Annotated in this window: 134 protein-coding genes, 1 other RNA gene and 1 pseudogene (1 of these 136 running past the window's edge); 22 read left to right on the top strand and 114 right to left on the bottom strand. The window is 35.2% G+C overall.

Going from position 1 to position 112,355, the window contains the following annotated elements:
• Positions 1-1,864 carry the 5' portion of a fumarate reductase flavoprotein subunit gene (locus tag LS70_RS04080; RefSeq protein WP_034287748.1) on the bottom strand. 110 nt of this gene lie to the left of the window's left edge, so only the first 1,864 of its 1,974 coding nucleotides appear in the window; it begins with the start codon at positions 1,862-1,864; its stop codon lies off the left edge, out of view.
• A 14-nt stretch (positions 1,865-1,878) separates the two neighbouring features.
• Positions 1,879-2,610 (bottom strand): fumarate reductase cytochrome b subunit, encoded by a 732-nt coding sequence (locus LS70_RS04075; RefSeq protein ID WP_034287751.1) that lies wholly within the window; start codon positions 2,608-2,610, stop codon positions 1,879-1,881.
• A 189-nt stretch (positions 2,611-2,799) separates the two neighbouring features.
• Between LS70_RS04075 and LS70_RS04070 the strand changes: the two genes are divergently transcribed.
• Genes LS70_RS04070 through LS70_RS04060 form a run of 3 tightly spaced genes read left to right on the top strand, consistent with a single transcriptional unit; the run spans position 2,800 to position 5,051 of the window.
• Entirely contained in the window at positions 2,800-3,045 is a 246-nt protein-coding gene (locus tag LS70_RS04070) for a NifU family protein (protein ID WP_034287755.1), read from the top strand.
• 17 nt (positions 3,046-3,062) lie between these two features.
• On the top strand, positions 3,063-3,698 hold the full coding sequence (locus LS70_RS04065; RefSeq protein WP_034287758.1) for a hypothetical protein: 636 nt from the start codon (positions 3,063-3,065) through the stop codon (positions 3,696-3,698).
• Positions 3,699-3,707: 9 nt separating this feature from the next.
• Entirely contained in the window at positions 3,708-5,051 is a 1,344-nt protein-coding gene (locus LS70_RS04060; protein ID WP_034287761.1) for a UDP-N-acetylmuramoyl-L-alanyl-D-glutamate--2,6-diaminopimelate ligase, read from the top strand.
• Here the strand turns inward: LS70_RS04060 and LS70_RS04055 are convergent.
• From LS70_RS04055 to LS70_RS03975, 17 genes are all read right to left on the bottom strand, one after another.
• On the bottom strand, positions 5,037-5,426 hold the full coding sequence (locus LS70_RS04055; protein ID WP_034287764.1) for a chaperone NapD: 390 nt from the start codon (positions 5,424-5,426) through the stop codon (positions 5,037-5,039). The two genes, LS70_RS04060 and LS70_RS04055, sit on opposite strands and share 15 nt — an antisense overlap.
• Positions 5,427-6,404 carry a hypothetical protein gene (locus LS70_RS04050; protein ID WP_052083315.1) on the bottom strand — a complete coding sequence of 326 codons (978 nt, stop codon included), beginning with the start codon at positions 6,402-6,404 and terminating at the stop codon, positions 5,427-5,429.
• Positions 6,401-6,946: a 4Fe-4S binding protein gene (locus tag LS70_RS04045; protein WP_052083316.1), complete on the bottom strand. Its 546-nt coding sequence runs from the start codon at positions 6,944-6,946 to the stop codon at positions 6,401-6,403. Before LS70_RS04045 ends, LS70_RS04050 begins: the two co-directional genes overlap by 4 nt.
• Positions 6,947-7,471, bottom strand: a complete 525-nt coding sequence (locus LS70_RS04040; RefSeq protein ID WP_034287767.1) for a nitrate reductase cytochrome c-type subunit — start codon at positions 7,469-7,471, stop codon at positions 6,947-6,949.
• Entirely contained in the window at positions 7,471-8,274 is an 804-nt protein-coding gene (gene napH / locus LS70_RS04035) for a quinol dehydrogenase ferredoxin subunit NapH (RefSeq protein ID WP_034287770.1), read from the bottom strand. Before napH ends, LS70_RS04040 begins: the two co-directional genes overlap by 1 nt.
• Positions 8,274-9,047 carry a ferredoxin-type protein NapG gene (gene napG / locus LS70_RS04030; protein WP_034287773.1) on the bottom strand — a complete coding sequence of 258 codons (774 nt, stop codon included), beginning with the start codon at positions 9,045-9,047 and terminating at the stop codon, positions 8,274-8,276. Before napG ends, napH begins: the two co-directional genes overlap by 1 nt.
• 1 nt (position 9,048) lies before the next feature.
• On the bottom strand, positions 9,049-11,835 hold the full coding sequence (gene napA / locus LS70_RS04025) for a nitrate reductase catalytic subunit NapA (protein WP_034287777.1): 2,787 nt from the start codon (positions 11,833-11,835) through the stop codon (positions 9,049-9,051).
• Positions 11,836-11,999: 164 nt separating this feature from the next.
• Complete coding sequence (gene ung / locus LS70_RS04020; RefSeq protein ID WP_034287780.1) at positions 12,000-12,683, bottom strand: uracil-DNA glycosylase; 684 nt, start codon at positions 12,681-12,683, stop codon at positions 12,000-12,002.
• Between the two features lie 5 nt (positions 12,684-12,688).
• A complete protein-coding gene (locus LS70_RS04015) occupies positions 12,689-13,672 on the bottom strand; it encodes a hypothetical protein (protein ID WP_201273959.1) in 984 nt (327 codons plus the stop codon).
• Between the two features lie 10 nt (positions 13,673-13,682).
• Positions 13,683-14,831 carry a dihydropteroate synthase gene (gene folP / locus LS70_RS04010; RefSeq protein WP_034287783.1) on the bottom strand — a complete coding sequence of 383 codons (1,149 nt, stop codon included), beginning with the start codon at positions 14,829-14,831 and terminating at the stop codon, positions 13,683-13,685.
• Positions 14,832-14,833: 2 nt separating this feature from the next.
• The gene (locus tag LS70_RS04005; RefSeq protein ID WP_034287786.1) at positions 14,834-15,475 is read right to left on the bottom strand and encodes a DNA polymerase III subunit delta'; all 642 of its coding nucleotides are present in this window, start codon (positions 15,473-15,475) and stop codon (positions 14,834-14,836) included.
• Between the two features lie 16 nt (positions 15,476-15,491).
• Positions 15,492-16,040 carry a HobA family DNA replication regulator gene (locus tag LS70_RS04000; protein ID WP_034287789.1) on the bottom strand — a complete coding sequence of 183 codons (549 nt, stop codon included), beginning with the start codon at positions 16,038-16,040 and terminating at the stop codon, positions 15,492-15,494.
• Positions 16,040-17,245: an aspartate kinase gene (locus tag LS70_RS03995; protein ID WP_034287792.1), complete on the bottom strand. Its 1,206-nt coding sequence runs from the start codon at positions 17,243-17,245 to the stop codon at positions 16,040-16,042. Before LS70_RS03995 ends, LS70_RS04000 begins: the two co-directional genes overlap by 1 nt.
• Positions 17,245-17,718, bottom strand: a complete 474-nt coding sequence (locus LS70_RS03990; RefSeq protein ID WP_034287795.1) for an RNA pyrophosphohydrolase — start codon at positions 17,716-17,718, stop codon at positions 17,245-17,247. The genes LS70_RS03995 and LS70_RS03990 overlap by 1 nt, the downstream gene beginning before the upstream one ends.
• A 584-nt stretch (positions 17,719-18,302) precedes the next feature.
• Positions 18,303-18,968: an endonuclease gene (locus LS70_RS03985; protein WP_034287798.1), complete on the bottom strand. Its 666-nt coding sequence runs from the start codon at positions 18,966-18,968 to the stop codon at positions 18,303-18,305.
• 4 nt (positions 18,969-18,972) lie between these two features.
• Positions 18,973-19,470, bottom strand: coding sequence for a hypothetical protein (locus LS70_RS03980; RefSeq protein WP_052083317.1), 498 nt, complete (start codon positions 19,468-19,470; stop codon positions 18,973-18,975).
• Between the two features lie 18 nt (positions 19,471-19,488).
• Positions 19,489-19,719, bottom strand: a complete 231-nt coding sequence (locus tag LS70_RS03975) for a hypothetical protein (RefSeq protein ID WP_034287801.1) — start codon at positions 19,717-19,719, stop codon at positions 19,489-19,491.
• A 190-nt stretch (positions 19,720-19,909) separates the two neighbouring features.
• Between LS70_RS03975 and LS70_RS03970 the strand changes: the two genes are divergently transcribed.
• The gene (locus LS70_RS03970; protein ID WP_034287804.1) at positions 19,910-20,119 is read left to right on the top strand and encodes a hypothetical protein; all 210 of its coding nucleotides are present in this window, start codon (positions 19,910-19,912) and stop codon (positions 20,117-20,119) included.
• Positions 20,116-20,460: a type II toxin-antitoxin system HicB family antitoxin gene (locus LS70_RS03965; protein WP_034287806.1), complete on the top strand. Its 345-nt coding sequence runs from the start codon at positions 20,116-20,118 to the stop codon at positions 20,458-20,460. Before LS70_RS03970 ends, LS70_RS03965 begins: the two co-directional genes overlap by 4 nt.
• Positions 20,461-20,482: 22 nt before the next feature.
• On the opposite strand, the gene LS70_RS03960 is transcribed toward LS70_RS03965, so the two are convergent.
• The 18 genes from LS70_RS03960 to LS70_RS03880 all read right to left on the bottom strand — a co-directional run bounded on the left by LS70_RS03960 (position 20,483) and on the right by LS70_RS03880 (position 33,642).
• Positions 20,483-21,328: a hypothetical protein gene (locus LS70_RS03960; RefSeq protein ID WP_034287809.1), complete on the bottom strand. Its 846-nt coding sequence runs from the start codon at positions 21,326-21,328 to the stop codon at positions 20,483-20,485.
• Between the two features lie 11 nt (positions 21,329-21,339).
• On the bottom strand, positions 21,340-21,492 hold the full coding sequence (locus tag LS70_RS09925) for a hypothetical protein (RefSeq protein ID WP_161594701.1): 153 nt from the start codon (positions 21,490-21,492) through the stop codon (positions 21,340-21,342).
• Positions 21,493-21,537: 45 nt separating this feature from the next.
• A complete protein-coding gene (locus tag LS70_RS03955; protein WP_034287812.1) occupies positions 21,538-22,989 on the bottom strand; it encodes a hypothetical protein in 1,452 nt (483 codons plus the stop codon).
• On the bottom strand, positions 22,982-23,383 hold the full coding sequence (locus tag LS70_RS03950; protein WP_034287815.1) for a hypothetical protein: 402 nt from the start codon (positions 23,381-23,383) through the stop codon (positions 22,982-22,984). The genes LS70_RS03955 and LS70_RS03950 overlap by 8 nt, the downstream gene beginning before the upstream one ends.
• On the bottom strand, positions 23,380-23,736 hold the full coding sequence (locus LS70_RS03945) for a hypothetical protein (RefSeq protein ID WP_034287818.1): 357 nt from the start codon (positions 23,734-23,736) through the stop codon (positions 23,380-23,382). Before LS70_RS03945 ends, LS70_RS03950 begins: the two co-directional genes overlap by 4 nt.
• A 20-nt stretch (positions 23,737-23,756) precedes the next feature.
• The gene (locus LS70_RS03940) at positions 23,757-25,442 is read right to left on the bottom strand and encodes a portal protein (protein ID WP_201273958.1); all 1,686 of its coding nucleotides are present in this window, start codon (positions 25,440-25,442) and stop codon (positions 23,757-23,759) included.
• Positions 25,443-25,509: 67 nt separating this feature from the next.
• Complete coding sequence (locus LS70_RS03935) at positions 25,510-25,983, bottom strand: hypothetical protein (protein WP_052083318.1); 474 nt, start codon at positions 25,981-25,983, stop codon at positions 25,510-25,512.
• The gene (locus LS70_RS03930; protein ID WP_034287821.1) at positions 25,980-26,237 is read right to left on the bottom strand and encodes a hypothetical protein; all 258 of its coding nucleotides are present in this window, start codon (positions 26,235-26,237) and stop codon (positions 25,980-25,982) included. The genes LS70_RS03935 and LS70_RS03930 overlap by 4 nt, the downstream gene beginning before the upstream one ends.
• Positions 26,224-27,123 (bottom strand): hypothetical protein, encoded by a 900-nt coding sequence (locus LS70_RS03925; protein ID WP_034287824.1) that lies wholly within the window; start codon positions 27,121-27,123, stop codon positions 26,224-26,226. Before LS70_RS03925 ends, LS70_RS03930 begins: the two co-directional genes overlap by 14 nt.
• Complete coding sequence (locus tag LS70_RS10200; protein WP_236096435.1) at positions 27,116-27,658, bottom strand: hypothetical protein; 543 nt, start codon at positions 27,656-27,658, stop codon at positions 27,116-27,118. Before LS70_RS10200 ends, LS70_RS03925 begins: the two co-directional genes overlap by 8 nt.
• Complete coding sequence (locus tag LS70_RS03915) at positions 27,655-27,990, bottom strand: hypothetical protein (RefSeq protein WP_034287826.1); 336 nt, start codon at positions 27,988-27,990, stop codon at positions 27,655-27,657. The genes LS70_RS10200 and LS70_RS03915 overlap by 4 nt, the downstream gene beginning before the upstream one ends.
• Complete coding sequence (locus LS70_RS03910; protein WP_052083319.1) at positions 27,990-28,448, bottom strand: glycoside hydrolase family protein; 459 nt, start codon at positions 28,446-28,448, stop codon at positions 27,990-27,992. The genes LS70_RS03915 and LS70_RS03910 overlap by 1 nt, the downstream gene beginning before the upstream one ends.
• Positions 28,449-28,522: 74 nt before the next feature.
• On the bottom strand, positions 28,523-28,927 hold the full coding sequence (locus LS70_RS03905; RefSeq protein WP_034287829.1) for a DUF1353 domain-containing protein: 405 nt from the start codon (positions 28,925-28,927) through the stop codon (positions 28,523-28,525).
• Entirely contained in the window at positions 28,893-29,405 is a 513-nt protein-coding gene (locus tag LS70_RS03900; RefSeq protein WP_034287831.1) for a hypothetical protein, read from the bottom strand. The genes LS70_RS03905 and LS70_RS03900 overlap by 35 nt, the downstream gene beginning before the upstream one ends.
• Before the next feature lie 13 nt (positions 29,406-29,418).
• A complete protein-coding gene (locus LS70_RS03895; RefSeq protein ID WP_034287834.1) occupies positions 29,419-29,943 on the bottom strand; it encodes a hypothetical protein in 525 nt (174 codons plus the stop codon).
• A gap of 11 nt (positions 29,944-29,954) precedes the next feature.
• Entirely contained in the window at positions 29,955-31,622 is a 1,668-nt protein-coding gene (locus tag LS70_RS03890) for a hypothetical protein (protein ID WP_138109342.1), read from the bottom strand.
• 67 nt (positions 31,623-31,689) lie between these two features.
• On the bottom strand, positions 31,690-32,472 hold the full coding sequence (locus LS70_RS03885; RefSeq protein WP_034287843.1) for a hypothetical protein: 783 nt from the start codon (positions 32,470-32,472) through the stop codon (positions 31,690-31,692).
• 3 nt (positions 32,473-32,475) lie between these two features.
• Positions 32,476-33,642, bottom strand: a complete 1,167-nt coding sequence (locus LS70_RS03880; protein ID WP_138109341.1) for a hypothetical protein — start codon at positions 33,640-33,642, stop codon at positions 32,476-32,478.
• A 120-nt stretch (positions 33,643-33,762) separates the two neighbouring features.
• On the opposite strand from LS70_RS03880, the gene LS70_RS03875 reads away from it, so the two are divergent.
• Positions 33,763-34,362: a hypothetical protein gene (locus LS70_RS03875; RefSeq protein WP_034287312.1), complete on the top strand. Its 600-nt coding sequence runs from the start codon at positions 33,763-33,765 to the stop codon at positions 34,360-34,362.
• A gap of 63 nt (positions 34,363-34,425) precedes the next feature.
• On the opposite strand, the gene LS70_RS03870 is transcribed toward LS70_RS03875, so the two are convergent.
• The 29 genes from LS70_RS03870 to LS70_RS03735 form a co-directional block, all read right to left on the bottom strand.
• Entirely contained in the window at positions 34,426-36,618 is a 2,193-nt protein-coding gene (locus LS70_RS03870) for a hypothetical protein (protein WP_034287309.1), read from the bottom strand.
• Between the two features lies 1 nt (position 36,619).
• Positions 36,620-38,194, bottom strand: a complete 1,575-nt coding sequence (locus LS70_RS03865; RefSeq protein ID WP_034287307.1) for a terminase large subunit domain-containing protein — start codon at positions 38,192-38,194, stop codon at positions 36,620-36,622.
• A 13-nt stretch (positions 38,195-38,207) separates the two neighbouring features.
• The gene (locus tag LS70_RS03860; RefSeq protein WP_034287305.1) at positions 38,208-38,804 is read right to left on the bottom strand and encodes a phage adaptor protein; all 597 of its coding nucleotides are present in this window, start codon (positions 38,802-38,804) and stop codon (positions 38,208-38,210) included.
• A complete protein-coding gene (locus LS70_RS03855; RefSeq protein WP_034287303.1) occupies positions 38,804-39,697 on the bottom strand; it encodes a hypothetical protein in 894 nt (297 codons plus the stop codon). The genes LS70_RS03860 and LS70_RS03855 overlap by 1 nt, the downstream gene beginning before the upstream one ends.
• An 11-nt stretch (positions 39,698-39,708) precedes the next feature.
• The gene (locus LS70_RS03850) at positions 39,709-40,065 is read right to left on the bottom strand and encodes a hypothetical protein (RefSeq protein ID WP_034287300.1); all 357 of its coding nucleotides are present in this window, start codon (positions 40,063-40,065) and stop codon (positions 39,709-39,711) included.
• An 11-nt stretch (positions 40,066-40,076) separates the two neighbouring features.
• The gene (locus LS70_RS03845) at positions 40,077-41,264 is read right to left on the bottom strand and encodes a phage capsid family protein (protein WP_034287298.1); all 1,188 of its coding nucleotides are present in this window, start codon (positions 41,262-41,264) and stop codon (positions 40,077-40,079) included.
• A 10-nt stretch (positions 41,265-41,274) separates the two neighbouring features.
• The gene (locus LS70_RS03840; RefSeq protein ID WP_034287296.1) at positions 41,275-41,856 is read right to left on the bottom strand and encodes a hypothetical protein; all 582 of its coding nucleotides are present in this window, start codon (positions 41,854-41,856) and stop codon (positions 41,275-41,277) included.
• Positions 41,857-42,005: 149 nt separating this feature from the next.
• Entirely contained in the window at positions 42,006-42,311 is a 306-nt protein-coding gene (locus tag LS70_RS03835) for a hypothetical protein (RefSeq protein WP_034287294.1), read from the bottom strand.
• Positions 42,295-42,819, bottom strand: a complete 525-nt coding sequence (locus LS70_RS03830; protein WP_138109340.1) for a hypothetical protein — start codon at positions 42,817-42,819, stop codon at positions 42,295-42,297. Before LS70_RS03830 ends, LS70_RS03835 begins: the two co-directional genes overlap by 17 nt.
• A gap of 137 nt (positions 42,820-42,956) precedes the next feature.
• The gene (locus tag LS70_RS03825) at positions 42,957-43,832 is read right to left on the bottom strand and encodes a hypothetical protein (RefSeq protein ID WP_034287290.1); all 876 of its coding nucleotides are present in this window, start codon (positions 43,830-43,832) and stop codon (positions 42,957-42,959) included.
• A gap of 6 nt (positions 43,833-43,838) precedes the next feature.
• The gene (locus LS70_RS03820) at positions 43,839-55,046 is read right to left on the bottom strand and encodes a PBECR3 domain-containing polyvalent protein (RefSeq protein ID WP_138109339.1); all 11,208 of its coding nucleotides are present in this window, start codon (positions 55,044-55,046) and stop codon (positions 43,839-43,841) included.
• Between the two features lie 82 nt (positions 55,047-55,128).
• Positions 55,129-56,703 (bottom strand): DNA primase, encoded by a 1,575-nt coding sequence (gene dnaG / locus LS70_RS03815; RefSeq protein WP_034287287.1) that lies wholly within the window; start codon positions 56,701-56,703, stop codon positions 55,129-55,131.
• Between the two features lie 10 nt (positions 56,704-56,713).
• Entirely contained in the window at positions 56,714-57,919 is a 1,206-nt protein-coding gene (locus LS70_RS03810) for an RAD55 family ATPase (RefSeq protein WP_034287286.1), read from the bottom strand.
• A 9-nt stretch (positions 57,920-57,928) separates the two neighbouring features.
• Entirely contained in the window at positions 57,929-58,267 is a 339-nt protein-coding gene (locus tag LS70_RS03805) for a hypothetical protein (protein WP_034287285.1), read from the bottom strand.
• Positions 58,251-58,649: a hypothetical protein gene (locus tag LS70_RS03800; RefSeq protein WP_034287284.1), complete on the bottom strand. Its 399-nt coding sequence runs from the start codon at positions 58,647-58,649 to the stop codon at positions 58,251-58,253. The genes LS70_RS03805 and LS70_RS03800 overlap by 17 nt, the downstream gene beginning before the upstream one ends.
• A gap of 16 nt (positions 58,650-58,665) precedes the next feature.
• On the bottom strand, positions 58,666-58,881 hold the full coding sequence (locus LS70_RS03795; protein ID WP_034287282.1) for a hypothetical protein: 216 nt from the start codon (positions 58,879-58,881) through the stop codon (positions 58,666-58,668).
• A gap of 72 nt (positions 58,882-58,953) precedes the next feature.
• Complete coding sequence (locus tag LS70_RS03790) at positions 58,954-59,253, bottom strand: hypothetical protein (RefSeq protein ID WP_138109338.1); 300 nt, start codon at positions 59,251-59,253, stop codon at positions 58,954-58,956.
• A 10-nt stretch (positions 59,254-59,263) separates the two neighbouring features.
• Complete coding sequence (locus tag LS70_RS03785; RefSeq protein ID WP_034287278.1) at positions 59,264-60,199, bottom strand: hypothetical protein; 936 nt, start codon at positions 60,197-60,199, stop codon at positions 59,264-59,266.
• Entirely contained in the window at positions 60,196-60,507 is a 312-nt protein-coding gene (locus tag LS70_RS03780; RefSeq protein WP_034287275.1) for a hypothetical protein, read from the bottom strand. Before LS70_RS03780 ends, LS70_RS03785 begins: the two co-directional genes overlap by 4 nt.
• A gap of 3 nt (positions 60,508-60,510) precedes the next feature.
• Positions 60,511-60,879, bottom strand: a complete 369-nt coding sequence (locus tag LS70_RS03775; RefSeq protein WP_052083269.1) for a hypothetical protein — start codon at positions 60,877-60,879, stop codon at positions 60,511-60,513.
• Positions 60,872-61,156 (bottom strand): hypothetical protein, encoded by a 285-nt coding sequence (locus LS70_RS03770; protein ID WP_034287273.1) that lies wholly within the window; start codon positions 61,154-61,156, stop codon positions 60,872-60,874. The genes LS70_RS03775 and LS70_RS03770 overlap by 8 nt, the downstream gene beginning before the upstream one ends.
• Positions 61,146-61,661, bottom strand: a complete 516-nt coding sequence (locus LS70_RS03765; protein WP_052083268.1) for a class I SAM-dependent methyltransferase — start codon at positions 61,659-61,661, stop codon at positions 61,146-61,148. The genes LS70_RS03770 and LS70_RS03765 overlap by 11 nt, the downstream gene beginning before the upstream one ends.
• A gap of 92 nt (positions 61,662-61,753) precedes the next feature.
• Positions 61,754-62,533, bottom strand: coding sequence for a phosphoadenosine phosphosulfate reductase domain-containing protein (locus tag LS70_RS03760; RefSeq protein WP_052083266.1), 780 nt, complete (start codon positions 62,531-62,533; stop codon positions 61,754-61,756).
• Positions 62,530-63,012: a hypothetical protein gene (locus LS70_RS03755; protein ID WP_034287270.1), complete on the bottom strand. Its 483-nt coding sequence runs from the start codon at positions 63,010-63,012 to the stop codon at positions 62,530-62,532. Before LS70_RS03755 ends, LS70_RS03760 begins: the two co-directional genes overlap by 4 nt.
• Positions 63,009-63,353 carry a YopX family protein gene (locus LS70_RS03750; protein WP_034287268.1) on the bottom strand — a complete coding sequence of 115 codons (345 nt, stop codon included), beginning with the start codon at positions 63,351-63,353 and terminating at the stop codon, positions 63,009-63,011. The genes LS70_RS03755 and LS70_RS03750 overlap by 4 nt, the downstream gene beginning before the upstream one ends.
• Positions 63,350-63,673: a hypothetical protein gene (locus LS70_RS03745; RefSeq protein ID WP_034287265.1), complete on the bottom strand. Its 324-nt coding sequence runs from the start codon at positions 63,671-63,673 to the stop codon at positions 63,350-63,352. Before LS70_RS03745 ends, LS70_RS03750 begins: the two co-directional genes overlap by 4 nt.
• A gap of 76 nt (positions 63,674-63,749) precedes the next feature.
• Positions 63,750-63,884 carry a hypothetical protein gene (locus tag LS70_RS10300; RefSeq protein WP_268902940.1) on the bottom strand — a complete coding sequence of 45 codons (135 nt, stop codon included), beginning with the start codon at positions 63,882-63,884 and terminating at the stop codon, positions 63,750-63,752.
• 9 nt (positions 63,885-63,893) lie between these two features.
• The gene (locus LS70_RS03740) at positions 63,894-64,991 is read right to left on the bottom strand and encodes a tyrosine-type recombinase/integrase (RefSeq protein ID WP_052083265.1); all 1,098 of its coding nucleotides are present in this window, start codon (positions 64,989-64,991) and stop codon (positions 63,894-63,896) included.
• An 81-nt stretch (positions 64,992-65,072) separates the two neighbouring features.
• The gene (locus LS70_RS03735; protein ID WP_034287263.1) at positions 65,073-65,336 is read right to left on the bottom strand and encodes a hypothetical protein; all 264 of its coding nucleotides are present in this window, start codon (positions 65,334-65,336) and stop codon (positions 65,073-65,075) included.
• Positions 65,337-65,852: 516 nt separating this feature from the next.
• On the opposite strand from LS70_RS03735, the gene LS70_RS03730 reads away from it, so the two are divergent.
• Both LS70_RS03730 and gatC read left to right on the top strand, forming a co-directional pair.
• Positions 65,853-66,542, top strand: coding sequence for a TetR/AcrR family transcriptional regulator (locus LS70_RS03730; protein ID WP_052083264.1), 690 nt, complete (start codon positions 65,853-65,855; stop codon positions 66,540-66,542).
• The gene (gene gatC / locus LS70_RS03725) at positions 66,539-66,829 is read left to right on the top strand and encodes an Asp-tRNA(Asn)/Glu-tRNA(Gln) amidotransferase subunit GatC (RefSeq protein ID WP_034287260.1); all 291 of its coding nucleotides are present in this window, start codon (positions 66,539-66,541) and stop codon (positions 66,827-66,829) included. The genes LS70_RS03730 and gatC overlap by 4 nt, the downstream gene beginning before the upstream one ends.
• Positions 66,830-66,918: 89 nt before the next feature.
• On the opposite strand, the gene rplQ is transcribed toward gatC, so the two are convergent.
• From rplQ to gap, 33 genes are all read right to left on the bottom strand, one after another.
• Positions 66,919-67,269 carry a 50S ribosomal protein L17 gene (gene rplQ / locus LS70_RS03720; RefSeq protein ID WP_034287258.1) on the bottom strand — a complete coding sequence of 117 codons (351 nt, stop codon included), beginning with the start codon at positions 67,267-67,269 and terminating at the stop codon, positions 66,919-66,921.
• Positions 67,270-67,281: 12 nt separating this feature from the next.
• Entirely contained in the window at positions 67,282-68,271 is a 990-nt protein-coding gene (locus tag LS70_RS03715) for a DNA-directed RNA polymerase subunit alpha (RefSeq protein WP_034287256.1), read from the bottom strand.
• A 19-nt stretch (positions 68,272-68,290) separates the two neighbouring features.
• Entirely contained in the window at positions 68,291-68,917 is a 627-nt protein-coding gene (gene rpsD, locus LS70_RS03710; protein WP_034287253.1) for a 30S ribosomal protein S4, read from the bottom strand.
• 9 nt (positions 68,918-68,926) lie between these two features.
• Positions 68,927-69,319 (bottom strand): 30S ribosomal protein S11, encoded by a 393-nt coding sequence (rpsK, locus tag LS70_RS03705; protein WP_006801841.1) that lies wholly within the window; start codon positions 69,317-69,319, stop codon positions 68,927-68,929.
• Positions 69,320-69,329: 10 nt separating this feature from the next.
• Entirely contained in the window at positions 69,330-69,698 is a 369-nt protein-coding gene (rpsM, locus tag LS70_RS03700; protein WP_034287251.1) for a 30S ribosomal protein S13, read from the bottom strand.
• A gap of 11 nt (positions 69,699-69,709) precedes the next feature.
• Positions 69,710-69,823: a 50S ribosomal protein L36 gene (rpmJ, locus tag LS70_RS03695; protein ID WP_005022299.1), complete on the bottom strand. Its 114-nt coding sequence runs from the start codon at positions 69,821-69,823 to the stop codon at positions 69,710-69,712.
• Between the two features lie 216 nt (positions 69,824-70,039).
• Positions 70,040-70,258, bottom strand: a complete 219-nt coding sequence (infA, locus tag LS70_RS03690) for a translation initiation factor IF-1 (RefSeq protein ID WP_006801843.1) — start codon at positions 70,256-70,258, stop codon at positions 70,040-70,042.
• 17 nt (positions 70,259-70,275) lie between these two features.
• Complete coding sequence (map, locus tag LS70_RS03685; RefSeq protein ID WP_034287245.1) at positions 70,276-71,034, bottom strand: type I methionyl aminopeptidase; 759 nt, start codon at positions 71,032-71,034, stop codon at positions 70,276-70,278.
• Positions 71,034-72,293 (bottom strand): preprotein translocase subunit SecY, encoded by a 1,260-nt coding sequence (secY, locus tag LS70_RS03680; protein WP_034287244.1) that lies wholly within the window; start codon positions 72,291-72,293, stop codon positions 71,034-71,036. Before secY ends, map begins: the two co-directional genes overlap by 1 nt.
• Positions 72,293-72,694 (bottom strand): 50S ribosomal protein L15, encoded by a 402-nt coding sequence (rplO, locus tag LS70_RS03675; protein WP_034287242.1) that lies wholly within the window; start codon positions 72,692-72,694, stop codon positions 72,293-72,295. The genes secY and rplO overlap by 1 nt, the downstream gene beginning before the upstream one ends.
• Positions 72,695-72,703: 9 nt before the next feature.
• Positions 72,704-73,144, bottom strand: a complete 441-nt coding sequence (rpsE, locus tag LS70_RS03670) for a 30S ribosomal protein S5 (RefSeq protein WP_034287240.1) — start codon at positions 73,142-73,144, stop codon at positions 72,704-72,706.
• 9 nt (positions 73,145-73,153) lie between these two features.
• Positions 73,154-73,510, bottom strand: a complete 357-nt coding sequence (gene rplR / locus LS70_RS03665) for a 50S ribosomal protein L18 (RefSeq protein ID WP_034287237.1) — start codon at positions 73,508-73,510, stop codon at positions 73,154-73,156.
• Positions 73,511-73,519: 9 nt separating this feature from the next.
• A complete protein-coding gene (gene rplF / locus LS70_RS03660) occupies positions 73,520-74,056 on the bottom strand; it encodes a 50S ribosomal protein L6 (RefSeq protein ID WP_034287235.1) in 537 nt (178 codons plus the stop codon).
• A 9-nt stretch (positions 74,057-74,065) separates the two neighbouring features.
• The gene (gene rpsH, locus LS70_RS03655) at positions 74,066-74,461 is read right to left on the bottom strand and encodes a 30S ribosomal protein S8 (protein WP_034287232.1); all 396 of its coding nucleotides are present in this window, start codon (positions 74,459-74,461) and stop codon (positions 74,066-74,068) included.
• A 10-nt stretch (positions 74,462-74,471) separates the two neighbouring features.
• Positions 74,472-74,657: a type Z 30S ribosomal protein S14 gene (locus tag LS70_RS03650; protein ID WP_026943278.1), complete on the bottom strand. Its 186-nt coding sequence runs from the start codon at positions 74,655-74,657 to the stop codon at positions 74,472-74,474.
• Positions 74,650-75,204, bottom strand: a complete 555-nt coding sequence (rplE, locus tag LS70_RS03645) for a 50S ribosomal protein L5 (protein WP_034287230.1) — start codon at positions 75,202-75,204, stop codon at positions 74,650-74,652. Before rplE ends, LS70_RS03650 begins: the two co-directional genes overlap by 8 nt.
• Positions 75,205-75,207: 3 nt before the next feature.
• Positions 75,208-75,438, bottom strand: a complete 231-nt coding sequence (gene rplX, locus LS70_RS03640) for a 50S ribosomal protein L24 (protein WP_034287228.1) — start codon at positions 75,436-75,438, stop codon at positions 75,208-75,210.
• Complete coding sequence (gene rplN / locus LS70_RS03635; protein ID WP_034287225.1) at positions 75,438-75,806, bottom strand: 50S ribosomal protein L14; 369 nt, start codon at positions 75,804-75,806, stop codon at positions 75,438-75,440. The genes rplX and rplN overlap by 1 nt, the downstream gene beginning before the upstream one ends.
• Positions 75,803-76,069, bottom strand: coding sequence for a 30S ribosomal protein S17 (rpsQ, locus tag LS70_RS03630; protein WP_034287222.1), 267 nt, complete (start codon positions 76,067-76,069; stop codon positions 75,803-75,805). Before rpsQ ends, rplN begins: the two co-directional genes overlap by 4 nt.
• On the bottom strand, positions 76,070-76,261 hold the full coding sequence (rpmC, locus tag LS70_RS03625) for a 50S ribosomal protein L29 (RefSeq protein WP_034287220.1): 192 nt from the start codon (positions 76,259-76,261) through the stop codon (positions 76,070-76,072).
• On the bottom strand, positions 76,248-76,673 hold the full coding sequence (rplP, locus tag LS70_RS03620; RefSeq protein WP_026943272.1) for a 50S ribosomal protein L16: 426 nt from the start codon (positions 76,671-76,673) through the stop codon (positions 76,248-76,250). Before rplP ends, rpmC begins: the two co-directional genes overlap by 14 nt.
• Before the next feature lie 2 nt (positions 76,674-76,675).
• Positions 76,676-77,383 carry a 30S ribosomal protein S3 gene (rpsC, locus tag LS70_RS03615; protein WP_034287218.1) on the bottom strand — a complete coding sequence of 236 codons (708 nt, stop codon included), beginning with the start codon at positions 77,381-77,383 and terminating at the stop codon, positions 76,676-76,678.
• On the bottom strand, positions 77,383-77,712 hold the full coding sequence (gene rplV / locus LS70_RS03610; RefSeq protein WP_034287217.1) for a 50S ribosomal protein L22: 330 nt from the start codon (positions 77,710-77,712) through the stop codon (positions 77,383-77,385). Before rplV ends, rpsC begins: the two co-directional genes overlap by 1 nt.
• 10 nt (positions 77,713-77,722) lie before the next feature.
• Positions 77,723-78,004, bottom strand: a complete 282-nt coding sequence (gene rpsS, locus LS70_RS03605) for a 30S ribosomal protein S19 (RefSeq protein ID WP_034287216.1) — start codon at positions 78,002-78,004, stop codon at positions 77,723-77,725.
• 9 nt (positions 78,005-78,013) lie between these two features.
• Complete coding sequence (gene rplB, locus LS70_RS03600) at positions 78,014-78,841, bottom strand: 50S ribosomal protein L2 (protein ID WP_034287214.1); 828 nt, start codon at positions 78,839-78,841, stop codon at positions 78,014-78,016.
• A gap of 10 nt (positions 78,842-78,851) precedes the next feature.
• On the bottom strand, positions 78,852-79,133 hold the full coding sequence (locus LS70_RS03595) for a 50S ribosomal protein L23 (RefSeq protein ID WP_034287211.1): 282 nt from the start codon (positions 79,131-79,133) through the stop codon (positions 78,852-78,854).
• A gap of 2 nt (positions 79,134-79,135) precedes the next feature.
• Positions 79,136-79,750, bottom strand: a complete 615-nt coding sequence (gene rplD / locus LS70_RS03590; protein ID WP_034287210.1) for a 50S ribosomal protein L4 — start codon at positions 79,748-79,750, stop codon at positions 79,136-79,138.
• Between the two features lie 11 nt (positions 79,751-79,761).
• Entirely contained in the window at positions 79,762-80,340 is a 579-nt protein-coding gene (gene rplC / locus LS70_RS03585) for a 50S ribosomal protein L3 (RefSeq protein WP_034287208.1), read from the bottom strand.
• A gap of 9 nt (positions 80,341-80,349) precedes the next feature.
• Positions 80,350-80,661 carry a 30S ribosomal protein S10 gene (gene rpsJ / locus LS70_RS03580; RefSeq protein WP_034287206.1) on the bottom strand — a complete coding sequence of 104 codons (312 nt, stop codon included), beginning with the start codon at positions 80,659-80,661 and terminating at the stop codon, positions 80,350-80,352.
• Between the two features lie 177 nt (positions 80,662-80,838).
• On the bottom strand, positions 80,839-81,417 hold the full coding sequence (locus LS70_RS03575) for a SoxW family protein (RefSeq protein ID WP_034287202.1): 579 nt from the start codon (positions 81,415-81,417) through the stop codon (positions 80,839-80,841).
• Positions 81,418-81,454: 37 nt separating this feature from the next.
• A complete protein-coding gene (gene hemH, locus LS70_RS03570; protein WP_034287199.1) occupies positions 81,455-82,432 on the bottom strand; it encodes a ferrochelatase in 978 nt (325 codons plus the stop codon).
• Between the two features lies 1 nt (position 82,433).
• Positions 82,434-83,789, bottom strand: a complete 1,356-nt coding sequence (locus LS70_RS03565; RefSeq protein WP_442906995.1) for a M99 family carboxypeptidase catalytic domain-containing protein — start codon at positions 83,787-83,789, stop codon at positions 82,434-82,436.
• Between the two features lie 2 nt (positions 83,790-83,791).
• Complete coding sequence (gap, locus tag LS70_RS03560; protein ID WP_138109337.1) at positions 83,792-84,790, bottom strand: type I glyceraldehyde-3-phosphate dehydrogenase; 999 nt, start codon at positions 84,788-84,790, stop codon at positions 83,792-83,794.
• A gap of 109 nt (positions 84,791-84,899) precedes the next feature.
• Here gap and LS70_RS03555 point away from each other — a divergent pair, with 109 nt between their 5' ends.
• From LS70_RS03555 to LS70_RS03525, 7 genes are all read left to right on the top strand, one after another.
• The gene (locus LS70_RS03555) at positions 84,900-85,610 is read left to right on the top strand and encodes a Bax inhibitor-1/YccA family protein (protein ID WP_034287197.1); all 711 of its coding nucleotides are present in this window, start codon (positions 84,900-84,902) and stop codon (positions 85,608-85,610) included.
• Between the two features lie 22 nt (positions 85,611-85,632).
• A complete protein-coding gene (locus LS70_RS03550; RefSeq protein ID WP_034288918.1) occupies positions 85,633-86,019 on the top strand; it encodes a hypothetical protein in 387 nt (128 codons plus the stop codon).
• A gap of 8 nt (positions 86,020-86,027) precedes the next feature.
• Positions 86,028-86,681, top strand: a complete 654-nt coding sequence (locus LS70_RS03545) for an HAD family hydrolase (protein ID WP_034287195.1) — start codon at positions 86,028-86,030, stop codon at positions 86,679-86,681.
• Positions 86,682-86,791: 110 nt separating this feature from the next.
• On the top strand, positions 86,792-87,745 hold the full coding sequence (locus tag LS70_RS03540; RefSeq protein ID WP_034287192.1) for a glycosyltransferase family 2 protein: 954 nt from the start codon (positions 86,792-86,794) through the stop codon (positions 87,743-87,745).
• Positions 87,729-89,195: a DUF6056 family protein gene (locus LS70_RS03535; protein ID WP_034287190.1), complete on the top strand. Its 1,467-nt coding sequence runs from the start codon at positions 87,729-87,731 to the stop codon at positions 89,193-89,195. The genes LS70_RS03540 and LS70_RS03535 overlap by 17 nt, the downstream gene beginning before the upstream one ends.
• Positions 89,192-89,557, top strand: a complete 366-nt coding sequence (locus tag LS70_RS03530; RefSeq protein ID WP_034287188.1) for a GtrA family protein — start codon at positions 89,192-89,194, stop codon at positions 89,555-89,557. Before LS70_RS03535 ends, LS70_RS03530 begins: the two co-directional genes overlap by 4 nt.
• Positions 89,558-89,645: 88 nt before the next feature.
• Positions 89,646-90,101: an ankyrin repeat domain-containing protein gene (locus tag LS70_RS03525; protein ID WP_138109357.1), complete on the top strand. Its 456-nt coding sequence runs from the start codon at positions 89,646-89,648 to the stop codon at positions 90,099-90,101.
• A gap of 116 nt (positions 90,102-90,217) precedes the next feature.
• Here LS70_RS03525 and LS70_RS03520 read toward each other — a convergent pair whose 3' ends face one another.
• Positions 90,218-91,654: a catalase gene (locus LS70_RS03520; protein WP_034287184.1), complete on the bottom strand. Its 1,437-nt coding sequence runs from the start codon at positions 91,652-91,654 to the stop codon at positions 90,218-90,220.
• A gap of 157 nt (positions 91,655-91,811) precedes the next feature.
• On the opposite strand from LS70_RS03520, the gene rnpB reads away from it, so the two are divergent.
• Together rnpB and hypE are read left to right on the top strand one after the other, a co-directional pair.
• Positions 91,812-92,137: RNase P RNA component class A (gene rnpB, locus LS70_RS03515), an RNA gene on the top strand.
• Positions 92,138-92,144: 7 nt separating this feature from the next.
• Positions 92,145-93,167 carry a hydrogenase expression/formation protein HypE gene (hypE, locus tag LS70_RS03510; protein WP_034287182.1) on the top strand — a complete coding sequence of 341 codons (1,023 nt, stop codon included), beginning with the start codon at positions 92,145-92,147 and terminating at the stop codon, positions 93,165-93,167.
• A gap of 10 nt (positions 93,168-93,177) precedes the next feature.
• On the opposite strand, the gene LS70_RS03505 is transcribed toward hypE, so the two are convergent.
• Genes LS70_RS03505 through rpmE form a run of 8 tightly spaced genes read right to left on the bottom strand, consistent with a single transcriptional unit; the run spans position 93,178 to position 101,739 of the window.
• Positions 93,178-95,643 carry a heavy metal translocating P-type ATPase gene (locus tag LS70_RS03505; RefSeq protein ID WP_034287180.1) on the bottom strand — a complete coding sequence of 822 codons (2,466 nt, stop codon included), beginning with the start codon at positions 95,641-95,643 and terminating at the stop codon, positions 93,178-93,180.
• A gap of 7 nt (positions 95,644-95,650) precedes the next feature.
• Entirely contained in the window at positions 95,651-96,988 is a 1,338-nt protein-coding gene (locus tag LS70_RS03500; RefSeq protein ID WP_052083262.1) for an NCS2 family permease, read from the bottom strand.
• An 8-nt stretch (positions 96,989-96,996) separates the two neighbouring features.
• The gene (locus tag LS70_RS03495) at positions 96,997-98,214 is read right to left on the bottom strand and encodes an LL-diaminopimelate aminotransferase (protein WP_138109336.1); all 1,218 of its coding nucleotides are present in this window, start codon (positions 98,212-98,214) and stop codon (positions 96,997-96,999) included.
• A 19-nt stretch (positions 98,215-98,233) separates the two neighbouring features.
• Positions 98,234-99,082 (bottom strand): hypothetical protein, encoded by an 849-nt coding sequence (locus LS70_RS03490; protein WP_236096434.1) that lies wholly within the window; start codon positions 99,080-99,082, stop codon positions 98,234-98,236.
• Positions 99,083-99,084: 2 nt separating this feature from the next.
• Positions 99,085-99,975, bottom strand: a complete 891-nt coding sequence (locus LS70_RS03485) for a hypothetical protein (protein WP_034291167.1) — start codon at positions 99,973-99,975, stop codon at positions 99,085-99,087.
• The gene (gene rlmB, locus LS70_RS03480) at positions 99,962-100,648 is read right to left on the bottom strand and encodes a 23S rRNA (guanosine(2251)-2'-O)-methyltransferase RlmB (protein ID WP_034291165.1); all 687 of its coding nucleotides are present in this window, start codon (positions 100,646-100,648) and stop codon (positions 99,962-99,964) included. The genes LS70_RS03485 and rlmB overlap by 14 nt, the downstream gene beginning before the upstream one ends.
• 33 nt (positions 100,649-100,681) lie before the next feature.
• Positions 100,682-101,506: a 16S rRNA (cytidine(1402)-2'-O)-methyltransferase gene (rsmI, locus tag LS70_RS03475; RefSeq protein WP_034291163.1), complete on the bottom strand. Its 825-nt coding sequence runs from the start codon at positions 101,504-101,506 to the stop codon at positions 100,682-100,684.
• Between the two features lie 29 nt (positions 101,507-101,535).
• Positions 101,536-101,739 (bottom strand): 50S ribosomal protein L31, encoded by a 204-nt coding sequence (rpmE, locus tag LS70_RS03470; RefSeq protein WP_034291161.1) that lies wholly within the window; start codon positions 101,737-101,739, stop codon positions 101,536-101,538.
• A 144-nt stretch (positions 101,740-101,883) separates the two neighbouring features.
• On the opposite strand from rpmE, the gene hisS reads away from it, so the two are divergent.
• The 4 genes from hisS (at position 101,884) to LS70_RS03450 (ending at position 106,195) form a co-directional block, all read left to right on the top strand.
• A complete protein-coding gene (hisS, locus tag LS70_RS03465; RefSeq protein WP_034291159.1) occupies positions 101,884-103,191 on the top strand; it encodes a histidine--tRNA ligase in 1,308 nt (435 codons plus the stop codon).
• A gap of 184 nt (positions 103,192-103,375) precedes the next feature.
• A complete protein-coding gene (locus LS70_RS03460; protein ID WP_034291157.1) occupies positions 103,376-104,434 on the top strand; it encodes a hypothetical protein in 1,059 nt (352 codons plus the stop codon).
• Between the two features lie 2 nt (positions 104,435-104,436).
• The gene (locus LS70_RS03455) at positions 104,437-104,988 is read left to right on the top strand and encodes a hypothetical protein (RefSeq protein WP_034291155.1); all 552 of its coding nucleotides are present in this window, start codon (positions 104,437-104,439) and stop codon (positions 104,986-104,988) included.
• The gene (locus LS70_RS03450) at positions 104,975-106,195 is read left to right on the top strand and encodes a hypothetical protein (RefSeq protein ID WP_034291153.1); all 1,221 of its coding nucleotides are present in this window, start codon (positions 104,975-104,977) and stop codon (positions 106,193-106,195) included. Before LS70_RS03455 ends, LS70_RS03450 begins: the two co-directional genes overlap by 14 nt.
• A gap of 197 nt (positions 106,196-106,392) precedes the next feature.
• On the opposite strand, the gene LS70_RS03445 is transcribed toward LS70_RS03450, so the two are convergent.
• The 4 genes from LS70_RS03445 to LS70_RS03430 are packed head-to-tail and all read right to left on the bottom strand — an operon-like array spanning position 106,393 to position 109,537.
• Positions 106,393-107,337, bottom strand: coding sequence for a thiamine pyrophosphate-dependent enzyme (locus LS70_RS03445; protein ID WP_034291151.1), 945 nt, complete (start codon positions 107,335-107,337; stop codon positions 106,393-106,395).
• A 10-nt stretch (positions 107,338-107,347) separates the two neighbouring features.
• Positions 107,348-108,565, bottom strand: coding sequence for a 2-oxoacid:ferredoxin oxidoreductase subunit alpha (locus LS70_RS03440; RefSeq protein ID WP_034291149.1), 1,218 nt, complete (start codon positions 108,563-108,565; stop codon positions 107,348-107,350).
• Between the two features lie 2 nt (positions 108,566-108,567).
• Positions 108,568-108,966 (bottom strand): 4Fe-4S dicluster-binding protein, encoded by a 399-nt coding sequence (locus LS70_RS03435; RefSeq protein ID WP_034291147.1) that lies wholly within the window; start codon positions 108,964-108,966, stop codon positions 108,568-108,570.
• A gap of 10 nt (positions 108,967-108,976) precedes the next feature.
• Complete coding sequence (locus LS70_RS03430; protein ID WP_034291145.1) at positions 108,977-109,537, bottom strand: pyruvate flavodoxin oxidoreductase subunit gamma; 561 nt, start codon at positions 109,535-109,537, stop codon at positions 108,977-108,979.
• A 273-nt stretch (positions 109,538-109,810) separates the two neighbouring features.
• Here LS70_RS03430 and LS70_RS03425 point away from each other — a divergent pair, with 273 nt between their 5' ends.
• On the top strand, positions 109,811-110,650 hold the full coding sequence (locus LS70_RS03425) for a ferritin-like domain-containing protein (RefSeq protein ID WP_034291144.1): 840 nt from the start codon (positions 109,811-109,813) through the stop codon (positions 110,648-110,650).
• 188 nt (positions 110,651-110,838) lie between these two features.
• On the opposite strand, the gene LS70_RS03420 is transcribed toward LS70_RS03425, so the two are convergent.
• Entirely contained in the window at positions 110,839-112,059 is a 1,221-nt protein-coding gene (locus LS70_RS03420; RefSeq protein ID WP_138109335.1) for a Cj0814 family flagellar-dependent secreted protein, read from the bottom strand.
• Positions 112,059-112,355 (bottom strand): annotated as a pseudogene (locus LS70_RS03415) (hypothetical protein); the annotation flags it as partial. The gene LS70_RS03420 and the pseudogene LS70_RS03415, both read right to left, overlap by 1 nt.

Genomic DNA, 112,355 nt, shown 5'->3' with positions numbered 1-112,355 from the left:
CTGCACGGATTTTATCAATTTGCTCTTGACGCTTTAAGCTCTCTGGATTTTCAATAATCATTCCTTTAGCTCCATATCCACGGAATCCCGGAGCAATTTCCATTGTAGAAATATCAATTGGCTCATAAGTAATAGTTGGCATTGTTTGATTTGGATCTTCCCAACTTGCTAATGTTCGTTTTAGCCAATTAACATCATCACGTTTTGGATAATCTTCCCTACTATGCGCCCCTCGAGATTCTGTTCTATCTAGCGCACCTTTTGCAACACAAAGAGCAATTTTTAACATTTTTGGCACACGATAAGCTTCTTCTAATTCTGGATTTGCTGAAAGACGTTTTGTTTTGATGCCAATATTCTTACTGCGAATATAAAGTTGCTCTAGCTCATTTACAGCAGCAGTTAAATGCTCGCCATCTCTAAAGATTCCTACTTTATCACCCATAATTTGCTTCATGCTATCTTTGATTTCAAATACATTTTCTGTGCCTGTATTCTCAATAATACTTTCAAGATATTTTTGCTCTCTATTGATGAAATCTTCTACAAGTTTTGTTTCAATATCTGCATAGGTTCCCATACAATTTTGTGCAAAATAATCTCCAATAATCATACCGCTAACCACTGCTTCACTTACAGAGTTTCCACCTAAGCGGTTAAAACCATGTAAATCCCAACATGCTGCTTCACCTGCAGAAAACAATCCTTTTAGTGCTGTTTCTCCTTTTGCATTTGTGCGAATCCCACCCATACAATAGTGTTGCATTGGCTTAACAGGTGCCCATTTTTCAGCTGGGTCAATTCCCGCAAAACACTCGCAAATCTCTTGCACATCTCTTAAGTTTGTTTCAATATGTTTGCGCCCTAAGATTGAAATATCAAGCCATAAATGCTCACCATAAGGAGAGCTTACACCTTTGCCTTCGCGGATTCTTTGAAGCATTCTACGCGCAACAACATCACGACTTGCAAGCTCTTTTTTCTCTGGCTCATAATCTGGCATAAAGCGATAACCATCAACATCACGCAATACACCGCCATCACCACGACAACCTTCAGTTAATAGGATTCCACTTGGAAAAAGTCCTGTTGGGTGGAATTGCACTGCTTCCATATTGCCTAGCTTTGCAATTCCTGTTTCAAGTGCCAATGCCGTTCCTGTTCCTTCACAAATTACAGCATTTGTTGTATCTTTATAGATTCTACCATAACCACCTGTTGCAATCAAAGTTCCTTTTGCAACATAACCGATTAACTCGCCTGTAATTAAATCACGCACAACCGCACCATAGCATCTACTATCTTTATGGATTAGTGCAACAGCTTCTTTTCTATCATGAATATCTACTCCATGCTTTAATGCTTCATTTGCTACTGCAAAAAGCATAGAATGTCCTGTCGCATCAGCTGTATAACAAGTTCTCCATTTTTTTGTCCCACCAAAATCACGAGAATGGATTAATCCATGTCTAAACTCTTCTTCAGTGATTGTTGTTTTTTGTGCATTAATAACTGCTGTTCTATCACCTTTTTTAATCCTTGTCCAAGGCACCCCCCAAGCGGCAAGCTGTCTAATTGCCTTTGGAGCTGTTGTTACAAACATTCTTGCAACCTTTTGATCACATCCCCAGTCGCTTCCTTTAACAGTATCCATAAAATGCAAATCTTCATTATCTCCATCACTCATTTTTGAGTTACCAAGACTTGCTTGCATTCCACCTTGAGCTGCAGCAGAGTGGCTACGCTTTACAGGAATCAAACTTAAAACAATCGTATTTAATCCCTTCTCTTTACAGGCTACTGCTGAACGCAATCCTGCTAAACCTCCACCGATTACCAACGCATCGCAATATACTATTTTCATCTAAAACTCTCCTTTTATAGACTTTTGCCCAAAGCAATCCAAGTAAAGTCTGCAATAAACGCAATTACGCCTAAAACAATAAAAACTGTAAATACAGCGATTTTTACATTTCTGCGCTTAACATTGCTCTCTGCAGTTGTCGGAGCCTCTAATGGAATCCATTTAATAATTACACGATACAAACCAATGCTAGCATGCAATACCATTACAACCAATAAGATTAAATAAAACTCTGCTAAATTACCATCTACAAAGCGAGCAGCAGAAGTTAGAGCATTAATCTGTGTTGAATTTACCAAAATCGTAACAAGGTGTGCTCCGCCTAAGAAAAACAATGCAAAACCTGTTAAAAATTGTAGCCACCAAAGCGTTGTATCGCAATGCTTCATTAACGACTTATGTGTTTTAAACAACATTAATTGTTGGAAATTTGCAGGAAATTTGCGCATTGCTAAAAATGCGTGCGTAACAAAAAACACACTAATAATAACAACAACTAATGTTGTTAGTAATGGAATCCCGTGTCCCCCAAAAATAAATGAGCCTTCGCTAAATCCAACCACTGCATCAAACGCATCTGTCCCAAGTAAAATAGAAGATGTAAAACACATATGGAATATAATAAATATCGCCAAAACAACACCGGTAATACTTTGCCACAAATCCCAACGCGCAGGATTTCTTCTCTTTTTGCGTTCTGAAGTTACTTTTAAATAACTCTCAATTACTACTTCATCATTTTGCATAAATTCCTCCTAAAGCAGATAATCAGTGCTTCCGCACGCCACGTAAAACCTAAAAACTCGCAATTATAAACAATTTTAGATAAAATTATATTAAAGTTTTTTAGGTTACTTTTTATATCAACTTAAGCAAAGATTAGTAATATCTCACTAAAATTAAACAATTAAATCCAAAAAATTCAAGGAAATATTATGTTCCCATTTAGCGATACAGAATTATTAAAACCCGTAGAAGCAAGCATAGACAAAGTCCGACCAATGCTCATTAAAGATGGAGGAAATGTTACGCTCATCAAAATTGAAAACGGTAAAGTCTATGTGCGTTTAGAAGGAGCCTGTAAAGGTTGCCCAAGTAGCACACAAACACTAAAATTTGGGATTGAGCGCACATTAAAAGATGATATTCATCCAGATATTGAATTAATTAACGTATCTTAATACTTTTAAGGAAAAATTTGCACACACACTATTCAAAGATTTTAACCAAAGCAAAGCAAGCCTTTATAAAACGAGAATACGCACAATCTCTAAAACTTTTATCTTATGCGCATGTGCTAAGCGAAGAGCATTCTAATGCTTCTAAAGATTCTCAAAATTCTGAAGACTCTAAAGAATTTTTAGAGTTAAAAACACTTTGCGCTTTAACAGATATGGCACTAGAACACGAAGAAGAAGCACGTGCTCTCTTTGAATATTATCAAGTGATTTACAAAAAAAATCAAAAAAATTCTAAAGAAAGTCCAGAAGAAATCATTTTAAGTATGATTGATAATTTTGACCAAAATATTTACGCTCTGAACCTAGCAATTGCACATTTAGAAAATATTGAGATAGATAAAAATGATGGAATCTTATACAAAGATTTTGAAATTTTAGAAAAAGAAATTGGTTTTAAAGAAGCATTTACAGATTTAATGTTTAGCACAAAAATTATTTTTACTAACAAAAACGAATTTTTATTTTTTATGCAAAATCTTGTTAAATATGGCTTTAAAGATGTTGCAATTAATTATTTTGAAAATATTGGCAATATTGTGTATTTTGATAAGGATTTTGCAAAGCTTTATCAAAAAATCTTGCAAAATTCTTAAGGAAGCGTTATGAAAATTGCTTTAGATTCCACTTCTCAAAACTCTTTTATCCATTTTATTAGCGATGACTCTAGGGAAAATCTAACTCAAGATTCCAATGCAAAAAATTGCGCCTTTTTAATCACAAAAAGTAATGAACACTATGTGGAATCCGCAAAAGAAAATGGCTTTACACAATTTATCAAACCCCAAAACTTAAAGGAATTACTAGATTTAAATCTGAAAATTGTTGGGATAACAGGCACAAATGGAAAAACAACAACTGCGGCAATGCTCTATTCTATTTTATTAGACTTAGGGCATAAAGTCGCACTTTTAGGCACAAGAGGATTTTTTATCAATGGAATCCAAAAGCGACCTAAAGGGCTTACAACGCCTAGTTTATTAGAAATTTATAGCGCAATTTCTGAAGCAAGAAAAGAAAATTGCGATTATTTTGTTATGGAAGTTAGCTCCCATGCGATTGTGCAGGAACGTATTGAAGGATTAGATTTTGCACTTAGGATTCTAACAAATATTACAAGTGATCATTTAGATTATCACAAAACCCTAGAAAATTATATTGCAACAAAAAATTCCTTTTTTGCTAATCCATTAGATTTAAAGCTTATTAATAAAGATGAGCCAAATGCAAGCTACGCGCTACAAAAAACTATTACATATGGGATAGAATCGCCATCAACTTTACAAGTTAAAGCTTATAGCTTACGCGATGGAATCACTGCACAAATTGCCTATGGTCAAGAAATAGCAAATTTAGAATGCACACTTTTTGGCAAACATAATCTTTATAATGCCTTAGCAGCAATTGGGGCAGCCAAACTCTTAGAAAATGTATCCTTGCAAAAGATTTGTGAAAAATTAGAAAATTTTGGGGGAGTTTTAGGGAGAATGCAAATCATTTCACAAAAGCCCTTAATCATCGTAGATTTTGCACACACTGAAGATGGTATGGAGAAAATTTTTCAATCTTTTCCCCATAGAGAAATTGCTGTTGTTTTTGGAGCTGGTGGAGATAGAGACAAAACAAAACGTCCAAAAATGGGGCTATGCGCTGCAAAATATGCACAAAAACTTTATATCACAAGTGATAATCCACGCAGCGAGATTCCAAATACAATTTTACAAGAAATTTTAGCTGGAATCCCACAGCATTTAAGAGAAAAACGCACAATCCTTTTAGAAGAAAGCCGAGCAGAAGCCATAAAAATAGCAATCAAAAACCTAAAAGACAATGAAGTTTTGCTAATTCTAGGTAAAGGTGATGAAACATACCAAATTATCGGGGATTCCACAATACATTTTGATGATGTGGAAGAAGCACAAAAAGCACTTAAGCTAAGAATCCTTTAGCACTTGGTCTAAAAGATTTTGCGCATCTCCACCATAGGAAATTTCTTGCGCGCTAGATTGCTCATCTTTTAAAACACTAGGCACACTATCTTGCTTTTGAATATCGTTTTGTAAATCTTGTAGCTCTTTACTATGATACGCATAAATCATCTGCGCAGAAATCACTCCATCAAGGCTTTCAATTTTCTTTAAAAGTTTGATTTCTTCATCAATATTTTGCGATTCCAAAGTTACAATAATTTTGCCACTTGCATCTTGATAATGGCATTGTGCATTTTCTATCGCGTCAATCTTTTTCCAAAGATTTTCAATATTTTCAGGCGCACAAAGCACAACTAGACTAGAAACATTATAGTCTTCTTGTGTATTTTCCATTTACTTCTCCCAAATTAAAATATTTTTTCCATCTTCACTACTTATAATTTGCGTAGAATCCAAAAAAATAATATTATTCAATAAGCTTGTATGCCCTTTTAAGATTCCCAAAGAATCACGCGATTGTATATCAAAAATCCTAATATTACTTTCTTCATCTTGCATATACGCCCCAATTTTTTCATCTTCGCTCATTCCTACACTATACACCAAAAATTCTGCATTAATCGTATAAAACTCACTTTTATTACTTTTTAAATCCAGCAGATAAACCCCCACTTTTCTATCTTGCCCAGCAGTGATAAAACGCACTCTATCATCAAAATGCACCATTTTTATCTGATACACATTATCTTTATTTGCTCCTTCTAATGTCGCAATAACATTACCATTTTCAATATCCCCATAATACACGATTCCAGACTCACAAGCTAGTGCGTAACGCTTTAATTTTAAATCTAATGCAAAATCAGAAAAAGAAGCTTCTGATAATTGTTTTTTATACTCTATGGCTTCTTTTCTAAGGTCATATAAAAGAATTTCATTGCTAGCAAGCCCTAGAAAAATCCTATTTTCATCAACAAAAGCTATTTTTTTAATACCCGGAGATTCTAAAGCATCCAAAGAATCCAATTTTCCATTTTCAAAAATATATAAATCTTTCCCACCATAATCCCCTTCGCTTAAAATTAAAATTTTCTCTCCTATTACATCAAGGCTATATACTTTTGGCGCATAAGAATCTGAATAAAAACTCTTGATATTTGGCAGTTTTAAAAGATTCTTTACACCATCTTTATTAAGCTCTAAAACTTCTCCAAAATCATTTCCAATCAGCACAATATCTTTCACCTTTTGCATTGTTACAATATTAGATTCTAAAGTTATATTTTTAATCGGCGCATATTCTTTGATACCTGCAATATCTTGTGCATTTAAGACACATAGCAATGCTAAAATCAATCCCAAAATTCTCACAATTCTTTCCTTTCTTTTTCAAACAACAAAATCGCTTGCGTAGGACATTTACTTACACATTCTCCACAGCTAATACAAGATTCTTTAATCTCTGGATAAAAAAGCCTCACAAACTTAATTGCATTTTCTTTTCCCAAAACACTATAACACACATCTTTACAAGTATTACACAAAATCTTTTGGTGTGCTAAGCAAGAAGTTTCAGAAATTTTTACAGAAAAATTCCAATTAGGATTTCTCTCCTCTGCTAGATTTTTATCCAAAACATCATTAGGGCAAGATTTAGCACATTCTCCACACAACAAACACCCTTTTGTAGAAAAATCCACCACAACACAATTTTCATTAAAATACAAGATTCCACTATTCTCTTTGTTATAAACCTCATCACAGGCTAACACACAAGGTGCTTTTAAAGATTTTTCCACACATTGCACACAATTTTCATAAAAAAGAGAATAATCTTGACTATAAGGGGCTAAGGGCAAAAAGCCCTCTTTTTTCTTGCAGTTAAAAGCAGTTAAAAACTCCCTACGAAGCACTTAATTCACGCCCTCATTAACAACATCTAAGAGATTTGATTTTGCATTACCATTTTCTTTTCTGAAATCTGGAGCAAATTTATTCTCCACTAAAGGAGCAGCATTAACTTGTGTAGTATGGCAAATCACACAATTAAAGCGATTTTCGTCCATTTGCCCTTTTAAATCTTTCTTTTTACGAAAATCATAAAAATGGGATTTTGGCATTGAGATTGCACCTACTGCTTCTGCCATTTCTGGCAAATGGCAAGAAGTACAAGAATTATTTTCTTTTGTAATTGGCAACATATCCTCAACGCTATGTGAAATCATAGGAGGAGCATTTTCAAACGCCCTTTCAATCAGTTCAGATTCTCCTGCAACTTTGCCATTATAATCATACTTTGTAACTTTGACTTCCTCGCTAAACAATGTGCTTTTACGCAAACCAATTTCATTTTCACCATAACTTTGACCCGCTTTACACCCTAGAAAAATAAGCCCAGCCGTCGCTAGACTTGCTAGTGCAATCTTTTTGATATTCATTATTTCTCCTTTACAAATTCTAATAAACTAAATTGCAACGCATTATCTCCACAAACTTCAATACAACGCCCACAACGCGTGCATTCACCACTTTTTATCAAACCGCTTTCTTTGCCAATGATTCTTAAAACTTGCTTTTGGGGGCAAATCTTTTTGCACTCCATACAATGCGTGCAAGCTTCCAAATCATACTTGACCTTAAGAATTGCAAAACGACTAATGAGCGAATAAAATGCACCCAAAGGACAGATATGTCCGCAAAAGGCGTGCTTTGCTACAAACAAATCGAGCAAAAACACTCCAAAAACAGATAATAATCCAACTCCAGCACCAAAAATGATTCCACGATGCAACATAGAAATCGGGCTAATTGCCTCAAACGCTGCTATTCCAAAAACAAAAGATAGCAGCAAGCTTAAAGCTAAAATGTAATAGCGCAAAGAATTTTTAAAAGAAACTAAATTCCCAAGTGCATCTAAACCAAAAATGCGACGCAAAAATGCAGCAAAGTCTGTTACAAGATTAATCGGGCAAACAAAAGAACAATACGCTCTACCCAAAAACAAACCATAAAGCAATACAATAATCAAAGCTCCAAGCAATGCGTCTGCTATAATAATTGTCCCTGCGCAAAACAACTGCACCATTGCATAGGGGTCGCTTAGTGGAATCGCACCAAAAAGGCGCGAAGCACTAAGATTGCCCTCTAAAATCTTGAAGCCTGTATAGTTTCCTAAAACATACAAAACCAATAGCCCAATTTGCACGATTCTGCGCATAAATAAATATCGGTATTTTTTCATTACAAATCTCCGCTATTTAGATAATCTTGCACTTTGGAATTGGAATCTTTTTTAGGGATTCCGCCTTTGACTTCTTGCAATCGCTTCTCATCTTCTGCTTCCCAACCTTTGATGTAGTTTGTCCCGACCTTGCCAAGAGCAACTTCTCGTGGTAACACGATAATTGCAGCTTTTTCTGTAACGCATGCTTTTTCGCATTTGCCACAGCCAGTGCAAACTTCGCTATCAACGATTGGCAAAAGATAAGAGTGTTTGCCAGTGCGTTCATTGCGCTTTAATTCTAACTTAATCGCTTCACCCAAAAGCGGACAAGCACGATAACAAGCGTCGCATTGGATTCCCCAATAAGCCACGCAATTATCTTTATCCACAATCGCAACTCCCATTTTCGCTAGATTAATCGCAAGCCCTTTTTCATCAGCAACTAATTTAGAATCTAATGCATCTGTTGGACAAACAGGCACACAAGGAATATCCAAACACATTTCACACGGAATCTTGCGTGGCTCAAAATAAGGTGTGCCTATGGGCTTCCCACTTCCAGCATCTGCAAGTTTTAGAGTGTCAAAAGGGCAAGCTTCCACACACAAACCACATTTAATGCAAGTTTTGATGAATTCCTTTTCGCTCACAGCTCCAGGTGGTCTTAAAATTAGAGGATTTGCTTTGCTTTCTTGCAAAAACGCCCCCCAAACTAAGCCACCAACCCCTGCAAGTGCAATTGCTTGTGCGCTACTTAGTAAAAATTGACGCCGATTCGTATTTTGTTGCATTTTATGCCTTATAGATTTTTACCGCACATTTTTTAAAGTCTGTTTGTTTAGAAATCGGACAAGTCGCGTCTAAACAAACTTTATTAATATAAACTTTTTCATCAAACCAAGGCACATAAACAAGCCCAAGCGGTGGTCTATTACGCCCACGCATATCTACACGCGCTTTGACTTTACCTCTTCTTGATTCTACCCAAACTGCATCATTTTGTTGCACACCTAGTTTTTTACCATCTTCAGGATTCATATAACAAAGTGCTTCAGGTACTGCACGATAAAGTTCAGGCACACGCATTGTCATTGTTCCACTATGCCAATGTTCTAGCACGCGTCCAGTGCTTAACCAGAATGGATATTCTTTGCTTGGCATTTCTGGTGGATCCATAAAAGGACGGAAGAAAATTTTTGCTTTGTTTTTAAGAGAGAATTTTTCTTGTGTTTTTGGAGCTTGTAAATCCCCTCTAGGTAATTCTTTTCCAGCTGCTCCATAAAATGCAAAATCTCCATTGTTTGCTTTTCTTGCATAATAATCATATTTTGCATTAAATCGCCATTGTGTTTCTTTGCCATCTACAACAGGCCATCTTAACCCTCTTACCTTATGATAAGTATCAAAGTCTGCTAAATCGTGTCCATGTCCTACACCAAACTTACGATATTCTTCCCAAAGGTATTTTTGCACAAAGAATCCATAACCCTCAAAGACTTCGCCATCACTGCCAACAACTTTGCGCTTATCACCAAAAACCTCAGAATTTAACGTATCTTTTAAAGTTGCATCTTCTACCTTAAAGCCTTTTGCTTCTGTATTAGCATATAAAACTTCATACAATGTAGAATCCTCGTTATATCCCATTGCCTTAGCTTCTTCAAGCACACTTGGAAGTGTTAATTTGTCATTAATCTTTTTCTCTCCCCAAACTTCTTTAAGTTTAAAGCGTTTAGAAAATTCCATCATTTGCCAAGTATCGCTCATCGCCTCACCTTGTGGAAGCACTTGTTGTTTCCAATGCTGTGTTCTGCGCTCTGCATTTCCATAAGCACCCCATTTTTCATAAATCATCGCAACTGGCAAAATCAAATCCGCTACTTTTGCGCTAATTCCGGGATATGCGTCTGAAACAACGATGAAATTATCCATTTCTCTAGCTGCTTTAATCCAGTGGTTTGCATTTGCAGTATTTTGCCAAGGATTATTAACATGCACCCACGCCCATTTGATTTTCCCATCTTCAAGATTCCGCATAATTTGCATAAAATGCGCACCAACTTGTGGATTAAGTGTTCCATTAGGAAGCTTCCAGATTTTCTCTGTAATTTCTCTGTGTTTTTTATTTCCTACTACCATATCAGCAGGTAATCTATGTGAAAATGTCCCAACTTCACGCGCTGTTCCGCAAGCACTTGGTTGTCCTGTTAGAGAAAATGCTCCACTTCCGGGTTTTGCTTGTTTTCCAAGTAGCATATGCACCATATAACTTTGCTCATTCACCCAAGTTCCTCTTGTGTGTTGGTTCATTCCCATTGTCCAAAAGCTTACAATCTTGCGATTCTTTTCAATATAATAATTTGCAAGTTGTTGTAATTTTTCTTTAAAGGATTCTATACTTTCATTAGAATCTCCCTTTGCTAGATTTGCTACAAAATCAAGCGTATAAGGCTCTAAAGCCTTTTTGAAATCTTCAAAAGAAATTTCCCAATGATTGCCTGCTTGTGCGTTATGTTTATTTTCCATAACATCACCCGCTTTCATACCAAGATAAGCAAGCGTTACACCCTCTGCCTCACTAATGACTTTTGATTTTTCTTTTGCCGCTGTATCTAACTCTGCTGCTGCGTATTTTGCATGCTTAATATCTGTGCGCATACCATACCCAATATCTGCAAATCCTGTTGTGAAAATACAATTTTTCTTAACAAAATTCCAATCAATTGCTTTTGGATTGTTATAAACAATTTCTCTTGCAATATAATTCCAAATTGCCAAATCCGTATGCGGAGCAAAGATAATTTCAATATCTGCCAAATCTGAAGTTCTATTAGAATAAGGTGTGAGATTAATTACCTTAACTTTATTCGGATTTGTTAGTTTTCTATCTGTAACCCTTGCCCAAAGAATCGGGTGCATTTCTGCCATATTAGCACCCCAAGTTACAATCGTATCAGTTAGCTCAATATCATCATAACAACCTGCAGGCTCATCAATACCAAAAGTCTCCATAAAGCCAACCACCGCACTTGCCATACAATGTCTAGCATTTGGGTCAATATTATTACTTCTAAAGCCACCTTTAATTAGCTTAACTGCTGCATAACCCTCTTGCACTGTGTATTGCCCTGAGCCAAAAACTCCGATTCCTGTTGGTCCAAGCTCATTGTATGCTTTTTTAAATTGTGCTTCCATTACATCAAAAGCTTTTTGCCAACTTACAGGTTGGAATCGCCCTTTTTTGTCAAATTCTCCTGCAGCATTAACGCGTAAAAGTGGTTGCGTTAAGCGGTCTGCACCATACATAATTTTTGCATTAAAATATCCTTTAATGCAGTTTAACCCACGATTTACAGGAGCCGCTGGGTCTCCTTTAATCGCAACAATTTGTTCATCTTTAGTTGCAACCATGATTCCACAGCCTGTCCCACAGAATCTACAAACCGACTTATCCCATTTCCAGCCACCTTCTGCCTCTTTTGCTGCTGCTTGTGCATTGCTAGGCAATGCGATTCCAACTGCACTTGCTGCACTTGCTGCTGCAGCTGTTTTTAAAAATTCGCGTCTATTGTATGCCACAAAAGCCTCCTTAAGCTTGATTTTAGCATTTTTAATGCGAAAGAATTATAACGATTTTGATGATTTTAAGGATTGATTTAAGTCAATATATAACTTTTTATACTTCGTTGTAAAGGGAGTTTTGGGGAATTTTTAGAATAAATAAAAAATTATTTTTAAAGAAACTAATTAAGATTCCAATTAATAGGAATTTTATTTAAACTTTGCAGAATCGCATTTGTTTTAGAAAAATGCCGACAACCCATAAAACCACTGCGTGCTAATGGAGAAGGGTGCGCTGCTTCTAAAATAAAATGCTTGCTTGTATCAATCAAAGGCTTTTTTGATTTTGCATAATTTCCCCAAAGTAAGAATACAATTCCGCTACATCGCTGACTAAGAGTCGCAATCACCGCATCAGTAAATTGCTGCCAGCCAAAATGCTGATGCGAAGCTGGCTTATGTGCTTCCACACTTAAAATACTATTTAAAAGCAATACACCCTCTTTCGCCCAAGGGGTTAAATCTCCACTCCTGCTTTGTGGAATCCCTAAATCTGTTTCTAATTCTTTATAAATATTGCGCAAAGATGGCGGGATTCTAACACCTTGTGGCACAGAAAAAGAAAGTCCCATTGCTTCTTTGGGATTATGATAAGGGTCTTGTCCCAAAAGCACAACCTTTACCTTATCAAAAGGGGTAAGATTAAACGCATTAAAGGTTAAATTTGCTGGGGGATAGATGATGATTCCTTTGGATTTTGCTGCGACATAATGTTTTTTAATCTCCAAAAAATAAGGGGAGAGAAATTCTCTCTCCAAAGCTTTTTTCCAACTCTCTTCAATCTTAATAGATTCTAACTTAATCATTTAGCCTACTTTGGACGATTATCACGCATAATAATATTAAAACGTTGCAAAATTAAGGGACTGCTTGAAATATCAAAATGCTCTACAATATATTGAACATCACGTTCGTCTAGCACCTTTAATGCTTCTTTAATAATCTCTCCAAACATTAGCTCATCTTCTTGCGCAATTGCTTCACCAACCCTTTTAACATATTGCTTAATTAATGCTTTTTCTTCTTTTTCTCTCTCTTTATCTTTGAGTAAAACACTCTCCATATGCTTTAAAACTTGAAATTTTTTAGTTTTTAATTGCACGCGTTTATAAGCCCCTGTTAAAGCCATAATGCGATTTATGATTTCATCTTTTTCTTCATCATTTTCATAATATTCTTCGTAACTTTCATACATCATTTCTGGATAATAATCATGGATAATCGAAAATTTTTGTTGCGCGATTCTGCTAAAGCTCTCTTGATTACTTTGAAAACGCATTGTTTGAATGCTCTTGCGTAAAAATACAACATCTCCGCGCTTGCTACTATAAAATTTCATCTGCTCAAAGCGTTCTTGTGGTGGATAAAATTCACACAAACGCTCAATCTCTGCTAGCAATGCTTCTTGATATGCACGATAAGCAATCTCCGTAATTTGTGTCATTTGTCGATAACGTTTATCACTAGATTGTGAAAGCACAAGCTCAATAGTCTCATTTAAATCATATTGATCAAAGATTTTTTCAATTGCTTCATATAATCTTTGAAAATTTATTTCTTCTCCAGAAATTGCATAATAAATATTCTGCATCTCACGGTCAATAAAATTCGCATTATCTTCTGCTGCAATTTCTACAGGTTCATTTTGTTTTAAAGATTCCAAATACTCTGAAATTCTCGTCTTGCTATTTTGTTTAAATAAACTTTCTAAATCTGAAGTTTGCATTTGTTCTAGTGTATCTTTAGGATGCCCATATTGTATCAACTGCACAATCATTTCACTACGACTTATCACAAATTCCCCCCTACAACGTTTGTAAGCTTACATTTTGGATTGCTTGCCACACTTTTAATGCTTGCAAATGTTCAGCCACATCATGACAGCGGATAATGCTTGCTCCGTGATTTAAGGATTCCAAATGGATTGCTAAAGTTCCGGGCAAACGCTCTTTAACATCACAAGGCGTAATTCTATCAATCATACTTTTGCGACTTGCTCCCACTAAAAGAGGATAACCAAAATGCAAAAAATGCCCTAAATGTTGGATTAATGCACAATTATGTTCTAAAGTCTTGCCAAATCCAATGCCTACATCTAAAATAATTTTTGAGATATTTTGCATGTTTAACTCTGCAATACGTTGTGCAAAAAATCTATCAATTTCTAAAAATAAATCCCTATAATTTGGATAATTTTGCATTTCTTTTGGATTTCCTTGCATATGCATAACCACACATGTGCAATCATAGCCCTTCACTGCCTCTAACATCTTTGCATTACTAAAACCTGTAATATCATTAATAATCCCAAAACCATAATCTAAACATTTGCGCGCAACACTAGGAGTATAGGTATCAATACTTAAAATCACTCTTTCATTAAGCTTTTCACACTTTATAAATTCTAAAATCTCTTTTAATCGCAAATGCTCTTCTTCTTCACTTACCCACGCACTCCCCGGACGCGTGCTTGCTGCACCAATATCTATAATATCCACGCCTTCTTCTATCATAGCTATAAGGGAAGATTCTGCTTCTTTACAACTTTTACGAGAATTTGCATAAAAACTATCAGGAGTAATATTTATAATTCCCATAATTTTTGGAGTAATACATTGAAATTGCAAATGCGATTCCAAATCTTGCGCAACCTTTTTTAATCCAAAAGGTTGCATTTTTAATTTTTTAAGCAAGGCTTTGCTTTGCGCACGCGTTAGCATTAAGATTCCATCATAAAATTCTCTCACATACAAAATCGCATCTCTAGGTAAGGCAAAATCTGCTCCAATTGCTAATGCTTCTTGTTTTAAAATCTGTGCTGCTGGAACTTTTAAATCTTTGATTAAAAAATTAAAAACTCTATCCTTGTTACGCAAGATTTCATAACCTACACTATCACAATTTAAAGCTTCCAAAGCAAGTTTAGAATCTTCCAAATACTGCACAAATGCCATTTTTACCCCTTAAGAGTTGCACAAATTTGTTGTTTTTTCTTGCGCAAAACAAGTAGCAACAAAACCACAAAAATATTTCTTGTGTTTTCATACTGCGTCTCCCAAAGCATCGCCTTTTCAAAAAGTTCTGTTTCTTGGGCAGAAAAGTCTAAGCCGTATTTAACTGCATCTAAATATAAACTTTGGATTTCAGTTTTTAAAAGCGGATTATTAAATTCCTTTTCTCTCTCTTTTAAAAGCTGATAAACACTTTCTAAATTTAGCATTTTTAACAACAAAGGAAAATGCGGTAGTTTCTGCTGTTTTAAATGATTAATAATTGGCAAGCGAGAACGAATCGTAGGCAATAATAAAGACTTCATTTTAGCGTAAATAACAAAAATAATACCATTAGGCGGTTCTTCTAATACTTTCAAAAGTGCATTTTGGGCATACACATTAAAACTAAATGCCGCAATTAAAATAAATTTCTCCCCTTCGCTTGCAATATAACTTTCATCAATAATTGCACGTGCCGTATCAATATCTAATTCATCAGCACAAAATAAACGTGTATTTTGTGGGTTTTGCGCCGCAAAATAAGTGTTTGCCGTTTCAATGGGATTATTTACAAGCTCAATATGTCCAATTTTTATTGCATTCATTTAATTCACACACTCTTTAGCGTAATCTAATATTACCAAACATCACAGCTTCTAGGGCTAAATTAAAGATTCTATACATTTGCATTAATTTAATATCTACCAAAGGATCTACAGATTGCAAAGTAAAGCTATTTTGAAAGCTTGTATCAAATATCCACAAAAATCCATCTTCATTGCTTAATGCGAGTTTAGCTCGCGGCGCATCATTTCGTCCTACATACCAAAAAAAATACTTCTGTGCAAAAATACTATTAAAATAATCATTAACAAGCGCAATCTCTACTTCATCTTTATGTAAAACTTTATCAATCTGGGGAAACAAAGCGTTAATCCCCACAATAGGAATATATGGACGATTACCATAACGATTAACAGATTGCACCACATAGTGCATAAACCACTCCCTATCATTATCTGTGATTAAAATCACACTTTCTCCATTAAAGATTCTTTGCAGCGCATTATTTAAAAGAGGAATCCACTCAAACTTACGCTCTTCAAGCCATGTTGGGTGGCTTGCATCACGCCGCAAAGTCTGCAAAACCCAACTTGATAAATCTTGCATTATTTATCAAGAGCATACACACTATGAAGCGTGCGGATTGCTAACTCTGAATATTTCAATCCAATAATCATAGAGATTTTAATCTCACTTGTGCTAATCATCATAATATTGATATTGTCTTCTGCAAGTGCTTGAAACGCCTTTGCAGCCACTCCGCTGTGAGATTTCATACCAACACCCACAATAGAAACTTTGGCAATATCAGAATCATAATCAATACTCTCTACATTGCCTTCAAATGCTTTCAAAACACGTTTTGTATTCTCTAGCTCTACTTCTGGAATCGTAAAATCCACATCTGTTTTTCCGTCTCTGCCGATTGTTTGCACAATCATATCTACATTAATATTTGCTTCGCTTAATGCTCCAAAAATCTCTGCTGCGATTCCGGGTCTATCTTCTACATTGCAAATGCTCACTCTTGCTTGATTTTTATCTAATGCGATTCCGCTGACAATTGGATGTTCCATAATTTCTTCTTCCTTTGTAATTAATGTCCCCTCATTATGATTAAAACTATTTCTTGTTACCAAATTAACATTGAGTTTTTTTGCCATTTCTACCGAACGATTAAGAAGCACTTTTGCACCCATTGAAGCAAGTTCTAGCATCTCATCATAACTAATTTTGTCAATCTTTTTTGCCTTTGGTTCGATTCTAGGGTCTGTCGTATAAACCCCATCAACATCTGTATAAATCTCACATAAATCTGCTTGCAACGCTCCTGCTAATGCAACCGCAGACAAATCACTCCCACCGCGTCCAAGAGTTGTTACATCTCCATTGCGACTAACTCCTTGAAATCCTGCAACAACAACAATATAATCCTTTGCTAGCAAATCATTTAAACGCACTGTATCAATGGATTCTATTCTAGCTTTTGTATGAGAAGAATCCGTAACCATTCCTGCACCTCTTCCACTTAGGGAAATCGCCTTATAGCCTAACTCTTCTAATGCAATTGCCAAAAGCGCACTTGTAACACGTTCTCCTGCACTTAGCACCATATCCACTTCACGCATGTTTGGAAGTCTTGAAAAAAACTTTGTATAACCCAACAATTTATCTGTCTCACCACTCATTGCAGAAACTACAACAACAACACTATTCCCATCTTTTTTTGCTTCAATCACACGTTGTGCGACATTTTGGATTCTCTCACAATCCCCAACACTTGTTCCTCCGTATTTTTGAACAATCAACATTATAAATAGCCCTTTCTTCTAAAATATTCTAAAACTTGCCTATACACAGGACGCTTAAAATAGGTTACATGGTTAAACAAATCCTCCATTTGAACAAATTTATATGCATCAAACTCTGGCTCTTTTGTATGAATATTAATCTCACTTTGCTCTTGCAAACGCACAAGAAAATATTTTTGAATTTGCCCATCATAAGGATACATTTTCTTTACTACTTGACTTGGAAAATCATAACTAATCCATTCTGGGTATTCTGCGACAATATCAATCTTGTCTGTTCCTATTTCTTCTTTAAGCTCACGAAATAAAGCTTCTTTTGGAGATTCTGATTTATCAATCCCGCCTTGTGGAAACTGCCAAGCATTTTTAATATCTGTCCGACTTGCGATAAATAACTCACAAACTAGAGGATATTTAGAAGAAAGGATAATGGCTGCGACATTTGGGCGATATGTTTTTGTCTCTTTTTTCATTTTGCCACTCCTTACACAAAATATTTTGGTAATGATAATTTAAAAGTTTTTAAATTCATTTTTGTTAAGTTCCCTATTTTTAGGGTTTTGAGGATAAAAGAAAAAGGAAATCCTAAACCATTTTTTGCTTATTTTACACTTTCTTTTAACACTTTTTGTTGTCAAATACCATTTAGAAACAATCTAAAACTTGCGTGAAATTTTACGCACTTTTACTATATTTGTCAATACTGTATAAAAAATTTTAAAACAGATACAAAGCCTATAATTGCGATATTCTAAGGTAATTTTGATGATATTTTTTTTTGGAGTTCTTATCCGATTTTGTCCTAATTTTATCCATTGATTTTCAGATAAAAAACCCTTGCTATTTTTCTTGCTTTTTGCACTTACGCAAAAACCCTATAAAAAATATAAAATTTCGGCAATCCTCAAACATAATTACAAAAATAAGTTTTCATTATCTGCAAAAATAAACAAATTAAAAATTAAAATTTTTTCGCGGAATCTTGTTGGGCACGCAGAGCTGACGCGCGAAGCAAAAATATTAGCAGTCGCAGAAGTCTTGTTACCAAACCCAAAAGCTATCTTGTTGAGCCTAAACTCTCCAAAGATCTCTCTTCTTCACGCATAGGATACTTCTTATCCCACGCTTCCATTAGCTTGCGCTCTTGCTTTGATAGTCTTATGTTGTATTTCTCACTCATATAGAGATAAGTCCTAGCGATTCTACCTTTGGAATAATCTGCAGGATAAAACCGCTTATTTTTGAAATCCACATAAACCTTACAATTCCCATATTGCGTAAATTGCAGACCTTTTGGAGCTTGCGCATATCTATAATTTGCCCTATCGCCATTAATCTCACCAATAGCTGGCACTAGATTGCGCATATCTGCTTCCATTTTTTGAAATTTAGAATCCCTAGCACACGCTTTTCTGCCACCTTTACGCCAACAGTTTAAATGCTTCCCAAAGTGGTGTGCAGGCATAATATGTTCAAACTCAATAAATCTTGCCCTTTTGTTGATATTGCCCTTTTTTGTCTTTGCATTGCGCGGTGTGTAAGCCTTGCTAGGGATAATCTCTAGCTTGCCATTGACGTTTTTAAAAGGCGCGTTACAATAAAAATCTTTAGCAAATTGCGGATTTTCTGTATAAAATTTCGTTAAAATCCTTTTAGATTCTGCAAAAGAATCCGCAATAGCAAAAGAAACTAAAAAAGCTAAAATGAGAAAAATTTTGTGCATACGCTTATAACATTTTTTCTAAATCAGTAAAACTTTTTTGCACCCAAATATAATCAATTGTTAATAAATCTGAATTTTTATCATAAGACAAATGTATTTCACAATCACGTTTATCCTTTGTCATATAATAAAAATAACCATATCTGTATCTGTCTTTTTTAAAAACATAGGTTTCCTTTAAAACATCCTTTCTCTTTAAAACATACTTTTCATCAAGTGTTTTTTTGATTTCTTCAAAATACCAGCTATTAAAATGCAAAGTAACATATTCTAGCAAATAATCATCATCCCAACCTAGTTCAATTTCTTTTAGTTCTTTAACTTTAAATTGTTTAGGCTCTAGTCTTGGCACTGCGAAACCGCCTAGTTGTTTTTCTACAAATTTATATTTTTCAAAAATCCCTCTAACATCTGTTGTCTTAAGGGAAAAATCTAAAACTGTGCATTGTTGAGCAAAAGCAAAATTGACCATAACCACAAGCGATAAAAATACTTTTTTCATTCTACCCCTTTTTCAAAATCAAATGAATAAATCCTCTTCATCCTCTTCCTCTAAATCTGCAATCTTATATTCTAAATCCGCAATCTTTTCTTCATTTTCCTTAATCTTTTCTTCAAGCTTGTAGATTCTATCTCGCGCTTCATCTAAGTAGCAGGCTACCTTATATATTTGCTCTCCCAGAACTTTTACCTTACTTACATACCAAAACACAAATAAAAAGACCAAAACGCCTAAAATTATCGTCATCATTTATACTGCTTTATCCAAAGACATAAAAATATCTTTTGCATTATATTCTTCTTTTTGTTTAATTATAACAAAAAATATTTTTTAGTTATTTCAAAATCTTTTGCACTTGCTTTTCTCTCTTAATTTTTGTTTTATACAATAGTGTGTATAATACACACTAAAGGAATCCAATGAGTAAAAAGAAAAATGCTTGCAAGACTTAGAGAAAAACCCTAACAATGTGCGCTTTGAAGTATTAAAAAATCTCCTTGAAGATTATGGTTACACAAGTTACAATAAAGGTTCATCACATTTTCAGTTTAGAAAAGCAGGTTGCCCACTCATCACGCTTCCTTTTAACCGACCTATGAAGCCTATTTATGTAAAAATGGTTATCAAAGCAATAAAGGAATCCCAATGAAAGATTTGCAATATTATTTAAATCTCCCCTATGAAATCATCTTAAAGAAGCTCCCCAAAGAAGATGGGGGCGGATATTTTGCACACTACAAAGATTTCCCCTACATTATGGGAGATGGAGAGAGTGAAATCAAGGCTTTAAAAGACGTAAAAGAAGCCTTTAAAGGCGCGATTTTGGTAATGTTAGAAAATGGAGATTTTATTAAAGAGCCAACCAGCACAGAAGCAAAAGTGAGGATTAATATCACACTAGAAAAAAGCCTTGTTGAAGCAATCGACAAAATCACACACAACAGAAGCAAGTTTTTAGCAGATTGCGCAAAAGAAAGGTTAAGCATTTAAACCAAAGCAAAAAATGCTTTTTTCATTCTACCCCTTTAGAATATTCCTGTATAGATTCTAAATTTTTTTCCGCCCATTCTGTTATCTTTTCAAAATTATGCAGATTAAATTCATGCACATTAAAATCCTTTTTATCTTTTATAGATTTCAAATATTCATAACTGAATTCTGCTATAGAGACATTTGCTCCAAATTTACCTTTTTCATCATTTGACATTTCTTCAACGACTTTCTGAAGATAAATCTCGTTAGCCCATAGTTTATAGCAAAAATCTAATGCTTCTCCCAGCACAGATTCTATTTTTGAGATTGCGACATCACGATTTCTCTCATAATAAACATCATAAAGAATATCCTCTTTTATTTCATTTGAAAACTCCCCATAATAAGCATAATGGAGCATTAATGCACTAGTTTTAAATATCTCTGATTCTAAATAAAAATTTTTTTCCTCTTTTGGCAATGGCAGTATATTCCCCAAAAGTTTATTAAATCTGCGCATTTTACTTTTCAGAAAACTATATTTTCCATCTACATTTGATAGTAAATAATCGCTACTTTCAAATATCTTGTTGATATTTTTGAGCATTTCTTTATGTTTTTGAAGAAGCCTTTGCGCTTCTACCTCTTCCTTTTGGGCTGCAATTTTATCAGCATTTATATAAGGAGTTAAATCAACTCCTGTTAATTCTTGAACATAATTTATCTCACGCAAAGTAATCGGCATTCTATTAGCTAGCTTATAATCTATTGCTGTGTATCCAGTAATTGGCATATTTCTTTCTGTAAGAATATTCCTTATTTCATTATTATCAATTTTAATATTATTGATTCCATTATTATTAAGAATAAAAACTCTTGCATCCACTCCAATACTTTTTAATATTGTATTTCTGTTTCATCCAAAGTTCCATTTTTAGCTTTTTGGGCTAAGACTTCCATAGGATTTTTTTGTTGCTTTGTTTCTTTTGCTATTGTCGCTTGTGCAAAAAGCATTGCGCAAATCCAAAGGCATAAAAATATCTTTTGCATTTTTCTCTCTCTTTTTTATTTAATTATAACAAAAAATATTTTATGTTATTTTCTATTTTTCAATAATGCTAATTTGCGTTTATCAAATCCCTTCCCATCATTCTTTTTAAGGCTCTTGATATATTCTAAATTGTGTTTTGCATTTTCATAGCGCGCAAAAAGTTCTGATTCTTCTTTGCTATTTAAATCGTGTCCTTTGATTCTTGCCACTCTAATCGCGTCTCCAAACTTTTGCACTGCTTTATTTAAGCCATTTTCTATTGCCCCTAAGTTATTCCCTAAATCCCCCATTCTGTAAGCCATTCCGAACGCTTGTTGTCCAATTTTTGCTTTATCTTTATTTTCTTGGTTTCCATAAATGAGTTTATTAACATTCTTTTCAAAGTCTATTGCCGCTGATGTCCAATTCCTAGTTTCTTGGTCTGTATCAATTAGTCCATCAGTCCAATTATCCATTTTTCTATTTAGTCCAGCCCGCAATCCAGATTCTTCTTTGATATTTTTTAACACTTCTTCACTTGCTGCAAAAATTTGATTAAGCGTTTTAAGGTCTGTTGTTTCTTGATTGATACTAGATTGTTTTAGTCTCACATCTGCATTGACACTTCCTAGATTCACACCACGACCTGCTAAATAGTTTTGTTCTGCTACAGAGAGTGGCTCTCCATACGCTAGCTTTTCTTCAAGTGTTAAATTTCTTTGTTTTTGTTGTTGCGCATTTTGTGCTTGATTCATCGCTGCATAAGGTGCGCTAGAGACTTGCGTTTGTTGTGGTTGTTGTGGTTGTTGTAGCTTTTGGTTTGCTTCTTGTGCTCTTTGTTGTGCATTTTTGGTATTCACTATCATTGCGATATTAGGTGTTTCACTTTGTTTTGAAGTTTTATCAATATACGCCCTGTTAAACACACTTACTAGGGGACGCGATTTCTCTTTTGGTTGCAAACTTTGCACACTTTGTGGCTGTGCTTGTGCTTCTGTGCTTTGTTGCACATTTTCACTACTTTGTCCAAATCCTAGAGGCGCGGTTTGCGCATTTGTGCTTTGTGGTTGTTGTTGTAGCATTCTAACCCTATTCCAAAGATTTATGTTTTCTTGGTTGGTTTGGTATTGTTGATTTATCTGTGCTGTTTGCGCATTTGTGCGCGCTATATCTGCTCTTGTGGCTAGCCAGCTTCTTTTATCTGCACTTTTGGCAAGCCCTAGTTGTTCTGCGTCCATTTTTTGTTTATACGCAAATTCTTCGTTGCGATTCTTTTGTGCTAGCTCTGCTTGCTCTTTTTGCCAGTTAAAGGCATTATCCCGATACGCATTATCTTTTTCTTGTTGTGCCTCTTTTAGCGCGTCTTGCCTATGGATACGCATAGATTCAAACGCATTATTTAGATTTTGCCCCAAAAGTGCGGCATTTTGCACACGCGTTTGCGCTTGTGCGTTATAGTTGCTAGCTAGTGCTTGTGCTAATCCACTCCCAGCCCTTATATCCTCTCTCCTACCCATTTAGTAGCTCCTCTTCTATCCTTATAAACCCATTTGGCGTCAGATACTCCGCGCCTTTTTCTAGGTTTAAATCATAGCATTCTACCCACTCTTTAGCCATTCTCTTTTGTGCAGAGCTTGCATTTTTGAAGTTCCCTTGCATTAAGTATTCTTCTACATTCTCACACTCTAAGCACTCAAAATCATAAAACTTTAGCGCGTCTGCAAACTCCAAAACTCCCTCCCCTTCATAGATAAAAAACGCATTCCCAAAAGAATCTTTTAGCATACAGCCCTTTTGTGTGAAGGGCAAAAGATTTTCCCCTTGTTTTAGCGGGAATCCCCCGCGCTTATTGCCATATCTATCTAGCACTAAAGCGGTGTTTGGCGTAAAAGGATAGTTTAAAACTCTCATTGCCGATTCCACACACTAGCACTAGCTGCTATTTGTGCATTTGCTGCTTTGCGTTCTGCTTCTCTCTCATTGTAGCGTTGGTTTTCGATATTGAGCTGATTTTGGAGAATATCATTTCCCCTTTTTTGCTCTTTTAGTGCCTTTTTGCCTGAATAATACGTATTCCAAGAGTTAAACAAATCTTTAGCAAAACCACCAATCTCTAACCCACCTTGTAATGCTTTGCTTTCTAAAAAGTTGTTAAAATTAAAACCGCCGCTTGCGTTTGTAGCAGTATTTGCCAAATTATTCCAATCAAATAGTGAATTTTCTGTAAGATTAGATTTAAAATATCCATCTTGCAAGTTAAACATTTCTTCTCCTTATTAAAGTTTTAGCGCAAATCCATTTTAGGCATTGCGCTAGCTTGTGTGCCATTTGCCACCACAGCTTCAGCCATTTTGGCTTGTGCTGCATATTTGCTCGCTTTTGCTGTGCGTTCAGTGATTTCTGCTTGCGCTTTTTGCATTTGGAGTTCTTGCGCGATTTGTTGATATTGCGCATTTTGCGCGCTTTCTTGCTCTTGTGCTTGTTGCTGTGCTTCCTCCATTTTGGCAAACAAACTCTCCACATCTGCGACAATCGGACTATCAATATCCTTAAGCACAAGTGGTAAAAGCCCTTGCACGAGTTGTGGTTGTGTGGTTTGAATCACTTTTAAAATCTCACTCCAGTGTGTGAATCTCTCTTCTCTTCCGATTTCTTTTAGCGTTGTTTTGAAGTCTAAATCAAAGAATCCCACGCGTATTGTGTTCTTAGGATTTGTATTGATACTAAAGTAGCGTTCGCCCACTTCTTTATCCACGATTCTAAAGACTTGCGCACGCGTGAAATAATGCTGCATAAAGTCAATGACTTTGCCAAAAATGAGTTTATCCATATCATCACTTGTTTTGATAAAATCCTGCAAACTCATAAGCCCTGCATCGCGTCTTTGTGCTATCGCGCTTCCACTTTGTCTTGTGCCACCCACACCGATAACTTCATCTGTTACACCTGTTAGCATTTTGACAACTTGCCGCTTTTCATTGACTTTTTGAGAGATAACAGCAATATCACCTTTTGCATCGACAAACTTTAGCTTTTCTAATCCCCCATCATTGATTTCTGTAAAGCTATTGTCCAAACTTGCAGAGCTTACAAAATCTTCTTTATCCAGCACCGCACCGCTTTCATAAAAGACTTTAAAGCTTCCTAGCATATTCACCATTCTATTTTCTGCAAAGTTGATATAATCTTGCAAGGGCTTAATATCTCTAAAAAGCCCATAAAAAGCCCCTTTGTGGTCGATAAGATATTTTGCTATGATAAAAGGGTGCGTGTTGTTCTTAAAGGGTTGTTTCTCAAAACGATAAATCCCATATTTTGGAAGCCAAAAATACCGATTCCAGATTCCATCTTCTTTTATCCAGCTTTCAATCAGATTTACACGTTTTTCAAACTCTCCATCATAGAGCACATTAAAAGCAGCACTAGCCTTTTTACCCACTAGCTCTTTTGCTTCTTCTTCGCTTAGATTGATTGTTTTGTGGAATCTCCTGCTATCAAGTGCATTTTTATCACACGAATATTTATCAATCACAAACGCATTTGGGGCAATAGATTTTAGGGTGATATGAATATCCTCTTCAGTCTTTTGCGTCCAAAGCTCAATAATGCCTATCCCTAAGATTAGGTTAAAATCACGCTTTAGAATCTCTTTGTTATACGCGCTTTGTTGGGAAAAGGTTTTTAGTAAGTCATTAAGCAAATTTGCGAGGTTTCTATCTTGTTCTTGCCTACCACTTACACGCACTTCTTGCATTGCTTGCGCTTTATAGCCTAAAATCTTATTGACTATCATTTTAAACATATTCTCATGCAGCGGCACTTGATTGCGTTCAGCGATAATAGCGCGCACATCTTCTGGGAGTTGGTCGCTATGGTAGTATTCCACAGCTTCTTTAAACTCACTAAGTGCATTTGAACTAGCACTTAAATCACTTTGAAAATGCGCCTCTAACTCTTCTAAGTTTAACACTAACTTCCCTTTTTAAGTTTTTAGTATTCTAAGCTTTTGCGAGGTTTTAAAAAAGGGTTAAAAAAACTTACGCTTTAAGTTGCTTTGCTATATCTTCTCGAATTTCTTTAATCAAATTTCCATAACCATCAATCTTAGCAACATTAATCGCATTAATACTCTCTAAGCAGCCTTCTGCGTGTGAGCTTATCGCAGCAGATTCTGTGGCATTTCCTACGACATTTAGGAATCCCACATAAGCATTTGAGCGGTTAATCTGTGCATTTGTTAGCACACCTTCTAAAATACTTTCGCTTTGGATTAGAGATTTTAACGCTTCTGCAAGTTGGATTTTGTTTTGTGCTTTTGCAGCATACCAGCTAAGTTCCAAATCCTCAAACTTAAGCGCGGTTTGGCTAGCTAGGCTTAGCACTTGGAGTAAAAACTCTGCTTTTTTATCCCCTGTGAAGCTTGTTTGGATATGCGCATCTTGTATCAACTCTGTGTGGTAAAAACTATCGACAATTTTTTGTAAGTTACTAGAAAAGCTCTCAATCGTCATAATAACCCCTCTGTGCTTTGTGTGCTTGCGTTATTTTGGGATTCTTTTACTTTAGGCTTCTTAGGTGTTATTTTTTTATTTTCTACCTCTTTAAAAAACGATTTATGCCTTAAAAGGCGCGCAAAATGGTCGTCTTTTAAGCTTAAAATATCCCCTTTTTCTAGGTTGTAGGTTTTATGATTGCTCGCTTTGTATTTAAAAGGCTTATTCCCTACATACTCAAAACTCACAATATCGATTCTAATTTCTTTCATTTTCACTCCTTGTCAATTTGATTTGTTCTTTTGTGCGGACCTCTTCACACCTTGTCCATTCTAGCCTACCTTCTAAAAGTTTGATTTTTCCGATTGCTTGGTAGAGTAGGTCGTTCAGTTCTACTTTTCGGATTTGTGCTTTTTTTATCTCTTCTCTTAAACGCACGATTTCACGCAAATACGCATTAATAACATACCGCTCTAGGGTTTGTGCGTCTAAAATATCTCTTAAGGATTGATTTGTAGAATCCAAAGTTGTTTTTAAAGCAAGCGCATGCTCTTTTAGTTCCTTAAGCAACTCTTCTTTGAGTGCTAGCGTTGCTCTAGCGCGCTCTATCTCAATCTCTAGCCGCTTAATCTCTTCTTCATTGAACGCCACTTGTTGCCCTACTTCTATAATCCCCTCATAAAGCACGCAAACTTCCACATTTAAAGCCTTGATTTCTTGCGTGGTTTTTTCTCTTTGTGCTTGAAGTTCAGGAAGATTTTTTCTTTGCGCATTTGCAACTAATGCAAGCACTTTATAAAATTGTGCATTTGCTTTTGCATTTGCTAAAAGCACATTTTCAAACAAATAATCAATCTCTAATGCGCTTGCTAAATAACGATATTTTAAACTTTGCGCATTTAATCGCCCTTTTTCTTTTACTATTCTCTTACTAGAATAAACCAACGCTTCACACTTAGCGCGTGCTTGTAAAATCTCTTGTTTAATATCCTTTTGCCTCTGTGCTAAAAACTCTAAAGATAGAGTATTTCCCTTGAGTTTTGTTTCTATCTTGGCATTTTCTAGCATTAAATGCGCAGTTACGCCTGTGTGTTCCACTCTTTTTAAAGAGAGGGCATTCTCTATGGCTTTTTTTCTTGCGACTTCAAGTTTATTCATTTGTTTCCTTTGTGCAATCTTTGGCGATTTGTTCAACTTGTAAATAATACTTTGCAAGTGCTTTGTGTGATGCAAAACTTCCATCTTCTTTTGGCTTTTGTGGAAGTGTGAGATTGCATTTAACTGGGATAAATACTTCTTGCGTTTTTATTTTATACACTGGCTTTGAAGCACATGCACTAAAGAGAAGTGGAAGTAAAAGTAAAATAGAGATTTGCACGCTTTGCATTGGTCTTTTTATTGTTTTTATTTTACACCCTAACAACATCAATGCAAAAAGTGCTAAACTAGCGGTAAATACGAGCTTTTTAAACTTAGCTTTAAGGGGAATTTTACTAAAATTTCTTTTGAGGTTTGCCCAAAGAGGGCGGCAACCCTCTAAGGTAAGTTTCAACCTCGAAAGTGAGGTGATAAATATGCCTTTAAATGCAATACTAAAGCTAATTGCAAAAGGAATTATACTCCTTATTCTTTTAGCAGTCAAGGCGTTATAGCCTTGCGCCCTTGTGGCGTTATTGCAAAGCCCTCTTTTCACTTGCCCAACTCCTTAAAAACCTCTTTGTATCCTAAAAGCTCTGCTTCACACGTTTTATCTTTTATCACGATTCTATCTACCGCGCTTGTATCTTTGATTGTAGCTTTGACTTCCAAGCTTTTGAAGGCTTTGTTTTGCTTCTCAATCGCGCTCTCTAGCGTCCAAGCGTTTTCTCTCTCTAACTGCAGTTGCGCATTCAAACTTGCGATTGTCTCTAAGCTTCCTTTATACAGCCAGCCCACAAAAGCTAAAGCCGCAACCAAAGAGCCAATCACTCCATAAAGCGCAGTGGAGATTCCCCCACCGCTAAAATTACTCAAAAGCTTCAGCATTACCCATTCCGCACTAGATTTGTAATAAACACACCGCGCCTTTTGACTTGTCTAAACCACTTGCTTTGTTCCATATTATTTGCCGCTTGTGCAAAATCTTTTGCTTCTAAATACTTAATTGTATTTTTAAAGCTTTTAAACCCGCCAAAGCCTAGATTATAAACCATATCAGTTAATGCACCCGCTCTTTTAATATCAAGCGTTTTAAACCACGCAAATTCTTTATCAAGCTGGTTATAGCATTTCTCTAGCTCCTCTTTTAGCCACTCTAGCGCGACTTCTTTACTCACTTCTCCATTCTTTAGCAATGCCTTTTCTTCAGCACTAAGCGGATTTGCTTTAATATTTCGCCCATATCCGATTGTATCAAACCCAGCTGGACACTTATAAACCTTGCTCCTAAACCCTTCAAACTCTGCTGTTAATGTCGTGATAAACGCTAATACTGCTTGTTTCATACTTCATTATCCTTTCTTTTTATACTATCGATTAACAAAACACCCACTTGCAAACCCTGCAAAAAACGTCCATATCATTTTAAGCCCCTTATAATCGCATACAATCGCACTGCACCATAAAGCACACTGCTTAAAAAAGCATTGATTTTCACTTGCTTTAATGCTGCTTTAAAAATCTCATCCGCTTCTTTGCGCGATAGTCTTTTATCTGCACTCAAAACACATAAAAAATCATGCACCACATACGCCTTTGTCGCATTACCAACTGGACTAACTAGACTTTGAAAGAGTTGGGGCACACTTCCAAAGTCTGTGTTAAACCCTTTTGGCACAACCACATAGCGCATATCTTTTTCTTCTGTGCTAGGATAGCCTAGCCCACAGAGATTGACTTCTTCTGTAAAATAAAAATAAAAATCTTGTTGGAGTTCGAAGTTTTTTTTATCAATCAATCGAACAACTAAGTCTTTGTTTTTCACTATAACCCTCCCTCTCTAGTCTTTGTTCTATTTGTTTTAGGCGACCTTTGGAATCAGCAGAAGCCGCATTGATTTTTGATTCTAAAAAGTCTTTTAGGCTTTCTACTTCTTTTTCAATGCGTTTGCGCATAAGCGCAGAGCTTTCGATATGAAACTTTCTTATATTTTCTGTTTCTCTAGCTAGACTTTCGCGAAGTGCTGCAGATTCTTTTTCGCTAAACTCTTTGACGATTTCCACGCTTAAGCGTTGGGTTTCATTCGTCTTTTCTATCGCGCGGGATAGGGATTCTAAAGAGCTTTGAATCTCGCGCATTCCTCCGCAATTCGCCATCGCGTGTTTAAAAAGAAAATAATTCGCAGTAATCGCGATAATAAGCATAACAAAAAATATGCCTACCACTCCTAACGATTCTACTTGTTGGGCGATTTCTAAAAACTCTTGCGCGTGGCTTAAGCCTTCTGCTTGTTGTGATTCCATTACTCTTCCTTATCTACGCATAAATAATCTGTATTTGCTCGAGTTCCTCTTGACTCTGTGCTTGCTCAATTGCTTTTTCGTAGTTTTGCCTTTGACCTATCAGTTTCCCACTTGCCATTTTATACGCATCGGATTTTTCTATAACCTTTTGCGCCAAAGGCTTTAGCGGAATCCCGCGCGCGTGTGAAAGCTGTGCTAGCATTGGTGCGTCTTCTTCCTCTTCAGAGCTTAAGAATGCTCTAGCTTCTGCTTCTTGTGTGTTCCAGCTTAGCAGCTCACTTTGTGGGATTTGCTCTAGCAAAGCATTGATTGCAATATCAAAAGCGCGGTTGCATAGCTCTAGCTTGTCGCGCTTTAGCTCCCTTAAATGCGCTTCCTCTTCTTCTGCAATCGCTTCGGGAATCTTTCGGACTGCTTTAAAGGGCGAGCCTCTCTCGACTTCAGAGCTAAGATACACAAAGCCTTCATGATAGCCTTTGTGTTCTAAGCCTTCTAAATTTTGTGTATAAAGTTTATCTTCTGCGATTTTATAAAACATTCTTTCTCCTTTTAATTACCTGTTAGTTTTGTCCATTTGCCATTACTTGCAAATGGCAAGCAGCCATAAATCTCACCATCTTCTTTTAAGAGATACGCATTGTTTGGACAAACTCCAATCTCTTTTACTCCCTCACTCACTTGCTCCCAAGTGGCTACTACTGCGCTTTGCGTGCCACCTCCAAATCTACTAAGACCACTCGCCCATAATGTGCCATCTTCTTTTAGTGCGAGAGTGGTTTGCCCACTTGTGTGATTCCAAAAACTCTTCGCGTCTTTGACTTTTTCTAAAACCTTTGTGGTGTTTAAATAAAGATTATTAGAAGTATCAATCCCTAGTGCGTATTGCCTATTGCCATAGGATTGCCAAATTTTCTTAAAAGAAGCACTGCTAAAGTTCTGCATTGCTTCTGTTTTTGTGGAATTTTCGCTAATGCACAAAGGATAGATATACCTAAGCCCAGAATCTTGGATAACTTTACTAACAGCAGGTGCAGTTTTTTCATAGTTTGCATGAGTAACTAAAGCACCAGCATTTTTAATCCAAGCATACATCTTACCATCGTCTTTAATCACATTTAGGCACACATAGCCACTTACTCCATAACCCGAAGCCCACCAAAAATGTTTTACCCCATCTGTTAATTTTTGGAATGTTGGCGTGGCACTATGCCCGCAGATATAAAGTGCGCCGCTTTTTGTTTTCACAATGGTGTTATAAGGGTTTGTAAGCACTTCTTCAATATCCCTTGCCACAAACACACGCTGCATTGTGGTTACTTTGCTTTTATTCCCGACACCTAATTGCCCATTAGTATTAGCTCCTAGCACATAAAGACTTGTTCTATCTTCACTTAGTGCGATGATATTTCCCCAATCTCCCCACACTTCCACACATTTTTCACCTTCTGGAATCGTGATTGTATTGACTAACCCAGCATTCTCAAAACCACTTAAGCTTAATCCACGATTGACATTTGCGTTGTTACCGATATATTTAATGCGCTTAAAATGCAGAGGGGATTCTTTATCTTCTCCACCTTCTAAATCCACCCAATACGCACCAGCTAAACTTGCAGGAGCAGAATATTGATACATATCAAAAAGTTTGCGTTCTTGCGTATAAGAAGCAGTAATGCCACCTTCTGCGATGGCTTTCTTAATCTCTTTTATACCAAATTCAATCCTTGCATTAATCTCTGAAACACCTGTTTCTTTTAATCCACTTAGTGCTTCTTGCGCAGTTGTATTAAGCGTTTCTAGCTGTGCTTTTCCTGCATTAATAAGACTTGTAATCTCTTCTGTATTTAAGCTCGCTAGTGCCTTTTGCACTTCATCTCTTAACGCTTCTACATTAAACCCGCCATTAGCTTTAATCTCTGCTAGTGCAGAATTTAGCGCGGTTTGGATTTGCTCTAGCTTTTCTTGCATTTGTGCATCATCTAGCGGATTTCCTGCAATCGCTAAAGCCTCTTGCCGTATTTCTTCAAGCTTTGCATTAACATTCTGTGCATCCAGCAAAGTTAAATCCTCTAAAATCTCTGTAACCTTATCCACTAATTTTTGGATATTTAAAGCCGCTTGGATAAAAACATCTGTAGTATCCTCTTTAGTGCTATTTAATGTATTTTGTAGCGAATGAGCTTGTGTTTGCTCTTGTGCTTCTTCAGACTTTGGCATTTTGCCTCCTTAAAGTTAAATTTTTGCCATTGTGCGTTTTTTCCTTTTTTTAAAAAAGGGTTAAAACTTAAGGGCTAGTTCGCCCCATTTTAAACGCGTCATATTCTTTTTGGATTGTTGTGAGTGCTGCTTTTGCTTGCACATTTAGTGTATTTTGGATAAAGAATCCAACGCTTGCATTAATCTTATCAAGCTTGTCAAAAAACATCTGCACACTTGCTTCTTCTTGGATTTTTTCTTGTAACTCCAAAAACGCTGCATTGATTTTTTCTTCTAATTGCGTTTGTGCGTCTTGTAGCTTTGTGTTTATGGTTTGTTCTAAGTCGTTTTTATGCCCCTCTATGGAATCCACAAGCGCGTTTATTTCTCTCTCATAGCTTTCTACATCTGTGATTTTTGCTAAAATCCTATCTAGGTTTGTTTGTATCTCCTCTGCTTTGAGATTTGTTGCTTTTATTTTTTCTAAAAACTTGATATTTTCTTGCTTTTGTGCGTCTAGCTCTGTGAGGCAATCCTCGATTCTTCGTTTTGTAAGTTCGTTTTCTCGCACAAAAGAACGATAATCTGTATCAAAAGCGTTTGCTAGCTCGCTTAGGATTTTTGCATGTTCTTGACTGAAGGCTAGATTTTCTTGGAACTTCTCTCTTAAAAGCGTGAAACTCTCATAAAGTGCTGTGTTTAGCTCCAAAGTCTTTTTAATCTCTGCAACAAACTCTGGGCTATTTGCTAATAAATCTAAAATCTCTCTATTTAAAATATTGCTTACCGTATCTACGCCCGCATTCTCTTGATTTTCTTGATTTTCGGGTTGCGTTGTCTCTACATTATCAACTAAACTTTTTATTGCCATTTTTTACTCCTTTTGCGCTTCAACCAAAGTGCGCAATTCTAAAAATTTTGTAGTAAGCTGTGCTTGATGACCTAGCATTGAAGCGGCAAACTCTTGAAACTTTCTTAAATGAACAATATTAGAATCTTCACAAAGCCCTTGTATCTCCTCTTTTGCTTTCTCTAGCTCTTCTTTTAGATTTTGAAAATTCGCATCGACATCATCTTGCAAAATATCAAACTCTGCAATGTAAGCTTTAAGAGCTTCTAGCACTTCTTTAGAGTTTGCAATCTCTGCTTTGATACTCTCTAAGCTTAAAGCAAGCGGTAAAATCTTGCCCACTTCTTCTAAAATCTGGTCTTTTAGGATTCTGATTTGCTCTTCAATGTTTAGATTTTGTTGTGTGTTTTGCTCTAAAAGCACTTGTAGGCTTGCATATTTTTCACTCACCTGCTCTGCGATTGTTTCGATTTCTTTGACACCCTTTTCACTTCTGCCTAGTAAATACAAAATCGCGTTATGATTATCTTGTGTGAGTAGCAAAGTTTGATGCACTTTCGCCACAAATTCAGGCAATCCGCTTAAGTCTTCGATGATTTCAGCATTGAGATTTCCATTTGGTGTATCTGGTGTGCTTAGGGCTAGGATTTTAGAGATTTCAACATCGAGTGTTATTAGCTCCGCTTGGAGTTTTTCCGCTCTTGCATTTAAGCGCACAATCTCTAGCACATCACCGATTAGTTGCGCCTCTTCTTGTTGCTTTTTTAGGTTTTTTAGTGTGATGATTTTTTGCGCTTTTAAGTCTAAAAGTTTATCGAGCCTTTTTTGTTCTTCTCCTTCTTCTGTTTCTTCTGTTTCTGCGCTGCCTTTATTATCAGGATTATCAGGATTATCAGGATTATCAGGATTAGGCTCTTGCGGAATCTCTCCTGCATTTTCTGCATTTGCATCATCATCAGGATTTTCTGGCGTTTGTGCTTCTGTCCCTACATTTTCAGGCTGTGTTGGCTCTCCGACCGCATTCTCTTGATTCTCTTGATTCTCTTGATTCTCTTGATTCTCTTGATTCTCTTGATTTTCGGGTTGGGTTGCCTCTACATTCTCTACCTCTATCCCCCCAACATCAGCATTATCGGGATTCTGTGTTACTTCTGCTTCCTCTTGTGCTTGTGTTTGTTCTGTATCCGCCATAATTTCCCCTTGAAATTTTGTTAGATTTTTACAGAACATTACTTTTTTAAAAAAGGGTTAAAATTTTAACCCTTTTTTAGTCTTTGATTTTATGGGATAATAGCTAAAAAAAGGATTTTAATGCCAAAGAGGCATACCAACAAAGAAGAAGTGCGCGCATATTATGAAACACATAATGAAGAGCTAAGCGCACTTAGCAAACATTTTAATATTCCTGTGCGCACACTTAGCTTTTGGGCAAAAGAAGAAGGTTGGAAAAAAGGCGGCGCAATAGAAGGAATCGCGGTAGAAGTGCTACAAAAAGACTTAGTCAAAAAAGAGTTTGGCTCTGTGCTACTAAAAGAATCCCAAAACCTAAAAGAACAAATCCGCTATAATCTAGGTGATACAGCCTTTAAAATAGATTCTATGATTTTAGAAAATCTACTAGATGAATCCACAGAAAAACTGCTTTTAAGCGCAATGTCGCTTAAAGTGATTCAAAACAATATCACGCTTACTGCACTGCTTGCAAAAGATGAGCTACTAAGGCTAAAAAGCAGAAGCGAGGAAAAAGGAATGCCAGACCCAATGGTGGTGGCTGCTGCTGAAAAAGTGCAAAAAATGTTTATCGATATGAAAACGAGTATTTTTGGCAAAGAAGTTTTAAACACGCAAGAAAATGAGCTAGATTTACAAAATCTAAGCGATGCGGAGCTAAACGCACTTTTAAATTCTTAAAAAACTCCAAATTTATTATTTATAAATAGAACTCTTAAAACAAACATTAAGAGATTTGATAGCCTAAAACCAATCGTGGTTACCTTTTGCCCATGCATAGTTTTCTAGCCTTTTGTCCATAGGAAGAGGTTTGCCTAAAATGTTTGTCGCATTTTGACTAAGCGGGACCCACCACCACTCACGCGAGATTTTTAAAGGAGGCATTCCTTTTCCCTCATAAACTGCACCAAAATGAGTTTTATAAGATTTTAGAGTCCGCCATTTAAACAAATATTCATACCTTCTAATCAGCATTGCATCAGATTCTGATACGTTAAAATCGCCTCTCTCCCCCCAAAATGTAGCTGAGATTATTTCGCTAAAAAAACCCTCTTCTAAAGATTTGCGGTTTTTTTGAGAAGAACTTGTGCTTGTTTTTGTTGTAGCATTCTGCACAGAAGAAGTCGCATTAGGAAAAAGCACGTTAAAATCATATCCAGTTGTTGTTTTTTTGAAGGGAATCTTATCTTTTGCTTGTTTTTCAGGGTCCGTTTCTTTCTCTTCATAATACCCGCTTAAATGCGCTGTTCCGCTAAAAGAAGTGCTGCTTAAATTTTGGTCTCCTCCTGTTGTGTAGGTAATAGAAGAAAATGTTTCATCAAATCTTTTTTCATTGACCCTAAAGTAAAAATTAGGAATAGGAATGCCATTATACGCTGTGGTAACCCATAGCTTTGTATATGAGTTATAAACCGCTTTTGTTGTTTGGATAAAATTCTCAAAAGCTTCTTTTGAGTTTGCATACACACGCGCTTCTTGCTCAAATGTTTTAGCAGCCCAAAACGCATTAGCGTTTGCTTGCCATTTTGTTTGATATGCAGCGATTCCTAAGCGATATTCTAAAGCTGCTTTGTTGTAAGTTATCTGTTTGATTGGCGCGCCATATTGGTTGATTATCGTCTTTTCTACTCTAAAGCTTTTATAAAAAGGGTGGCTTAGCAAAGGGTCATTAGGCGAAGGTTGCCCAAAAGCATTTGTAGGAATAGCAAACTCGATATAATACCCGCATTTTTCATCAAAAGGATAATAATGGTAATAAAACGCGCCATTATTCACCACTTGGCTTAAGCCTTTATATACTCCTTTTTCATATTGTCTTGGGCTTTGCACTACGGTTTTTAACGCTCTTATATAAAGTCTTATGCTCTGCAAATACAGCTGTGCTTTTTCATCAAGTGAAAACAAATCGCTTGCTTGTTGCTTTTCCCATTCTTTATATTTTGCCTTATATTGAAAAAGGCTAAGTTGCCCTTTTTTGCGATAGGGATTAATATCAACTTCCCTTATAAAGCTAAAATCAGCTTGGATTGCACGCCGATAATTTTGTAATTTGTCTAAAAAATCAATATCGGCTATGCGTTTGCAATACGGAGCAATTTGCGCTTCAATAGCCGCTTCCATAACCTCCTGTGGATTAGGATGCCATTGCGCCCAGCCCGCCTCAATAAGCTCACTAAAGCCTTCTTGTAGTCGCTCATTAATCTTTTTTAGCATTCCACGACTTGAGTTTAATAGCTGTGTTACACTTAATCCCGCGACTGCATTATATTCTTTTGCCCCTGTTAAATCCTGCATATAGCCAAAATTCCCGCTTCTCTCATAATGCAAGCGGTTCATTATCTGTTCATCGACCGCGTTTATTTCAAACTCTCCACAAAGCCCCTTCCCTCCAAAATACGCAATACTTGGCGAAAAGCTATCCATATCTCCAGCGCGACCAGCGTTATAAACTGCACCATTGGGGAAAATCTCTTTAGGATTATGGATTAAAAACTCAGTAATTTGCGCGCTTTTTGCCTCTCTAACGTCATTGAGTGCAGCTTTTGCGCTCACTTGATTTGAAAGCTCTTGGTTTTTAAATGCAATTCGACTTGCTGCATAATATACATACGCCCCATAAGTTAAAGTCCCTACAGATAGCACAGCAGAAGCGATTGTTACCGCGCTTTTAATTGCGTTTGTAAGATTCGCCCAGCCTGCAAATCCCCCCATAAAAGAAGAAATGGCAATCGCACCTAAGCTAAAAATTAACCCACTCCAAAACTTCCCGCTTTCATACCATTTTTTCTCTGATTCCACGCGCGCATCTGCATACCACCTAGCGGAGATTTCTAGCTCTTCATCGCTTAAGCCTAGTTTGTTTTTTTCGTTAATCTCCTTAAGCTGTGCGAGCTTCTCCTCAAAATACTTATCCCTTTTGCTACTACTTTTTCCCAACTTAGATTCTCCAGCTACATTTACGCATTTTTTGCATTGGGTTTTGTGGTTTTTGTGGAGGTGGTGGCACACACTCTCTTAAGTAAATGCAGCTTGCGATTGTGTCAATACAATCATTTTTGCGGTTAGGTTTTTCAGGATTAAAGCTATTTAGCTGTTGCTTTATTTTCTCAATTCCATTAGCATTACTTAAATACCGCAAATACCCGCTATTTAAATAGGGTTTAATCGCGCTAATTTTTTGCATTTTAGAAATCTTTTTTATAGTCGGATATGTAGTAATAAGATTTGTGATTAAGGGCAATTTGCGCGCTTTTAGCTTTTGGTTTGTTTCTAAGATTTTTTTATGGATTAGCCTTTCTATAATAAGCCCTCCACCCGTTCCTTCGATAAAGCATTTTGCTTTAGGGTATTTAAGGAGCACTTCTATGATTCTATCACAGAGCAAATCCTCGTCCCAAATCCCGCTAAAGCTATCTTTTATTGTGTATCTTGGCAAGCTATTGAAGCTCTCCACACCTAAAACACAAATCGCCCTATCATCAGCACTTGCGCTTAAGGATTCTGCAGTATCGACTAAAATATATTCAAAATTAATTCCTAGTTCAAAGCTAGGGAGTGGTGTGAAATTCTCTAGCGCAAAAAACCCAGTCTCTCTTGCTTGTGGCTCTTGCTGCATTTGTGTGCTAAAATCATCTTCCCCCATTTCTGCTTTGACTTTTGCTAAATCTTCTAAATTATGTCTGGCAGGGAATAATGGCTCTAGAGCTTCGCGCACTTTTTTAAAATCGCCAATGGTGAAAACTTCTCTTTCTTTGTTGATTGCTTGGAGTTTTAGAATCTTCCATTGCTCGATAAAGCTTTGCTCTTGGTATCTAGGGTCTGTCAAAAACCCGCACAAATCATTATCCCCCAAACGCTGCATTAAAATCACGATAGAGCTTTGATTATCTTTTAGCCTTGAAATCACAGAGCCTTTGAAGTTGTTATTAACCGCTTCTCTAGCACTCTTTGAAGTCATCTCACTCACCTTTATTGGGTCGTCTATCAAAATACAATGCGCGTGGAATCCTGTAATCGCAGATTTTAAAGTGGTGAAAAAACAGCCCCCACCTTCTTTTAAAATAAACTCATTAGAATTATCTTGGATAAACTCGGGAGATTTTTTAAACACACTTTGCCAAAAGCGCGATTTTATCAGTGCGCGCACTTCGTTTGAAATGCGTTTGCACAAATCATCAGAATAGCTCACATACATATATTTTCGGCTTCTATCCACACCTAGAGCATACGGAATAAAAGCTCTTGCTAGAGTTTCAGTTTTTCCATAGCTTGGGGGCATATTTAGCATGATTCTAGTAATGAGCTCTAAGCCCTGCTCGCTTGCTTTGCTTGGGATTGTGCATTCTAACACTTTTGCTAAATACTCAAAATGCCAATTATGGTAAAAGTCTTTTTGGTCATAACGTTCCCATTTGGCATAAAGAAAGGTTTTAAAATCTCTCCTTGCTAGCTCTCTAAAGGCGAGTTCTTTTTGTGCTTTGTGTTTTAATTCTTTAGACTTAAGTTCTTCCATAGCCTAATAAATCTTACACTTTAATTGTGGGTGTTTTAATATTTTTGCGCTCTCTTTGCGCATTTAGCTTTGCTCTTAGGGTTTGTAGCTCTTGTTTGTAGATATTTTCATAAAATGCCACACGTTGTAAATTTGCTTCGTTTGTTTCCACCTGCAATGCACGTTTAATCGTCCCATAAGTTGCCGCGTCAGCAAACAGCACAGGAAGCAAAAGTGTGTCTTCTAAGTCCAAAGATTCTTCACCAAAATTTGCTACAACACTTAATTTGCCGCTAACTTTAGTGTTAAACGCATAAAGATTTCCGCTTTTTTGATACACACATAAGCCACTATGGGGGGTTTTTAGCAAAAAACTATAAGATTTTAGCGGAATATCCACGCCATTTAAGCGCACACACAAAAGATTCAAAAGATTGCTAGGAAGCTTAAAGGATTCCGCACTACTAAGCTCAAAGTGCAAAGTTTCAAGGTTTAAATTAAAGGCAAAAATCAAATCATTTTGCGCGCTTAAAAGATAGTCTAAGAGCTCATTATCACTAAAACGTAAGCTTTCAAAGTTAGAATCTCTTAAACGCGTCCTAACACGCAAAATAATATCCTCTGCACGCATTAAATGACCTTATGAATATTCTGCACTTTTCCACCTTTTGCCAAGCGCAATGCGTGGATTCTAGCAATGCAATTTTCAATTATCCAAATTTCACTTTGCAAACTAATCGCTTTTAGGTGAAAAGTCGCCAAAGCACGTGCCTTTTTGACTTCATCAGAGTTATACACATCGACAAAAACTTCATGCGCTCTATTTTTTAGTGCGCCGCTTACAAACTCTTCACCCTTTTCTTCTACATATTTTTCACTAGCTAGCTTTGAAGCTGTGCGCACTTCTCTTTTTAGTGCTGGTGAGCTTTCTAGTGTGTTTTTCAAAAAACTTAAATTTTGGCTTTTTAAAATTGTATCTTTATTTTTCTCTATCAACTCTTTAGAGAGAGTTTCAAGGTAGCTAATAACATTAAAATTGTGTGTTTGGGACATTTTGGAATCTAAGGTATTTTTGATTGTTTTTGCTTTGGCGTTGATTTCTTTTTCTACTTTAGAAAGGAGATTTTGGAGTGTTGTTTGATATTCGCTACTGTTGAAACTCTCTTTAAAGAGTTTTAAGATGTTTTCTTGGTTTTTCTTTTCTAGGTTTTTTGCCACACGTGCGGAGATTTCATTTAGGTTTAGACGCTCTCCTACATTTTGCGCTGCAACCTCTAAATTTTTCAAAAAGATATTTTCAATCTCTGTTGTAATATTCGCGCTTAAATCCACTCTAGCTTGGCTAAGCTCTTTGTGGATTTGCGCTTTTAAATCTTCTTTTAGATTAGATTCTAGGGAGTTAAATGCGTCTTGTAGCTTTGCTTTTAGATTCTCTTCTTGTGTGGATTCTAACACCTCTTTTTTAATCTGCTCTAAAGTCTCTAAATTTGCCTTAAATTCTTGCAAAGCTTCAAATAAACGCATAACCCACCTCCTTAATATTCTGTTTTAATCGTGCTAGGGAGAAAATACAGCACACGGAGTTTAATCTCGCCTTTGTCTGTTTTATCACTTAGCACAATATCAATGCTTGTGCGATCACCAATCTTAGAGCTAAAATTAATACTTGTGTTGCCTTTGGTGTTTAAATCAATCGCTTGAGAAATCACACTGCTACCAATTTTAACATCAGCAGTAATTGCCCCGCACTCTTCGGTAACTTCTAAATCCACTTTTACAATTTCCGCATTTGTTGGAAGCGCGATAGCTTTGATTGCTTCATCGCGTTCATACTCGCTAGTGCTAATTTGACGCACCGCTAAATAACTCACATTATGCACATATTGAATCATTTTAAACCTCCTTATTCTTCATGAGAGTAGAAAATCCCAATCGTTGCAAAATCTGTGTTGTGATACACAGAATTAGGATTCTCGTGATTTATCCAGCGTGCTTTGGCAATACTCATTACCCTATCAATCCCCACCGCGATTTTGCGCCCTAAGTCTTGTTGCTTGTCAATATAGATTTTAGGTTGTGGCATTGCAGCAAAAAGCAATGAGCTAGCCCCCATTAAAACCGCGATTCCAGTTTTTTGCGCGCCAGAATAAAAGCTAGGTGGTGTTACGCGTCCCATATTTAAGTTTTTGATATTTAAATATTTTTCAAACTCCGCATCACTTACACCACTATGCACTAATCCTGTGCTTGTAGAACTCCATGTCCCCATATCAATCACGGGGCAAGAATCAATAATGCCTAAAAAGCCAGTGAAAAGGTTATTATCTAAGCCTTTTTTATCCACTTTTTGCAGCTCAATCCATTCAGGGTCGTTTTTTAGCTGCTCCGCTCCTACGGTATCGACTAAAATCACATATTCATAAACCCTAGTGCGAATCCCTTTGTTATCCAGATAAGAGATTGCCACAGGACGAATCGGGAATCTATCTTTACCATCATAGCCTAAACCGCGTTTTGCCATAAAAATCGCGCGTTTAATCGCTTTGACATTCAGCACATCGCCTTTTGTGATTTTCTTTGTGCTATCTTCTAAGGTTGCTTCTTGTGTTGTATCTTTGTATCCCTCTGCTTCATCACACACTACGCCATTTGTAAAGTCATTTGACAAAGTAACCGCGATAATTCTATCGATTTTTACTTTCATCCAATCATGCAGAGAATCCACCGCCTCTTTGATAAAATCCACTTGTTCCATTTTTTGTTCTAGCTCTGTTTTGCTTTTCAAACCATTTGCGATATTATCAGGATACATTGTAAGGGAATGAATCTCTAAAGAATCATAATTTGTATCAAAATCCGCATTACCTTTTACACCATCTCCATTTAATGCAGCTTTTAAGCGCGGTGTAACAGCTTGATTCACTCCATTTAGCGGAATCATTCGAAAGGCTCTATCTTGCGAACGTCCGATTAATGGTTCAAACGCGCTTTGCTGCCAAATTGAGGATTCTATCCTTTTTGCAATTTCTCGATTAACATTAGGGTTATTTTCCCATTGTGTTAGCTCGATTCCATTTAAATCTACTGCCATGTTTTACTCCTTATGCTCTGTTAAAATAATCTGTATCATTGCTATTTGCATCTATGCTATTTGCATCAATTTCACTTCCGCTTGCTTGTTTTGGTAGCTCTGGCTCTTGTGCTTTGTTTTCTAGCATATAGTGTTCATAGATTGCGTTTAATGCTTCTAAGGGTTGGAGTTTCCCAATCTCTCTTAGCACCTTTGGTGGCAAGCTCTCTTGTGCATACGCCATTAGCTCATCTGCACTTACATCACTATGCGTTTGCGCGAAGTCTTTTTCTGCTTGGTAGAATTGCGCGTTGCTTTTCTTTTGCGCGATACCCTCTTGCAGCTGTGTTACTCTCTCCCTTTTGCTTCCGATTTGCTCTTGATAGAATCCATTAATACGTTGCATCATTGTTTGAAAAAACGCTTGTGGATTATCAAAAAACATTTCTTTATCTTCATCGGTCAAACTCTCTGCAAGATATGTTGAGCCATTTTGCTCTAAAGCTTGCTCGAGTTGGCTAATTTCATTTTCTAAGCCGCTTAGCTCTTGCTCATCACTTGTTGTATCATAGGGATTATCCTCTAGCTGTGGCGACGATGGATTGTTTTCCATAGTAAAAAACTCCTTGTTGTAAATTTTGGAGCATTTTTACATTTTTGGGATTGCTAAAAAAGGGTTAAAAAATAGGCTTTGCAAATTAGGGATAATGTGAAGTTATTAGAATATTTATTTAAATAAATATCAGCGATTATGCGAGAGATTTAGAAGCGCACTTTGCATAATCTATTTATTTTGACACTCAAACACGCATTTCTAGCATCGGGCACATTTTTGTATTCTTCTAAAGCTTCCAAATAGATTTTTATCATTTCTATAGATACTCCAAAAACCCTACTTAAAAAAGTAACTATATCTTTGGAATATGTTTTAACAATGCTATCCCAATAAACTAAAACAAAGCTACATAAATACTCTTGCAACTTTTCATCTCTTTGCTTGTCTTTTAAAATAACATAAAATCTTGTTCTTAAATAAGACTCTATTGCATAACTATCCTCGCAACTCATTTTCAGCCTTTAAAACACCCTTAGCATAAGCGATAATATCAAAATTTTCTAAATCCCCTTGATATGCGCCAACAATACGCATAAAATTTTCATCACAAATTTCTTTTAATATGTTTTTAATAGCAACAGAAGAGTAAAAAACTTTTTGGTTATACTCTGCATGGATTCCGCCCGCTTTGATTCTTTCATCTGCTACATTAATCACTTTTTGCAAAAGTTTAATATGTTTTTTTACTTGTTGTCTTTGTATGGTGTCTTCTAAGAATGTTTGATTTTGTAAAAAATTGAGACATAGGAAAGTATTAGATTCATAAATTTTATTACATAAATCTACATAATTTTTATTTGGTTTGACTTCGCTAATAGTTTGTGTTTTTGTGGATTTTGGTGCTTTATAACTTTCGACATAATTTGCATTTAGCTTTCCTGCTTCCAGCATTAAAACGCATGCTAAAGATACAGAAAACTTGCCTAAATTTAAAAAATCTAATGCACTCCCTTTCATCATATCTCTCCAAACTTAATGGTGCGATTCTAACACACAATTCTTAAAGATTGGCTTGCATTTTAAATCTTTAACCAATACTCCTGTTTGCGATTCTACTACCTATGCTTGAATTTGAAGTTTTACAAGGTTTTGTGGTCTTAGATTTCATAAAAGCAAAAATCAGTTTTTGGAATCACTGATGAATAAACATCACAAAGATTATAGCTTCTAATCTTGCGCCCTTTTAGCTTGGGATTTAATCTATCATACCAAGCAAGAAAATCAACAATATCACTTTTAAGCGATGAGAACAGCATAAAAGGTTTTTCGATTCTATCAATCAATTCTAAAAATTGAGGTAATCTATAAAATTCTGTGTTATAAACATCTGTATTTGTCTGTAAATATGGTGGGTCTAAAATCAAAAAGGCAATCTTACCACTTATCTTTGCTTCTGCTTTATACTTTTCGATCATTGCTTTAAAATCCATTTTTACAGCTTCCACACCAGTCAAATACCCGCGTGTTTCTTTTTTGATAGAACCAAATTTATAATAAAATTGAGCTTTTTTAAGTTTAGTTAAGTCTTTTGCATAATTACCTTGAAAAAGGACAAAAGAACTAATAGAAACATAATCAATCTTTTGTCCTCTTTGCTCATATTCTTCTAAAATACTGATTATCTTTTGCTTTTTCTCTTCTGTGATTTTTGCGTTTTTTGGGGAAGTTACTAATGCGCTAATTCTACCTAAGATTTCCTCTGTGGTTTTTGCGTTTTTTACCCTATCTAAATAATCATCATAATCATTATAAATCACACGCGCATTAGGAAGATGATATTTAAAAGTATGGGATAAAAACCCGCTTCCACCAAAACAATCCAAAAAGATTAAATCTTGTTCATTATATTTAGCTCTAATCTCCTTTATGAGACTTTCTACAAGCTTTAATGCGTTTTTCTTATTGCCCATAAAGGGAAGTGGAGGAGCTTTAAAATATTTTATGCTTTCACTTGTATCGAATAATGTTTGCATTTTGTCTCACTTTTTGGTAGAATTAGATTGAGTTGAGGGCAAGGTATAACTCTGTGCGGACGAAATCCCCTCTGAATCTCGTGCTTTTATCTCTTTTGCATTTTGCAGTCTTTTTAATACTTCTCTTTTTGCTTCTAGGGTTTCTTGTGGTATAATTGTATTAGGATTTTCTAAGGGCGTATCAGGGTGCATAGGCTCTGGTTTCCTAGACTTAGGAAATTGCTCCCCTATGGCTTGGCTATGCACTTGCTTCTTAGGGGCATTTAATTCCTCTAATTCTAAAGTATAAATTTTATTTCCGTGTTCTATTGTTTCTTTAAGTGTGATTTTTGCTTGTGTGTTATTATCTATATCTGCACAATAGCGATGTATTTTTAGGTAACTTTCGCCCTGCTTGTCATCTGTGGTTTCTTTTAAAACAGCTCTTTTGTAGAGCTTTTCTATATCTTGCACCGCGCTAAAATGTTCCAACTCGCTAAAACCATTTGCCACACTTTTAGATATTGCCTTATCGCTTGTCATTTTTGCGATATTTTTGCGTGAGACTTGCGCTACTCTCCCATCATTTTCATTGACTATATCCTTGCCTATCAAAGCATTTAAAAGCTCTTTTGTGTGCTCTCTTTGTTGGTAGGTCTCCTTTTTCTCTATCTCCCCCACTATCGCCTTAGCTTGTGCGATTCTACCTTTTTCATTTTGCACGATATAGCGCGGTTGTAAGGTTTGTAGAATTGGATATTTTTGACTTGCTTTTTCAAAGCCTAGCTTAAGGGATTGCGCAAGCTCTTTTACCACTGCTTCTTTTAGCTTAGGATTCTGTTTTATGTAGCCAAAGCCTTTTGCTACTGCTTTACTCCCTGCTGCACCCCCTAAGAATCCAAGCGCAAATTTTGTAGGGTCAAAGGTTAGATTCCCTTGCTCGTCTTGCTCAACTCCCGCTACACTTCCACCAACTAACCCGCTTCCTATGTGGGGGTTAGATTGATAGATATTTGGAGAAGATTCGTTAAAATAGCTGTGATTTATGTTTTTTGTGGTAGAATTAGGGTTAGGTAGCCCACTCGGCATTATGTCTTTGCTATCTTGGCTGGTAAAAGTTTGGATAAGGTCAGCATTTTTTATTTTTGTTTTTACATAGGCTAAACGCGTTGTAGGAATACTTGTAATAAGTGTCTTGCCTCCCTCTTGCGTAATAAGCATTTCATAGATATTATTACCGCTCTTAAAGGCTTTGATATAAGTTTCTCTTTCTCCATTGATTAGTTTTATATTCGGTTCTTTAAATGTAGGTTCTATAAGGTTTAAATAAGCTAACCTGCTTTGTGAATCTTCTTTGTTTTGTAAGTGTTTGATAAAGTTTTCTTTATTTTTAAAATTGTTTGCGGATTCTAAAAATTCTTTAATATTCACTTCTTTTGGAATCTCTACCGCTCCTTTTTCAAAATCATAATTTTTTACAAAATTTTCTTTTTCTTCTTTTGTGCGATAAGTTTGCAAAGATTCTTGTTTATCTTTGATTACTTCACCTTCTTTTAAAGCCTCTTTGGCATTTTCTACACCTCCGATAATCTCCCCTTTAGAATCCTTGTAAGCACCGATATTATCCACTGCTTTAATTTGGTTGGGATTAAAGACGATATAAGTATGTGCGCTAGGAATATCTTTAAAAGTTCCATTGCTGTCATAATATCCACCCGTATCATCAAAAACATTTTTAATAATAACGCCATCATTGCCATTTTCCTTTGCTTTATTTAAGGCTTTAGCGTATTTCATTTGGTCATAACCATTGTTTTTAAAATCAAGAACTAAAGGATTTTTCATATTTAAAAAACACTTATAGATTCCACCATTTGTATAACCCATTTGCTCATAGCTTTTAGCTACTTTTTTGCTAGTGCTAAAATAAATTGCCTCTACTTCATCTGCTGCACTAGGCTTAAAAACTTCAAATCCAAATGCATCTCCACTCCCATGATAAAACACCTTTGGCAATCCTTGCTCATCTTTGGTTAAAGGGGAGGAATCCTTATGCCACTGCATTAAATCCTTTGCTTTTTGCTCATCATATTTAAATTTACTTTTGACTTTATCTAGGGTTTCTTGTGGTATAATTTCATTTACAAGTTTAGGGCTTTGGACTTTGTCAGCTTGGCGGTTTGTTGCATTCCCTAAAGAGCCTCCGCTACTTGAGACTTCTTTGCTTCTTTCTATATCGTTAATCACCTTTTTTACTTGTGTTGTTGGATATGCAGTGATATTAATTTTATCATTCTCTTGTGTGATAGCAATATAATACAAGTCTTTATTTTCTAGGTGTTGATAGGCTTTGATATATTCTTTGCGCGCTTCTCCATTTTTACCCAAAGTTTCCAAAACAATATGCGGATTCTCTTTTGTATCATTTAAGAGTTTTAAATAATATTCTCTTGTTTCTTTGTCTTGTTTGCTATTAAAATGATTGATAAGATTGTCTAAATCTTGTTTTGTAATATTTTGGGGCATTAAAGCAGGTTCAATCTCTTTTAGGCTTAGAATTGCTTGTTGTTTATCTTTGCTTAAATTTTGGAATCTTTGGGATTTTGCAAAGCTATCTACTGCATTAATTGTTTTAGCTTTAATTTGCTCCAGCTTCTCTTGCACTAATTCCACATCTTTAACCCCCGCTTTATTATAAGCAGAAGTAAAATCATCGCTATAATTATCTATGATTGTATAGAGATTCTTTTTTAAGCTCTCATAAGCATTATTTCTTTTTAACAAAAAGGCATCTTTAGCACTGACAAAAAGCCTTAAAATATTATCGATTAGCTTCTCAAACACACCTACTTTCTTAAGTTTTTCTCTAAAGACTGGATTGCTAAGCTCTGCGACAAACTCATGAGTATTTTTTAATCCATAATCCCCATTAAATCCATTGTTAAAGCCCTCATAAGCGTCAAAGCCTAAATCTTTATGGTTTTTATGCACTTCTTTATAAAGGTTTTGTATATTTTCCATCGCAGTGATTTGATTAGGCTTTAATAATTGTTTATTCCCGCTTTCATAAGCAATCATTGCTCGACTTGTTACGCTATGGATAAGCTCATGTAAAAATACCTTACCTTTTTCTTGTGAGATTCTATTATTTTTTACTCTAACACTATTTTGCTGTGTGTAATACACACCATCTGCTTGTTTTGATAAAAACTCGTTATTGATTGCTTGTTTAACTTCTACATCTAACTTTTGCGCTACTGGCAAGATTCTCTCAAAAAGTTCTTTTTGTTCATCATCGGGATTAAAGCTATTAAAAAGCTTTCTTGCTCTACTCTCTCCCTCTTTTGTTGCGATTTTATAGGTGAGTTCTCTTTCTTTAATAGAATCTTTAAAGCCTTTTAAAACTTTCTTTTCTAGCTTTGTAACATCTTGTTGTAGATGATAAAGGATATAATCCCAACCTGCTTCATATTTTGGATTACTAAGCCTTTCTAATCTCCCCCTTAAAGAAATAACATTAGAATGTATTTTGTTTCTTTGCTTTTTTAAGTCTAATATCTGCCGATAAAGCTCTAATCCTAGCCTAGCAATAGCTTTATCTTTCATTTCTTCTTGCGTAAAATCTTTGTAGAATTTATTTTGTTCAAGCTCTCTAATTTTCTCCTCAATCTCAAAAGGCAAAAATTCCTTATTTTTCTCAATCTTGGTTAATCTTTCTATTTCATCATTTAGCTTTTGTTCTTGCTTGCTTAGCTCTTCTGCAATAATCTGTGTCTTTTCTTTTAGTCCTGCATTCTCTAAGCGTTGCTTTAAATCAACTTCTAAAGGTTCTTGTGTATTGTTTGCTTTAATTGCTTCCTCTTTTATGGGATTTGTGGTAGAATCTGTTTTAGAGTTTGATAAGGGACGCTTGTCAGTAAAAAGGGCATCGCCGAAAGTCTTGTCTTTTTCTCTTACAGCTTCATAGGCTGTTATTAACCAATTATTCTCGCTCTCTCCATTAAGCCCTTTAGATAGTCCAACTTTATAATATTCTCCATTTTCCCCTTTATGCCAAATAGTGCTAACTCCATTGTTATTTATAAGTTTCCCTTTCTCTATAATCTCTGGAATCAAGTTTAAATCAAGTTCGGGGTGTTTGTCTATGATATGTGCTAAGCCATACCCTTTATGCTTTTCTTTATCGGTTACTTTGCCCCATACCAAATCAATATCCCCTAAGCCCTCTTTGTGGAATGCTCCTGCGACTTGTGCGTTAAACTCTCCCTTTTCTCCGCTCTTAGCAAAGTCTTGCGATTCTGCTATAAGTTTATGGATTGCCCCTTGCCCATCGTGGTAAAACTCCGCGTAGTTTGTGCCAAACTCTTTGAGAGGTGAAACGTTTAAAGATATTTCTATTCTTTTTCTATATTGTGCAAATAATTCCTTACCCCTTTTAAGTTCTTTTTCTACCCATTCCTTATCTTTACCCTTAAGTTTTAAAGCCCTTATAGTGTGATTGTTATCGGTTTTATCCCGCTTTGCAATTTCTTTTAAGAATAGTAAATCATTATCATTGATTTCTAGGTCTTTAAAATCTCTTGTTTTTAAGTTTTGTATTTCTTGTTCTAGGTCTTGTCTAGTTTTTGCAAAGCTTGCTTTATCGTAGTTTTTGCCTATCCCTGTCAAATACTTTTCATTGGCATTTAATGTTTCTAATTGTCTTTGGAGATTCTCTTTATAAAAGGATTGCCATTTTTGATTTTGATTTTGGTTTGTGGTAGAATTAGGTTCAGAATTATCAATGGGCGTGTGGAAGTTTGTGGTGTCTGCATCTTTTGACTTTGGTAATTGCTCCATTAAGTCCTTGCCACTAGGATTAAACTTAATGGCACTTAAATTTTCTAACTCCAAACTATAAATTTTCTTTCCATTTAGCTTATACTCTTTTAATGTTAAAAGTGCGTTTGCATTTTCAAAAGGTGCATTATAGCGGTGTATGGTTAGGTTTTTATCCGCTTTATCTATTTGGCTTGTTGCTTTTGTAGCATTTGCAAATAGCGATTCTACTTGTTCCACTGCTTTAAAATGTGCTTCCTTAGTAAAACCATTATCCACACTTTTTTGCACCGCTTTATCGCTTAGCATTTTTGCGATTCCTTTATTAGTAAGCACTGCTACTTCTTCTGTGTTTTTGTTGATAATTTCCTTATTCACGCGTTCTTTAAGCATTGTTCTTGTATTTTGCCTTAATGTGTGGATATTTGGAATCTCTTGTGCTTTGGTAGTTTGTGGAATCCCTTGCTTGTTTTCTAGCTCTTTGAGTTTAGATTCTACATTTTGGTATTTTTTCAAGAAAAACTCCGCACTATCTCCATTGTTGATTTTTTGTGTCGCTTGTGCGTCAATGCTCTTTAACTGCTCTTGTAGGTCTTGAATCGTTTTCGCTCTTGCATTGTGCCTTTTGTATTCTATGCGCTTAGTGATATTTGGTTCTTGTGCGATAAATTCTACATCTATGATTTCATCAGGCTGGAAATGCGGAATCGTGTTTGCGCGCTGTGTTAGCGCGGTGTTTGCTTCTACTTTGTCATATTGAGGGCGAAAGCCCGAAATATCTAAGGCTTTAGATTCTTCGGCTAAAGCCTCATAATGACGAAGTGTATTCTCTTTTGGTTGCAAACTTTGCGTATTTTGTGGAATCTCTTGCGCTTCTTGTTTTGTAATGGCGTTTGTGGTAGAATTAGGGTTATCAAGCTTGGTATTAGATTTAGCTATATCATCGTAAGGGGCAAGAGCGTTAATCTGATTGTCCGCTTGATTTTTGTTATAAATCTCCACTCCACCATTTTTGATTTTATTCTCAAGTCCATTATGTGATTTTGGAGCATTTGAGCTTATAATCCATTCTCCTTGCTGATTTTTAACTACACTTGTAAAATACTTTATCTCTCCAAAATCTTTTGCAAAAATAAATACATTCTCATCTTGTTTAACGATTCTATCAGGTTCTAAAAGTATAGGTTTAATTCTATCTAGGTATTTTGTGCGATTTTCTGCGAGAAGCTTCTCTAAGCTACCTTTTGTAATTTTTACTTCTTTTACGCCCTCATTGTCTAAGATTTTTGTAATTGTAGGATTAAAATTTACTTTGTAATCCTCATCAATGCTTTTTAAATTAAACTCTTTTAGCCATGCTTTTTGCAAATCTTGTGGAATCTCTTGTGTAAGATTTGCTTTTGGATTAGGATTATTTGCTTCATTGAGTGTTTGCCTGTATGCTTCAAAACTCTTAGCTTTTTCTTTAAGAGCTGGTAATAAATCTAATAGCTCTGAAGTTTCATTGCTTGGTGTTCCGCTTTTGATACTAACGCTTGCAAAATCATAAATATCTGCATCCCTTAAAGGTCTTCCTTGTGCAAATAATGTTGGCTCTAACTCTTCTCTTAAAAGCGTGTTGATATTGCTTAAAAACTCAAAAAGATTTTTGCTTGGATTTTCTAACTCTTTAAAACGCGCAAAGGAATACCCTAAAATCTTTCCCATTAAATCATCATAAAAATATTTATTTTGCTCTAAGAGTGCATTTGCTCCATGCACATTGGTTGTTGCAAGTATGGATTTAACCTCTTGTAATAGCTCTTTGAAGTTTTCTACTCTTGAACCTTTAGCATGATTAGTAAAATGTATGATTTGATTTAAATAAGGTCTTAAATCAAGTTTAGGTGTTGCTGTGGATTTTGAGAGATTATGAAAAGAACCTGCATTTTTAACAAACATTTCTAAAAGTGCTTGCTTTTCTTCTGCACTACCTTGTAGCTTTTTTAAGACTTCTAAAATACTCTTATCATTTGTTTTAGATAAAGAAGCCAAAAGCGATAAATTTGTATCAAAAGCATTAAGCCCATTGTTTGTTTTATCTAAAATCTTTGCAATCTTAATACTTAGCTCATCAGCATTTTGTGCGCTTATGAAATCAGGCAATTCTTTTAAATTTTCTTGATATTTTCCTAAATTGCTTAAGGCTTTTTCTGCAATATTTTGTTCTCTGCCGATATTGCTTGCAAAACTTAAGTTTAAAATATCTTGTTTTGAAATATCTTTATCTAGGATTCTGACAATAACTTCATTGTCTTTTAAATCCACACCAAAAGCTTCTTTAGCACCTTTTACATAAGCTTCCCTTGAAGTTGGAGAAAGATTTTTTAATGCTTCTGCTCTGTGGTTACCAGCACTAACCTTACCATCACTTAGGATAAGAGGGACGCCATCAAATCCTCCATCATTAAAAAACATTTTATTTGGGTTTAGATTCTCTTTGATGTCTTGAATCACAGAATCTTGCTTGTAGATTCTACCTTGTGTTGCAGTGTTTGCGAAATTTGGCTTAAGGTCTTTAATATCAATAATTGCATATTGTGCAGGATATGCTTTAGATTCTGTGTTGATATAAGTTTGTTTAAGTGGTTTAAAAACAATAGAATCCCCAACTTGTAAATCCACTTCATTAATCGCTTTACCTGCTTGAGAATCCTTTTGCTTTTGTATCTCTGCTTTTTGCGCTTGGATTTGTGCTTGTTTTTGTAACTCTAGCTCTTCTTGTGCTTGAAGTTGCGCTTGCAGCTCTTTGTCTTTTTTTGCATTAATATCTTTTAAGAGCTCTCGTGCTGTTTTTTTAACTTCTTTTTCTTTCAAAAGTTTAAGCGTTTCTTTGCCACTTAATCCCTCTGCTTTTGCAAATTGTAGAATCTCTTTTGTGCTTATGTGTTCTTGGGTTTGCAAAGCTTGCGGTTTTGTGGTAGAATTGGGAGATGAAACGCTGAACGCCTCGTCTAAGTGGTTACTTGGCTTTGCGCTAAGGGATTCCGCGCCATTTACTAAATGGTCTTGGACAGCGTTTCTAAAAACTTCATTGTCTTCCAAATTCCCTTTTTGTTTATACATAGTTTTTAGCTTTAGTTCGTTGTGTTTTGTGCTAATTGTTTCTATGACGATATAATGCCCATTGATTTGTTTGCCACTTATAAGCACTCTTTGTCCATCTTTATTAATTGAAACTACACTTTTATCCGCATTATTAATAATTTGTGCGTGATTCTTGATGTCTTCTAAGCTTATTGCCTCTGCTCCATTCTTAGCCATTACAGATTCTGCACCATGTCTATCAAGTGTATGTTTTATGCTATGTCCTTGCATGGTGATTTTTATCGGCTCGTTGGTATCTAAACCTAGCTTTTGTGCGATTTTTGGATTTGTGAAATTTCCTACCCAAAGTTTAGAATCTTGCTTTATTACTTCGTTTAAAAGCTGTGTTGTAAGCTCTTCTTGACTTGCCATTCTTAAAGGTTTTTGAATATCTAGTAAATCGCTTTTCCCAACTTCCCCCAAAATCTCCTTATGCAAGGCTTCTATATCATCAGTTATTTTTGTGATGACTTCCATTGTTGCGTTGTTGAAGCCTTGTTTTTGCGCACTTTGTGTGAGCGTGGTTTTAAAGGCATTAATATCCTTGCTTTTTTCTAATGCTCTTCTTAGGTGGAATCTCAACGCTGCAGCTTGCACTTTTTCGCTAAATCCTAAGCCTTTGACGAAGATATTATTATGCGGAAGATTCCTTATAAGTGTCGCAAAAACACCTTTGATAAACTTTTGTTGCACTGCTCCGCTAACTGTGGTTGCTATGCTGCTTCCCTCTTGCTTTGGTTTTGCAAAGCCAAGTTTTAGTGCGATTTGTGCATCATTGCTAAAAAGCGTGTTAAATCCACGCAAAAAACTAATATATTCTTTGCTTCCTTGTGTTTGAAAGATATTTTCTAAATCCCCTAGCTTGTTAAAAAACGCTTTAGAATCAAAAACTTTAAAATCCTCTCCATTCCCTACAAAAGAATCTTTATAAAGCCTTTGTAGTGCGCTTAGCTCTAAGGCTTGTTTGTTTTGTGGGCTTAAACCTTGTGTAAGCAGGGCATAATTTGCCCTCTGTTCGATTCCCCCACTTCCCTTTGCATATTTTAAGAGCGTATCAATGGCTTGTTCTATTGTTTTATTCTCTTTATCAAAGCCGATTTTTTTGAGTTGTTTTAGCGTTTGGCTCATGGTGGCATAATCATTTAGCGCGGTTTGGTAAAGCTCTCTTGCGCTTAAGTAGTGCTGGGGGTTTTGCTTAAAAATCTCTTCAATCCCTGTGTTAATGCTCTCTCTTAGTTCTTTTTCTACGAGATTTTTTAAAAAGTCTTTTGTGCCAGAGGGTGCGTCTTCATAAAAGCTATTGAGTTGCGCTCTAGCATTGCTTAGCTGTTTGAAGCTCACACCCTCTTTGTTAAAAATATTATTTTCAATAAAGCGCAAAAAGCTAAGTGCGTTTGTATCAAGCTCTATATTTTTTTCTAAAGCGTTGCGCAAATTTAAATACGCATTTGCAGGAAGGACAACTTTATTATCACGATAAAGCTCTCCTAAGATTCCATTAATCGCTTCATCATAGGATTCTTTTGTGCCGACTTTCAAATCCGCAAACACTTCAATCGCTGTTTTTTCACTTATGCCAAGCTTACTTAGCTCTTTGTCTAAATTCGCGCTAGTGCGTTGCAGTAAATCTTTTAGCGCGCTATTTGCAGCAGGGCTTTCTTTTGCTATTTCTAAAAGCATTCCAATCCCTAGCCCGCTTTCATCACTACGGATTGTTTCTAAAAGCTCTTTTTGTGCGTTTCCTTTATCTGTGCGCACTACAAAATCATTAAGCTTTTGCGCGGTTTTTGTTAGGATAGAGTTTTCTCCAAATTTCTCGCGCATTGTATTAATGCTTCCTTGCAAGGATTCTGCATTTAGCTTTTTTAAATCCCCTCCAAACTCTTTGGCAAAGCTTTTAATCGCTTCTTGTTGTGTTGGGTTAATATTCTTTGCTAATAGCTCTTGTGCTGCGCCGATATTTTGGGTAAAAACTGCATTTTTTGCCCCACCGACAAAGACATTATTATTCATTAATCCCACAGCACCTTTTAAAGCTGCTTTTGTTACTGCTTTTGCTGGAATCTTACTCACTCCTAAAAGTGCAATATCTCCAACAGCACTTAAAAGCCCTGCTTCTGTGGTTTTAGAAATAAACTCGCTAAGGCTATTTTCTCTATCTAGTAAATAGTTGTTGATAAGATAATCCCCACCAGCTCCAGCCATAGAACCAACCGCACCACCTGCGATTCCCCCTGCAACCAATCCCCAAGCACCTGCTCTACTTCCTATTTGCGCGCCTCTTATCGCTCCTGCAACTCCCGCGCCAATCTCTACACCACTCGCTTTTAAGGTATTAAAAAACACCTCTTTGTCAAAGAAGTTTTCATTGATTCTATAAAAGCCCTCGCCTTTTTGGAGATATAAATTTCCCTCTGTATCATAAGCCACACCATCAAAGCCAAAAGGTTCGGCGATATGCTTATTAATATCTTCCAAAAAATTTAAGGCTTGGTTCTTCTTTTTTTCATCATCTCCAAACAACGCTGTGCCTAATGTTGGCAAGATATGTTTTGCGTTACTTTCCCAGAGCGCAAAGGCTTCGTTAATCTCAGGCAAAATGACTTCTTTTGCTCTTTGCTGTGCTTTAAAGGTCTCAAAATGCTTGTCCATGCTATCGACAAAAGGCACATAATCCCTTGCAAACTTTTGAAAGCTCCCCACTTCAGAATCCACAACCTCTTTTTCTTCTTTGGTTAAATCGCTGTAATTTTCTTTTTGCATTGCAGAACTAAACGCTTTTTTGTCGTTTTGAAAATCTTGCAATTTTTTTAAGTGGAAGTCTTCTTTAAATTTTGCTCCTATATCTTGCACACCTTCATTTTCATAAAGCTTTAAACTCTCATAAAGGGATTTTGCTTCCTCTTTATTTAAGGTGTTTAAATCTAAATGTTCAATGTTTTCTGTTATACTCTTGCGCTTTGCTTCTCTCTCTTGTGCGTCTTTTGTGCCAAACATATCCTCAAAATAGTTTGCGGTAGTTTCCAAAAGGGAACGATTTTGTGGGTTAAGCGCGCTAGATTCTTTTAGCACATCTGCTTTAAGCGCGTCTTGGTCGATTCCTTTATCAAAAATCTTTAAATGCTCGGAATTATCCCTTAAATGATTGACAATATCCGTATTTGTGCCAAAGCCTTTAAGTTCATCCCAGTTAATATTCGTCTTAGCAGTATTGCGGAGATAATCCACAATCTCATCATCACTCCCTAACTCTCTTGCAATATTAAAATCAAATCGTCCAAATTCACTCATTTTGCACTCTTTTTTAGGCGCATTCTAAATAAAATTGAAGGGTTAAAAAAGGGTTAAAAAGTTGCCACAGGGATTAAAGTGGCTAACTTGGCTTAATTTCTGTAATTTGTGCAAGTTGTTGGCTTAAAAGCAGTAAAGCTTGGGCATCTCCTTTTAGCTTTGCGTCTTTTAGTTGCCATTCTAAAAACCTGCGCTTTAGCTCAAAAATCATAAAACGCACATCACCAAAAGCAACGACATCTATTTTTTCATCTAAGCTTAGCTTGTTGAGATTCTGCGTAGATTCTTTGCGCAAAAGTGCGATAAAATCCTCTTTAAAAGCTCCAAACTCCACTGGTTCTAAATAGTTTGCACAAAGGTCTAACACTCTTTCATCATAAATACAAGTTTTAAGCAAACTCAAAAAAGGAAGTTGTGAATTTTGCTTTTGCACTTTGCTGACTTTTTTTGCCGCTTCAAAAGGGATTCCAAGTTTTTTAAGCGTCTCCACCATTAAGCTTTTTTGGTAGAAATTCTTTTGTGCAGAAATTTCCGCGCGGATTTTGTTAATAAAAGCATCTTTAGCTTTAATATCTTGTGCATTTTCTAAAGTCTGTGCTATGAAAAATTCTAAAACGCCAACACTTTCAAAACTAGACTTAATCCCTTTTTCTAAAAGCTCGCCAATATCTTTGCATTCTTCTTTGACGCGCACAACTTCCGCATTTAAAAAGCCTTGATTATAGAGCAACTCCGAAGCTTTTAGCGCGGCTTTTTGCCCTGCTGCATCTTTATCAAAACAACATTTAATCACCACACCATCACACACACGATTAATCGCGCTTAAGTGCTGTGTGTTAAATGCGGTCCCGCAAGTGGCTATGGTATTTTTAAATCCTAGCTTGTGCATAGCAATCACGTCCATAAAGCCTTCCACAATAAAACATTCTTTTTGGCTGCTAATATGGCGTTTTGCTAGAGAGATTCCATAAAGCAGTTGGCTTTTATGAAAAAGTCTTGATTCTTTAGAGTTGATGTATTTTGCGCTATTTTTAAAGTTAGAATACGGGTGGGTCCTCCCGCTAAAGCCTACGACTTTATGCGTGAAATTGCGCATTGCAAAGCTAATACGATTTTGCAAAGGAACAAAGAATCCCCCACCTTTGTTTTTAAAGAGTAGCCCTAGCTCTTCTAAAGCTTCGCATTCTTGCAAGCTTAAATGCTTTGGCAAATCTTTAGGAATATATCCAATATCAAAAAGAGCTAAATCATCAGCATTTAATCCGCGATTAAAAAGGTATTTTAGCACATTGCTTTGCGTCTTTAGCTCTTCTGTGAAGATTCCATTGACCTTGCCTAAAAGTTCAAAATATTTGTTTAAATCCACTCCCCCTTTAATCTCCAAAGAATATCCTAGCATATCTGCGATTTCTTGCACAGCTTCTTGAAAATTACAATGTTTAAACTCTTGATAAAACTTAATCGCATCTCCCCCAGCATTGCAGCCAAAACAATGGTAAATCTGTTTGTTAGGATTCACCTTAAAACTCGGGCTTTTCTCTTCATGAAAAGGACAGCAGGCACTCCAATTTGCACCCTCTTTTTTCAAAGGGATAAATTTGCCAATCACTTCTACAATATCTATTCTTGCTTTTAAACCTTCTAAATTTACAATCATCTTTTAATCCTTAAATGATAGGCATATTGAGTTCTTGCTGAACATCTTGTGCTTCAAAGACAATCTCGATTTCTCTTTGCTTCTCGCTCTCTTCAAAAAAACGCAGATTCTTTCTATCAAAAAGGATTCTATCTTTATAATGCTTTCCTGTTTGCTTGTTTTTCTTAATCTTAAAAATCCTTGCATTCTCATCATAATCCGCACCTTTTTGGTCTAAATCATCGCTTTTTGGTTTAACGCGTTCAATGTGGATAATAATGCTTGCTTCATGCCCACCTTTTTTGCTTCCTAGTGGATTATCTTTATCTGTTTTGGAGTTTTGACAAATAAAAATCACAAACACACCCAAAGAATGGCAAAGTTTTGCCAAAACACTAAATTTCATACTCTCTTCTTCTTCGCTATTGCGTCCTGTGTTTGTAACGCGCATTTGACTATCAATTAAAAAGAATCGCACGCCTTTTTTATAAAGATTCTTAATGTTTTGCGTAACCTCGTTAATATCATAGCCATCATTAATAATAAAAAAATTATCACTATTCACAAAACTACTATTAGCGCGCCTTTTTAGATAATCATTAATCGTAAATTCAAAGCAAAAAAAGCAAACTTTCGTGGTTTTGCTAAGATTTTCTAAAATCTGCAAAGAAAACATTGTTTTTCCTGCTTCTGGGTCGCCAAACACTAGCATTAATTGCCCGAGCTCAAACCCACCACCAAAGCAATTATCCACAAAAGGAATCCCTGTTTTGTAGTTCTGTGCTTGTGGCTTTTTGGCATATTCATCACTCCATTCTTTTAAATTTTTATACTCTTTAACTTCAATATCTAGCGCATTTTCTAAAAGTGCTAAATCCAAAAGCGCGCCATCATTGCTTGCATTTAAAAGAGATTCCGCGATTTTTTGTTGCGCTTTGATTTGATAGTTATGTTTAAACACTTCACATAATCCTAAGTAGTTTGGATTAGGTGCGCACAAAAGGAGTTCTTGAAAATAATCGCTATTTTTTTGCTTTAGGCTTAAACTCCCAAAAAAACTATGGAGACTTAAACCACCTTTTAAAGCCAAAGCATTGATAATCTTTAAAGATTCTCTTGCTTCCTCACTAAAGATTTTAAGACTAACTTTGCTTAAAAATGCGTCTAAATCTTTAGGATAATGAATAAAACTCATTAACAATTCTAGTTCTAAGGGATCGATTTCTTTATTGTGCATATTTTCTCCTTAAAATACCCATTTTGGCAGCTTTTGCTTATAACGTTGCACAAAAAGACGCGTTAGCACTTCGTTTTCTTCAACCACACTTCCACCAAAGTTTTTGATTTTTGCTTTTTTTGCTTTTTCTTCGCTTAAAGAGACGATAACCTTTTGCGTGTAATAAATCACTTCTTTTAATCCATACACGCGGTTAAAACACTTGTTATCGCTATCTTTTTTAAGAGCCATTAAAAGCGCGTTAATCTCATCATTGTTTAATTGCGCGCAAATCTCCTCTATTTTTACTCTATCAAAATCCCCACCCTCAAACTTCTCACTCCAAAGAATCTCATTCAAATAATCCATCATTTTCCTCTTCTTCTATCTTTTCTGTAATCTTTTCTAAAAGCGTTACATTTGCGATTTTTTTCACCTCTGCGATAAAAGGCTCATCAAACTCACCAATATTAAAGCAAGCATAAGATAAAGTATAAGTCTCCACCAATAAATCGCAATATTCACACATTCCAAAATATGGGTCGCTAAACTCTAAACCTGTTGTTTCCTCGTTTTTTATTAAATACGCAAGTTTTGCAAGCTGCTCACATAACAGCACAAACGCACTCTCGTGTGTCCTTGCTGGTAAGCTAGAATGTGCAGAATACATCAAAGTATTAATCGTAGTAACAACCCATTCAAACCCACCATAAAGGTCAAAATCTTCTGCAACAACTGTTTCTTTTTCCATTTTTCTCTCCTTGAGATTAATTTTCAACTTCCATTTTTAACAATAAACGATTCTCTTCTTTGCACTTTGGGCATTCACAGCTTAAATGCGTCTCATCGCTTTGATAGTCGATTAAATCTAAGTGCTTTTTAGAATCTATATTTTCAATCAACCTAGAAAGGGAAGTTTTCATCACATTCCCGCAAAACTCACACGCATAAAACACCGCAAAATAATCGCTTTTTTTGCTCATTTGCTCTCCTTTAGTGCAGCCCAAACAAATAAATTTTCTCTTGAATAAGATTCCAAAAGTTTGTCTAACGCATTATGTAAATAAGCGTTCTTGCACATTTTTAGCCTTTTGCACTCTTTGTTCAAGCCTCTTAACACGCCCTTGCGTAGATAGAATTTTTTTCTTTTTTTTGAAAGCTTTTTGCTTAGCTTTAAATAAGTCATAATTCCCTCCAAATAACACTAAAGCGCATTCAACAACCGCGCTTTTGCTTTGATTTTCCAAACTTGCAACCAATGCAATTTTTTCTAGCATATCCAAGCCAAGATAAAAGCTGCTGCTATTTTCTTTTTTTCCTTTAAGCGGTGCTTTTCTCCATCTTCTTTGCTGCATTGCATAACCTTTAAGCATATTTAAACAAACCATTTTCGCGTGTTACCGCACGCCCATTCACACGTAAATCCTTATAACTCTCTCCCTTATCCAAACTCCAACCTTGTGCTTTTAATGCGTTGTAAATTGTGATATGCAAGGCTTTTGTGGATTCTTTTTGTGCTTTGGTTTTTGTTGTTTGAGCGTCTTTAGTGTGGGAGAAATATCCGCGCCAATCATTCGCCATACACCGCTTAATATCCTGAACAATATCACAACCGCTTTCTTTTGCCTTTTTTAGCTTTGCGATGGATACCATAGGCTTAATACGCCACATCGCATTACGCCAAGCAACCCACTCTTTAGCAATCTTAAGTTCCTCTCCATCAAGAAAAGTGCTAAGGTCGTAAGCTTTTTTATAATTTTCTACGGCTTTAGAATTTGCTTCTAAGAGGGTCTTAAAAAGTTCAGCTTTTTGCAAAATGAAAATCTCTTGTTTCTCTTCTTTTTTTGTATCTTTATTAGTCTTATTATAGGGGGTCATTTCACCACAGCTGGTCAAATGCGCTACGGGTGAAATATCGCAAGTATCGGTTTTATGCGTTTTTGCACTACTTGTTTTTAAGCTTCCTTTAACAATAATTTCCGCGTCCAATTTTTGCAAAGAGTTATTATTGCAGTATTTAAACGCAAGCTTATTTTGCGTAAATTTTCCTTTTATATCGCGATTTGCAATAGGAATCAAAAAACCAAACTTCAGTAGCTCTTGCTTGCGTCTTTTTATCGTGCTAAGAGTGGAATTTAAAGCTTTTGCTACATTTTCCCATACAACTGTCCAATCTTTTGGTAAAGACATCAGATAAAAAGCTAAAACCTTAGCTCCATCGCTTAAATTTTGGTCAAGCAAAAGGTCATTTGGAATAATTGTAAATTTCTCATTGGGTGCTAGATAAAGTATTTGGCTCATTTTTTACCTCCATGAATTAATACAGAATCTTCTATCGTTTCTTTTAGAGCAAGATTTAGAGATTCTGTAGTTTTGATTTTGCTATATAGGATTTGCAAAGCTTCTTTTTTATGCTTTTCAAAAAGCTCTTCTGATTTTTCATTTGGTAGAGATTGTCGAACTAAAGAGTAGTTATAATAATCTCCTACTAATATTCCAACTTTACACAAAACCTCGATATTTTCTACTTCAAGAGAAATACTTATTTTTGGAATCTGTTTTGTGTTGATGATTATGATTTTATCTTCATCAAAAATTTTTAGCTTCATTTCTCACTCCTTTATCATCTTTTCTTTAGTTTCTTTTAGAATTTTTTGTAATTTCATATCAATAATTTCATTGACAGCTTTTAACTTCGCGCTAACTTCTTCTTGCTTTAAAAAATCATTTCCAGCATAGATTCCTGCTAATAATATTGCAGTTTCTTTTGAAGGGGTAAAGACAATCAAAGAGGTAAAGACAAAAAGAGAAGTGATAAAAAATATCTTTAATCTTTTAGGTAGAATTTCTTCGCCTTCTACAGCCAAGCTAGAGAAGTTTATAATTAAAAAAACAATTGAAATAGATACTATAAGCACCGAGATAGGAATTAAATTTTTAACAAGTCCAATCAAATAAACAAATAACATTAGCTCAATCATTTTTTACTCCTTTTTCTAACTCCTTATTATCCATTAAAAAATCAGAGCAATTCTCAATTATTATTTGGTCAGTATGAAAAACCCTATACAATGGCATAATCTGATATTTATCAGGCAATTGCCCTACTTTTATATTCATATAAACATATCCTTGAATGCAGTAATACTCTATAAACCCGAGCCTTTCTACTTTTTCATATCCCAAATATTGCGTAAAACCTTTGCCATACGCAAATATAAAGCTAAGGCATATAATCAAAAAAGATTTAACTAACATTTTCTTGCCCCCTTATTTCGTGGATATTTCCAACAACTTCAACATCAATCTGATTTTCTGTATCAATCTTTACTGATTCTTTATAAAATACGCAAAAATGTGAAGTTCTCGAGCTTTTTTGCATTAACAAAGGTTCTTTGTCAAAACACTCTAAAATACTCTTTAGGCTAATATGCGCCTCACTCCACTTAAAGATTAAAGTGCCATTTGGCTTTAAAACGCGCATACATTCATTAAAACCTTTTGCTAAGCTTCCCATATTTTGCACCATAATGCTTTTTTCGCTTCCACGATTTGGGGCAATATGCGGTGGGTCAAATATGACTAGATAGAAGCTCTCGTCTTCAAAAGGCAACTTATTAGTAAAATCCAATATTAAATTTGGATTTACTTCTGCTCTTAAATCGCAGAATAAAACATTTGGATTATTTTTGTCTGCGTAAAATTGTTTAAATCCACAACACACATCAAGAATATTTTTGAGTTTAGATTCGTTAGCATTCATTTCTCACTCCTTCTTTAAAAGCTCCTAAAAGATAGAACGTAGCATTTGTTTTTTCATCTTTTAAAGCAAGTGTTCTTTATCCTTTATTTTTTCTATCTCAAACAAAAACACGTTTCATCTTCTGCATATACATCACTAAAAAGTGCATTTGGTGTGTTTTTAAATCTTTTTTCCAAGTTCTCTAAAGTCATATTGGGCTTAAAGGTTTGATTAACACAATTCAGCACTTTAGCCTTCTCTTCCAAATTCTTCATTATCTCCCAAAAGTGTGGATAATATTTGTAAAGAGTATAAAGACTTTGCAAGCTCTGTTTAGGACACATATAACATCCTGTGCGCGAAAACTTTTCATAGAGTTTATTTGCGATTCCACGTTTTTTTAAAAACTCATCGACTTCGGGTTCGTTCATTTTCCATTCCGCTAAAGGATATTTAGCTGTTGCATAGTCCAAATTGCTTACCCTTCCATTTTTTACTTCATCGTATGTGTAACCAATGAGAACAGTATTCTTAAATTTATTTGGGGAGTGAGATAAAACAAATTCTTTTGTAGGATTAGCCTTTGTTTCTCTGGTGCAGTAGTCTTTGCCAACTGCTCTTGGCAATCCTCTTAATCTACCTTTATTTTCTCCTCTTGCAATAGGCTTTTCAAATGCCCAATCATAAATTTTGTTTAGACTATTAATATAAGTTATTAACATTCCAAATTCTTTATAGAGATACCCTTCTAGTTTTTCAAGATAAAAATACATTGCGTCAAACTCAAATCCTGTATCACAAAAAATAATGTGATCTATTTTGTTTCCAATCTCCAGCCATTTAACAACCATTGCGCTAGAATCTCTACCGCCACTAAGATTTGCAACAATCATTTTTTACTCCTTAGATTTTTACGCTTCTCAATAATAAGCTCACTAGACATTCTTTGAATAAGACTTTTTAGCTTTGCGTATTCGCTGTAATGAAAAACGCTAAGCAAATATTTACTACCCTTTAATGTTTTTGCACTTTTTGCGATATAAACTTCATTTCTAGTATTAACAGACAAAACACCATAACTTCCATCCGCCTTTTTTAGATATTCCAAAACAAAATCTAATAAATCATTGGGGACAAAATAGTAAAATTTGTGATAAGATTTATCAAAGTATGTATGTTTATGTTTTTTAAAATCTTTTAGAAAATCACTTTTAGAAATTTTTATCTCTACGACAATAATCTCTTTATCATCAAAAGCAACAATATCTTCTATTTCATCAAGAGTAAAAGAGTATTCAGAAACAACACCAATAAACTTTCTTTTGTATCTAAAATACTCTTGGAGCAGAAGTTTAGCTTCGTTAGCATTCATTGTAACAACTCCTTATTCTCGTGAATATTGCCAATAACTTCCCACTGCTCAAAAGTTAATACTATTTGGTAATGTTTATCTTTTGGAGTATCTTTATATTTTAAATATCCTCCATAAAATCCTATTTGTGGTGAAAACTTTACATAAACAAGATAATTTTGAAAGGAATCCACAATGGTTTGTTCTTTCATTTTAATAATATCCCCCTCAAAGATTTCTTTACCATTCTTATCAAATAATCCTGTCCAAAGCTCTATTTCCGCTCTTTCATTGTTTAAAAGCAATAGAGATGGATTGATTTCTACGCACCTTTCATCAAAATCTAAATCTTTTAGTTTCATTTCTCACCCCCATAAGTTTTTAGAATCCATTGTTTTAAACTCTCTCCAAAAGATAGAGATTCAAAGTAAGCCTTAGCAGTCTCTTGATTGCCCCAATGGTGCAAACAATTTAAATTGCTTATCACTTCTGATTCCATTTCTAAGCTTAAAAGCTCCCCAACACTTCCTTTTAAGTCTTTCAAGAATTTATCATCACACCTTTTAACTCTGTCGGATACTTCTTCAATCAAATCACTATCTTGGATACCATCTAAAAAATTATCAATATCAATCTCATCTAAATTAGATAAAATATCTTGAATATCAATATCATCTTGCATTTTCACTCCTTTATCCACCATTGAAGATTTTTTGTATTGCTCAATCGCTCCAAAATTCCTGCGGACGCCTCTTAAGTCAGTAATGGGTTTTTTTATTTTTATTAAAAATCACTGCATCAAAGACAAAATAAAATCTGCTGCTATAATGGGTCCCATTCGCCCCTTCAAGGATATAATGCCGATTCTTTAATGGTTTATTTCTCATCTCCATACTCTCTCCTTAAAACTCTTCCAAAAATGTTGCACGTTGTTTTTTCTTATTTGGGATATATTGTGCATAGACCTGTAAAGTCATTTGCGCATTTGTATGTCCAAGCTGTCTTTTACTAACCCAAATTAAATCCTCGCCATTTTCTAACATCAAGCTTGCAAAAGTGTGGCGCGTGTTGTAAATATGCCTTTGTTTTAAATCTAACGATTCTAAAAGTTTTGTCCAAACATAGCGCATTTTGGTTGCAAATTTTGCAAACCCAGCAACACTAGTAAAAATAAAATCTTTATTCCCTGTGATTTTTTTCTGTGCAAGTAGTGCGCCTTCAGCTAATGGAAGCAAATCTATTGTGCGCATACTAGATTTTGTTTTTGTTTTACCGATTCCATATCTACCCAAAGTTTTAGTGATAGAAATTTCTTTGTTGGCAAAATCTACATCCTCCCATCTTAATGCTAGAATCTCTCCTTTTCTAAGCCCGCTAAAAAAAGCAAGTTGCAAATAATTCTTTATCATCTCATCTTTGCAATTCTCTAAAATGCGCTTGACTTCTTCAAGGCTAAAAGGCACAGGATTTTCCGCAGCGTCTTCTATTTTAAATTTTATGTTAGGGATTTTTTTAATGTAATCCATTTCATACGCATAGTTAAACATTGCGCGCAACATAATCAATCTGTTGTTTAAAGAACTCTTTTTTAAACCCAAATCAAGTGAATCTTTTACAAATTCAGCAATCTTATCCTTATTGATAGAAGTAATAGGCGTTTGCATACCAAAATAATCAATGATTTTTCCAAGTGTTGTTTTATAAACAAAATATGTGGAAGGGCGCATTGTCTGATTCTGTTTTATAAGAGCGTTAGCAATAGCTCCAAGAGTGCAATTTTTATCAAACCGCGCTTTTTGCATTGCCTCTTTTGTGCTTGTTTGTTGCTCTTTGCTTGCAATATATTCAGTAATTAGGCTATCAATATTTTTCTTAACATACTCAATATTACTTAAAGTGGCTTCTAATTTTGTGCTAAATCTATACCACTCACCTTTAATCATTTTAGCAACCCAAACTTTATTATTTCTAATTACGATTCCATTACTTTTCTTTGGCATTTTTACTCCTTTTTAATTGTTTTCTCACCAAAAAACATATCAATGCAAATTTAGTTCTAATTTCTTTTGCATGCACAGCCTTTATTCTCTAAAAATTTCTTTTAATGCTTTGCGATATTCGCTATCACTCTTGTTATGCTTAAACAACAATTTTGTGCCATTAAATCTAAATTCTTTTGCTTGCGATTCTAAATTTTTAAAGAGTGTAGATTCCCTTAGCTCTTTAATACTCATCTCTTTTTTTCTCGCACAAGATTCCGCGCTCAAGATTTTATGGCACACAAGAGGGCGCATAACATCACCAAAATAAGATTCGCTCAAACAATCAAGCAGAAGATTCTCCATACTATTTCCTTATTCACAAAATTTGTTTTAGATTGTTTTTAGATGATATTTGCAAGAAGCGTTAGAAAGCGGAATATTTACAAGCTTTCAAGACAAACTTTAAAAAGCATTTACATATTCTGCTTTTATGCGCTTAATAGTTTTTGAGTGTTGATTTCGCGCAAACAAGACTGCAAATGTCGATTAATAAGCACAACAAGAACCTAGCAAGATAGCTTTTGTGCTACAAGAAGGCGCGCAAAATTTTGAAAGTCTTTTGTTTTTTTAAGCTTAACAAAGTGATTTGCCTATTTTATGAGATTTTAGTAGTTTTTTGGGAGTTGTTTAACACTAAGCTGGAGAGGGGATGGGGTTTTACCCCCCCCTTCTTTTTGTCAAGAAAAATCCAAAAACTAGAGATTCTTTAACCTCAAAAGCTTTTTTACACAAATTTAAAAGTTTTTAAATGCAGTTGATATTTAAGTTCTTTTTTTATAGAATTCTAGGTATATTACGTTTTGTATCACAAGGGTGGTTATGGATAAGGATTCCAAAAAAAATCTTGTAGCTAAAAAAAAACGCACACCAAATGAAACGAACAAAATTAAAAATAGAGAAAAACAAACAGAGATTCTAAAGATTGCTTGGAAGTTTTTTTTGCAATATGGCTACAAAAAAACAAGCTTACAAATGATTGTAAAAGAAACAGGTGGGTCTTTAGCAACAATCTATAAGCTCTTTAAAAACAAAAAAACAATTTTTGCTAAAGCAATTTCAGAAAATGGACAAGATTTTATTGATTCTTTTGATAAAGACTTCAATGAAATAGCACCACATTCCAATCTGGAAGAATATTTTTATCATATCGGCGTGAAACTTATTAATCAAATCCTTAGTCAAGAAAGTATCGCATTTCATCGATTAATCGTTGTGGAGGGTTATAATAATCCTGAACTTATTGAAATTTTTCATCATAACGCAGTATGTAAGGTGCACCATTTTCTTTTAAAAATCTTGGAAGATTATAATACAGCGCACAACTTAGGAATTGAAGATATTGATGAGAGTTTGCACATTTTCACAGAGCTCATTATTGGATCATATTTCATTGATACAATTATGATTCCAAACTATGTCCGCCCAAGTGCTGATGAAATTCATCGCGCAGCAAAACGAGCAATCAAAATCTTTATGCTTTATCTTAAACATTATAAGGAGATTAAATGACTATTGATACAATGTTATTAAACAAACTGACAAAACTTGGTGGAATTACATTAGAAAATCAAGAATTAGAAATGACAAAAAATCATTTAAGCGAAATTGTTAATTTTGTCGAAAATATTAATACACTTGATTTAGATGCAATTCCTGCTTCGTTTAATCCGCTAGATTCCGCACTTCCTATGCGTCAAGATATTGTAGAATCCCAACCAGATATTGCAAAAAATATTTTAAAACACGCCCCTCATCAAGAGGATAACTTTTTTATCGTTCCAAAAATTATTGAATAAGGAGAGTTTTTATTTAGAGAGTCATTTTAACAACGCAAATTGTTTCTCTGCGCTGTTAAAAAAGCAATAAAAGAAAAAATCTTTATTGTTTAAATGAGCTCTATGATTGCCATTTGAGCAGCATCACCTACTCTTAGCCTTGTTTTAATAATCCTTGTATAACCACCATTTCTGCTAGCATATTTAGGAGCAATCTCTGTTACAAGTTTTTTAACAGATTCTTTGTGTTGCAAGTAAGAAAAAACTAAACGATGAGCCATTGCATCTCCTACTCTTGCTTTTGTGATAAGTTTTTCAAAGTAACTTTGTAATTCTTTTGCTTTTTGCAAAGTTGTTTCAATCTTTCCACTAGCAACCAAAGCAATAGAAAGATTTTTTAATAAAGCTTTTCTATGAGAGCTCGTGCGCCCTAGCTTTCTATATCCATGTCCATGTCTCATTTATTAATCCTTTTAATTGGAAAATTTTTTCTTCAGTAAAGCGACTAAATCTTCTGCAATTGCCTTACCAATAGGATAACCTAGTTCTTCTAATTTTACAGTGATTTCATCTAAAGACTTCTTGCCTAGATTCTTAATATTTTTAATTTGGTCCTCATTTAACAACACAAGCTCACCCAAATATTTAATACCAGATCTATCTAAGCAATTAAAGCATCTTGCACTAAAATTTAAGCTATCAATTGTTTGTGATAATAACTTAATTTCTGGGCGATCTTCTTCACCACTATTTACTTCAGGAACTTCAATATTTAACTCAGAATTAAAAATTGCCATTTGTTTATGCATTACACTTAACGCATTTTTAAATGCCATTAAAGGCTCTATTTGTCCATCTGTTTGAATATTGAAAACTACCTTTTCGTAGTTTGGATCATCTTCAACTAAAACATTTTCTGTTTCATACGTTACATTTGTTACAGGTGTAAAATATGCATCAAGAGGCATATAATCTTCTGAAATTGCATTTCTAATATCTTCGCTAGGGACATAACCAATTCCCTTACGCACAATGATAGAGAAATTTAAAATAGCGTCTTCATTAATTGTCGCTAAATGAATATTTGGAGTAACCACATCAACTATGTCATTTACCAAATCTTCTCCAGTAATAACTTTTGGACCTGCAAAACTATAATTAATACTCACACTATCACTATCATCTTTTACCTTAAAACGAATCGTTTTAAGATTAACGATAAAATGCGAAACATCTTCTACTACACCACGCACAGAATCAAACTCATGCGCTACACCCTCAATTCTTAGTGCAACAGGAGCAAATCCAACTGAACTTCCAAGCAATAAACGGCGCAAAGGATGTGCTAGCGTGATTGCATATCCTGCTTCAAAAGGATATGCTGTAATTTCAATCTTATTAACACCAATTTCTTTGACTTCAATCTTTGTTGGAACATGTGGAGAAGTTTTAATACTTTTCATACTAACCCTTTCCTACAAATTATTTAGAATACAACTCAACAATGAGCCTTTCTTCGATTGGAATCACTACTTCTTCTCTTTCTGGAAGACGTGTAAAGATTCCAAACACTTTATCTTGATCCACATCAACCCATGGAGCAATTCCAGTTTGTTTTGTTAGCTCAATTGCTCTTTGGACCTGTGGATTTTTCTTTGTTTTTTCACAAATTTCAACTTTTTGCCCAACACCAACTAATGCTGAAGGGATATTGAGCTTTTTTCCATCTACTAAAATATGTCCATGTACAACAAGCTGTCTTGCAAATCTTCTTGTGGTCGCAAAACCCATTCTATAAACGACATTATCTAGTCTTCTTTCAATTAATTTTACTAGATTTTCCCCAGTATTTCCTTCTAATCTATTTGCTTCTACGAAAATTGCGCGAAATTGCTTTTCAGAAACACCATACATCATTCTTGCTTTTTGTTTTTCTCTAAGTTGGATTCCATATTCTGAAATTTTCCCTCTTCTTTGTCCATGTTGTCCTGGACCATAAGGGCGTTTATCTAAAGCACTTTTACCTGCTAATCTGCGCTCGCCTTTTAATGCAAGACTAACACCGAATCTTCTTTCAATCTTTTCAACAGGACCTCTATATCTTGCCATTATCTCTCCTTACACTCTTCTTCTTTTTGGCGCACGGCAACCATTATGCGGCAATGGTGTTACATCTTTAAACCATAGAACCTTGATTCCCTCAATACTTCCCAAGCTTTTTACTGCAGTTTCACGACCGCTTCCGGGACCTTGAATCTTTACTCCAAGCTCTTTAATTCCATGTTCTTTTGCTTTAGAAACTGCATCTTCAACCGCTTGTTGCGCTGCATAAGGAGTTGATTTTTTGCTTCCTTTAAATCCTAATGCACCTGCTGTGCTCCAGCAAATGACATTGCCCATTTCATCTGTGATTGTTACGCTTGTATTGTTAAAAGCAGCAGAAATATGAATGATGCCTCTTGCAATATTCTTTTTAACCACTCTTTTTTTATTTACATTTCTTTTAGCCATTATTTACTCCCTACTTTGATGCACTACCAACAGTTTTTCTCTTACCTTTTCGTGTTCTTGCATTATTTTTTGTTGTTTGACCACGAACGGGAAGTCCTTTACGATGCCTTAAACCACGATAGTTCCCTAAATCCATAAGAGCTTTAATGTCCATTGTAACTTTTTTGCGCAAATCACCCTCTACGATATGGTGAGCTTGAATTTCCTTTGCAATCGAAGAAACTTCATCCTCACTAAGGTCTTGAACCCTTTTGTCATAAGAAATATTTACAGAATTCAAAATATCTCTTGAAGTCTTTAAACCTACACCATAGATGTAAGTCAAAGCATATTCAATTCTCTTTTTTTTGGGTAAATCAACACCAGCAATTCTCGCCATTATTTTTCCTTTTAACCTTGTCTTTGTTTATGTTTTGGATTCTCGCAAATCACTCGAATCACGCCTTTTCTTTTGATAACCTTGCATTTGTCGCACATTTTTTTGACAGAAGGTCTCACTTTCATAACTTACTCCTACTTCTAAAGGCTATGCCTCATAAAATACTGCTCTACAGGAAAATCCCGATACACATTACTTTGAAATACAAATCTATTGCTTCCTAAATAAAATAGGCATTGAGTTTATAGTCCTCTAAGGCATTTTCAAGCTACCTAAACGACTATGCAAAACATATAATTTTTGCAAAAGAATGCGAATTATACTTAAAAATTTATTAAAAACTACTTATATCTAAAAGTAATTCTACCCTTATCCAAACTATAAGGCGTTAGCTCAATCTTTACTTTATCTCCTTGTAGAATCTTAATATAGTGCATACGCATACGTCCAGCAATATGACATAAAATAATATGCCCATTTTCAAGCTCTACGCGAAAAGTTGCATTAGGCAATGCTTCTTTTACGATTCCATCTACTTCAATTACATCATCTTTTGCCACTGTATTCCTTTTATAATTTATTCAACAGACAAAATTTCTGCTTTTCCATTAATAACTGCAACAGTATGTTCATAATGACTACCTCTTAAACCATCTACTGAAACTACACTCCAATCATCCTCTAAAATTCTTGGCTCACCATCTTTTTGGCAAATCATAGGTTCAATACAAAACACCATTCCCTCTTTGATTTTATCGCCTTGCTTGGCTTTTTTACCTTCTAAATAATTAGGAATTTCTGGTTCTTCATGTGGCTTCCTACCAATCCCATGCCCACAAAAACCACGCAAGGGGACATATCCATATTCTAAAATAAATTGCTCTAAAATTGCACTTAATTCTTTAAAATGCATTCCGGTTTTAATTTGAGAAATTGCAAAATACAGAGCGTCCTTAGAACAAGCAATTAAACGCTGGTCCATTTGAGAAATCTCTCCAACGCCACAAGTTATTGCTCCATCTCCATACCAACCATTTAACTGTGTTCCAATATCAAGCCCTACAATATCTCCAGATTGCAGTTTATAATCTGTTGGAATTCCATGAATTATGACTTCATTGACTGACGTGCAAACTGAACCTGTAAAACCATATAAACCTTTAAAAGATGGAATCGCGCCACAAGAGCGAATCATATCTTCGCACATTTGATCCAATTCTTTTAATGAAATTCCGGGCTTTATTTGAGACTTTAAATGATTGAGTGTTTTTCCCACGATTCTATTTGCTGCTCTTAAAGCCTTAATCTCATCGGGTTTTCTAATTGCTATTGCCATTACAAACCTACTGCACTAAGCGTTTTATACTTATTCATGTAAATTTGTGCTTCAATTTTACGCATCGTATCCACAGCAACTTGCACGACAATTAACACCGCTGTTCCACCAAAATAAAAAGGAACTCCAGAAGCTTTAACTAAAATCCAAGGAAGTGTTGCAATAAGTGCTAAATATAAAGCACCCCATAATGTTAATTTGCTAGCAATATCTGTTAGAAAATTAGCAGTTCCTTCTCCCGGTCGAATTCCCGGAATAAAACCACCTTGACGTTTTAAATTCTCTGAAATATCTTTGGGATTAAACACAATAGAAGCATAAAAATATGCAAAAAACACTACAAAGAGAAACATCAATACATTATAAAAATATCCATTTGGATTTAAAAAATCAGCAATCTGCATGACTATACTATTAGAAGAGCTTTGCAAAATTGTGCTAGGAAACATCAAAAGTGCTGAAGCAAAAATAGGTGGAATCACTCCACTTAAATTCATCTTAATAGGAATATAATTCATAATACGCTTATCTTGATTTTGCATTACAACTTTACGAGAATATGATACAGGAATCCTTCTCTCCCCAAGCTCTACATAAATAATACAAGCAACAGTTATTACAATAATTGCAGCAATAAACAATAATACAAGCCAACTAATTTGATTTGTATTCACAAGATTAAATGTGCCTGCAATTGCACTTGGGATTCCTGACACAATTCCACCAAAGATAATTAAGCTAATTCCATTTCCGATTCCTCTTTGTGCAATTTGCTCACCAATCCACATTAACAACATTGTTCCACAAAGCATCGAAAGAGCAGAAATTGCAATAAATACATTCATATCAATCATTATTGCACCATTAGCACCCGTTCCTAAGCTTTTTAATCCAATAGAAACGCCAACTGCTTGAATAATAGTAATTACAATTGTAGCATAGCGAATAATTTGCATATACTTTTGCATACCATCACGTTCTTTCTTCATTTTGCCTAAATTTGGGAAAGTAGCCGCTAAAAGTTCCATAATAATGGATGCAGTAATAAAAGGCATAATCCCTAGCGAAATAATACTAAGACGTTCCACAGCATTACCGCTAAACATATTAAATAAACCAAGTGCATTAGAAGCATTATTGTCAAAAAATGATTTAATCACCATTGTATCAACACCCGGCACTGGAACATACGCCAACACTCGGTAGGCTAAAAGAAAGCCTAACGTAATAAGAATCTTATTGACAAGTGCCTTATTCATTATTTTTGTCCGCTTGTTGTGATTCTCTCATCTTTAATTTTCGATGTAAGATTTTTAGCTTCTACACCAATTAATTTGATTTTTGTTGTATAAGATGGGAATTTATGCACACCTTTGATAGTCTCAAAAGTAATTTCTGTTAGATTTGCTACTGTTTTAATCATATCTACATTAATTACATAAGGTTTCTCAACACGACTATTAAAACCAACTTTTGGGAGACGGCGTTGTAAAGGTTGTTGCCCACCTTCAAATCCTCTTTTCTGTTTAGATCCAGTTCTTGCTGTCTGACCTTTTCCGCCTCTTGTGGAGGTTTTACCCATACCACTACCTTGTCCTCGTCCTATTCTTTTAATTTTTTTCACACTGCCTTTAGCAGGTGCTAAATTTTCTAACGCCATACAATCTCCTTATGCCTTTACCTTAGAAAGAGCCTCAATAGTTGCACGCACAACATTATAAGGATTATTTGAACCTAAAGATTTTGTCAAAATATCCTTAATTCCTGCTTTCTCTAATACTGGACGCACTGAACCACCAGCAATAACACCCGTTCCTTCACTAGCAGGCTTCAACAACACAATACTTGAATTATATTTTTCTTGCACATCATGCGCAATTGTTGTTCCTTTAATATTCACTTTGATAATATTTTTAAATGCATCGTCAATAGCTTTTTTGATAGCATCTGGAACTTCTTTTGCCTTACCTAAACCAAAACCTACTAAACCTGCCTTGTTGCCAACAACAACCAAAGCATTAAAACGGAATCTACGTCCACCACTTACAACCTTTGTAACACGTCCAACATTGACAACATATTCTTCAAATTCTTCTCTATTAATTTCCATAAATATCCCCTAAAGATTGATTCCATTCTCACGAAGAGAATCAGCAAAACTTGCAACAACGCCATGATATAAATAGCCATTTCTATCAAAGATAACTTCAGAAATTTTTGCTTTTTTAAGATTTTCTGCAAACGCAGCAGCAATTTTTTTCACATCATCTTTATTATTTTTTAAGCCCATTTTTTTGCCATCAACGCTTGCTAAAGTTACACCATTTACATCATCAATTGCCTGTGCATAAAAATATCTATTTGAACGAAAAATACTCAATCTAGGAGTTGCAGCACGTCCAAAAACTTTAGCACGAATTCTAAGCTTTCTTTTAAATCTTAAACTTCTTTTTTGTCTAATAATTTTATTTGCCATTATCTATCCTTACTTTTTAGAAGTTTTACCAGCTTTGCGGATAATGCGCTCATCAGAATATTTCACACCTTTGCCTTTATATGGTTCTGGTGGTCTAAACTCTCTAATCTCCGCCGCAATTTGTCCAATTTGTTGTTTATCAGAACCTTTAATAATAATAAAATTTTTATCAACGGAGATTTCAACACCTTCTGGAATGCCATAGTTAATAGGATGAGAAAATCCAAGCGAAAGCTCTAAAACTTTACCTTTAACAACTGCTTTATAACCTACGCCATTAATTTCTAATTGCTTGCTAAAACCATCTGTTAGACCAACTACAATATTGTTAGCTAATGCTCTATAAGTTCCCCAATAGGCTCTAGCTTGCGCATCATCACCATTTAAAGTAAAGCTTAATTCACCATCTTTAAATGCGACACCTACACGCCCATAAGTTTCTAACTCTTTTGTTAGCTTGCCACCCTTAAAAACTATTTTGCTTCCTTCAATGCTAACTTGAACACTACTTGGAATGCTAATAGGTTTTTTTCCAACTCTTGACATTACATTCTCCTACCAAATACTACAAAGGGCTTCGCCACCCACATTTGCTTTATAAGCATCTTCATTGGCAATAACACCTTTACTAGTGCTTACAACAATTGTTCCATAACCATTTTTAAAACGCTTCAACTCATTTCTATTTTTATAAACACGTCTTCCTGGCTTTGAGATTCTAGTAATCTCATTAATCACAGAATACCCTTTTTCATCATACTTTAAAACAACATTAATGGATTGTTTTTTACCTTGTTCAATCACCTTAAAGCCTTCAATAAATCCTTTTGCTTGAAAAACTTCCAGGATAGATACAACAATTTTTGCATAATATAAATTTGTTGTATCTAGACGGCGCATACTTGCATTTCTAATCCTAGTTAATGAATCTGCAATAATATCATTTACCATATCTACCCCCTTACCAGCTTGCTTTTCTAAGTCCAGGTATTAAACCTTCATTTCCCATTTTACGAAGGCAAACACGGCAAATACCAAAATCTCTATACACAGAATGTGGTCTGCCACAAATAGAACATCTTGTGTATGCTCTAACTTTAAACTTAGGCTTTCTTGCTGCCTTTGCAATCATAGATTTTTTAGCCATTGTTTCTTCCTTTTGTAAAAGGTAAGCCAAAAAGTTCAAGCAATTTAAATGCATCTTTATCATTTTCTGCTGAAGTTACAAATGTAATATTCATTCCATGACTTACCATAATATCATCATAAACTACCTCTGGAAAAATTAATTGTTCATTCACACCAAAGCTATAATTTCCTCTTCCATCAAAACCATTACGCGGAACCCCACGAAAATCTTTTACTCTTGGAAGCGCAATAACAATCAACTTTTCCAAGAAGTTATACATTTGATTTCCTCTTAGAGTAACCTTCACACCCATAGGCATTCCTTCACGCATTTTAAATCCTGCAACAGATTTTTTAGCAATAGTAATTACTGCTTTTTGTCCGGCGATTAGGGAAACAGTATCAGCAATATTTTGCATAATTTTTGTATCCTTTGCGTGCATACCCGCACCAACACTAATTACAATTTTTTCCAATTTGGGCAAAAGCATAGGATTCTTAATCCCTAATTCCTCTGCTAGTTTCGCCCTAATTTCACTTTTATAAGCAGCTTTTAATGCGAACATCAATTAATCCTCCGCTTTCTTAACATTTGAAATGTGCATAGGCATTTCTTTGTCTATAAAACCGCCTTTAGGATTTTTATCTGTTGGCTTTACAGCTTTTTTTGCCACTTTGCAACCTTCTACAATAACTTGTGAAGTTTTAGGCAATACACGCAAAATCTTTGCTTTCTTGCCCTTATCATCTCCAGTGATTACTTCTACTAAATCACCTTTTTTAATTTTAAATTTCGCCATTATAATACCTCCGGAGCCAATGATACGATTTTCATAAAATTAGCATAACGAATCTCTCTACCAACTGGTCCAAAAATACGCGTTCCAATAGGCTCTTTTTTGCTATCTAAAATTACAGCTGCATTATCATCAAAACGAATTAGAGCTCCATCTTCACGATGCAATTCCTTTTTTGTTCTTACTACAACCGCCTTAACAACCTGACCTCTTTTTACTTTACCACTAGGCAAAGCCTTTTTTACAGAAGCTACAATAACATCACCGATAGTCGCATAACGTCTTTTGCTTCCGCCTAAGACTTTAATACACATTACTTCTTTTGCTCCACTGTTATCAGCAACATTCAATCTTGTAAAACTTTGAATCATAATTCAACTCCTACAGATACAACTTTGTGAAGCGTAAATGCTTTTCTCTTTGAAAGTGGTTTGCACTCAATCGCTTCAATTACATCACCAACTTTTACACTATTATTTTCATCATGCACAATATAGCGTTTAAATCTTTTAACGATTTTTCTATATTTTAAATGCATAACACGTCTTTCAACAAGAATTGTTACACTCTTGTCTCCTGTTTTAGTTACTACCTTACCAGCAATAACTCTCTTATGCGGTTGTGCATTACTCATCTACGCCCTCCTTTTCTCGCTAAGAGCTGTCTTGATTCTAGCAATATCTTTTCTTGCAACTCTTATTTCACTAGAATTTGTTAATTGCATTGTCCTTAATTTCAAATTTAACTCAAATAAAAGTGTTTCTTTCTCTTTTAATAAAGCTTTTAACTCTTCCACGGTTTTAATGTTAATATCAGTATATTTCATTTTCACCCTCTCTTGTTACAATTTTTGTTTTAAAAGGGAGCTTACTTTGCGCAAGAGCTAATGCGCTTCTTGCAAGAGATTCATCAACACTTCCCATCTCATAAATGATTCTACCTGGCTTGATATTCATTACCCATTTATCAACAGCACCTTTACCTTTACCCATCCTTGTTTCAAGAGGTTTAGCAGTCAATGGTTTGTCTGGGAAAACACGAATCCACACCATACCTGTTCTTTTTGTCGCACGTGTCATAGCAATACGTGCTGCTTCAATTTGGCGAGAGTCAATTCTTCCATGTTCAATAGCTTTAATCCCAAACTCACCAAATGCCAATGAAGTTCCACGAAATGCTTTACCGCGATTTCTACCCTTCATTTGCTTTCTGTATTTTGTTCTTTTTGGCATCAACATAATTATTGCCCCCTTCTCTTTCTTGCTGGACGGCTTGATTTTTCTTCACCATCTTCATTTTGCTTTTCTGATTGGATTCCTTTTTGCAAAACTTCGCCTTTGAAAATCCAAACTTTTACACCAATGTTTCCATAAGTTGTCAAAGCCTCTGCAAAACCATAATCAATTTTTGCTCTTAGGGTATGGAGTGGGATTCTACCTTCCATATACCATTCAGTTCTTGCCATTTCAGCTCCTGCTAAACGACCAGAAACACGAACTTTAATTCCCTTTGCACCAGATTTAATCGCACCTTGCATTACTTTCTTCATTGCACGTCTAAATGCAATACGGCGCTCAAGTTGCGTTGCTACACTTTCTGCTGCGAGCTGCGCATTACTTTGTGGCTTTTTAACTTCTTTAATGTTGATAAAAATATCTTTATTGACAATTTTCTTTAAAGATTCTTTTAACTTTTCAACATCTGCACCTTTTTTACCAATGATAATTCCCGGACGTGCCGCAACTACTGTAACACGCACTTTTTTTGCTGTGCGCTCAATCAAAATATCACTAACACTTGCATAATAAAGTTCTTTCTTTAAGAATTTTCTAATTTTATAATCTTCAGCAATATTTTGCGGCGCACTGTCAAATGCAGGAAACCATCTTGATTCCCAATTTCTATTGATTCCAAGTCTTAGACCAATCGGATTAACTTTTTGACCCATTACTTATCCTTACTTTGTTGTGATACTTCCACAAAAATATGTGAAGTTGGTTTTCTAACTGGAGTTGCCCTTCCTCTTGCTCTTGGCGTAAAGCGTCTAAGCACAGGACCAGCATCGACTCTACAAGAAGAAACAATAACATTTTCAGCCTCATAACCACCATTTGCAACTGCAGAAGCAATAACTTTTGAAATAACTCTTGCTGCTTTATTTGGCATAAACTCCAAAGAGGCAATAGCAAGCTCTGCATTCATTCCTTGCACTTCTTTAGCAATCAATCTAGCTTTTGTTGGGGATAAACGGATATATCTTAATAATGCTTTACTCATTAATCACCCCTTACTTACCAATTTTCTTTTGGACACTACCTTTGTGCCCTTTGAAAGTTCTTGTAGGTGCAAATTCCCCTAACTTATAACCGACATGATTTTCTGTTATATAAACAGGAACAAAAGCTCTACCATTATGCACATTAAAAGTTAAACCTATCATATCAGGAATAACTGTGCTTCTGCGCGACCATGTTTTAATTGGTTTATTATCTTTTGTCTCTTTTGCCTTGATAACTTTTTTCATTAAATGTTCATCAACAAAAGGACCTTTTTTTATTGATCTAGCCATTTATATTCCTTATTTTTTTCTTCTTGAAATAATGAGCTTATCGCTTGCTTTCTTTCTACGTGTTTTATAACCTTTAGCTGGCATACCCCATGGAGAAACTGGATGCCCGCTTGAACCTGTCTTGCCTTCACCACCACCATGTGGGTGATCTACTGGATTCATTGCTGAACCTCTAGTTTGTGGGCGCACTCCTAAATGGCGATTACGTCCTGCTTTACCAATAGAAATATTAGCAAAATCTTCATTTCCAACTGTTCCGATTGTTGCCATACATTCACCTAGAATATAGCGCATTTCACCACTTGGCATTCTTAGAATAGAATATTTACCTTCTCTACCCATAAGTTGCGCACTTGCTCCAGCACTTCTTGCGAGCTGTCCTCCGCGACCAGGATACATTTCAATATTATGAATTACTGTTCCAATCGGAATATTCTTAAGTTTCATTGCATAACCCAAACGAATATCTAACCCACCTTCTGCTGCAATAATCTTATCGCCAACACTTAAGCCACTAGGTTGAATGATATAACGCTTATCGCCATCTATATAAGTGATTAAAGCAATTCTACAATTTCTATATGGATCATACTCAATTGCGCTTACTTTTCCTTCAACATTAAACTTATTGCGTTTAAAATCAATAATTCTATACAGCTTCTTTGCTCCACCTTCTTTATGACGACTTGTGATTCTACCATTATTATTACGTCCCGCATGCACAGGAAGTTTTACTAATAACTTTCTTACACTAGCTTTAGCAGTGATATTTTCTGAGCTTAAATTGCTCATAAATCTCCTACTAGGAGTGTATGGTTTGTATGTTTTAATTGCCATGATTTACTCCTTATACCGCTAGGGATTCAATTTTAGCACCTTCTGGAAGCTTTACATAAAACTTCTTGAAAGCATTTCTTTTACCAATAACGCCGCGGAATCTTTTAACTTTTCCTTCCTGTCTTAAAGAATTAATAGACAATGGCGTTACACCAAAATACTCTTTAAACACTTCTTTAAGTTGTGTCTTACTTAATTTTGGAGAAGTTTGCACTACAAGCACACTTTGTTCTTGAAGCTTTAAAGACTTCTCTGTATACATAATAGATTTAATATCTGTAATACTTGCCATTCTTAACCCTCTTTAGTGATAGATTCAAAAAGCGATTTTTCAATCACCACAGATCTAAATGTCGCTGCTAAGTAAGCATTTAATTCAGCACCATCAATTAAGTAGCAGTCTCTAATATTTCTAAATGCTAAAAATGTTTTTTCATCAAAAATTTCAGAAACAAATAATGTATTTCTTTGATTTAGTGTCTTAAACATTGTATAAGCATCTTTCGTCTTGCCGCTTTCAACTTGAATTTTATCCACAATAAACAAACTACCATTATTCGCTTTTTCTAATAAAGCATATTGTAATGCAAGTCTTTTTTGTTTTTTATTCACTTTTAGATTATAGTTTTTGTTATTGCTAGGACCATGTGCGACACCACCACCCACAAATACAGGAGAAGTGATACTTCCTGCTCTTGCTCTACCGCCACCTTTTTGACTCCAAGGCTTTTTTCCACCACCGCTAACTTTACCGCGTGTTTTTGCTGCTGCATTATTTGCACGCATTGAAGCTAAAAATGATTTAATATAAAGATAAAGATTATGTGAATTGATATCTTTATAGCTTTCTGGTAATTGTGCTTCACCAGATTTTTTTAAATTTTTATCTAAAATAATTGCTTTACTCATTTCACAACCCTTTAACCTACAATTTTCAATCTACCAAATGCGCCATTAAAGCCCGGAATAGAACCTTTCAAAACCAATACTCCATGTTCTTTATCAAAAGAAACAATCTCATTTTGAACAGTTACTTTTTCATTGCCATAATGTCCTGCCATTTTTTTGCCCGGTTGAACACGACCCGGCCACTCACGATTTCCAATAGAACCGGGTGCTCTATGAAATCTACTACCATGCGCTGCTGGACCACCTTGAAAATTCCAGCGTTTCATAACTCCGCTAAATCCTCGACCTTTTGTCTTAAAAGAAACTTTTGCTCTTTTTGCAGTTTCTAAAGAAGACAAATCCAAATCTCCTGCTTCTGTATTGCTTACTTCAAGTGTTGCAAATTTATTATATTCTTTATCAAGATTATATTTCTTTTGCTGTCCTACAATAGATTTGTTTGTGCTTTTGCCTTGATGATAAGCAACTAAAGCCTTACCGCCTTCTAAAACTTCACACACTTTTGCAGTTTTCACCTTTAGTAAAGTTACAGGAATACTTGGCTTGCCAACAGTTCGGCTCATTCCAATTTTTTCTACTAAAAATTCCATTTATACCCCTTATTTACCCATTGAACGGACTTCTACATCCACTTCGGGTGCCATATCTAATTTTGTCAAGCTATCCACAGTTTCAGGAGTCGCTGAGACAATATCAATAATTCTTGTATGCACTCTAATTTCAAATTGCTCTCTTGAATCTTTATTGATATGGGGAGATTTTAAGACTGTATATCGTCTCTTTTTTGTTGGAAGTGGGATAGGACCACGAATTTCTGCACCGGTTCTTTTTACAGCTTCAACGATTGAAACAACTGATCTATCAAGAACGCGATGGTCATACGCTTTTAACTTAAGTCTAATTTTTTCCATTTATTTTCCTTCAAAGAACTCATTAACATTGCTGTTAATGTAATATTGGAAGCTGGAATTATACAGATATTTAGTTCTTTTTAGCAATACTTTATGGAGAAAAATAATCTGTTTTTTACAATTTATTTCCTTTAATTAAGGAAATAAATTATTTTTTATGAAGATAGGATTCTCTTTTTAAGATTGAATAAAATCTTGAAATGCTTGTTTGATATTTTGCGATTCCATATTTTCTAGTTCTGGATTTTTAAAAAACTCCAAAGCTTTTTGGAATCTCTCTTTTGGCATAAAACCCGGATACACAAATAACTCTTTGCCGCTTTTGCTTAAAAACACAAGCGTTGGGGTAGGCTTAACCCCATACTTCTCTGCCAAATCTGCTGTAACAACACTTTTATCTATAAATTCCACAAAATGCGTTTTAGAATAACTTACATTAATATAATAAGGTGCATAATTTTCTTTCAAAAATTCCTTAATTTCAGCATTTTCTTTAATAAGGTCTTTTAAACGATCACAATACACACAGCCATTAGCAGAAAAAACTAAAAAATATGGCAAACCATTGCTTTTAATTGTGTTTGTTTCCAGAAAAACATCTGCAACTTCTGCATAAGAATTAATATCAATATTCTCCATAGCCTTTTTCTGTTCTTTTGTATAATTTGTTCCGCTTGTTACCGCATTGGCACTTGTTTCATCTTGACAGCCATACATTCCAAATAATGCAATTAATAGAATTAAAAAACTTCGCATTTTATTCCTTATTAAAATGGAATCCTAACAAATCTTATTATTCATTTTCCTTGTTAGATTCCTTATATTTTTCTACGATTCCTAAAACACACTCCGCAAAATCCACACCAGAATTTAAACATCTTGCTACACGATAATCTACGATTCCAACTTTTTGCGCAACTTCCTTGTATTGGCAAGAAAGCTCAAAGTCCGTTTCGGAATTATCCATTGTAAAAGCAATAGGATAAATTAATAATTTCTTGCCTTTATATTTTGGTAATACATCTTGCAAGTTTGGCTCTAACCATTTAATAGGACCAATTTTAGATTGATACGCTACTTTAATACTTGCAAACTCTAACCCGCATTCTTTAAAAAGAGATTCTAAAATTGCCACATTCTCTAAAATTTCTTTTTGATAAGGGTCGCCATTTTCTATATTTCTCTTTGGAAGAGAATGTGCAGAAAACACCAAATGAAAATCTTTAGAATCCTCTCCATTTAGCGCATTTTTAATCCGCTCTAATACAGCTAAATTATAAGCTTTTTCTTTATAATAACGTTCCACTTGCACCATTTTTGGAGAAAATGCACATTCTCTAAATGCTCTTAAAATATCTTGCATTGATGAAACTGTTGTGGTATAGCTAAAATGTGGATACATACTAAATAGCACCACTTCTTTAATTCCACGCCCTTTCAAATCCTGCGCCACCATACCTGCAAAAGGCGGAGTGTAGCGCATTGCATAAGTGAAATAGTATTCTGGCTTTAACGCACTTAAAGCTTCACAAAGCGCAAATGTATGCCCAACAAGTGGTGATTTTCCTCCAATTTTCTGATAATTGCTTTGCGCTTCCTCTAAGCGTTTATTTACAATAAAACTCCCAACAACAGAACGCAAAAATGCACTTTTTATCGGCAAGATATAAGGATCATTAAACATATTTTTTAAAAAAGTTTTGACTTCAAAAAGAGAATTTGGACCACCCATATTCAAAAGCACAACTGCAATTTTTTGCTCCGATTCCATCTTATTCCTTAAAACGCAAATTTAGCATTCCACAAAAATTTTTTCCTTCATAAATCTCTACACGAAATATACTTCCTTTTTTATCTAATGCGTAATTTTTATCTATCATATTTTTATTTAGCTTAATATTATGCTCACTTACAACTCCCTTTTTAGAGTATCCAATTACATTTACACGCATATTATCTTGCCCCTTAACCAAAAAGTATTTTTTAAACTCTAGACTCTCTCCAAATCTCGTTTCTATCTCCTTACCATCAGCATCTATCTTTAGCGATTCTAATTTACAACGCATCGGAAAAATATCTGGTTTTAAATGTGTGATACGCTTGTGTCCAATATAGACTTCAAAGCCATCTTTAACTTTTTTAACTCCACCGATTGGGTGCGTAAAAGCAAAATGATTCTTATCGCTTAACAATGGCACGAAATTGAGACGATTTTTAATACCATTGAGTTCCAACGTAATATTGTTGTTAATCTTCACGCTGCCATAACTTTCAATTTTTTGTGTAATACCTTTTAAATCTAATGTAAAATTACGCTCAAACTCAATCCCTAAAATCTCCATTAATGCTTCAATAGAACTTAATTGATACAATGTTTTAAGTGGTAATTCTTTAATATTTTTGCTTGTCTCAATCGCTAAGGCAGGTTTAAGATGTGTTACTGCAAAAAATGTTAAGGAGTTTTGTTGTTCTTCATCTTTGATTCTTGTTTCTGTATTGCGCACACCAAAGGTATGAAAATCATAATGCAAGCTTTGATTGAGCCTAGATTCTATCTGTTTGGCAATGGAATCCAAATCCCCAAAAGGCACATTATCCAAAGTTTTTTGGTCAATTACATAAGTTTGCCCCCAAGCTTTGGGATTAAAAATAGAGTTTTCCCACTTCTCACGATAAAACCCATGTCCATCATGCAAATTGATAATAAAATCTACTTCAGGGTCCTTGATAATCTTCTTAATGCGCTCTACATTATTAAAATCTGGGTCATTTTTTGCAATTCTAGCAAATTTGCGATTCATATCTCTATAGATTCCACGTCTAAATGCCATAATACTATCAGGATTTAGATTTGGGACAACTAACACATTGCCTTTTTTGATTGTGTAATAATCCGCTAAAAGAGCGGGAGCGAAATAGCCTCCGGGTTCATCTCCATGGATTCCGCCAATGACTAATAATGTCGCTCCATCTTCTTTACCTTTTAATGTGTAAAGGTCAAAAGGAGTGTTTTGTTTAACCTTATTTTTTGTGTCAATCACAATCTCTTGTTTAGTATTTCCCTGTGCGCCAAATAATGCAACGCTTGCCAAAATTACACATATTATTTGTTTTAATAATCTTCTCAATCTCATTCCTTACAAATATACATTGCCATCTCTAGGATTCTATGCGAATATCCCCATTCATTATCATACCAAATCATAATCTTTGCCATATTTTCTGCTAAAACAAAGGTTAAATCAAGTGCTACAACCCCGCTTAAAGGACAATCCAAAAAATCTTGAGAAACACCATATTCCCTATCAACCCCTAAGATTCCTTTCAATCTCCCTTCTGCTGCTTCACAAAACAAAGCATTAATCGCTTCTTTTGTCGCACTTTGATTAAGATTCACATTCAAATCCACCATCGACACATCAGCAACGGGAACACGCACACTATGTCCATGTAGTTTATCTTTCATTTGCGGTAAAACTAGATGTAAAGCCTTTGCAGCTCCCGTTGTTGTCGGAATTATATTAAGCGCGGCAGCACGCGAACGGCGAAAATCTCCCTTGCGATGCGCTGCATCAATTAGATTTTGGTCATTTGTATAGCTATGGATTGTTGTTAAGATTCCTTTTTCTACACCAAAAGCTTCATCTAAGAGCATAATTACAGGTGCTAACGCATTTGTTGTGCAACTTGCATTAGAAATAATTTTCTCCCCTTGATATTGTGTGTGATTAACACCAAACACAAAAGTTTTAGTAGCATCTTTTGCAGGAGCAGAAAAAATCACGCGTTTTGCCCCTTTTTGCAAATGTGATTCTACATCACTTTGACTTAGAAACAATCCACTTGCTTCAATCACAACATCTGCTCCTAAAATATCAATTTCACTAGGATTTTTACATTGAGAAAATGGAATCTTTACTCCATTAAACACAAAAGAATCATTGTCTTGTGTAATTCTTTTACTATGATGCACAGAATCATGCGTTAAAAGGTAACTTAGAATCTCTGGACTTGCTAAATCATTGACCCCCACAATCTCAATGCAATCTTGCATTTCACACAAAGCCACACGCACAATAGATCGCCCAATTCTACCAAAACCATTGATAAAGACTTTAATTTTTTGCATCATAATCTCTTCTAGTTGTTATAAATTAAAATTGTAACATATTTAATAGTATTCCTAATATTTTTAAGGTATAATGTCGCCTTTAATTTTATTTGTTAAGGATTTTTAAATGTCTTTATATGATAGAAAACCTATGGGTAATGGTTATAACAACTATGCAGAGCAAAGCACGCTTTTGCAAAGTGATGCAGCACTCATTAGCTTTGTAAAACAAACTTATCAGCTTTTTGCTGGCTCTTTACTTGCTGCAACAGTGGGCGCATATATTGGAATCTCTGCATTTGGAGATTTGATTTCACAATATTATATTGGTTTTGTGATTTTGGAATTCGCTTTGTTGGGTGGTTTAATATTTATCAAATCAAAGCCTAGTATTAGTTTGATTTTGCTTTTTGCTTTTACTTTTATGACAGGTTTGACTTTAACACCAATTCTTAGTCGAATCTTAGGGTTACCCGGTGGAGCAGCGATTGTAGCGCAGGCATTTTTGCTAACCACAGCTATTTTTGGCGTAATGAGTATTTTTGCACTCCGCACTAAAAAAGATTTAGCAAGTATGGGCAAAATGCTTTTCATTGCACTTATTGTTGTCGTGGCTGGCTCTTTAATTAATTTATTCTTAGGAAGCCCTATTTTACAAGTTGCACTTGCTGGAGCAGGAGCAATTTTATTTAGTATTTTTATTGCTTATGATACACAAAATATAGTGCGTGGCTTATATAATAGCCCTGTAATGGCAGCAGTTAGTCTATATTTAGACTTTTTAAATTTATTTATTTCTTTGCTTCAAATTCTTGGAATCTTTAGCACAAAGGAATAATGCAACACTTGACAATGCGCAAATGCGTATTGTTGATGCAAATCTCAATCGATTACGTGAGGGGATTCGCGTAATTGAAGATATTTTGCGCTATGGTTTTAACCATAAAAACTTTGCTTTAACACTTAAAAATCTCCGCCATCAATGCAGAATCGCAAACTCCATAGAGATTCTAAACACACGTGATTCCATCAAAGATGTGCTAAAAACTTCTACAAAAGATGAACAAAAAAGAGAAAACTTAGAAAATATTTTTATTGCAAACTTCAAACGCGCTCAAGAATCTGCACGCGTTTTAGAAGAAATCTTAAAGTTACGAAGTCTTCAAGAAAGCGAGCATTTTAAGAGTATTCGTTATACGCTTTATGCGTTAGAAAAAGATATTTTAACGACTATTTTTACCAAATAAGGATTCCAATGCAAAATTCTATTATTCTATTTGACTTAGATGGCACACTCATTGACTCCACAGAAGCGGTTTATGAAAGTTTTTGCTTTGCCTTTAAGCATTTTAATCAAGATATTCCAACTTTTGATTCTGTTACATCGCAAATTGGACATACACTAGATACGATGTTTAGTGTGCTTGGAGTCAAAGAAAATGCAATTTTAGAATACATTAGCATTTACAAAGAACATTATCGCCAAATTTGCAATGCCAAAACCACACTTTTGCCTTACGCAAAAGAAGCAATCTTAGAAGCATATTCCTTTGCACATTTGGGTGTTGTTACGACAAAAACAGGACAATATTCTAAAATGCTTTTAGACCATATGGGTGTAGGAAATTATTTTACATGTATCGTTGGCAGAGAAAACGTTACCCACCCAAAACCTAATGCAGAACCAATTTTGAAGGCTTTAGAAGCATTTTCTCCACTGCCAAAAGAAAATATTTTTATGATTGGTGATACACCCCTTGATATACAAGCTGCTAATAATGCTAATATCCAAAGTATCGGTGTTTTAAGCGGTTATGCAACTTTAGAAACACTACAACGATACACAAAAAATATTAAAAACAATGCTTTAGAAGCAGTGCAATCTATCAAATCTAGGCTAAAGCAATAAATTTTTGCCTAACTTTGTTATAATTGATAAAAATTTTACAAAGGATACATAATGGATAAACTATCACAAACAGATTATTTTGCTAAAAATAATGGGGGGGGGGCAAGACAATCTCCCTTTTAAGCATTGTTGTTCCCTGCTATAACGAATCCTTAAATCTCTCTAAATTTTATACTTGTATCCATCATCAAATCTATACAATTCAAACACAGATTAATCCTAAAATATGCTATGAATTAATTTTTATTAATGATGGCAGCACAGATGATACTCTACAAATCTTAAATCATCTACAACAACAAGATGAAAGTATCAAAATTATTAATTTTTCTCGTAATTTTGGAAAAGAATCTGCGATTTTAGCCGGATTGCAAAACTCAAAAGGAGATGCTATTGTCCTAATAGACGCGGATTTGCAAGATCCTATTGAATTGATTTTTGAAATGGTCCAAATTTATTGCTCTAATAAAACAGATATTGTTTGCGTCAAAAGAACTAATCGCAAAGGTGAAAGTCAAATTAGAGCAGCTTTTAGCGAGGTTTTTTACAAAATTGCTCAACTCATTAGCGAAGTTAGAATCCAAAGTGGCATTAGAGATTTTCGCTTAATGAGCAAAGAAGTCGTAGAAGCGATTTTGAGCTTAAAAGAATACCACCGGTTTTCAAAGGCTATTTTTGAATGGGTTGGATTCAAAAAAGTATGTTTAGAATACGAATATATCCCAAGGGAAGCCGGGATAAGTGGTTGGAGTTTTTGGAAGCTCTTTAAATATGGCATTGAAGGATTAGTCAGCTTTTCTACTTTACCTTTAAGATTGGCTTTTATTTTTGGTTTTATTTTTAGTATGGTTTCTTTTGCTTATGGGGCTTGGATTATTATTGATACTTTGATATTTGGTAGTGATGTTAAAGGCTATCCCTCTTTAATGTGTGCCATTATATTTTTAGGTGGAATCCAACTAATGGGTTTAGGGATTATTGGAGAGTATATCGCAAGGATTTATGAACAAACCAAAAATCGCCCACATTTTATTATAAAGGAAAATTATGACTTTAAAGAATAATACATTACTTTTTGGAGTCTTTGGACTAATTTTTGGAATATTATTACTCTTTAATATTCTTTTCCCACCACAAGCAGATGATTTATCTATGTATTTTACAGCCAAAGAGGGTAATTTATTACAATCTTATTTTAGTTGGAATGCAAGAATAGGAGAAATCTTATACACAGGCTATTTTGCAAGATTTGTTGATAGTATCATCTTTGATGTAATCAATGCTGCGATGGGAGTATTGTTTATACTTTGTTTTTTTGTGCTTTTTCGTGGAAGTTTGCCAAAGGATAAACAGGACTATTTAACATTAATGCTAATGTGTGCGTTGATTTTACTTTTTTCTTGCTTTGGTTCAACTTTTCTTTGGGGGGCTGGAGCCTTTAATTATCTGTGGGGAATTGGATTTATTCTCTTATTTTTACTTCCTTTTAGATTCTTTTGGGGGAAATTTTATAATAGTATTCCCTTAGAAAATGCTTGGACGCTAAAATCTTTATTTATTGGAATCCTCTTTGGCTTTTTTGCTATTGGTGCTGGAATGGCAAGTGAGCATATCGGACTTGCGCTTTGTGTGGTTCTTTTGCTTAGTATTGGTTTGGCATTTTATAAAAAAATCAAGATTCCATTGTGGTATCTTTTTGGTTGTCTTGGATTTTGGACGGGTTGGATTTTGCTTTTTCTATCCCCTGCTGCAAAAAATAGAATGTCTTATTCTATTGAAAATAAAATAGCCATTAGCCTATCAGAGCTTTTCAATCAATCTTTTTTAGAAAAATTAATCACCATTAATTCAACCTTTAACCACGCCTATTCCATTTCTTTTTGCTCTTTCTTAATTATATTTACTCTTTTTTATATTTTCAAAACAAATAAAAAACTAAAAACTTATCAATGGATTGCGCTTGTGCCTTTATGGGTTGCTGCTCTTGCTTGGACTAAGAATATTTGCGCTTTATTAGTTTTTGGTGTGATTTTAATTTTGATGATAAAACTTGCTAGAAAAGAAAAGTTTTATTATTGGTTTGTTCTGATTTTTGGAGTTTGGTTGTTTATTGCTTTAATTCCGATTCAATTTATACACAGATTACCACAAAGAGCTAGGCTTGGTGATTCTTTATTGTTATTCATTATGATATTAATGATGTTTAAAGAATTTTATTGTGCTAATCTCAAACGAACAACTAAAATCATCAGTGTTTTATTGCTATTTGGAATCGGGTTTGTTGGCTTTAATTGCTATCAAATTTTTAACAAATGGTCTAATCTGACGCGATTTGTCGCACAAGAAAAAGCATTAGGCGAAACAAATATCATCATCGCAAAACAAGATAAAAAACGATACCTTATAAGGCAAAAATATTTTATAGATTTTGCAGTTATAGGTGAAGATATGGATAGCTGGTCAAATCAAATTCTTTCAAAGTATCTTGAAGTTGAAAGCATTAGAATAGAATGAAGCAATTGTTGCTTTATGGAATCATTGGAATCTTTAATACTTTCATAGGTATGGGGACTATTTTTCTCCTAACCTATTTAGGAACAAGAGCAGAATTGGCTAATTTTTTGGGCTACATACTAGGCATTTATTGCTCGTATTATCTCAATAGTCGCTTTACTTTCAAGGCAAATTCTAATACTAAAGGATTAATAAAATTTTTTCTTACAATGGGCATTGCATATCTTATTAATCTAATTGTGCTTATTTTGTGTTTTAGAATCCTTTTATTAAATGTCTATATTGCACAATTTTTAGCATGTTTAAGTTATACGATTTTTGGATTCCTATTAAGCAAAATATTTGTTTTTAACAAATCTTAAAAGTAGGATTCTTTGCGCTATTTTGGCAACTCTAGCTTAAACTCTTTTTATCATATTTTTGCTACAATCTCAAAAATGTAGCGAGAATATTATGCAATTAACACCCCAAGAAGAAGAAAAATTAGAAGAACTTTGTGCAATGTCATTTGATATGGCAAGAAATAACGACTACCAATCCCTAGAAATACTTTTAAAAAATGGATTGAATCCCAATCTTTCAAACCATAAAGGTGATTCCTTGATAATGCTTGCAAGCTATCATAATAGCCTAGAATGCGTCAAACTACTTTTGCAATACAAAGCTGAAGTGGATAAGGCAAATGACAAGAATCTAACGCCCCTTGCTGGTGTGTGTTTTAAAGGATATGTGGAAGTGGCGAAACTTCTGCTAGAAAATGGAGCAAATCCAGATTGTCAAAACCCTATGGGAATGACGCCTTATGATTTTGCTATTTTATTTCGTAGAAAAGAAATTATCAAACTTCTAAAGCAATATTCTAACAAAAAGATAAACTTATTAAAAAAATTATGGATAAGCTTCTAAATCAAATTTACAAAAATTAACTTCCTAAAAATCTTATTTTGATTGTAGAAACTATGAATAGGTATTTTATTTTCTTTAAATTTGTAGAATCCAAAAAAGATTCCACAAACTAGATTCTATAAGCCTAAAAGCTCTTTTACTCTTTTACCATAAGCTGGGTCAGCTTTAGTAAAATGCTCAATTTGTCGCTTACAAATCTCCGCTGGAACACCCTCCATTGCTTCTTTAATATTTTGACAAAGTGCTTCTTTTTGCTCTGCACTCATTAAACGATACAAATCTCCTGCTTGACTAAAATGGTCTTCTTCATATTCGCGATGATTGTATCTAGCCATTACATCGCCTTCTTGAATATGCAATGGTGGCTCTAACGCATTAGTGTCTTCTTGATAATCCGCATAATAGCTTGGGTTATAATTTCTCTCTCCACCATATTGACCCATTTGCATAACTCCATCTCTATGCGTATTAGATACAGGCGCAATAGGTGCATTAACGGGAATCTGAGAGTGATTAATACCTAAACGATATCTTTGCGTATCTCCATAGCTAAAAAGTCTTCCTTGTAGCATTTTATCAGGGCTATATCCAATTCCCGGGACAATATTAGCAGGATTAAAGGCTACTTGCTCTACCTCTGCAAAATAATTTTCTGGATTTTTATTAAGCTCTAAGATACCTACTTCAATAAGTGGATAATCTTTATGAGACCAAGTTTTGGTCAAATCAAAAGGATTGACTTTATAGTTTGCCGCGTCTTTTTCGTGCATAATTTGCACACAGAATCTCCATTTAGGAAAATTTCCTTTTTCTATATTTTCAAACAAATCTTTTTGATGAGATTCTCTATCTTTAGCAATCATTGCTTCCGCTTCTCTATTAGTTAGATTATGGATTCCTTGCATACTCTTAAAGTGAAATTTCACCCAAAATCGCTCATTTTTTGCATTAATAAAACTATAAGTATGACTACCAAAACCATGCATTTCCCGATAACTTCGTGGTATTCCTCTATCACTCATAAGGATTGTTACTTGGTGCAAAGATTCTGGATGCAAACTCCAAAAATCCCATGCAGCAGTCGCGCTTCTTAGATTTGTCTTTGGGTCTCTTTTTTGTGTATGGATAAAGTCTGGAAATTTCATTGCATCTTTAATAAAAAATACAGGTGTATTATTTCCTACAAGGTCCCAATTTCCTTCATTAGTATAAAATTTCAATGCAAATCCTCGCACATCTCTCTCCGCATCTGCTGCGCCTCTCTCGCCTGCTACGGTAGAAAATCGTAAGAATACTTTAGTTTTTTTACCCACAGAACTAAAAATATCCGCTTTTGAATATTGCGTAATATCATTAGTAATAGTTAATTCACCATAAGCCGCACTACCTTTAGCATGCACTACACGTTCTGGAATCCTCTCTCTATCAAAATGCGCTAATTTCTCTAAAAGCCAAGTATCTTGCAAAAGTGTAGGACCTCTTTTGCCTGCTGTTATGGAATTTTGATTATCTCCTATTGGCGTTCCAGTCGCTGTTGTAAATTTTTTACTCATTGATATTCTCCTTGACAAAATTATCTTATAAATATACCATATTTTTATTAAAAGAAAATCATTATTAATAAATAATAATTTCCTTAAATAAAGAAAATAATTTAAAGATAGGAAAATTAAAATTTAATTCATTGCACTTTTGTTAAAATTATTCTCATAGGTGTAGCAAGTGGTTGCTTAGAAATAAGAGGAAAGTCCGAGCTGCTTTGGGATAGGATTCCATTTAAAGAATGGCTAGAGCAATCTAAGGGAAAGCGCAACAGAAAATAAACTACCCGCATAAAAGTGTGGGCAAGGGTGAAAAGGTGAGGCAAGAGCTTACCGGAAACATTGTAAAATGTTTCGCATTGCAAGCCCAATCTGCAGCAAAATGGGCATGGTTAATATCCCAAAATTCAAGCCCATTGCTAGAGTTTTGCTGCAAGGCAAAATGTAGATAAATAACCACATAAACAGAACTCGGCTTATAGCTACACCTAAAGGAAAGATTATGAAACTTAACACAGATTCCATATTATTAAGCCACGGAAGCGGTGGTGTAGAATCCCAAAGCCTTATTACAGAGCTTTTTTATCCCTATTTAGAAAGTTGTGTAATAGGCAGTGGTGAAGATGCAGGCATTGGAACATTCCAGCAAAATTCCGAAAAATTTGCCCTAAGCACAGATGGTTATGTTGTCTCTCCTTTGTTTTTTGCCGGTGGAGATATTGGCAAACTAAGCGTATGCGGGAGTTGTAACGATGTTGCAATGATGGGTGCAAAAGCGCGTTATTTAAGCGCAAGCTTTATGATTGAAGAGGGATTCTTGATTGCAGATTTAAGACGCATTGTAGAATCTTTTGCAAATACACTTAAAGAAAGTAGCGCAAAGCTTATTTCAGCAGATACTAAAGTTCTTCCCAAAGGAACACTTGATAAAATTTTTATTACCACAACTGCGATAGGAGAATTTCTCTATCCACATTTACATCTAAGTGCCTTTAAGATTCCACAAGATAGCGCAATTATTGTTAGTGGAAATATCGGAACACACGGTGCAGTCATTTACTCTAATCGAGAAGGAATCCAACTAAATAGCACATTAAAGAGTGATTGCGCATTACTCTACCCTATTTTAGAACCACTCTTTACGTCTAATATTACTTTATATGCCCTAAGAGACGCAACGCGCGGCGGAATCGCTAGCGTGCTTAACGAATGGGCAAATGCTTCAAAAATTGGCATAGAGATTGAAGAAAAGAATCTACCCATTTTGCCACAAGTGCGCGGAATTTGCGAATTACTAGGCTTTGAAGCCTATAATCTAGCAAATGAGGGAATGTGCGTGCTATGTGTCGCACAAGAAGATGCTCAAAAAACTTTAGAGATTCTACACCAAAATGGTGCTAAAAACGCCACTCTAATTGGCTACACAACAGGCAAAAATCAAGGACGCGTTGTCTTAGAAACTGATTTTGGAGCAAAACGCTTTTTAGATTATCCTAGCGGAGAGCTACTCCCTAGAATCTGCTAATAGATTTTACCTATTTTCCTTTAATCCTAAAACTATTCCCCACTACAAGTAGTGAGCTAAGCGACATAGAAAGCGCGGCAATAAGCGGAATCACAAAACCAGCCATAGCGAGTGGAATCGTAAGCGCATTATAAAGCAAAGAAAGAGCAAGGTTTTGCAAGATAAAACGATAGGTTTTGCGCCCCAAAACAAAAGATTCCGCGATTCCTTGCACACTGCTATCTAGCACTACCACATCACTAACGCTAATTGCAATATCAATGCCCCCACCCATTGCAATAGCAATATCACTTTTGCTAAGCGCAATAGAATCGTTAATCCCATCACCTGCCATCACAACAATTTTGCCCTGTTGGTGCAATTTATCTATGAAATTTGCCTTATCAAGCGGACTTTGTGTGGCATAATATTCTTGGATTCCAATCTCTTGTGCGACACTTTTACAAGCACCTTCATTATCTCCGCTTAAAAGTATGCAAGTAATATTTTGTGCTTTAAGATTTTCAATCGCAGTCTTTGCGTCTTTTTTGAGCGTGTCTTGCAAGATAAATTTTGCTAAAATTGTAGAATCTTTGGCAAAATAAAAGACACTTGCTTGAGATTCTTCTAATGTCGTAGGAATCGCGACTTTATGTTCTTGCAAAAGTGCTAAGTTTCCGCCAAAATAAGTTTCTCCTAGTGCTTGTGCTACGATTCCGCGTGCGTTGATTTGTGCCATTGAATCCAAAACCACTTCTTCACCCTTGCCGATAAATTTTAGCACCGCTTTGCTGATAGGGTGTGCATTTTGTGTTAGCATTGTGCGTAGGATTTTCTCTTGCATAGAATCCAAAGCTTGTGCTTGCGTGAAATACTGCACGCTAATCACTTTAAGCTTACCTTCTGTTAATGTCCCTGTTTTATCCAACACAAGCGTATCTGCCTTTGCGATAGTTTCTAAAAAACGCGCTTCTTTAAAAAGGATTCTATGTTTTAATGCTTCACTTAATCCAATCAAAGCAGCAATCGGCGTAGCAAGGGCAAGCGCACAAGGACAAGCAATAATTATCACAGAAATCATCACCATTAAAGAACGTTCAAAGGGTGCATTGAGCAAAAACTCCCAAACCAAAAAAGTGCTAAAAGCCAAAGAGAGAATCACGAGCGAAAAATAACGCGAAATTTGATTCGCCATTTCTTGAATCTTTGGACGCGCATTTAAAGAGTTTTCTACCAACCCTACAATTTTCATCATCAAAGAATCTTTAAAAGTTTTGCGAACTTGATAATTAAAAGGACAATTCAACGCCAAAGAACCAGAATAAATGGAATCCCCAGCATTCTTAACTTGTGGTAAGGATTCTCCACTCATCGCGCTTTCATCACAAAGTGCCTCTGTGCTTAGCAATGTGCCATCTAACGCAACGCGCTCACCGGGTCGCACCTGCACAATATCACCAATTTTCACGGATTCTATTGCAATTTCTTCAAAAGATTCTTGCGATGTTTTAGAATCCAAATTTTCTAGTTTGGCTTGTTTGTTTTGTGGATTTTTTAAAACACGCACACTTAAAGGCATTTGAGCATTCAACCTATCTAGGCTATCTACTGCGCTTTTTTTGCCACGCACTTCTAAAAATTTGCCAATTAACACAAAAGTAATAATCATCGCCACAGATTCAAAATAGGTCTCGCCACCGCTAAAACTTGCATAAATAGAATACAAATACGCCAAAGTTGCACCACTAATAACAAGCAAATCCATATTTGGAGTTTTGTATTTAAGGGCAACCCAAGCACCGCGCCAAAAGATGATTCCGCTAAAAAACAGCACAGGTGTAGCAAGCGCGAATCCCGCGAAGTTTAGGATATTGCGCATATCCTTTGAGATTCCACTAAAATACCCCGCATACTGCGCTACGGCAATCCACATAATATTCATCACGCAAAAGATTCCAACAACCATTTTAATATAATAATCACGTTTTTCTTTTTGTGCGTAAGTCTCTTGCAAGCGCGGGTCGTAAGCGTGTGCATTGTAGCCGATTTGACGAATCTTTTGGATAATTTGAGAGATTTTTATCGCTTTTGGGTCATAAAGAATTGTCGCTTTGTTACTTGTGTAGTTGATATTAACCTTTAAGATTCCATGTGTTTGAGAAAGGATTTTTTCATTCAGCCAAACACAAGCAATGCAATGGATTTTTTCTAAAATCAAAGAAACTTCACACAAAGATTCTTTTTGGGTTACAAAATGTTCAAAAAATGGCGTAGAATCAAAAGATTCCAAGCTTTCAGATTCTAAAATTTCTTGCGCAGGCTCTAGGGTATTGTTCCCTAATTTGCTATAAAAATCCCCTAACCCCTCGCTATTTAGAAGTTTATAAACACCCTCACAACCTTTGCAGCAAAAATACTTTTTCTCTCCATTAATTGCTGAATGAATTAGCGCTTTTTCATCAAATTCTAAATGGCAATGGTCGCAAAGGCGTTTCATAAAATCCCTAAAGTATGAAAGGTAGCAAGCTAAGGAATGCGATAAAAATCAAGCCAAAATTGATTTTTTGCCATTGTCGCTGAATGATTAAAATTAACAAACACACCAAAAATCCAGCACTTAGCCCAATGGTAATAGAAGTCGTCAAAGGCATAAGCAAGATAACAAAAAAGCTAGCAACCGCTGAAGCAGAGTCGCTAAAATCAATCCGTGCAATTTCTAAAAACATCGCCACTCCCACGACAACCAAAACAGGATAAATCGCAAAAGAAGGAATGCTTAAAAATAGTGGTAGCATAAAAAGTGTAAGGCAAAAGAAGAGTGCGGTAAAAATAGCACTAAGCCCGCTTCTCCCGCCCATTGCTACACCACTTGCGGATTCTAAAAAACTTGTTGTGGTTGAAACTCCAAACAAGCTTCCCATTGTGGTTGCAACAGCATCAACTTGCAAGGTTTTCTCCAATGCTTTATCTTTTTTTGTGCTATTATCTTCTAATGCGACAAATAGATTTGCCTTCGTTCCGATTCCTGAAAGCGTGCCTAAAGAATCAAACAAATCTGTAACCATAAGGGTTAAAATAATCGGAATAAACGCAAATTTTAAAACACTTAGAATCTCTAGCTCAAAAGCAAGCGGCGCAAGAGAAGCAGGGGAAGAAAGGATTTGTGTAGGCAAAGGAGAAATTCCAAAGAAGAATCCTAAAAGACTAAGAATGATGATTCCTAAGATAAATGCACCTTGAACTTTTAAGAGATACAAAACAAGGATTAACAAAATACCAAGAGTGCCTAAAAGTGTGGAGATTTCACTCAAATTTCCTAATAAAAGATTGCCATTTTGTAGCACAAAGAATCCCAAACCTTTAAGCCCAATAGTTGCAAGAAATGCTCCAAGCCCAACACAGAGTGCAAAGCGCAAGTTTTTGGGGATAGATTTAAGAATCCATATCCTAAAATTACTAAAAGAAACGATAATAAAAACAACACCAGAAATAAAGACAATTCCTAAAGCTTGTTGCCACGAGATTCCAATGCCTTGCACGATTCCATAGGTGAAATACGCATTTAAACCCATTCCCACACTCATTGCCACAGGTGTATTTGCATACAATCCACATGCAAGTGTAGAGAGAATCGTAACAAGTGTGATAGCTGTAATTAGAGCGTCCTTTGGCATACCTGCATGTGAAAGAATTTCAGAAGAAACAGGAATCACATAAAGCATGGATAAGAAAATCGTAAAGCCTGCCATAAGCTCTGTTTTGATATTGCTTTGCTTACTTTTAAGCTTAAAATACCGCTCTATAAACCCCTCTTTTGTATTTTGCGATTCCTCTTGTTGCATTATTTTGGCTACTTTTCTGTTTCAAATTGCTTTAGAAATTTCTTAAGATTCCTTGCAGCTTGTCGGATTCTATTTTCATTTTCTATTAAAGCAATGCGCACATAATTATCTCCATGATTGCCAAACCCAATTCCCGGACTCACTGCAATCTTTGCTTCTTGTAAAAGTCGCTTAGAAAATTCCATACTTCCTAAATGTTTGGCACATTCTGGAATCTCCGCCCAAATAAACATACTCGCTTTAGGTTTTGTCATTTTCCAACCTGCTGCGCTAAAGCTATCAATTAACACATCCATACGATGTTCGTATTTATTGGCAATTTCTTTCACACAGGTTTGGTCTTCATTTAAAGCAATCGTAGAAGCAATTTGGATTGGAGTATAAAGCCCATAATCTAGCCAACTTTTGATTTTTTGCAATGCACCAACGAGTTTTTCATTGCCCACAACACAACCTACGCGCCAACCCGCCATATTATAGCTTTTTGAAAGTGTGTAGGATTCCACTGCGACATCTAATGCACCTTCAACTTCAAAAATAGAAGGCGCGACATAGCCCCCAAAACTCAAATCTGCATAAGCAATATCATTGATAATATAGAATCTCTCCTCTTTAGCAAGCGCAACAAGTCTTTCATAGAATCTTTTATAAACCACGACTGTTGTAGGATTGTGCGGAAAATTTGTTACAACAAATTTTGGTTTAGGCATTGTGTTTTTAAGAGCTTTTTGCAAAGATTGAAAATAAGCTTCTTCGTCTAATTCATAATGTTCATTCCATTTTAGCCCAAAAGTTGCAACATTTGCTCCTGCTAACATAAACGCATAATAATGAATCGGATAAGCAGGTTCTGCAACGATTGCGGTATCGCCCGGATTTGTAATTGCTTGAATTAAATGCACATAGCCTTCTTTAGAACCCATTGAGACACAAACTTGCGTATCTGGATTAAGCGATATGCCATATTTGCGCTTGTAAGTATCACTAAATGCGAGACGCAATTTATAGATTCCTTTACTTGCAGAATAGCCATGATTTTTGGGTTTTTGCGCTGCTTCACAGAGTTTATCAATAATATGATTAGGTGTTGCGCCATCAGGATTTCCCATACTAAAATCAATCACATCTTCGCCTTCTTGGCGCATTTTTAGCTTGATTTCGTTAATAGCAGCAAAGACATATTTTGGCAAACGTTTTATGCGTTCAAACTCAATCTCATCAAACATTTCTTATCCTTCTTTAAAATTATTGTAACACAACATCTAAACCATTTTTGATAGTAATTGGTAAATAAGTATCTGTAATCTTCACAAATCGTGTATTTTTTGGAATCTCTTTTTTAATTGTGCGCATTAATTTTTGGCTGCCTACAATTTCTAAGACATTTAACTCCCTATCATAAAATACAATTTTAGGATACCAAGTAATATTGTTGCTGGATTTAACATCAAGTTGCTTTCCAGATTCAATGCTATACCAATATTCCCCTTTGAGACTTGCTTTATGGTGTTGTTTATTTAACTCTAATAAAGTCGCCTTTGGATATTTGAAGCTTGAAAGAGCGACATCATAGTTCCATTGTGAAAGATTTGTCCGCTCAATACTCTGAACAATATAACCATATCCCCTTAATCTTTCTTGCAAAAGCATAGGGTCTATGGCATATTCTGTATTCATAGAAAGCACAAATTTAAACTGCTTTTCATCTAATAAGCTTTGTTTCACCAAAAAATAATAATACCCCATTGCATCTAATACATCATAAAGCGCGCTAACAAAAGCTTGAGGATTATCATGCACCACAAAGGCTATCTCTAATTCCATTGGTTGCTTAAAAGTGAGTTTCAAAAGCCCATTTTGCTTCAACGTCTTAGAAATTTTATACAAATCAGGTTGCCCTTTATCATCTAAAAAATAACCTTGATTACTAAAAAGACGCTGAATAAACTTTTGATTAATTTTATAATCATCTACCCCTAAAAGCTGCATTACCTTATAATCTATGGGATTTTGCAAAACAGGAGTTTGTGCAAATGTAGAATCTAAAAATACAATTACGATTCCAAAGATTATAGCAACAACACTCTTTTTCATATCTACCACCCTAATCCTCTAGTCGCTACATCATACTGCCCTTGTGTAACTTGTGTAAAATTTCCTTCTTTATCTACGACAAAGAACATTTTATTGGCAGAATTAAACGCAGATTTCTCCCCTGAAACATCAACCTCTAACATTCCATGCCCCGTAACAATAGTCTGTGGTCGCCCTAAATCCACATCAAAAGCATTTTCTGTCATAAAAGAAGCTCTCTTTCTGCTATCTAAATATACAATCCCAACCCACACATTGCTCAAAGGCACAATAGAAACTTTTTTTACCTCCACATTTAAAGTTTCTTCATTGGAATCTTTTGGCAAAACATTAATAGGAGTAGAGGCAGATGCATCTAAACTATTTGTTGTTTCTAAAACCGCTGTAACATTTGTAGCGTTATTCTCTTTACCAAGGTTACTCAAATCATCTTCGTTTAAAGTTTCATTTTCAGAATCTTTTAACTTTTCTTCTTGCACTTGAGATTCTGTTTTTTGTGATTCTGCTACTTCTTCAGAATCTTCTACCATAGTAAAATTTCTATAGGTAAAAAATCCCACACTTAAAAACACTACAAGAAAAACACTTAAAATCATACCTGTTTTAGAATTTGGCTTGATAACTTCATGCGTAACTTTAAAATTCACCAAAGGTCCAATTTCTTCATCTTCACTATCATAACTCTTCCAAAATTCTTTATATTCATCTTCCCATTGCTTTAGGCTAATATGATATTCTCTCTCTAATATCTGCAATAATCCATGCGTTGTTGCATTATCTTTTAGTTCTTTATAATTGCGGTCTAAAATATATTGAATCTTATTTAACGCAATATGCGTATGTTTTGAAATTTCTCTTGCACCTATATTTCGTAATTTTTCAAAATCTTCCATTTATCATCCTATCTATCAAAATTGCACCTGCCGTGCTAACATTTAAAGAATCAAAATCTCTTTTTTGTGAAATCGTTAAATTTGCATCCATTTTCTTTAAAATTTTTGAACTCAAACCTCCACCTTCACTACCTAAAAATAATGCTTTTTTACCTTTTGTAATTACCGCAGAATCCTTGCATTCCAAGTCTGTTCCATAAAGTTTAAACCCAGCGAATTTTAACTCATTGGCAACATCTAAGGCATTATATACAAGTGCAAAAGGCATATCTAGCATTGCTCCAGCACTTGCTCGCAATGCTCCTTCTTGTTTTAATTCCTTCATTCCGCAAATCACGATTCCATCAACACCTAACACATACGCGCTACGAAAAAGCGCACCAATATTACCAACATCACTAATCCCACAAAGCACAAGAACAAACTCCATTGCCTTTAATGTGCTAAATTCCAAAGGAACAATAGAGGGAATTTCTAATAAATAACCTTGATGATTACCACCTTTCGCCATTGCTTGTGCTTTTTTGGAATCCACACGAAACAAAGGAATATTAAGCTTTACAAAGGCATTAAATTGCTTTTTGTCAATTTCTTTTGCCAAATAGATTTGTGTAATCTTGTCGCTATGTCTTAACAGTATATATTCTGCAATACGCTTGCCATAAACAACCACTGATTCTATCCTATTTTTTCTTAAAATTTTTTCCTATTTTATCAAGCTTTGGTAATAATCACTCGCATTTCCGCCTTTCATCTTCACTAGAATCTTTGCTTTAATCTTTGGCGGAATCTCTAATGCCAATAATGCTTCTTCACTCAATGTGTAACTCTCACTATTCTTTGCCTTATCTACGACCATTGCCCATTCTCCTTTAAACAAAGTTGCACTATTGGAATCTTTTAGCCTCTTTAAAACAGATTCCAAACTTCCCTTAAAGCTCTGTTGATACTTTTTTGTTAGCTCTTTTGCTAAAAACACTTCCCTATTTTTATCAATTTGCTCCATTATTTCTAAGCTCTCAATCAAACGATACGGAGATTCATAAAAAATAATAGGATAAAGGCTTTTAAATGCAGAAGAAAAATACTCCATTTTTTCTTTTATTTTATGCGGAGGAAATCCCAAAAAGCTAAATTCTTTTTCTACGATTCCGCTAAATGCCACCATTAGCGTAACAGCACTAATCCCCCCTAAAACTTCAAAAGGAAGATTATGTAGCTGCAAAAAGCGCACAAGCTCTACGCCGGGGTCGCTAATGCAAGGCATTCCCGCATCACTTAAAAAACCGATTCTTTGATTGAAAAACTCTAAGGAAACTTGGTTTAAAAATGTCTCTTGATTATGTGTGTGAAAAGCAAAATACTGATAATCCTTAGCAGACAAGAGATTGCGCTCTATTAGAAGTGAAACAAGTTTTTTGCTAACTCTTGTGTCTTCACACAAAAGCACATCACATTGCTTTAAAACTTCTAAAGTATGAAGGGTAATATCTTGCAGGTTACCAATTGGAGTGGGTAAAAAAGTAACCATACAAGCTCATTTACAAGATTTTTAGAAAACTATTTAAGCTTATATCTTTGCTTGAATTTTTCAACCCGTCCTGCTGTATCTACAACTTTATCAGAACCTGTATAAAACGGGTGGCAAAATGAAGAAATATCAATTCTTAATTCAGGTTTTGTGCTCATAATTTCAATTTGTTTTCCACTTGTTACGCAAGTTACTTTGCAAGGGACATATTCTGGGTGGATTCCTTTTTTCATTGTCTTTGCCTTTTAATAAAGTAAATATAAAAGTTGTGATTCTACCTTATAAATACTAAATTTAAGCATAAATTCTACAAATCTTTAGAATATTTTTGTTAAAATTTTCATTCTTATTTCTTGAAAATAAAATGGAGCAATCTAATGATTACACCTCGCACTTTAAGTGGTTTTAAAGACAGACTCCCAAGGGAAGCGTATGCTAAATCAACGATGTTAAAAAGCATTGTAACTTCTTTTGAAAAATTTGGATTCTCTCCTATTGAAACTCCGCATTTAGAATATGCTGAAATTCTTAAAAAACAAGGAAGTGATGAAATCCAAAAAGAAATGTATCATTTCTTAGACCATGGCGGGCGTGAAGTTGCCTTGCGCTTTGATTTAACCGTGCCTTTAGCGCGCTTTATTGCGCAATACAAAAATGAAGTTGGGCTTCCTTTTAAACGTTATTGTATTGGTAATGTATTTCGAGGGGAACGCGCTCAAAAAGGGCGTTATAGGGAATTTACTCAATGCGATTTTGATTTTATTGGCACAAATAGCATTGGAGCAGATGTCGAGATTTTACAAGTCATCTACCAAACACTTTATGATTTGGGACTTAGAGACTTTACAATCCATATTAACAACAGGAAAATTTTTAATGGATTAATGGAATCTCTTAATGCAGAAGCACACACAGTAGAAACGCTAAGAATTATTGACAAAATTGACAAAATCGGAAAAAAAAGTGTTTTACAAGAATTGCAAGAAAAAACTCCGCTAAGTTTGGATTCTATCAATATGCTTTTAAATTTTATCGCCAAAGAGCAAAATAGCAGCGCATTGGAATTGTTAAAAGAATTAGAATCTTTTAGAGAGCTAAATACCACGCTTAAAAATGGGATTGATGAGCTAAGCGCACTTTGCAAAATTTTAGAACCATTAATTCCAGCGCAATTTTATAAAATCAATCTCTCCATTGCACGTGGGCTTGGCTATTATACAGGAATCGTTTATGAAACTACACTCAATAACCTCCCCTCTTTAGGCTCTGTTTGTTCTGGCGGACGCTATGATAATCTCACACAAAACTTCTCCAAAGATTCTATGAGCGGCGTTGGAGCAAGCATTGGATTAGATAGATTGCTAGCAGGATTAGAAGAATTACATTTAATCAAAAGTGATACAAATGTCGCAAATGCACTATTAATTGCGTTAGATTCCTTAGAATATGGCTACACTGCTGCACAAAATCTGCGCAGTTTGGGGCTAAAGATTGAAGTTTATCCCGAGATTGTCAAACCTAAAAAATCTTTTGCCTATGCAAATGCGAAAGGATATAAATATGTAATTGTGCTTGGAAGCGAGGAGAAAGAGAAGCAAACTTATTCTTTAAAGGATATGGAAAGTGGAGAGCAATGGAATCACTTAAATGCGCAATCGCTGATAAAACGACTAGATAATGCGTAGAATACTTAAAAAACACAAAAAATTTTCAATTTGTGAAATCCTATTAAGTTTAACTTTTAAAAGGATTCCTTATATAGAATCTTTTACTAATCTTAAATTTTTCTTCAAAATGCCGATTTAATGCTATAATCAAAGAATTTTAAGGAGGAAAGAATGCTTAGAAAGGCTTTTTTTTATAGCGTTTTTGTGCGCTGTTTTTGAATTTGGTTTGTGTGGTGCAGGTGAGGTAAATCTACCCAAAAATGCAAAAATTGGTAAAACTTTAGAGGGTAAAAAGCTCCAAGAAATGTTACAAAAAGTAAAAGATAGCAAAAAAGCTGTTGCAGATAAAAATAAAATTCAAATGCGGACAATTTTGCCTGTAGATAATTTTACTTTTAATCCAGATACAGACATTTTAGTAGAGGTTACAGATTCTAGCGGTTCGCAAGTTTTGTATTATCTTGCTGCCAAAAAAGATAAACAAGCGTTCTGTTTTGATGTAAAAGGGACAGAAAATGCGCCTGTGGAATGGGTTGAGCCAAAGGTTGGCACGGAAGAATGGAAAGCGATAGAGAATGCCTATAATGGAACTTTTAAAGCCGATAATACAGGCGGTCCAAGAGTGGCAACAAATAGTGTAGGAATGTGGATTTATGCAACTTCTTATAAAGATTTCGCAAATGCAATCATATTTTCTCGTAATTATAGTGGAAATGGACCAATTAGGACAGACTATTTTCATGCTGTGATTAATGCTGATGGCACATTGCAAATCACTTCAGCTTTAACAGATTATTCAGTAGATAGGGTCTATACTACAAAACCTTATCCGCTCAATGAGTGGGTATATATTCAAGCATTCCAACAAGCAAATTTATATACAATAGGTTGGAAAACTGCTACTGATGAAGAGCAAAAATCCAAAACCTTTACAAGAGAGACTGATTTAGTCGGCAAGGATTTGAATAATATTTTTACCGGATTGACGGGTGCTACAAAAACTTGCGTCCCAATTAGAGAATTTTTTTATCAACCGGGTATTTATATGTTTGAATTGATGAATAATTATAATGCAAAGGCAAAAATTATGGAACAAGCTATACAAAATGTCTTTGGGTTAGATACAGAGCTAGTGGATAATATCAATGCAACAATTATGGAACAAGAATCTTACTTAAGCCTTGATAATTTTGATGTATATATTGACGATAATGGGGTAATTTATGTTGTAGATATTAGGAACACTAGCATAGGGCTTTAAAAATGGCTGATTTAACTTTACTCTCTAATCGAAGTCAATTTAGTGGCAAATATATTAAGCAATCAGAAAATGGAAAAATACAAATAACTGATAGGGAAGCATATGTAAGGGAGAGTGCTAACAAAGTAGCAACTAATTTTTTGAAAAATTCTTTAGCAAACTCTTATGGCACACAGCGCACAAGTAATTTGACAACACTTCAAGGGCAGAATGCGTGGTTTGCAAATAGTGGGCGACAATATACTTTTAATGTATTGTATGGCACACAAAATCAATATCGCTTTGCTAAATCCCAAAGCAACAATGGAATGCCTTATCAAAATCCTATCCAAATCAACGCATTAGGCGAATCAACTAAACTAAAAACTGCTATTGGGGATGGGGAGATTTTTTTGGATATGCTTGATGATAATGATTCTTTAGGGCTTGGAGAAGTGGGCAAACTCGGGAATCTTTTTAACTTTGATAGCAATGGTGATGGGTTTTTAAACCACGAAGATGAGCTTTTCTCTAAGCTTAAAATCCGTGTGGATAAAGGAGATGGCGGAGGTTAGAATCGCAAAACTTAGTGATGTGATAAGCGGAATAGATTTGTATGATTTCATCAAAGGCTATGATAACACTTTGGCTTATAATGGACTAACTTTATCAGAGATTAAACAATACCGCGCAAACTTTCATTTCCAAAAGATTCCAGAGGAAATGAAACTAGACCCTTACACAGATATTCGCGCTTTTAGGGGTAGCGAGATGAGTTTGTTTCCACCTGAGCAACATTACAAAAAAATAGACCAAAAAGATATTTATGCAATGTTTGAAGCCTACGCAGACAAAGAGGGCTGGATAAACTTTAAGGATAAAGAAGTCAATGAAGCACTCTTTGCAAGTGGGGATTTTATCACCAACTTCGCTTACAAAAAGACAAATCTAGCAGGTGTGGAAGTGCTAGAGGAGTTTAACATCGTAGATAGACTAGATAATGGTTCACGACCTTCGTCCTTTTATGAAGGAAATATCCGCGAGTTTGAGGAAAAATGGAATCGCCTCCACCCAAACACACGCTCAAGCTATGATGAGAGATACAAAGAATCTTTTGACTTTCTTTATGATAACTATTACCACTACAAAGCAAACTTTGATGAAAACAAGCAAGAATTGCTAGAAAATGAATATGTAGATGAGGAGCTAAAGAGCAAGATTGACACACTAGCGGAATCTGGTGCAATGCGTGCTATCAAGCAGCAGTTTTATGATATTACAGGCATTGAGTTTAGCGAAGAGAGACTAGAGAGAATCAAAGGCGCATTAGATGACCCAAAAGTAGCTAAAGAAGCTATTGCAGCAATGAAAGATACAGACGCAGTTACTTCTATGCGACTAGAAAATAATGGCAAGATTCTGCTTCGTTTTGATTCTGGGCGTGAGATTCTTATTGATGGGCTTTATAATGATACAGGAGAATTGCTAATAACCAAAAAAGGTGTTAGAGCAAATGAGGATTTAAGTACAAAAAATATGAGTGATGATGAACTTAAGAAAATAGACTTTAGTGAATATGGAATCAAACAAGGCGATGATATTGTAAGTTTGCAAGATATTGGCGCAGAGATGATTCGCAGACTTATGAGTGAAAATGGTAAATTTCTAGGCTTTGTTGTGCATATTGCAGGACAAAAACAAGAACAAATCGTAGAAAGTCTTTACAATCTTTATACAATAAATCAACTCAACAAAACAAGAAGTTTTCAGCTAGAGGCATAAATACCTTTAGTGTGCTTTTGCGCAACACAAAAAATTCGACTATTGCATTAAAAATAAGTCATTACGCAAATAAAACTTTTTAACAATTCTTTAAGCAATTTTGGCACTAGCTTTAAAAATATCCAAAACTAACCAAACTAAATATAAAACCCTAAAGCTACTAAAACTTTAGGATTTATTTTCAATTTATTTTTATCTTAAACCTTAGCTTCTTCGCGTCTTTGTAAATATTCCCAATATTCATCAACGCGTTTTTGCCATTCAGCAATTAAATACTCATTTTCTGGCTTAAATAAATGCTTAAATCTAGCTTGAGCTCCTAAATAATCTCTTACAGGAACTACATTTTTAGGGCGATAAGTGATTCTTAGCTCTCTACCATTGATAATTTCAAAAAGTGGGAATACTAAAGAATCCACTGCTAAATCGCTCATTTCCACGGTTTGATTTGCTGGGAATCTCCACTCTGTGGTGCAAGCACTCATAGCATTAATAAATGTAGGACCTTCTGTTTCAATCGCAGTTTTGATTTTTTTGCTCATATCTTTCCATTTATTAGGAGCAACTTGCGCTACATAAGGCGCACCATGAGCTGCCATAATAAACAATAAATCTTTCTTTCTATCTTTTTTACCATAGCTTACACGCCCAGCTGGAGTTGTTGTCGTAGAAGCACCCAAAGGAGTAGAACCACTTCTTTGCCCACCTGTATTTGCATACACCTCATTATCTAAGCACACATAAGTAAAATCATGTCCGCGCTCAAAACAACCACTAATGAATTGGAATCCAATATCATAAGTAGAGCCGTCTCCACCAAATGCTACAAATTTTGGCTCTTTTTCGCTATAGAGTCTATTTTTGCGCTTCAATGCTTTATACATTGCTTCTGCACCTGCAATTGCAGTTGAACTATTTTCAAACCCAATATGAATCCAAGGCACATCCCAAGAAGTGTAAGGATATACTGCGGTGCTAACCTCTAAACAACCTGTGGAAGTCGCTACCAACAAAGGATGATCAGTCGCGTTTAATACCTCACGCACAATCATACCATGCGCACAACCCGGACATAAAAGGTGTGCTCCCTCAAAACGCTCACTTGCTCTTGAATATTGTTTTAAATTTTTAATTTCACTCATTTAGCACTCCTTAATTAAATCCGAGTTTTGGACCTCTAAGTCCAATAAATTGTTGTGCTGGGTGTGTTAGTTTTCCTGCTTTTGCATTCTCTTGCAATTCTTTAAGAATCCCTTGTAAATGATTTTGTGTCAAATCTCTTCCACCAAGCCCATAAATATAATTGCTAGCAACGGGCTTATTAGAGCCGCCATAAAGAGCTGCAACACCTTCATTGAAGAGCATTCCCATTGCACCAGCTGGCAAACTTCTATCTAAGAATGCAACAGCTTTCACACCTTTTAATGCTTCACAAAACTCTTTATAAGGGAAAGGACGCAATACGCGAATACTCATAACGCCTGCTTTGATTCCATTTTTTCTTGCTTCTTTAACAGCAACGCGTGCAGATTCCACAGTTGTCCCAAGTGCGACAATCGCTACTTCTGCATCTTCCATATCGTATTTTTCAACAACATTATACTTGCGCCCAGTTAATTTCTCAAACTCTTTGAAAGTTCTTTCAATCACAGGCATAGAACACATAATTGCATTATGCAACTGCGCTTTATGCTCAAAATGCCAATCTTCTTCAGTTTGCGAACCATAAGTTGCAGGACGCTCAAAGTCTAGCATTGCATTTTTTGGCTTATAATCCCCAATAAATTTATAGGCTTCTGCATCGCTTAATGGGCGCACGCTTTGTGCTGTATGGGAACAAATAAATCCATCTTGATGCACCATTACAGGCAATCTTACATCATAATCTTCTGCAATTTTAAATGCCATTAAGTTAAAATCATATGCTTCTTGTGGATTATAGGTGCAGAGATTTATCCAACCTGCATCACGTCCTAAATACATATCAGAATGGTCTCCATTTACATTTAATGGACTTGCAAGTGCGCGATTAACGACATTCAAAACAATCGGCAAACGCATACCAGAAGCTTGATAAAGCACTTCGACCATTAAAGCGAATCCTTGTGAGCTTGTCGCAGTCGCTACGCGCCCACCAGCTGCTGCTGCACCCACACAGCCACTCATTGCTGCGTGTTCGGATTCCACCATTACAAATTCTCCATCAATATAGCCATTAGAAAGAAAAGTTGCATAATTTTGCACAATCGGCGTTGATGGTGTGATAGGATAAGCAGAAACAACATCAATTTGTGCTTGACGCATTGCGTGGCTTGCCGCCATATTCCCATCCCAAACTTCTACTTCTTGTAATTCATAAACTTCTGCCATTGCTAATCCTTTTTCTTACTTTCTTTTGCAGGCCATTTTGCAAGAGCCGCTTCATTTGTTTCATAATCATTAAACATTAGCAAAGATTTTGGGTTTGTTGGACAGACATCTACGCACACACCACAGCCTTTACAATGCACATAATCCACACCGCTCATCTTCTCATCTCTAACAAGAATCGAAGAATCTGGACAATATACCCAACAAAAATAACAATTAATGCAATGCTCTGTATTATACACAGGCTTTTCTACACGCCAATGCGCAACGCTTGCTGTATAAGAGCTATCTTCGCGGTATTGCCTAGAATCTGCGTGCTGTTCCACCATTGCATTTCCGCTTTTATCAAAAGGAAATAGCACAGACCCTGCTTCAAACTCATTCCAACCTTTATATTCCATCATAGCTCCTTTATTTTACTGCATTATAAGCTTTTTTGATAACTTCCATATTTGCATCAATAACTTTTTGTGGAAGTTTTTTGCCCAGCACTTTCTTAAAAGATTCCAAGAAAAAGTCTAATTCAAGCGCACCAGAAATTTTCAAAAACGCCCCAAGCATTGGTGCATTAGGAATCGATTTTCCAAATGCTTCTAAAGAAAGTCCAATACAATCTAAAATATAAACTTCTTTATCTTTAAGTTCAGGCTTACTTGCCAAAAACTCTTCTTTGCTTAAATGCGTTGTAATGATATATTTTGTTGTTTCTTTTGCGTTTGCGCAAATATCTGTAATATAAACCAAACCCGGGTCAATCACTAAAATATAATCCGGATTCATAAACTTTTCGTGGTTTAAAATAGGATTATCATCAATTCTATTATATGCAGTCATTGCCGCACCTCTTTTTGCTGAACCATAAAATGCAAACGCTTGCACTTCTTTGCCTGTGCCTGCAATCACATCTGCTAAACCTTTTGCACCGGTTACTGCGCCTTGCCCTGCGCGGCTATGCCATCTAATCTCAAGCATACTGCCTCCTAAATTGATTTATTACTCTAAAATTCTAAAGAATCCCTTCTAAAAAATCTCTTTTTTACACAAATTCAATCAGGATTTTTTACAAATCCTAATAAAATTGTGTAAAAATAACCCAAAAATTTCCTACGATTCCACTTTAACATACATTTTCATTTCTTTGCAATAATCAACATTATGTTTCTTTTAGTAACATAATTGCATAATAGTTTTTGCTTTTTAACACAGATTAAACTACAATACCACATACAATACAAAAGGGATAATATGGAATCTAAAGCATTATTTGAAGCAATATTCTCTGCACTAAATGCAAAAAGTGCGCAAGAGAAATGCCAAAGAGTGCAAGAAATTTGGAAGAATTTCCAACATTTCACCCTAGAAAATTCTACGATTCTACCTTTGGGAACTCCGACATTTGCACACTTTTGCCAAATCGTCCCTCCTAAAAAAGTCCCTCAAGGTAAATATCTAAAAACAGATTTGAATGCAGCCCATTTACTGCATTCTATTGCTCATATTGAATTTTCCGCCATTGATTTAGCCTTAGATTGCGCGTATCGCTTTAGAGGGCTGCCAAAACACTATTATTATGATTGGTTAGAAGTCGCGCAAGAAGAAGTGAAACATTTTTTAGCCTTAGAAAACCTTTTACATAGCATTGGCTTTAAATATGGAGATTTTGGCGTGCATACTTTACTTTTTGATTCTATGCGCAATTGCAATACTCTACTAGATAGAATCGCGCTAATTCCTCGCGGAATGGAAGCTGTTGGTTTAGATGTGAATCCTTTTTTATGCGCTAAAGTCAGCAATAGCACACACAGAATCAAAGATGAGCTTTTAAGTGTTTTAGAAATGATTTTAAATGACGAAATTAGCCATGTTACTAAAGGAAATATTTGGTTTAATGCTATATGCGATAGAGAAAAGATTCCACAAAATGCGCGCCCTAGAACTTATGTAGAGATTCTAAAACATTATAATTTTTCTTTTCCTAAAGCAAATGCGCGGCTTAACACACAAGCTAGACTTCAAGCTGGCTTCACAAAAGAAGAGCTTACCCTACTCCAAAATGCAGCCTTTGCTTCTAAAAACCCTAAGTGAAAATGTGCCTCGCTTTCAGTCTCTCCCATATAAGAACCTCTTTGGATTGCATAAGGTTCTTTGATGATAGAAATCTGCTCTTCTAGCATTTTCAAAATTCTTCACTCTTTCTTCTATGTCCTAATAGCTAATATAAAGTTAATTTTTGCGGGTAATTAGGTGTGGCGTAAGGTCCTCTTGCTACTTTATTATTTTAATTGCACAATAGCTTTAAGTGTTTTGTTGATATATTCCATAAAAGTTTTATCATTTAATGCTTGGTGGTATTGTTCTTGTTTTGGAGTTTGGAATCTCCAATCTAAATATCCTTGAGAATTGATTGTTTCAGGCAGCAAATGCGGCTCTTTGTTGCCTTTTGAAAAATAGTAATAAAGCCACATATTGCATTCAAGGCTAGATTGCATAAAATCATCAATACTTAAGATATTTTCTTTTATGGAATTGTAGTTTTTTATACTATCTCCGCCATAATAGAATTGTTCAAACTTTTCCCAGCTCTTTTGGTATTCGCTTTTTATCGTTTCAGGGGATTGTGCTTTGAAAACTGCTCCTTGTTGCGCCATAAAAGCGACTAATAATCCTTCTTTTGAAATTTCATCATCATTAATATATTTTGCGATTCCATAAGTTTTATCGCACATATAAAAATCATTTTGACTTATAGGGCTGCTTGTATCAAGGGAGCAAAATAAGCTTTTAGCTCCATTATCTAGCGCAAATGCTGATAAAGATTGATTTTGTTTTAAGGCAGATTCTAATTCTTCTTGATTGTTATAGACTTTTTTTAAATGCACTTCGCCTTTTGCGTTGTTATGACTATCATAAGCAATTCCTGCTGGAAAATATGTGTTTAATTCTTTTATGGCGTATGAATCTTTTGTGAAATCCTTAGCCAAAGGCTCTAATTGCTCATAAGCCCATTTAAAAACACTTGCAATATCAAGCTTATTAAAATGGCTTTGCCCATTTGCAAGTGGCATAACATCTGCATAATAGACGCCATTTTTCAATATAAATTTTCTGCTCTCTTCGCTTGGCATAGGCATTGTATTTGGCATTACATAGGTTTTGTGCATTTTTTCTAAGGTTTCTTTATGGATTTTAAAATCACTGGGTAAATTAGCAGCTTTGTTAAAGTCCTCTCCCATAAAGCCATTTTCATCTACGCTATATCCTAAAAATGTTGTTTTGCTTGTGTTGGGTGTTAGCAATGTTTGAAAATCATACATTTTAGAAGTGGCGATACTTGCTAAAGCATTAGGATTTGAAAAATTGCTCATTTCTAGTTTTTCTGTTTGTGCTGATAATAAAGTATCAAAAGAGTTTTTAGGAGAATTGATTGTGTGATAAGCGGAATTTATCTCTCTTGGACTTAACTGCGATACCTTAATATTGCTTTTTATTTCCATTAAAACTTCTTCCACAAACTTACTGTAAAAACACTATCAGGAGCAGATGAGCTTCCACCAGCAGTTCCAGAAACAGAAAGTGCAGTATTAGAGTTTAAACTATAAGTTGCACCTAGAGAAAATGTAGGAATAGAATAAGAATTTGAAGTTTTCCTACCTTCAAATTTAGAGCTTGTTTGGTATCTTTGCTCTAATGCAACATCTAAAGAGATTTTAGGGCTTAAAATCACAGACATATCAGCCCCAAAGTTAATGGTATTCCCATATTCTAATTTTCCATAATCAAAGTTTCTATC

The organism is Helicobacter sp. MIT 11-5569, from assembly GCF_000765695.2.
Classification (GTDB): domain Bacteria; phylum Campylobacterota; class Campylobacteria; order Campylobacterales; family Helicobacteraceae; genus Helicobacter_D.
Note: the sequence above shows the minus strand (reverse complement) of the source record. Positions and strands in the feature narration are given on the sequence as shown.

Excerpts from the sequence above, each read along its gene's own strand:
- LS70_RS04075 (WP_034287751.1), bottom strand. The coding sequence starts at position 2,610 with ATGCAAAATGATGAAGTAGTAATTGAGAGTTATTTAAAAGTAACTTCA.
- LS70_RS04070 (WP_034287755.1), top strand. The coding sequence starts at position 2,800 with ATGTTCCCATTTAGCGATACAGAATTATTAAAACCCGTAGAAGCAAGC.
- LS70_RS04060 (WP_034287761.1), top strand. The coding sequence starts at position 3,708 with ATGAAAATTGCTTTAGATTCCACTTCTCAAAACTCTTTTATCCATTTT.
- LS70_RS04055 (WP_034287764.1), bottom strand. The coding sequence starts at position 5,426 with ATGGAAAATACACAAGAAGACTATAATGTTTCTAGTCTAGTTGTGCTT.
- LS70_RS04040 (WP_034287767.1), bottom strand. The coding sequence starts at position 7,471 with ATGAATATCAAAAAGATTGCACTAGCAAGTCTAGCGACGGCTGGGCTT.
- napH (WP_034287770.1), bottom strand. The coding sequence starts at position 8,274 with ATGAAAAAATACCGATATTTATTTATGCGCAGAATCGTGCAAATTGGG.
- napG (WP_034287773.1), bottom strand. The coding sequence starts at position 9,047 with ATGCAACAAAATACGAATCGGCGTCAATTTTTACTAAGTAGCGCACAA.
- ung (WP_034287780.1), bottom strand. The coding sequence starts at position 12,683 with ATGATTAAGTTAGAATCTATTAAGATTGAAGAGAGTTGGAAAAAAGCT.
- folP (WP_034287783.1), bottom strand. The coding sequence starts at position 14,831 with ATGGCATTTGTGCAGTATTTGGAAGATTCTAAACTTGCTTTGGAAGCT.
- LS70_RS04005 (WP_034287786.1), bottom strand. The coding sequence starts at position 15,475 with ATGAATGCAATAAAAATTGGACATATTGAGCTTGTAAATAATCCCATT.
- LS70_RS04000 (WP_034287789.1), bottom strand. The coding sequence starts at position 16,040 with ATGCAAGATTTATCAAGTTGGGTTTTGCAGACTTTGCGGCGTGATGCA.
- LS70_RS03995 (WP_034287792.1), bottom strand. The coding sequence starts at position 17,245 with ATGTTGATTGTTCAAAAATACGGAGGAACAAGTGTTGGGGATTGTGAG.
- LS70_RS03990 (WP_034287795.1), bottom strand. The coding sequence starts at position 17,718 with ATGAAAAAAGAGACAAAAACATATCGCCCAAATGTCGCAGCCATTATC.
- LS70_RS03985 (WP_034287798.1), bottom strand. The coding sequence starts at position 18,968 with ATGCACAAAATTTTTCTCATTTTAGCTTTTTTAGTTTCTTTTGCTATT.
- LS70_RS03980 (WP_052083317.1), bottom strand. The coding sequence starts at position 19,470 with ATGAAAAAAGTATTTTTATCGCTTGTGGTTATGGTCAATTTTGCTTTT.
- LS70_RS03975 (WP_034287801.1), bottom strand. The coding sequence starts at position 19,719 with ATGATGACGATAATTTTAGGCGTTTTGGTCTTTTTATTTGTGTTTTGG.
- LS70_RS03965 (WP_034287806.1), top strand. The coding sequence starts at position 20,116 with ATGAAAGATTTGCAATATTATTTAAATCTCCCCTATGAAATCATCTTA.
- LS70_RS09925 (WP_161594701.1), bottom strand. The coding sequence starts at position 21,492 with ATGCAAAAGATATTTTTATGCCTTTGGATTTGCGCAATGCTTTTTGCA.
- LS70_RS03955 (WP_034287812.1), bottom strand. The coding sequence starts at position 22,989 with ATGGGTAGGAGAGAGGATATAAGGGCTGGGAGTGGATTAGCACAAGCA.
- LS70_RS03950 (WP_034287815.1), bottom strand. The coding sequence starts at position 23,383 with ATGAGAGTTTTAAACTATCCTTTTACGCCAAACACCGCTTTAGTGCTA.
- LS70_RS03945 (WP_034287818.1), bottom strand. The coding sequence starts at position 23,736 with ATGTTTAACTTGCAAGATGGATATTTTAAATCTAATCTTACAGAAAAT.
- LS70_RS03935 (WP_052083318.1), bottom strand. The coding sequence starts at position 25,983 with ATGACGATTGAGAGCTTTTCTAGTAACTTACAAAAAATTGTCGATAGT.
- LS70_RS03930 (WP_034287821.1), bottom strand. The coding sequence starts at position 26,237 with ATGAAAGAAATTAGAATCGATATTGTGAGTTTTGAGTATGTAGGGAAT.
- LS70_RS03925 (WP_034287824.1), bottom strand. The coding sequence starts at position 27,123 with ATGAATAAACTTGAAGTCGCAAGAAAAAAAGCCATAGAGAATGCCCTC.
- LS70_RS03915 (WP_034287826.1), bottom strand. The coding sequence starts at position 27,990 with ATGCTGAAGCTTTTGAGTAATTTTAGCGGTGGGGGAATCTCCACTGCG.
- LS70_RS03910 (WP_052083319.1), bottom strand. The coding sequence starts at position 28,448 with ATGAAACAAGCAGTATTAGCGTTTATCACGACATTAACAGCAGAGTTT.
- LS70_RS03900 (WP_034287831.1), bottom strand. The coding sequence starts at position 29,405 with ATGGAATCACAACAAGCAGAAGGCTTAAGCCACGCGCAAGAGTTTTTA.
- LS70_RS03895 (WP_034287834.1), bottom strand. The coding sequence starts at position 29,943 with ATGTTTTATAAAATCGCAGAAGATAAACTTTATACACAAAATTTAGAA.
- LS70_RS03890 (WP_138109342.1), bottom strand. The coding sequence starts at position 31,622 with ATGCCAAAGTCTGAAGAAGCACAAGAGCAAACACAAGCTCATTCGCTA.
- LS70_RS03885 (WP_034287843.1), bottom strand. The coding sequence starts at position 32,472 with ATGGCAATAAAAAGTTTAGTTGATAATGTAGAGACAACGCAACCCGAA.
- LS70_RS03880 (WP_138109341.1), bottom strand. The coding sequence starts at position 33,642 with ATGGCGGATACAGAACAAACACAAGCACAAGAGGAAGCAGAAGTAACA.
- LS70_RS03875 (WP_034287312.1), top strand. The coding sequence starts at position 33,763 with ATGCCAAAGAGGCATACCAACAAAGAAGAAGTGCGCGCATATTATGAA.
- LS70_RS03865 (WP_034287307.1), bottom strand. The coding sequence starts at position 38,194 with ATGGAAGAACTTAAGTCTAAAGAATTAAAACACAAAGCACAAAAAGAA.
- LS70_RS03860 (WP_034287305.1), bottom strand. The coding sequence starts at position 38,804 with ATGCGTGCAGAGGATATTATTTTGCGTGTTAGGACGCGTTTAAGAGAT.
- LS70_RS03855 (WP_034287303.1), bottom strand. The coding sequence starts at position 39,697 with ATGCGTTTATTTGAAGCTTTGCAAGAATTTAAGGCAAATTTAGAGACT.
- LS70_RS03850 (WP_034287300.1), bottom strand. The coding sequence starts at position 40,065 with ATGATTCAATATGTGCATAATGTGAGTTATTTAGCGGTGCGTCAAATT.
- LS70_RS03845 (WP_034287298.1), bottom strand. The coding sequence starts at position 41,264 with ATGGCAGTAGATTTAAATGGAATCGAGCTAACACAATGGGAAAATAAC.
- LS70_RS03840 (WP_034287296.1), bottom strand. The coding sequence starts at position 41,856 with ATGGAAAACAATCCATCGTCGCCACAGCTAGAGGATAATCCCTATGAT.
- LS70_RS03835 (WP_034287294.1), bottom strand. The coding sequence starts at position 42,311 with ATGAGTTGCGAGGATAGTTATGCAATAGAGTCTTATTTAAGAACAAGA.
- LS70_RS03830 (WP_138109340.1), bottom strand. The coding sequence starts at position 42,819 with ATGATGAAAGGGAGTGCATTAGATTTTTTAAATTTAGGCAAGTTTTCT.
- LS70_RS03825 (WP_034287290.1), bottom strand. The coding sequence starts at position 43,832 with ATGCAAACATTATTCGATACAAGTGAAAGCATAAAATATTTTAAAGCT.
- LS70_RS03820 (WP_138109339.1), bottom strand. The coding sequence starts at position 55,046 with ATGAGTGAATTTGGACGATTTGATTTTAATATTGCAAGAGAGTTAGGG.
- dnaG (WP_034287287.1), bottom strand. The coding sequence starts at position 56,703 with ATGATTGTAAATTTAGAAGGTTTAAAAGCAAGAATAGATATTGTAGAA.
- LS70_RS03810 (WP_034287286.1), bottom strand. The coding sequence starts at position 57,919 with ATGCACAATAAAGAAATCGATCCCTTAGAACTAGAATTGTTAATGAGT.
- LS70_RS03805 (WP_034287285.1), bottom strand. The coding sequence starts at position 58,267 with ATGGATTATTTGAATGAGATTCTTTGGAGTGAGAAGTTTGAGGGTGGG.
- LS70_RS03800 (WP_034287284.1), bottom strand. The coding sequence starts at position 58,649 with ATGGAAAAAGAAACAGTTGTTGCAGAAGATTTTGACCTTTATGGTGGG.
- LS70_RS03795 (WP_034287282.1), bottom strand. The coding sequence starts at position 58,881 with ATGAGCAAAAAAAGCGATTATTTTGCGGTGTTTTATGCGTGTGAGTTT.
- LS70_RS03790 (WP_138109338.1), bottom strand. The coding sequence starts at position 59,253 with ATGCAGCAAAGAAGATGGAGAAAAGCACCGCTTAAAGGAAAAAAAGAA.
- LS70_RS03785 (WP_034287278.1), bottom strand. The coding sequence starts at position 60,199 with ATGAGCCAAATACTTTATCTAGCACCCAATGAGAAATTTACAATTATT.
- LS70_RS03780 (WP_034287275.1), bottom strand. The coding sequence starts at position 60,507 with ATGAAGCTAAAAATTTTTGATGAAGATAAAATCATAATCATCAACACA.
- LS70_RS03775 (WP_052083269.1), bottom strand. The coding sequence starts at position 60,879 with ATGATTGAGCTAATGTTATTTGTTTATTTGATTGGACTTGTTAAAAAT.
- LS70_RS03770 (WP_034287273.1), bottom strand. The coding sequence starts at position 61,156 with ATGTTAGTTAAATCTTTTTTGATTATATGCCTTAGCTTTATATTTGCG.
- LS70_RS03765 (WP_052083268.1), bottom strand. The coding sequence starts at position 61,661 with ATGAATGCTAACGAATCTAAACTCAAAAATATTCTTGATGTGTGTTGT.
- LS70_RS03760 (WP_052083266.1), bottom strand. The coding sequence starts at position 62,533 with ATGATTGTTGCAAATCTTAGTGGCGGTAGAGATTCTAGCGCAATGGTT.
- LS70_RS03755 (WP_034287270.1), bottom strand. The coding sequence starts at position 63,012 with ATGAATGCTAACGAAGCTAAACTTCTGCTCCAAGAGTATTTTAGATAC.
- LS70_RS03750 (WP_034287268.1), bottom strand. The coding sequence starts at position 63,353 with ATGAAACTAAAAGATTTAGATTTTGATGAAAGGTGCGTAGAAATCAAT.
- LS70_RS03745 (WP_034287265.1), bottom strand. The coding sequence starts at position 63,673 with ATGCAAGATGATATTGATATTCAAGATATTTTATCTAATTTAGATGAG.
- LS70_RS10300 (WP_268902940.1), bottom strand. The coding sequence starts at position 63,884 with ATGGAGATGAGAAATAAACCATTAAAGAATCGGCATTATATCCTTGAA.
- LS70_RS03740 (WP_052083265.1), bottom strand. The coding sequence starts at position 64,991 with ATGCCAAAGAAAAGTAATGGAATCGTAATTAGAAATAATAAAGTTTGG.
- LS70_RS03735 (WP_034287263.1), bottom strand. The coding sequence starts at position 65,336 with ATGGAGAATCTTCTGCTTGATTGTTTGAGCGAATCTTATTTTGGTGAT.
- LS70_RS03730 (WP_052083264.1), top strand. The coding sequence starts at position 65,853 with ATGGATAAGGATTCCAAAAAAAATCTTGTAGCTAAAAAAAAACGCACA.
- gatC (WP_034287260.1), top strand. The coding sequence starts at position 66,539 with ATGACTATTGATACAATGTTATTAAACAAACTGACAAAACTTGGTGGA.
- rplQ (WP_034287258.1), bottom strand. The coding sequence starts at position 67,269 with ATGAGACATGGACATGGATATAGAAAGCTAGGGCGCACGAGCTCTCAT.
- LS70_RS03715 (WP_034287256.1), bottom strand. The coding sequence starts at position 68,271 with ATGAAAAGTATTAAAACTTCTCCACATGTTCCAACAAAGATTGAAGTC.
- rpsD (WP_034287253.1), bottom strand. The coding sequence starts at position 68,917 with ATGGCAAGATATAGAGGTCCTGTTGAAAAGATTGAAAGAAGATTCGGT.
- rpsK (WP_006801841.1), bottom strand. The coding sequence starts at position 69,319 with ATGGCTAAAAGAAATGTAAATAAAAAAAGAGTGGTTAAAAAGAATATT.
- rpsM (WP_034287251.1), bottom strand. The coding sequence starts at position 69,698 with ATGGCGAGAATTGCTGGTGTTGATTTACCCAAAAAAAAGAGAATTGAA.
- rpmJ (WP_005022299.1), bottom strand. The coding sequence starts at position 69,823 with ATGAAAGTGAGACCTTCTGTCAAAAAAATGTGCGACAAATGCAAGGTT.
- map (WP_034287245.1), bottom strand. The coding sequence starts at position 71,034 with ATGGCAATAGCAATTAGAAAACCCGATGAGATTAAGGCTTTAAGAGCA.
- secY (WP_034287244.1), bottom strand. The coding sequence starts at position 72,293 with ATGAATAAGGCACTTGTCAATAAGATTCTTATTACGTTAGGCTTTCTT.
- rplO (WP_034287242.1), bottom strand. The coding sequence starts at position 72,694 with ATGGCGTTAGAAAATTTAGCACCTGCTAAAGGCAGTGTGAAAAAAATT.
- rpsE (WP_034287240.1), bottom strand. The coding sequence starts at position 73,144 with ATGGAAATTAATAGAGAAGAATTTGAAGAATATGTTGTCAATGTTGGA.
- rplR (WP_034287237.1), bottom strand. The coding sequence starts at position 73,510 with ATGGCAAATAAAATTATTAGACAAAAAAGAAGTTTAAGATTTAAAAGA.
- rplF (WP_034287235.1), bottom strand. The coding sequence starts at position 74,056 with ATGTCAAGAGTTGGAAAAAAACCTATTAGCATTCCAAGTAGTGTTCAA.
- rpsH (WP_034287232.1), bottom strand. The coding sequence starts at position 74,461 with ATGGTAAATGATATTATTGCAGATTCATTAACTAGGATTAGAAATGCA.
- LS70_RS03650 (WP_026943278.1), bottom strand. The coding sequence starts at position 74,657 with ATGGCTAAAAAATCTATGATTGCAAAGGCAGCAAGAAAGCCTAAGTTT.
- rplE (WP_034287230.1), bottom strand. The coding sequence starts at position 75,204 with ATGTTCGCATTAAAAGCTGCTTATAAAAGTGAAATTAGGGCGAAACTA.
- rplX (WP_034287228.1), bottom strand. The coding sequence starts at position 75,438 with ATGGCGAAATTTAAAATTAAAAAAGGTGATTTAGTAGAAGTAATCACT.
- rplN (WP_034287225.1), bottom strand. The coding sequence starts at position 75,806 with ATGATTCAAAGTTTTACAAGATTGAATGTTGCTGATAACAGTGGAGCA.
- rpsQ (WP_034287222.1), bottom strand. The coding sequence starts at position 76,069 with ATGAGTAATGCACAACCGCATAAGAGAGTTATTGCTGGTAAGGTAGTA.
- rpmC (WP_034287220.1), bottom strand. The coding sequence starts at position 76,261 with ATGAAATATACTGATATTAACATTAAAACCGTGGAAGAGTTAAAAGCT.
- rplP (WP_026943272.1), bottom strand. The coding sequence starts at position 76,673 with ATGTTGATGCCAAAAAGAACAAAATACAGAAAGCAAATGAAGGGTAGA.
- rpsC (WP_034287218.1), bottom strand. The coding sequence starts at position 77,383 with ATGGGTCAAAAAGTTAATCCGATTGGTCTAAGACTTGGAATCAATAGA.
- rplV (WP_034287217.1), bottom strand. The coding sequence starts at position 77,712 with ATGAGTAAAGCATTATTAAGATATATCCGTTTATCCCCAACAAAAGCT.
- rpsS (WP_034287216.1), bottom strand. The coding sequence starts at position 78,004 with ATGGCTAGATCAATAAAAAAAGGTCCTTTTGTTGATGAACATTTAATG.
- rplB (WP_034287214.1), bottom strand. The coding sequence starts at position 78,841 with ATGGCAATTAAAACATACAAACCATACACTCCTAGTAGGAGATTTATG.
- LS70_RS03595 (WP_034287211.1), bottom strand. The coding sequence starts at position 79,133 with ATGGCAAGTATTACAGATATTAAATCTATTATGTATACAGAGAAGTCT.
- rplD (WP_034287210.1), bottom strand. The coding sequence starts at position 79,750 with ATGAGTAAAGCAATTATTTTAGATAAAAATTTAAAAAAATCTGGTGAA.
- rplC (WP_034287208.1), bottom strand. The coding sequence starts at position 80,340 with ATGGAATTTTTAGTAGAAAAAATTGGAATGAGCCGAACTGTTGGCAAG.
- rpsJ (WP_034287206.1), bottom strand. The coding sequence starts at position 80,661 with ATGGAAAAAATTAGACTTAAGTTAAAAGCGTATGACCATCGCGTTCTT.
- LS70_RS03575 (WP_034287202.1), bottom strand. The coding sequence starts at position 81,417 with ATGCGAAGTTTTTTAATTCTATTAATTGCATTATTTGGAATGTATGGC.
- hemH (WP_034287199.1), bottom strand. The coding sequence starts at position 82,432 with ATGGAATCGGAGCAAAAAATTGCAGTTGTGCTTTTGAATATGGGTGGT.
- gap (WP_138109337.1), bottom strand. The coding sequence starts at position 84,790 with ATGCAAAAAATTAAAGTCTTTATCAATGGTTTTGGTAGAATTGGGCGA.
- LS70_RS03555 (WP_034287197.1), top strand. The coding sequence starts at position 84,900 with ATGTCTTTATATGATAGAAAACCTATGGGTAATGGTTATAACAACTAT.
- LS70_RS03550 (WP_034288918.1), top strand. The coding sequence starts at position 85,633 with ATGCGTATTGTTGATGCAAATCTCAATCGATTACGTGAGGGGATTCGC.
- LS70_RS03545 (WP_034287195.1), top strand. The coding sequence starts at position 86,028 with ATGCAAAATTCTATTATTCTATTTGACTTAGATGGCACACTCATTGAC.
- LS70_RS03535 (WP_034287190.1), top strand. The coding sequence starts at position 87,729 with ATGACTTTAAAGAATAATACATTACTTTTTGGAGTCTTTGGACTAATT.
- LS70_RS03530 (WP_034287188.1), top strand. The coding sequence starts at position 89,192 with ATGAAGCAATTGTTGCTTTATGGAATCATTGGAATCTTTAATACTTTC.
- LS70_RS03520 (WP_034287184.1), bottom strand. The coding sequence starts at position 91,654 with ATGAGTAAAAAATTTACAACAGCGACTGGAACGCCAATAGGAGATAAT.
- hypE (WP_034287182.1), top strand. The coding sequence starts at position 92,145 with ATGAAACTTAACACAGATTCCATATTATTAAGCCACGGAAGCGGTGGT.
- LS70_RS03505 (WP_034287180.1), bottom strand. The coding sequence starts at position 95,643 with ATGAAACGCCTTTGCGACCATTGCCATTTAGAATTTGATGAAAAAGCG.
- LS70_RS03500 (WP_052083262.1), bottom strand. The coding sequence starts at position 96,988 with ATGCAACAAGAGGAATCGCAAAATACAAAAGAGGGGTTTATAGAGCGG.
- LS70_RS03495 (WP_138109336.1), bottom strand. The coding sequence starts at position 98,214 with ATGTTTGATGAGATTGAGTTTGAACGCATAAAACGTTTGCCAAAATAT.
- LS70_RS03490 (WP_236096434.1), bottom strand. The coding sequence starts at position 99,082 with ATGAAAAAGAGTGTTGTTGCTATAATCTTTGGAATCGTAATTGTATTT.
- LS70_RS03485 (WP_034291167.1), bottom strand. The coding sequence starts at position 99,975 with ATGGAAGATTTTGAAAAATTACGAAATATAGGTGCAAGAGAAATTTCA.
- rsmI (WP_034291163.1), bottom strand. The coding sequence starts at position 101,506 with ATGGTTACTTTTTTACCCACTCCAATTGGTAACCTGCAAGATATTACC.
- rpmE (WP_034291161.1), bottom strand. The coding sequence starts at position 101,739 with ATGAAAAAAGGAATCCACCCAGAATATGTCCCTTGCAAAGTAACTTGC.
- hisS (WP_034291159.1), top strand. The coding sequence starts at position 101,884 with ATGATTACACCTCGCACTTTAAGTGGTTTTAAAGACAGACTCCCAAGG.
- LS70_RS03455 (WP_034291155.1), top strand. The coding sequence starts at position 104,437 with ATGGCTGATTTAACTTTACTCTCTAATCGAAGTCAATTTAGTGGCAAA.
- LS70_RS03450 (WP_034291153.1), top strand. The coding sequence starts at position 104,975 with ATGGCGGAGGTTAGAATCGCAAAACTTAGTGATGTGATAAGCGGAATA.
- LS70_RS03445 (WP_034291151.1), bottom strand. The coding sequence starts at position 107,337 with ATGAGTGAAATTAAAAATTTAAAACAATATTCAAGAGCAAGTGAGCGT.
- LS70_RS03440 (WP_034291149.1), bottom strand. The coding sequence starts at position 108,565 with ATGGCAGAAGTTTATGAATTACAAGAAGTAGAAGTTTGGGATGGGAAT.
- LS70_RS03435 (WP_034291147.1), bottom strand. The coding sequence starts at position 108,966 with ATGGAATATAAAGGTTGGAATGAGTTTGAAGCAGGGTCTGTGCTATTT.
- LS70_RS03430 (WP_034291145.1), bottom strand. The coding sequence starts at position 109,537 with ATGCTTGAGATTAGATGGCATAGCCGCGCAGGGCAAGGCGCAGTAACC.
- LS70_RS03425 (WP_034291144.1), top strand. The coding sequence starts at position 109,811 with ATGGAATCTAAAGCATTATTTGAAGCAATATTCTCTGCACTAAATGCA.
- LS70_RS03420 (WP_138109335.1), bottom strand. The coding sequence starts at position 112,059 with ATGGAAATAAAAAGCAATATTAAGGTATCGCAGTTAAGTCCAAGAGAG.